The organism is Burkholderia sp. FL-7-2-10-S1-D7, from assembly GCF_001524185.1.
Lineage (GTDB): Bacteria > Pseudomonadota > Gammaproteobacteria > Burkholderiales > Burkholderiaceae > Burkholderia > Burkholderia diffusa.
The window spans coordinates 57,672-150,702 of record NZ_LOWY01000035.1 but is presented as its reverse complement, the minus strand read 5'-3'; the positions used below and the strand labels follow the sequence as shown (position 1 = coordinate 150,702).

Genomic DNA, 93,031 nt, shown 5'->3' with positions numbered 1-93,031 from the left:
TCGATGTCTTCGTTTTCGTTCAGGCCGTAGCTCACGACGTTGAACCACTTGCCCGACATGTTCACCGGCGAGCCGTGCGTCAGGTGGCCGCCGTGCGCGAGGCTCATACCCATGATCGTGTCGCCCGGCTTAAGCATCGCGAAGAACACGCCCTGGTTCGCCTGCGAACCCGAGTTCGGCTGCACGTTCGCGGCTTCCGCGCCGAACAGCTGCTTCACACGGTCGATCGCCAGCTGCTCGACCACGTCGACGTATTCACAGCCGCCGTAGTAGCGCTTGCCCGGATACCCTTCCGCGTACTTGTTCGTGAGCTGCGAGCCCTGTGCGGCCATCACGGCCGGGCTCGTGTAGTTTTCCGACGCGATCAGCTCGATGTGCTCTTCCTGGCGGCGGTTTTCCTGCTCGATCGCTGCAAAGATTTCGGGATCGACGTTCGCGATGGTGCTTTGGGCTCTGTCAAACATACGGTTTCCGTTAAGTGTGTACAGGTTGACCGGAGTGGCCGAGTACATTGCGCTGCTGGCGGAACCAGCTCGACGTGGCGGAAGAATCCGTATGACGCGAGGCAGGACAGCCACCGGCGATGCACGCGACGGCGCACAACGGCTGCCCAGGCGAACGGCAAAAACGGCGCCCCGCGCTTCACGGTGGGATGCTCCACCTTGAACCCGAAGGGTTCTATCGCCAGTCACGCAGGGGTGATGAGCGCGTTAGTGTATTGGATGCGTCATGAATAGGCAACCGCACGGCGGTACGCCCGAAGCAATTGGGGCCAGACTCTACGCGCCCGTGCCGGAACGCTTTGCCGCCTTGCCGCGGTGCGGCAATCTCAGTAGGCTTGCGGGATACCACCCGCTATTTTGTCATCGACCAGGAGCAGCAATGATCGTGTTCGTCACAGGCGCGTCCGCCGGCTTCGGCGCCGCCATCGCCCGTGCCTTCGTCAAGGGAGGCCACCGCGTCGTCGCGACCGCGCGCCGCAAGGATCGTCTCGATGCGCTCGCCGCCGAACTCGGCGATTCCCTGCTGCCGCTCGAGCTCGACGTACGCGATCGCGCGGCCGTCGAGGCCGTGCCGGCCGCCCTTCCCGCCGAATTCGCGGCACTCGACGTCCTCGTCAACAACGCCGGCCTCGCGCTCGGCGTCGAGCCGGCCCAAAAGGCCAGCCTCGACGAATGGCACACGATGATCGACACGAACTGCACGGGCCTCGTCACCGTTACGCACACGCTGCTGCCCGGCATGATCGAGCGCGGCCGCGGTCACATCTTCAATATCGGCTCGGTCGCGGGTTCGTACCCTTATGCGGGCGGCAACGTCTACGGCGCGACCAAGGCTTTCGTCAGACAATTCAGCCTGAACCTGCGCGCCGACCTGCTCGGCACGCCGCTGCGCGTCACCGACATCGAGCCGGGCCTGTGCGGCGGCACCGAGTTCTCGAACATCCGCTATCGCGGCGACGACGCAAAAGCGGCGAGCGTCTACAACAATGTCCAGCCGCTCATGCCCGAGGACATCGCCGACACGATCTACTGGATCGCGACGCGCCCGGCGCACGTCAACGTCAACACGATCGAGCTGATGCCGGTCGCGCAAGCGCCCGGCGGCCCGACCGTCCACCGCGGCTGAAGTCGCGCGGGCCCGCCCTCTCGGGGAGGGCCCGCAGTGTGCTACGGCATACTACATTCCGTTACGAATCGGTTACGAATCCGGCCTCGGCCTTCCGGTAAAATGCGCGCCATGACTCAGCCTACCCGCTCCCCGGACGCGCACTCCGGCTTCACTTGGCCGGTACGCGTGTACTACGAGGACACCGACGCAGGCGGCATCGTCTTCTATGCCAACTACCTGAAGTTCTTCGAACGTGCTCGCACCGAGTGGCTGCGCGCATGCGGCATCGACCAGCGTCAGCTCGCCGACGATACCGGCGCGATCTTCATCGTTCGCAGCACATCGCTCGACTACCGGGCGCCGGCGCGACTCGACGACGCGCTGACGATCACGAGCCGGCCCGGGCGCATCGGCCGCGCATCGGTGGAATTCACGCAGGAAGCCTGGTGCGGAGACACGCTGCTCGTGGCCGGGCACATCCGCCTCGGCTGCGTCGACCGAACCGGCATCCGGCCTGCGGCCATCCCGCCGGCCGTGCTCGACGCGCTGCAACGCGGGCCCGTCATCGACGTCGGGCACACTGTATTGTCAACGAAGCTCGGATGAGCACCGTTTAGACAAAGCCTATGAACTTGCCCTCCTGAATCGATACTAAGCAAGGTTCGGCGCCAGGCCAAGCCGGCGCGCCGCGCCACACGCATACCGTGCGCCCTCGCCGGACACCCCCGAAGGGACGTTACTCAAACCTCTATGAACACTTCTCAAGACCTGTCGATCATTTCCCTCGTCCTCAACGCGAGCGTGCTGGCCCAGGCCGTGATGGGGCTGCTGCTGCTGCTGTCGCTGATGTCGTGGACCTTCATCTTCCGCAAGTGGTTCGCGATCCGCCGCGCACGCGCGCAGACCGAACGCTTCGAAAGGGATTTCTGGTCGGGCGGCGACCTGCAGGCGCTGTATCAAAGCGCGGCCAACAACCGTCACACGATCGGCGCGCTGGAGCGGATTTTCGAATCGGGGATGCGTGAGTTCCTGAAGGGGAAGGAAAAGCGCATCAGCGACCCGGGCCTGGTGCTCGACGGCGCGCGCCGTGCGATGCGCGCGTCGTTCCAGCGCGAAATGGACGTGCTCGAAGCAAACCTCGCGTTCCTCGCGTCGGTCGGCTCGGTCAGTCCGTACATCGGTCTGTTCGGCACCGTCTGGGGGATCATGAACTCGTTCCGCGGCCTGGCGAACGTGCAGCAGGCGACGCTCGCGAACGTCGCACCGGGCATCGCCGAGGCGCTCGTCGCCACCGCGATCGGCCTGTTCGCCGCGATTCCGGCGGTTGTCGCGTACAACCGCTACGCGCACGACATCGACCGCCTCGCGATCCGTTTCGAGACCTTCATCGAAGAGTTCTCGAACATCCTGCAGCGTCAGGCCCAGTAAGGAGCGCGCCATGGCAGGAAGTCCCATTCGATCCAGCATGCGCGGCGGCCGCTCGCGCCGCGCGATGGCCGACATCAACGTCGTGCCGTACATCGACGTGATGCTGGTGCTGCTCGTGATCTTCATGGTCACGGCACCGCTCGTCGCCCCGTCGATCATCAATCTGCCGACCGTCGGCAATGCCGCGCCCCAGGAACAGACGCCACCCGTCGTCGTCAACATCAAGGCCGACCGCACGATGAGCGTCAAGTACAAGGGCGACTCGGGCGCGACCCAGGAAGACACGATGACGAAGGCCGAGCTCGACAGCTTCATCGCGGCCCGGCAGGCCGACCATCCCGACCAGCCCGTCGTGATCGCGGCCGACAAGACCGTGCAGTACGATGCCGTCATGACCGTGATGTCGGACCTGAAGGCGCGCGGCGTCAAGCGCGTCGGCCTCCTCGTCAAATCGCAATGAACCGGCAGCAATCCACGCGCGGCAACGCCTATCCGTCTCAGCCCCCTCGCGAGCGCGGCACCTGGCGCGCGTTCGCGCTCGCCGCGCTGATGCACGTGCTGCTGGCGTTGTTCCTCTATCACGGCGTGCAGTGGCAGAACAGCACGCCGGCAGGCGCCGAAGCCGAACTGTGGACCGAGGTGCCCGACGTGCCCGCGCCGCGGCCCGTCGTCGCACCCACGCCGCCCGCGAAGCTCGCACCGCCCCCTCCCCCGGTCCGGGACGAGCAGGCGGACATCGCGCTGCAGCAGAAGAAACGGCAACAGGAAGCGGCCGCGCGCGAAGCGCTGCTCGAGCAGCAGCGCCGCGCGCAGCAACTGAAGACCCAGCAAGAAGAAGCCCGGCGCGAGCAGCTTGCGGCCCAGCAGGCTGCTGCCTTCGCCGCGCAGAAGGCCGCCGAGCGCGAAAAGCAGAAGCAGGCGGACAAGCTCAAGCAACAACAGCTCGTGGAGCAGCAGAAGCTCGAACAGCAAAAACTCCAGCAGCAGAAACTGCAGCAACAGAAGGAGGCGCAGCTGGAAGCGCAGCAGGCAGCGAAGGCCAAGGCCGAAGCGGCCGCGAAGGCGAAGGCGGAAGCCCAGGCAAAGGCGAAGGCCGAAGCGACGGCGCGCGCGAAGGCCGATGCGGCGGCGAAGGCGAAGCTCGACCGTGAGCGCAACGCGCGTCTCGCGCAGATGCAAGGTATGTCCGGTGCCGGCGAAGGCGGCGGTGAAGGCCTCGCGAAAAGCGGTACCGGGACGGGCTCCGGCGGCAATGCCGCGTCGCCCGGCTATCCCGACAAGGTGCGTCGCCGTGTGAAGCCGAACATCGTCTGGGGCGGCGAGCGCGCGGGCCTGACGACGGTCGTCGCGATCCGCTGCACGCCGTCGGGCGACGTGCTGAGCGTTTCGATCCGCCGTTCGAGCGGAAATTCGGGGTGGGATCAAGCCGTGGTCAATGCGATTCAGGCGTCGGTCCCATTGCCGCCCGATTCTAACGGTCGTACCCCGTCCGACATTACGATTACCTTCAAGGCGGCGGAGTGATCGCAAATGCGCTTACACTCCGTGCGTCGCTGCCGGACGGGAACGAATCGGGTATTTTTACTGTCTCTGCGGTTGCGCAGCGATCCAAGTCACATGGGAAGCAAGAAGCATGAGTTTGATGACGAAACTAGGTTTCAGGGCACTCGTGGCCTCGTGTCTGATTGCGGCCGGCGGCGCCGCTAACGCGCAGGTGAACGTGCTGATCACCGGCGTCGGGTCGACCCAGTTCCCCATCGCCACCGCGAATTTCGTGAACGAGGCGAACCTGCCGCAGCAGGTCACGTCGATCGTCCGCGCCGACCTCGCGCGCAGCGGCAAATTCACCAATATCGACGCGGGCAGCACGCCCGTGCCCGAGACCGCATCGGTCGATCTCGGCGCATGGAAGGCCAAGGGCGCGAACGCGTTCGTCGCCGGCAGCGTGAACCGTGAAGCCAACGGCCAGTACAAGGTGAACTTCATCCTGTACGACACCGTGAAGCAGCAAAGCCTCGGCGGCCTGTCGCTGACGGCGAACGACAACACGCTGCGCACGGCTGGCCACAAGATCGCCGACTACATCTACCAGAAGTTGCTCGGCGTGCGCGGCGTGTTCGCCACGCGTCTGTCGTACGTGATCAAGACGGGCAACCGGTACCAGTTGCAGATCTCGGACTCCGACGGCCAGAACGCACGCATCGCGCTCTCGAGCACCGAGCCGATCATCTCGCCGGCCTGGTCGCCGAGCGGCACGAAGGTCGCGTACGTGTCGTTCGAGCGCAAGAAGCCGATCGTCTACATCCATGACCTGCCGACGGGCCGCCGCTACATCGTCTCCGACCAGAAGGGCAACAACAGCGCACCGGCGTGGTCGCCGGACAGCAACACGCTGGCCGTTGCGCTGTCGCTGACGGGCAATACGCAAATCTATACGGTCAATGCGAACGGCGGCGGTCTGCGCCGGCTCACGCAGAGCAGCTCGATCGACACCGAACCGTTCTACTCACCGGACGGCCGCTGGATCTATTTCACGAGCGATCGCGGCGGCGCGCCGCAGATCTACCGGATGCCCGCGCAAGGCGAAAGCGCCGGCGCCGCGCAACGCGTGACCTTCACCGGCAGCTACAACACCAGCCCGCGCATCAGCCCGGACGGCAAGCTGCTCGCCTACATTTCCCGCACGGGTGGGGGGTTCAAGCTGTACGTTCAGGATCTGCAAACCGGCGCGGCGAACGCCATCACGAATACCAATCGCGACGAATCGCCGAGCTTCGCGGCAAACGGCCAGTACCTTCTTTACGCTACCCAGTCGGGTGGTCGCAACGTGCTGGCAGCAGTGCCCTCCGACGGCAGCGCGCCGCCGCAGATCCTGTCCGTCCAGGGCGGCTCCGTTCGTGAGCCGTCGTGGGGGCCCTTCATGCAATGACCACAAGGAGAGTAACCATGATGTCGAACAAAGCTCGTCTGGCCCTGGCCGTGATGATGATCAGCGCGCTCGCAGCGTGTAAGTCGGGCGTCAAGCTCGACGACAAGGCTAACGCGGGCGCGATGAGCACGCAGCCGAGCGCCGACAACGTCGCACAGGTGAACGTCGATCCGCTGAACGACCCGAACAGCCCGCTTGCGAAGCGCAGCATCTACTTCGACTTCGACAGCTATTCGGTGAAGGACGAATACCAGCCGCTGCTGCAGCAGCACGCTCAGTACCTGAAGAGCCACCCGCAGCGCCACGTGCTGATCCAGGGCAACACCGACGAACGCGGCACGAGCGAGTACAACCTTGCGCTGGGCCAGAAGCGTGCGGAGGCTGTCCGCCGCGCGATGGCACTGCTCGGCGTGAACGACTCGCAAATGGAAGCCGTGAGCCTCGGCAAGGAAAAGCCGCAAGCATCGGGTCACGACGAAGCATCGTGGGCGCAGAACCGCCGCGCCGACCTCGTCTACCAACAGTAAGTAACGGAAGAATTGCCGTATGACGCACCGTGTATCCTGGCTGCGGATGGCCGCAGCATTCTGCGTCGTCGGCGCGGCGTGGTCGGCCGCGCCGGCGCACGCCGGCATGTTCGACGACAACGAGGCGCGCCGCGCCGTGCTTGATCTGCGCAGCAAGAGCGACAACCTGTCCAGCCAGTTGTCGGCCGCCCAGCGTACGATCCTCGATCAATCCGGCCGTATCGACCAGCTGAACCAGCAGGTCGCGACGCTGCGCGGCGAGAACGAAGATCTGACGAACCGGCTGACGACGCTCGAGCGGCAGCAGAAGGAGTACTACCAGGATCTCGACACGCGGCTCAAGAAGTTCGAGCCGCAGCAGGCGACGATCGACGGCGTGGAAGGCACCGTGCAGCCGGGTGAAACGGATGCGCTCAACGCGGCGCAACAGCAGTTCCGCAACGGCAACTTCAAGGCGGCGGCGGCTTCGTTCCGCGCGTTCATCGCGAAGTATCCGCAGAGCCCGTACCAGCCGACCGCGCAGTACTGGTACGGCAATGCGCAATACGCGCTGCGCGACTACCGCGGTTCGACTGCAACGTGGCAAGGGATTGTCAGCAAGTTCCCGCAGCACCCGCGCGCGGCCGACGCACTCGTGGCAATCGGTACGAACCAACTCGAGCAGGGCCAGAAGGCGGCCGCGAAGAAGACGTTCGAGCAGGTCGTGTCGCAATACGCTGGATCGAACGCTGCGCAGACGGCACAGGGCAAGATCGAAAGCATCAAATAAATTATGGTGACGGGTTGTTGACAGACCCTCGATCCGCCGCTACAATCTTTTGCTCTTTGGGTCGTTAGCTCAGTTGGTAGAGCAGCGGACTTTTAATCCGTTGGTCGCGTGTTCGAGTCACGCACGGCCTACCAAGATGTCAAGAAGGGGCTTCCGGGAAACCGGAAGCCCCTTCTTCATTGTTGTTGCCTCGCGCGCAGGTGTGCGCCGCGGCAGGCAGACACTTCTCCCCTCTTCGATTTTCGCCAACGGTTCGCCGTCGAGCACAACGACTCCGCCGGCAACCTCACGTGTCGCGCTGCGCGCGCCGCCAGCGCCCCGGCGTCGTGCCGAGCACCGCGCGAAACGCCTTGCCGAACGCGGCCTCCGACTGATAGCCGACTGCCTGCCCGATCTCCGCCTGCCCGCGCTGCGTGTCCTGCAGCAGCGCGCACGCATGCATCATCCGGATCTGCGCGATGAACGCGCCGACACTCATCCCGGCCCGCTCGCGGAAATGCCGTGCATATGTCGCGCGCGACATCGCCGATGCATCGCCGAGAGACTCGACCGTCCACGGCTTCTCCGGCGCCTGCAGCACGGCCTGAACCGACGGGCCGAGCCGCGCGTCGGCCGCAAGCGCGAGCCAGCCGGACGGCACGCGCGCACCACGACCGTATGCGCGCAACGCATACGCGAGCAGCGCCTGGCCGAGCGCGTTCACGATCGCGCCGGCGCCCGGCTGCCCATTCGACGCCTCGGCGCGCAGCACGCTCGTCAGCAGCTGCAGCGGCGCGAATCCCGACGCCTCGCGCAACCCGACATGCAGTACATGCGGCAGCGTGCGCATCAGCAGTTCGCCCGCCCCGCGCGCATAGACGAACCGTCCACACAGCAGGTCCACGCTCGCGCCGCCCGGTTCGGCCGGATCGAGATTCGACTTGACCGGCAGCACCGTGCCACCGCCGGTCCCCAGATCGCGCAGCGCTGCAACCGGCCCCAACCGGCCGGCCCCTGCGTCGAGCAGGTCGTGCGCGCCACCCGCGGGCAGCAGTACGAAATCGCCGTCGGCGAGCTGCAGCGTGCGCCCGTCCGCGGTACGCATCCGGCACGTTCCGGCCAGCACGAGGTGAAACGCGGCCTCGCCGGGCGGCAACGGATCGTGCGGCATCGCGAACGGGCCATCGAGCAGGCAGCGCACGTCGAGTTCGACATGGCTGCGGCCCAGCGATAGTAGTTGACTGAGGGCATCCATGAGACGATCTCGCTAAAAATTGACACTCTAGCGTATCGAAACCCTCAGCGCGAACGATCAGAATAGGTCTGCATCGCCCGAGATCGCGGCGCCCGCCGCCCTCCTCACCTCTTCTCGAAAGGACGCATCATGCTGAACTGGAACGAATACCGGAAGGAACTCTCGACGCGCATCGGCGACATCGCCAAGCTGTCGCCCGATACGCTGGCCGGCTACAAGGCGCTGTCCGGCGCCGGCGCCAAGACGGGTCATCTCGACGCAAAGACGCGCGAACTGATCGCGCTCGCGGTGGCCGTCACCACGCGCTGCGACGGCTGTATCGCCGTGCACACGGCGGAAGCCGCGAAGCATGGCGCGACCAAGGAGGAAGTGGCGGAAGCGCTCGGCGTCGCGATCGCGCTGAACGCGGGCGCGGCGCTCGTCTACTCCGCCCGCGTGATGGACGCGCTCGGCGACTGACGCGCGCACGAAGGATGCGGCACCCGCCGCATCCTTCGTCGACGATCGACCGGCGCAGTCTGCCAACCGGCGAGCGTGCGGCAGCCGCGTATAACGGCGCCGCGAAGTCGGCTACCATGCGCGAGAGGATTCATCGCGAAGGAGCGCTCCATGTGCCGCTGGCTCGCCTATACGGGTAATCCGATCCATCTCGAGACCGTACTGTTTCGCGCGAAGCATTCGCTGATCGACCAGAGCCTGCATTCGGAACTGGGCGCCACGACCACCAACGGCGACGGGTTCGGCATCGGCTGGTACGGCCGCCCCGACGAACTGCCGTTCCGCTACCGCTCGGTGCATCCCGCGTGGAACGACCGCAACCTGCGCGAAGCCGCGCGCGCGATCCGCTCGCGGATGTTCATCGCGCACATCCGTGCGGCAACCGATACGCCCGTGCAGGAAACCAACTGTCACCCGTTCCGCCACGGCCGCTGGCTGTTCGCGCACAACGGGCTGATCCGCGATTTCCACAAGCTGCGCCGCGACCTGACGATGAAGATCGACCCGGCGCTGTTTGCTACGCTCGAAGGGTCGACCGACTCCGAGCTGATGTTCCGTCTCGCGTTGACCTACGGCCTCGAGCAGATGCCGCTGCCGGCGCTCGAACGCATGGTCGGCGTGATCGAGGACACCGCCGCGCGATACCGCGTCGCCGAGCCGCTCAACATGACGATCTGCGCGACGGACGGCGACCGGATCATCGCGGTGCGCTACTCGAGCGAACGGCAATCGCGCTCGCTGTTCCACAGCACGTCGTTCAAGCATCTGCACGAACTTTATCCGCACAATCCGCGCATCCTCGAAGCGGGCGACGACGCGTTCATGGTCGTGTCGGAGCCGCTCATCGACCTGCGCGGCGCATGGGAGGAAGTGCCGGAAAGCACGGTGATCGTCGCGCAAGGGGCGGATGTGCAGCAGCGGCCGTTCAATCCGCGGCACAAGTAGGCCGCGAAGGCGTTTGCGCCGTCAGCCGCGACGCGTGAGCCGCATGCGTATCGAATCAAGCTCGGCGGGCAGCTGTCGCGAGCGCTGACGCGACCGCGTCAGCGCGACAAAGCCGAGCCGCTCGTACAGTGCGCGGGCGCGCTCGTTGCGGGTCAGCACGTCGAGCACGATGTCGCGGCTGTCGTCGTCCGGCAACGCACCGGTCGCGAGCGCGTCGCGCAGCAGTGCGGTGAAGATGCCCGTGCCGCGCCGCCGCTCGTCCGTCGCGCAATGCGCGATGAGGATCTGCCCACGCCTGGGCGCCGGAATCTCCGTTTCGAGCACCAGCCCGCGCAGCAGCTGGCCGATCGTGCGACGCACGCCGAAAAAGCGCGCCAGGGCCCACACGACGTGAACGTCGTCGAACAGCGTCCGACGCCCGTCATGGATGGCCATCACGGCATGCACGGTGCCGTCTGCGCCGACCGCGACCCGATGCCTGCGCCACGAAAACCGGCCGTGACGCGACCGGAACGCCTGTTGCAGGAACGCGATGCAGCGCGCGTCGCTCTCACCGAGGAAGAAACCGAATTCGCCGACGCCGGATGCGAACACGAGCGGTGCGCATGCCGCCGCATCGTCCGCGCATGCGGCGCGAAACGGCGTCGATGCACCGGCTTGCGGGACGTCGAACGACGGCGCGAGCGCCGCGGCGGGCATCATGACGCTCGCCCTGCCAGGCGGGCCAGCACATCGACCGTCCGGCTGATCTGCCCGGGCTCGTGCGTCGAGCAGATGAAGAACCGCAGGCGCGCGGCCTTCTCCTCGACGGCCGGATAGAAGATCGGCTGCACGTTGATCCCTTCGTCGAACATCGCGTTGGCCCACTGCGCAGCTTTCAGCGAACTTCCGGTGATCACCGGCACGACCGCATACCCGGCGCTCGTGCCGGTGTTCAGCCCCGCCGCGCGTGCCTCGGTCAGGAATTGCCGCCCGCGCGCCTGCAGTTGCGCAACCCGCCCCGGTTCGGCCTGCAGGCGTTCGAGCGCGGCCAGCGACGCTTCGGCGAGCGTCGGCGCGAGTCCGACGCTATAGAGAAAGCCCGGCGCGAGATGGCGCAGCATGTCCACGAGCGGCTGACAGCCGGCGATGAAGCCGCCGCAACCGGCCAGCGTCTTGCTCATCGTGCCCATCCACACGTCGACCTGGTCGGGCGCGACCGCGCAATGTTCACGGATGCCCTTGCCCGTCGCGCCGAGCACGCCAAGCGAATGCGCTTCGTCGACCAGAAGGAACGCACCGTGGCGCGTCTTCACGTCGACGAAACGCTGCAGGTCCGGAAAATCGCCATCCATGCTGTACAGCCCCTCGATCGCGATCAGCACGTGCCGGTATTCGCGACGCACGCGCGACAGCAGTTCGTCGAGCGCCTGCCAGTCGTTGTGCGCGAAGCTCAGCCGTTTCGCGCCGCTCAGCTGTGCACCCTGCACGATGCTGTTGTGCGCGAGCGCGTCGTGGACGATCAGGTCACCGGGGCCGAACAGTGCGCCGATCACGGTCACATTGGTCGCGTGGCCGCTCACGAACGCGACGCAATCATCGGTCTCGTAGAACGCGGCCAGCGCCCGCTCGAGGTCGCGCTGCACCGGACGCTCACCCGCGACCATGCGGCTCGCGGACGCCGACGTGCCGTAGCGGTCAATCGCAGCCTTCGCACGTTCGGATACGGTCGGATCGCCGGCGAGACCGAGGTAGTTGTAGTTCGCGAAGTTCACGTACTCGCGACCGCCGATCTGGGTGGTCGCGCCGGCAACGCCATCGTGCACGCGGAAGAACGGCGAGTCGACGCGCAGCTTCTCGCCCATCTCGCGCATGATCCTGACCTGCTGATACTGCGGCATCGATTCGAAACGGCTGCGCGCCGACGCGGCCTGTGCCGCCGGCGTACCAGGCACGCCGGGCGCCGCGACAGCTTCCGTCGCGCGCTCAAGTTGCCGTTTCAGGGCTTTCGCCGCCAGTTGCTGGCGAAGGTGTTCTCCGAGTGCCATGGGTTAGTTCGGTATATGTCGCGAATCGGTTATAAGGTGTCGCTTGACTTATCAAAAGCGCCGATTCAGGCTTCGGCGAACTCGATCCACCGCCAGGCATTCCTGTCGGCAAGCAACGCATCGATCAACCGGAAATTCATTTCGTGGCTGGGTCGCAGTGCACTGACACGCGCGAGCAGCGGTGCGCCGGCGAGCGCGAGATCACCAACAAGATCGAGCACGCGATGCCGCACGAACTCGTCCGGCAGTCGCATCCCGCCCAACACGCGATTACCGACGATGGAAGCGGTGCACGACGGACGCGCGCCTCGCAATATCGGTGTGCCGCGCAAATAACCGGCGATGATCGCCGGCACGGCCCATTTCACGCGTCCGTACGAACGCGACGGCGCGATTTCAGTTGCAAACGTGTCCGGCGTCAGCGCTCCATCCCAATGCATGTCGCCGAAGCCGCGCAAGTCGTTCCGCACGCTCAGTTCATAACGCGGCGCCGGCTCGATCCGCATTTCGCGTCGCTGATCGCCTATGCCGTCTGCGACCACGAGAGGCCGCAGCACACGAATGAAGCGCTTCGGTGTGTGGAGCGCAATTCGGCCACAGGCACGAATCGCGTCGACCCACGGCTTCGCGCTTCCGTCGAGAATCGGCACCTCCTCCGCATCGAGCTCGACAACCGCATGATCGATCTCACATGCCAGCAGAGACGCGAGCAGATGCTCGATCGTGCGAACGCCGACGCCGTCGGCATTGCGCAGCATCGTGCAAAGCGGCTGTGCGCGACGCAGGGCGGGATCGACTTCGAGTTCACCGAGTTCGCGTCCGTTGCGCACCCTTCGAAACACGATTCCGCGCCGCCCGCGCGCCGGCGTCATCGGCTGGATACGCACCTGCACGTGCCGACCGGTATGCAGACCGTGTCCCGACAACGCGAGCGGCCGCGCAAGCGTGCCCTCACTCGTCTGCCAGCCAGGGGGCTGCTCGATTCGAGCAATCACCGTGTCAACTGACACGCTTTCGTCCCTTGGCTCGTTCAATTTGAACTCCGCTCGAGTTGGGCCTGTGCTTCATCACCAAGCGCATGCCGCGCGACCAGCGCTTGCGCCAGTTCGTCCACGGCCGCGGTCTTCTCGTCGCCGCTGCGCCCACCGAGCAAATCGACGATGCGCTTGGCCAGCGTATGCACCGTCGCGCCTTCCGCGATCGCCATGATCGACAGCTTGACGCCGAAGGTCTCCTCGACGGCCATGCCGAGCTCCATGCCCATCAGCGAGTCCATCCCGAGATCGAGGACCGACCGGCCTGCATCGACGCGCTCCGGCGACATATGAAGAATCCGGGCGATCTGGCCGCGCAGCGCCGTCTCGACGAGCGCGACCGCCTCGGCCGGCGGCAACGTACGCAATTGCTCCAGCAACACGCGATCGTCGCTCGACGTTTCGGCCGTCCCACCCGTCTGCAACGCCGTGTAACGCTGAGCGTGCGCGGCCGGCATGCCGCGCGAAATGGCACTCCAGTCGAGGCGCACGACGGCTTCGCCGGCGGTCCCTTGGGCAAGCGCGCGTTCGAGCGCGGCCATCGCTTCGTCCGACGTGATCGACGCACCGCCGATCCGCGACTGCAACGCCTCGCGCGTGCCGGCGTTGCGCGCCAGGAAGCCGACGTCCTCGATGGGGCCCCACGCCATGAACATAGCCGGCTGGCCGGCCGCGCGACGATGCGCGACCAGCGCCTCGAGGAAGCCGTTGGCGGCGACGTACGCACCCTGCCCCGGGTTGCCGAGAAAGGTCGTCGCCGACGAATACACGACGAAGAAATCGAGCGTGCACCGCTGCGTCGCGCGATGCAGGTTCCATGCGCCCGCCACCTTCGGTTCGAGCACGGCCGCAAAGCGCGCGTCGTCGACGTTGCGCAGCAGCCCGTCGTCGATCTGCATCGCCGAATGCACCACGCCCTTGAGCGGCGTTCCGCGACGCTCGATCTTGTCGACGAGGCCATCGAGCGCCGTGGCGTTGGTCACGTCGCATCGCGCGACCGACACGTCAGCGCCGAGCATGTCCCGCCAGCGATCGGCTTCCGCCTGCATTGCCGCGCCCAGCGCGCCGCCGCGACTCGCGAGCGTCAGGTGCCGCGCGCCGCGCTCGATCATCCAGCGCGCGGTCGCAAAGCCTAGCCCGCCGGTGCCACCGACGATCAGGTACGCCGCGTGCGGATCGAATCGCTGCGCCGGCACGGCAACGCCACGCGTCGGCGCCGGCGTGCCTGACGGATAGGTGACCAGCACCTTGCCGATCTGGCGTGCCTGCTGCATGTAGCGGAATGCTTCCTCCGCACGTGCGGCCGGGAATGCGCGGTATGGCAACGGATGCAGCACGCCCGAGGAGAAGAGGTCCATCACTTCCTCGAACAGTCGTGCCGTCAGCGACGGCAGCACGCCCATCAGTTGATCCGCGTCGATGCCGAAATAGCTGATGTTGTTGCGGAACGGCCGCAGGCCGATCTGGCTATTCTCGTAGAAGTCGCGCTTGCCGAGTTCGAGGAAGCGGCCGAACGGACGCAGCGTATCGATGCTACGCACCATCGCTTCGCCCGCGAGCGAATTGAGCACGATGTCGACGCCTTCGCCGTGCGTGCGCGCACGGATCTCGTCGGCGAACGCGAGGCTGCGCGAATCGAACACGTGGTCGACGCCGAGCAGGCGAATGAACTCGCGCTTCTCGTCGCTGCCGGCGGTGGCGAAGACTTCCGCGCCGAGATGCCGCGCGATCTGGATCGCCGCGATGCCGACGCCACCCGCGCCACCGTGCACGAGCACGCGCTCTCCGCGTCGCAGTCGCGCCAGTTCGCACAACGCGTAGTACGCGGTGAAGAACGTCGTCGGAACCGTGGCGGCCTCCTCGAACGACATCGTGTCGGGCTTGTGTGCGATCGCGGTTGCGCGCGTGACCACGCGTGTCGCGAACGATGCCGGCGCGAAACCCAGCACCGCGTCGCCCGGTGCAAACCCTTCGACGTCCGCGCCGACCCGCGCAACGCGCCCCGACATTTCCATGCCGATCGTCGCGCCCGCGAAGCCCGTCTCGACGGCTTCGTCGGACAGCAGCCCCATCGCATACATCACGTCGCGGAAGTTGAGCCCCGTCGCCATCGGCTCGACCTCGACCTCGCCGGCGGCGAGATCGCGTGCCGGCATCACGAACCATTCGAGGTTGCGCAACGAACCCGGCATGTCGAATGCGAGCCGCGCGCCCGGCCGGCCCGATACGCGTGACGGCGCGCCGTCACGCTCGGCCGCCTGCGCGGCCGGCAGCATGCGCGGCACGTAGCGGCCCTGCGGCGCCAGCAGCACTTCTTCCTCGCCATCGTCGCCAAGCAGCGCCATCGCAAGCTGCGACGCCGGTTGTTCGACGGCGCGATCGACGTCGATCAAGCGGAACGGCAGCGTCGGATACTCGTTCGCGATCACACGGCCGAGACCCCACAACGTTCCAAGCTCGGGGTGTGACGACGTGCCTGCGGCAAACGGCGCGCCGCCACGCGTCACGACACACAGTTGCCCGCGCTCCATCGCGCCGGCGGCATCGAGATCGCGCACGATCGATGCCAGCGCGAGCGCGCCACCGTGCTGCGCGCGCATCATGGCCGCACCGTCGGCGGTGTCGAGCGATGCAAGCGGCGCCACGAACACGATATGCGCCGGATGCCCGGCCGGCTGACGCGCCGACCATGCCGCGGCATCACGCACCGCTGCCGACTCGACATGGCAACCCAGCCGCTCGAGCTCGCCCGACAAGGCGATGCCGAACGCGTCGACATCGTCCTGCACGATCAGCCAGTGCGGGCCGTCACTCTGCGCCATGCGACGCGCTCGATTCTCGTCCCGCGATGCGCCGGCCGCTTGCTCGCGGGCAGCGGGCTTGCGCGCGACGAAGAACGTCGGCATGCCCTCGAGATCGAGGCCTTGTTCGGTATCACGCACCACGTCGATCAGTCCGGCGCGTTCGCACATCGACTCGATCGCCGCTGGCGCCAGCGCGCCGTACGCGCGGGCGGCGTTCGCGCCACTGGCCGTGCCGAACACGATGTCGGCGAACCGGCTGCGGCGCGCATTGGCAATGACGACGAGCCCGCCGGGCGCGAGCCGTTCGGCGATCGCCGTCAGCGCGGCGAGCGGATCCGGATGATCGCCCAGCATCCGGTTGACGATCACGACGTCGAACGGCGTCGTATCGTGGCATTGCGAGAACAGCGGCGCGTCGGTCGCGAACGCCAGCGTCCGCACGTGCGCGTGCGCTTGCGCATCGAACCCGGCGAGCTGCTGCGGCGTACCGGCCAGCAGGTATTCGCAGCGACCGGCCGGCACGTCCACGTCGAGCGGTTGCAGCACGTCGCCGCTCGCGGCACCGAACTCCAGTACACGCAAGCGGCGTGCGGCCGGCCACGCCGCGACGGCCTGCGTCACGCACGCGGCGAGCAGCGCGCGCGCATGCGCCCAGGTCGGCGATGCATCGAAGAACTGTTCGACCAGACTGCGCCCGATCGACGACAGCAGCACGCCCTCGGGCGACGCATCGCGCAGCACGCGCGGCAGCGCCGCACCGACGTGTGCCAGCAGCGTCAGTTCGGCGACATGGGCCGGCGATGCCACCAGCACGTCGCGCCACAGCGCGTCACGCGCGGGCATCGCCGCGCAGGCGTCGTCATCGCGAACCAGACGATCGCCTTCGAAGCGCGCCAGCCCGTCCTCGACGACGATGTCCGCCAGTCGCGCGACCTGTTGCGGATGCGTCTTCGTCAGCAGCGCCGGCTGGGCGAACGCGCCGAGCGCATCCAGCGCATCGAGCGCATACAGACCGGCAAGCACGTCGAGCAGCGGCAGCATTTCGGTCAGATGCTGCGTGCGGCGCTCGACGTCCTCACACGCCGCGACGTGCGCGTTCGCACGCTCGACGAGCACGCCCGGCGGCGGCAACGCGTCGGCCGTGTAACCGGCCGGCAGCGGCCGCGCTTCGAGCACGTAGGCAAAGCGCGCGGGCGCGCCGTGACAGCGACCGGCGAGATCGACGCGGCGGAAGCGGCACGCGGAAAGGCGCGCGACGATCTTGCCGTTTGCATCGATGAATTCGAACGACGCGACGATCGAATGCGGGCTGCGGCGATGAATGCGCGCCAGCACGCGACGAATCGCTTCGCCGCTCAGGAAATCGACACGACCGATCTGCACGGGGACAAACGCCGACTGCGCATCGCTCGGCGTGGCGCCGGCCTGCGCCAGCACCGCGAACAGCGGATGGAACCCGCTGTCCATCAGCGCGGGATGTAGCAGATAGTCCGACCGCGCACGCGCATCGGCAAGGACCGGCGGCACATCGAGCTCGGCAAGCGCGTCGTCGCCCGACACGCGCAGCGACCGCACCCACCGGAACGCCGGCCCGTAGCTCAGGCCGATCGCCGTCGTGCCCGCATACAGTGCGTCGCCGGACAGCGCCGGACGCGACTGCAGACGGGTGACGACGGACGCATCCGGCGTGCTGTACGCATCGAGCGTATTGCCGCTTTCGAGCAGGCGCCCCGTCACGTTCAGGTTCCATGGGCCGTCCGACATCCGGTCGCGAGTCTCGATCGTAAACGACGCGGTGCGCACGTCGATCGCGAACCGGAACAGCTTCGCATGCTGCGGCTGGAACACGACCGGCATGCGGATCTCGACGTTCTCGATGGCCACGTCCGGTGTGCCGAAGAACGTGCGCGCCGCCGCGAGTGCCATCTCGACATAACCGGCGCCCGGAAACGCGATGCCGCCGTCGACCACGTGATCGGCGAGCATCGGCACGCGCTGCGGATCGAGCTGATTCTCCCAGGCGAACGCATGCTCGTGCAGACGATAGCCGAGCAGCGGATGATCGATGCGACGATTCACGAGCCCGTAGCCCTCGACGCTCGGCACGAGCCAGTAACGCTCGCGCTGCCACGGATAAGTCGGCAGCGCGGCGTGCGGGACATCGGGAACGAGACGGTCGAGATCGACGCGCGCCCCCTGCGCGACCGCCGACAGGAACGAATGGGCGAGCATTTCCGCACTATCGTGCTGACGCTTGAGCGTCGGCACGACGACGCCCGGCGCGACGCGTGCGGCAAGCGTCTGCTTCACGTAAGTGCGCAGGATCGAATGCGGGGCGATCTCGACGAACACGCGCACGCGATCGTCGGCCAGGCGAGCGATTGCATCGCTGAAACGGACCGGCTTGCGAATGTTGCGCCACCAGTAATCCGCGTCGAGCGCGGTACCCGGCAACGTGTCGCCGGTGACCGTCGACACGAATCGCGTATGCGTATCGCGCGGCGCGAGATCGGCCAGCCCGTCGCGCACGACCGGCTCGATTACATCCATGCGGCTGCTGTGGAACGCATAGTCGAGGCCGAGCATCTGATAGAAATGGCCGGCGTCCGCGAGCGCCGCGCCGATTGTTTCGAGCGCGGCTTGCGACCCTGCGAGCGTCACCGAGTCGGGGCTGTTGCTACCCGCGATTTCAATGGCCGCGGCGAGATCGAGACGCGCGATCCAGTCGCGCGCCGCGGCTTCGCCGATGCCGGCCGCCGCCATCCTGCCCGTGCCGCGCGTCAGGCCCTGGGCCCCGCTGCGAATCCTGATCACGCGCACGGCCTCGGCGAGCGTGAGCGCGCCCGACACCCAGGCCGCCGCGATCTCGCCGACACTGTGGCCGACCGCCGCATCGAAGCGGATGCCGCGCGCGGTCAGCACACGCGTGATGCCGACCTGCATCGCGAACAGCAGCGGCTGCGCGTTCTCGGTCGCGGCGAGCCATTCGGCATCGACACCCGCGCACATCGCTTCGACGAGCGACGCGTTGCCGTCCGCGCGCCACAGCGCATCGACTTCGTCGAGCGCCGCGCGAAACACCGCATCCTCGGCATAGAGCCGCTTGCCCATGCCGGCCCACTGACAGCCGTTGCCCGCGTAGACGAACGCGACGGACGCGTCGCCTTCAATGGCCTGCCCCTGCACGACGCATGCCGGCAGCCCGCGCTCCGACGGCTCCGCGAGTGCGGCAAGCGCCGCCAGGCCTTCATCCTGATCCGCCGGCGCGATGACCGCGCGATGCTCGAGCCATTGACGACGCCGTGCGGCGGCGGCCGCGAGTGCGGCCCAGCCGGCACCCGACTGCAGGCGCGCGAGATAGCGTGCGGCAACGGCCGCCAGCGCGGCCGGCGACCGTGCGGTGAGGACGAGCGGCGGTAACGGAGCATCGATCCTTGCCGCCGACTGCGCCACTGGCGCGGGCGCCGGCGCCGCCTCCGCTTCGGTCACGACGACGTGCGCATTCGTGCCGCCAAAGCCGAACGAATTGATGCCGATGGTCAGCGGCGCATCGCTGCGCTCGAGCGGCGTGAACCGATCGACCACGCGCAAGCGGCCGCCTTTGAAGTCGATGCTGGGGTTGGGCGTGTCGAAATGCAGCGAACGCGGCACCGCGCGGTGCTTCAGGCACAGCACGGCCTTCAGCAGACCGGCCATGCCCGATGCCGTTTCGAGGTGTCCGATATTGGTCTTGACCGAACCGATCAGGAGCGGATCGGATTCCGGCCGGCCGCCCGACACCGCATCGATCAACGCACGCGCCTCGATCGGATCGCCGACCGCCGTGCCCGTGCCATGCGCCTCGAGATACGCGAGCGTGCGCGGATCGATGCCCGCGCGCCGATACACGGCGCGCAGCAGGTCCGCCTGCGTCGCTGCTGCAGGCACGTTGATGCCGCCGTGCGAATGGCCATCCGAATTCACGCCCGATCCGGCGACGACCGCGTGGATCGTATCGCCATCGGCCAACGCCTGGTCGAGCGGCTTGAGCAGCACGAACGCACCGCCTTCGGCGCGCACGTAGCCGTCGCCGGTCGCGTCGAACGCGCGGCAGCGGCCGCGCGGCGACAGCATCGACGCCTTCGAGAAACTGACGAATCCGAACGGATGCAGCAGCAGGTTGACCCCGCCGGCAAGCGCCATCGCCGTCTCGCCGGACTGCAACGCGCGGACCGCCTGATGAAGCGCGACGAGCGAGGACGAGCATGCGGTGTCGACCGACATGCTCGGGCCGCGCAGGTCGAACAGGTAGGACACGCGGTTCGACGCGATGCTGAGCGTGTTGCCGGTTGCCGAATACGGATCGATCGTGTTCATGTCGTCCATATTGCGGTTGCCGTAATCCATGCCCGCCACTCCGACGAACACGCCGCAGTCGCGGCCGCGCATCGCAGCCGGACGCACGCCGGCGTCTTCGAACGCCTCCCACGCGAGTTCGAGCAGCAGCCGCTGCTGCGGATCCATTTGCGCCGCCTCACGCGGCGAGATGCCGAAGAATTCGGCGTCGAAGCCCGCGACGTTGTCGACGACGCCCGCGGCGAACGTGTAGCTCTTTCCCGGCTCCCGTTTCGACGGGTGCTGGTAGAACGCCGTGCCGAATCGGTCCGGCGGAATGGCGGTCACGGCATCGCGTTCGTCACGCAGCAGTTTCCAGAAGTCGTCGGGTCCCTCAACCCCACCGGGAAAGCGGCAAGCCATCCCAACTATTGCAATTTTCTTTTCCATCATCACGCCGGCGTCTGCAGCATCCCGGTCGGCGAAGCGGCACGAGTGCAATTGACGTGCACCATCGCGCGCTGTATCGCGGCACCGAGACTCTCGACGCGAACGTTTCGGTGCTCGCCGAAATCGTTCGCGAAGTTGCGCCAAATAAAGTAGTCGCTATTGGTCGGTTCGGTTTCGAGCGCGTCGAACACCGAAGTCAGCGCAGGAACATGGTCGCCGTAAAAGCACAGCACGGTCGGCCGCTCCCGCTTGCGGAGATAATCAGTCAGCTTGCCGATCATGCAGTCGGCATTCTCGACGTGTCGAAGATAGGCGGTCAGGTCGCGCCAGCGCGCATCGTCGCCGAGCGTATGCCGAGATTCGGATTCGCCCGGTCCGACCGGTTCGAGATGCAGCGGACCGTGGTTTTCCATCGTGATCGCAAACGCGAACACCGGCGCGTCACCGTGCTCCTGGAGGGCCGCGATGATCGCATCGGCCACCGGGCCGTCTCCGACATACGGCCCGATTCGCGCCGCACCGCCGAAGTCCCGAATGTCGAGAAAGCGGTCGAAATGCATGAACCGGAATGCCCGGTCGCGCCCGAAGAAATCGGCGTGGTAGGGATGAATCGCGAGCGTGCGATATCCGCCTCGCTTGAACCAGCCCGCCAGCGACGCACACGCGCGGCGCACATACATGTACGGGTAAAAGCGCGAATAGCCGAGCGATGCCGACGGCAATCCCGTCAGCATCGCGAATTCGCTGCGCATCGTATTGGCGCCCCAGGCGGGAACGTCCAGGCTGCCCTGCGCGAATGCCTCGCGGCGGGCGCGATCGAGATTCGCGTACGGCTCCGACGACACGCATGCGCCAAGACGACGCGCGTCGAAATAGGATTCGCTCTGGATGACGATCACGTCCGGCGTGCCGTCCGGACGGCCGCGGGAGAATGGCCCGGCGTCGACCGCGCGAAAGAACGCACTGCGCTCTGCACGCCGCAGCCCGTTGACGAGGTAAGCGACGAATGCCGCGAAGAAACCCGTCCGACGCTGGTCCGCCATCGGGTCGAGCGTCAGCGGCATGCGACGCGACAGCGAGACACAGACCGGCACGCAAGCGACCGCGATCAGTGCGGCGGCGCCACGCGCCAGCATGCCGGCTGGTTGTTCGAGCAGGAAACCGATCGTCGCGACCGCCACGGCGGCAACGATGCCGAGCACCTTGCCCGCACTCAGAAACGGCAGATAAAGACGCGGATGGGCGAAAACCTGGCTGAACAGGCTCAAGTCCGTAAAGACGAAGGGCTCGCGCAGGGATTCGTATTTTGCGTTGCTGATGACGGCCAGCAACGCGATCAGCACGAGGGCGACGGATGCCGAGAAAAGCGGCCGTGCCGTCACGGCGAAAGTCGCGCTCGCCACGATCGCGAACGCGCAGACATGCAGTGCGATCGCCGCCGGCGAACGGGCGAGCGACGCGCGCGGATACGCGATGGCCTCTACGAGAAACGAGAGTGCGGCTGCGGCAGCCGCGAACGCGAATCCGGGCAGCACGTCACGCCTTCCCGCGCGGGAGATAGGACAGACGACCGAGAATGGCATCCGCCAGCGTGGCAGGCAGCAGGCGCAGCAATTTGATGCCGAGGGCAAGACTGAACGGAAAGGCAATTTCCACGCGGCGTCGCGCGAGGCGCTTCTTGATGTACCCGGCAGCCTTGTCCGCGCTCCACATGAACGGTTTGCTGCCCGGGAAGACGTCGCTCATCGCCGTGCGGACAAAGCCCGGCATCACGACCGACAGGCCGATGCCCTCGCGTGCGAGAATCGGGCGCACGGAATCGCAGTAGGCGACCAACGCCGCCTTGCTCGCGCAGTAGGCGGGCGAGATGGCCATGCCCCGCAACGCGGCGAGCGAACTGACGACCGCGATCTGCCCGCACTGGCGCATGCGCATCCGGTCGATGGCCGGCAGCACCGCATGCAACGCGCCGTACAGGTTGGTATCGACGACGTCGGCGGTGCGCGCCATATGCTCCCAATCGTCCGCGGACTGCAGCGTGCTGGCCACGCCCGCATTCGCAATCATCAATTCGATTGGATACCGCGTATCGAAATCGATCATCCAGTCCTGGACGGCGGCCGAGTCGCGCACGTCCATGCAGCCGATCACGGCGTGGGCCCCGCGCGCACGGCACTCCGCGGCGACGGATTCCAGCCGCGCCGAATTTCTGCCGATCAACCCCAGCGTGGTATCGGGCGCGGCATAACTCAATGCCAGCGCACGTCCAAGCCCGGCACTGCTGCCGGTTATCACGATTGCTCGTGGCCCGCTTGCGCTCACCTGCCCTCCCCGGTTGCGAGTATTGCTACTTCCCATCGTTTTAAACAGACATTGTTTTTCAGCGGTGTCTGGTTATCGATCTTCAAGCGCCAAGCGCTGCCTGATATTTCGATCAAGCAGCAGACAATATTGTCGATTTATTGCGCCTTATTAATTCACAAAACTTGACAACGCCAGCAGCAGCACAAACATTGCCAAAAGCCCGCGGATGCAGTCGTGACGATTGCTGGATCAAGAGGGCAACGGATGGCAAAGGACGTGCCGAACTAGGTCACCGAGAAACACGCACAACACGAGGAAAAAAGCACCAACACAAAGCTTACAACGGGCCGACGCGATCATACACCTGGATTAATATTTTGAGTAGCACCCTACATGTTACAAGTGCTTACAAGCCCCAAAACCAGGAGTGACATCCAGCGCATGACCCGAGAACTTCACCGCCCGCAATCATCGCGCTAGAGCATTTCCGCCCGGCTCAGCAACTTCAATTTGAATTTCGGCAAAATTCACATCTCCCCCCGTGTCAGTAGCTCCCGCGGACGGACCACCCCATCCACGAACCACCTCAGTAGCGATCGAACGAAGATTTCATCCGGCAAAACAACAAATGCCCCCACGCCAGAGGCAATTTCTGAAGCTAGCATGACGATTTGTCGGATCAATGTGGCTCCAACCGGCCCGGATTCTGGGTGGCATTCTGCTCCACCACATTCGCAAGCACCGAATTTCTCGAATCTTCTTCGCAAATCTTGACGGTCTTTCGAATTGCCTCATGCCCTCAATCGCGCACAAGGATTGCAAGGGCTCAGCCGGTCATCGCCCCTGCACCTTACGACCGACAGGAATCCGACCACGCCCCTCGGTAAGACGCGAACATGCATCGCTGAACCTTGCGCGAGTGATACCCTCGAGACTGGGTCTCGTAAGGCGGCGAAGGCGGAGAGGAACAAGGCGCGCTTGACCACCTTATTGCCGCGCCTGGATGGGTGCTCGCCACTGAGCTTTCCCTGTAACTTCGCCTTCCAACCGGTCGTGTATAAACTCGACGGAAAGGAAGGAATCGGGGATGTTTAAAGTACCGAAACAAGCGTATACGGCGGAGTTCAAGGTGGCCGCCGTCCAGCAGGTGAAGCGAGGGCAAGCGCCGCAACCAGGCACTCATCACTCTTGCACGGCGACGCTGCGACGTCTTGTTCGCCATGCTGCGCGACGGCGCCATTCACCAACCCAAGTCTGCCCCTAACGCTTGACGAAAGACATGCCCCCGTCAAGCTTCGGGCCGCTCATGCATCCCCGCCGAACAGGTCACGTGTGTAGACCTTGTCCGCGACATCGGCTAGATCCGGTGTCAAGCGATTCGCGACGATCACGTCTGCCGCGCTTTTGAATTCGACGAGGTCCTTCAAGACAGTCGAATTGAAGAAGTTCGCCTCGTTCAATGCGGGTTCGTACACGATGACCTCGACACCCTTGGCCTTGATGCGCTTCATGACCCCCTGAATACTAGATGCACGGAAATTGTCAGATCCGGACTTCATCACCAGCCGATAAATACCGACCACCCGCGGCTTGCACCGGAGAATACTCTCGGCGATGAAATCCTTCCGCGTGCTGTTCGATTCCACAATCGCGCGAATCAGATTCTGCGGTACGTCACGGTAGTTAGCCAGTAGCTGCTTGGTGTCCTTGGGTAGACAGTAGCCACCGTAGCCGAAACTCGGGTTGTTGTAGTGAGCGCCAATCCGCGGATCGAGACATACGCCGTCAACAATCTGGTGCGTATCCAGACCGTGCTGCGCAGCGTAGGTGTCCAGTTCATTGAAGTAGGCGACGCGCATCGCGAGATACGTGTTCGAGAAGAGTTTGATCGCCTCTGCCTCGGTACTACCCGTAAACAGAGTTACGATGTCTTCCTTGATGGCTCCTCGCTTCAAGAGATTGGCAAACACTTCCGCGCGAGAGGAGCGCTCTCCTATAACAATCCGTGAAGGGTGCAAATTGTCGTACAGCGCCCTGCCCTCTCGCAAAAACTCGGGAGAGAAGATTAGATTGTCCATGCTCAACGCAGCACATATGCGCGCGGTGTAGCCAACCGGGACGGTCGACTTGATCACCATCACAGCCCGCGGGTTGATGGCCATGACATCGCGAATGACGACCTCAATGGAGCGGGTATCAAAGTAATTCGTCTCCGGGTCGTAATCGGTCGGCGTGGCAATGACGACGTAGTCCGCTCCGGCGTATGCCTCTTCCTTATCAAGCGTAGCGCGGAAATTCAGGTCCCTGAACCGAAGATACTCTTCAATTTCGGCATCCTCGATCGGCGACTCCTTGCGGTTGAGCATAGCCACCTTCTCGGGAAGGATGTCCAGAGCCACGACTTCATTGTGTTGTGACAACAAAACGGCGTTGGACAGGCCGACGTAGCCTGTACCGGCGATTGCGATTTTCATGCAAACATTTTTCAGACAGATAGGGAAGTATTTGCTGCATCCTCCGCAGCCAGCTTCTGGCTTCACGCAACAGATCGATGCATCGATGGGGACAATTATTCTACGGCAGACGCCGGAGAAATTTCAGGAGCACGTGAACTCATGCTCGTACAGTCGCTGCCGAACGGCGCGATATACCAGGCCGCTCCCCGAAAGCAGCTCTTGCGGCGACGGCCTTGTAGTGAAGAAACCAATGCGCATGGGGCGTTGGCCATGCACTATATGATGTTGTAGCAAGAACGTCCGTAGAGAGCGTAGACAGTCGACTCATCGATACACAGCCAGCCGTTCATCTTCCGAATTACATTACAAATATAACAAAAGGAGCAAGCCACCGACTGCCCGCTCCATCCGTTACGTATGACGCAGCATCACGTCACGCGAAATTAACTCGGACCACATCGAGTCACCTACAAACACCAGAAGCTACAATCCAATGCGACCATGACCGGAAATCACTTATTTTCCAAGATCTCCAGCGCCCGCGCCGCAGCTTCTACTTGGCCTGCGCTTCGGAATTTGTGCCCGACTCAGAACTCCGTTGCATCGAATCGATAGCGGCCCGAACAGGCTGCCGCGCCAGCGCCTTGCTGTTCGCTATTGAACTTACAAACTCAACAACATTTCCATATTTATCCGGAAGCACCGATGAAAAAGCAGCAACGACGAATGTGAGCGCCGCAATTGCAAAAGCAAACTCGGTCAGAATATCAAGCGCCCCGAGCACCACTGGTATCAAGCACAACGCAGCAGCCGTACCTTTATCGAAGCCCAAGTATATGGCGGAAAAATACATCACAATTCCAACCAATACCGCTCTAAAAATTCGAAATACGATACCCACGACCCACCCCGCAAATTTTAATTAGCGCCCTGACGCCGATAGACAATCAACACCCCCCCTGAAGTCGGATGCGTGGTGGCACACCACGGGATGCCGCCGACTTAAGTGATATTGTGCATCCTTCACCATAGCGTCGCGCCAAATTGGCAATATTATTACCAATTTTTCACAGTCTTTCGCCTTTCAGATTAATAATATGCGAGAACCATTGTTCAGTTTAATGCATAACGTGACGTATCGAAATCGAACGATCTGCCTCCATAAAAAGCATGAATCGAGTCGTTCACTCTCCGAGAGTACCGCGAGCCACCGTCCGTGGGCGGCGACCCATTCGGGCTCGGCGTCTACCCTCCGCACCACGAACATGAAAAACAACGTGATTTTGCAATAAACACCACGGCGGCGCACGTCATCGCAAAACAACAGCGCCCAGATTCGTTGGCGCAAATCGACCTTACTCAAACGTCTTGTATTCGACACGACACGCTCCCGACTGCCGGGAGATCTCGAGAGGTTTATTCGACTAAACGCCTGACCGATCCAGCGACAGCCATCTCGATTCCTTTTTTTGTGTAAAAGTCACCATTAATTTGTGTGCAATATATGACGCAATCCAAAAATGAATGATACAGATTCATGTCCGGCCTTCCCGCATTGAGCCAGAATGCATCGATACCGCCCTGCCACGTCAAGCCCTGCATATCGTAAATGGCATGACCAAGCACTACCACGGGACGGCGGTGATGGAGTGCGGAGAGGCCAACCGTACTGTTGACCACCACCACCCCTTCAGCATGTTCCAGCAATGTCGGCAAGTGACCCGAGTCTATAAATCTAATCCGATCGACGATATCCAATTCAATCGCGAGACGAGATACATACTTCTTGTAACGGATTATTCCCGTATCCAACGGGTGATTTTTGATCACAAGACAGGCATCCGAGGGTGCGCACTTGGAAAACGAGTGCATTACACTGTAAATCGCATCGCATACGCCTTCAAATGGAGAATGCGTGACAATTTGAGCGTCTGAGTTTAGCTGAAGGGGGAAAAGATAGTATCGCCGCCTTTCGTCGAGCAATGCCTTCGTCACGCGTGACGCTTCCCGTGCATAGGAGCCCGACAGTAATGCCCGCCAAGCGAGACCGGAATACTCCAACAACCCGTTATGCGGACGGTGGCTCGAATAGTCAGAAAATTTAGCAGCGAAAAGAGCATTCGCTCCACGGTAGCAAATATCGTGAAATGCTCTCTCATAGAGATTGTAGCCAGTCGGTTGACTCGGCGGAATCGGACGAATTTTTTCGCAATATGCGAGATACCAATCGGGGTCACGCGGCAGCTTCGATCTACCGTTTACGCCATGCTCCTCCAACGTGATCCAATGAGGGCGCACGTAACCCTCTTCGAAAACATGGACGCGAAGATTGCGCTCTTGCGCAACGGGATGCATATGCTGATGAATGTCCCTGCAATCGCCGAACATAACGACGTCAGTGACGTTTTCCGACTCAACTAGGTCTCCATACCATCGCGGCAAAGACGTAAGGGCATCCGTGTAATTCAATACATCTTGTTGGCCTGAGTAGATCAGGTCACCACCGCAAAAATTTATTCGAAGTACGGCGTGTCCACGCGCTCGCAACGCAACACCGAGCCGATGAAAAAAGGGAGAGGCTGTGCCTTGCAGCAGAAGAAAGGAGCGTTGCATTGCGAAATCGGATACCAGCGCATGTACCGGCAGGTTGTACTCTTTGATTTAGGTTGACCACGCGCCGATCCGATTGGTGCTCCTTAAGTTATCGCAAGCAGCCTCGACTCAGCTTGCCAGCAATCCATCTTGGACACCGGCGTTTCCTTCTGTACCTCGCGGGCCATTTTAACAGCATCCTTGCAATTTCGCTCGCCACCCTTACAAAAAAAATAACCAAATTGCAGGCACATGACTTCAAGGCCACCGCAAAATGAATGGCGAAACGCGTAGATACCCATGACGCTCTCCAGGTTCCGCCACAAAAAAGTTCTCGTCACTAGTACGCGCTGCCCCAACCACTCGAGCAGCGAGGTCTGGCAGTTACGACCAGTGGTGAAATTGTTTCAACCAAAAATTCATCAGAGATGCTGCGTCGACAGCTATACACACGCAAAACCATCTACAAAATCATCTCCCGCTCTTATAACGAGGGTGAAGCAACACGAAAAATCAAACTAAGCGCACCTACAAGCACTCTAAATTCAAGTCGAACCCAAGGAATTCCTTTCCGCACAAATTTGGATGAAACACACGTTAGCTCGCCCACCAAATCATGCACTCACGACGAACACCGTGAGACGCCTCACATTCACCGAAAGAGGAATCGTTACGGCCGGATCGCACTGCTAAGATTTCGCGGCAGTGCAATATGTTGACGTAAGGCTGCGGCCGCTTTTCCGACAATACTCAAATACCAGTCATCCGGCAATGCACATCCATCTTCATTAAGATATACAAGGTTTACGCCTTCGGGGAGCAGGTCCTTACGCGTTTCGACTGGAAATATCGCGGTACCCTCATCTACCTCATCATACATCGCGACATAAGTAGCATCTACACCCGCGTCTATCGCATTGACAAACTGCCGCCAAAAAAAACGACCACATTGGCGTGGGATTTGATTAATTTTAGCTGCATTATAATTATTATTTTTCGCCGTCAGGTTATGCCACGAAAATCCAGGAAAAACAACCGGCATATATCTCACGCCTGATTTATGAGCATCATCAAGATCTGCTCGCATTGTTTCTCGAAAAAAATTGTCGACCTCCACTTCGTTCCGATACCGCCCAACGGTCCACGGGCTAAGCACATCAAATAAGCGGTAGACGCTTGACCATTTCACATCAGATTTCGAATCGTCGGAAAGGGTCCGCCAATGTGTAGGGACGCCTCCGACGACCGTTGCCGCCGCTAAGCCACCTCGCCCTGACTTCAAATCCGATATCAACTTCATTACGTCGTCGGCATTACCGGGACGATCCTTGAATCCGAATCCCCACAGTTCCAATACAGGCTTTCCTCGATCCTTCAGATACGCCGGACTATCCGTCATCCGAAGATCATCAGTCAAATGACGCCAATCTCGGCGAATATCGTCCACTACGCCCCCCTCACTCGCACCAGATATGTCGTAAGCAACATAGAATATCCGATCATTATCACGCGCAGCAGATGCGATATTTCTTAAAACATTATCACCGCGACTTTTCTTTCTCGGATCAGACATTTCCGAAATGAATCGCTGAGCTGCCACACCATCAATACCATGCTCTCGCATCCACTCAAAATGCTTGTTTACAACAATCGGGTTTTGAGACGAGAATACTCTAACACTCCCCTTTCCATCAGCACGCGGCAGTCCAGTATCACACAGATCCTTCGGGTCGAGACCTCGAAATGACGGCATCAAATCGACCGTCAGATACTCTGGCCGCGCGGCTCTAATAAACCAATGCTGCCAACCAGTATTTCCTTCAAAATCACCTGGACAGCCAAACCAGCCTTGATACCCGACAATCACTCGCCCCGTCAAACCCAACCCGCTTTCGGACGCGCACGCAATCCCGCAGAGGGAGGCCATCAGCATCACGATAAACGCTCGAATTACAAGATGACCATTGAAATGTAATCTCATACGAATCAATATCCCCTCATTTTGACAATCTGATCGCATCGACCAACCAAATCGCACGCATGCGTTTTGATTCCCGCATCAATTGCCGATTTTCAATGTCTAACACACTTGCAGATTTTGCCGCCTTGTATGCCTCTCGAAACCTCCCGACCTCGGCAAATAAATTCGCTCGCAATCGATGATATTCGACGGTCGCTCCACCCTGCGCCGGGAATCGATCCAATAACTGTACAGCCTCCTCAGGTCGCCCAGAACGTTGCAACAATCGAACTACCGCTATTACGTCAGCCATATCGCCCGGGCATCGCGATATTACGTCCAGCCCCGCCTGTATCGCCTTCTCAGTGTCCAGCAACGCATCACGACTGTGCCTCAGAAACATAATATGGCCTCTGGAAATGCGATTTGAGTCGGTACGGACATGTTCATCCTCGGGCGCCAAAAGCTGCGCCCGCTTGATAATCAACTCAGCCTCTCCAAACCTCTTCAAGCGCTCCAGCAAACTTGCTTGCAGCCGATAGTCTTCGATGCTTTCATTGCCCGTGGATACGACTTGATCGATCAATTCCAATGCCTCATCCAAGCGCTCACCTCGAGCAAAAATGTGGGCCAATGCCCGCTTGGCATCCGCATCGTCCGGACGACGATTGATGATCTGCTTCCCTGCGGAAATCGCGTCTTGCAAGTCCTGCGACATGTCACGAGTATTGTAGAGCCGCTCCATGACATTTCGCTCAATGCGGTCACGCTCGGCGCGCAACTCTTCATCATCGACGCAGATACTGAGTGCGCGTCCTATGGCTTCTTCCGCTTGCATGACACTCCCTGTCTGCTCGAGCAAACTAGCGTGCAAACGGTATAATTCCGCACTCGCCCCGGTATCAGCGATAGCTCTTTCGATGACATGCAGAGCCTCGTGCAGGCGGTCGGAACGAACAAGTAATTGCGTTAATGCCAAATGGTCCATTGGATCGCTTGGCCAACGCCTCACAATTTCGAAACCGGCTTCAATTGCCTCTAGCGGCTCGATTGCTACATCTCGTCTTCGACGATATACCTCTCGAAAGAATTTTTCCGTAGAAATTTCCAACAAGTCGATCGCCCACTCAGGATCACTAGCCAACCTCTGGATCACCATCGAGAAAATCGGCAAATATTCTTCCACATAATCGTGATCAACCATAGCACACCAGAAAAATCAATTAATTGGTATCCGCGATCGACTTAAGCAAGTCAATTGCAATTTCTTCGAAAGCAATGCGCTCTGCGACTCTAAATTCAGCCATTCTACCCACACGCTCGATCGGCTTAGCATACTTTTCCACGACATGATAATTCGGACGATCGTAGTAGTCATCGAACAGAATAATCGTTCCGATTTTGGAAAAGAGAATCGATATCAGAAAGCAAGCCACCCTAAACCTGCCATCGATCAGCACCAAGTCTGGCTCGCGACTGCCCGATCGCAACACCTCCCAAACCGACGAGCAATATTGCGGCCATTTTCGCGCATTAGAATCGTCAACTGGTTGACCCCATTCTTTTGTCCTCCCAATATCTACATAATGCGGAACGAATGTTACCCCTCCCACCTCCGACAAGCGAAAAGCCACCGCGTCCAGGAATGCCCTATCCGATTCCACAGAATAAATTTCCTTTATCCCACAGGACGCGGCCAGAATAGTACTGCCGCCAGCTCCGTATTCGAGAAAGATTTCCGCCCCCTTCATCCGCAACTCCAGATGAGCAACTCCTTGCTCCTCCATATGCGGCCTTGCAGGTATTTCTGAAGGCGCCCACTGCCGCTCGTTCGATATCTGAAGAATTTTATTTTCCGGCACTATTTTTTTAGCGTGAAAATCACCCTTCTTAGCACGAATCTCCCATTCCTTGAAATACTCCCATGCCGCCACGCTATCGAGACCCACAAGATCCCCGGAGACTTGACGAGCACCGCTCAGATAAATTTCACGATACTGAGTATCATCGAGATCCGGAATATCATCCAATTTTCCTTCATAGACCACCGATCGATCCAATCCAATTTTCTTGAATATGGCCGGATTGCAGTGCAATCCATTTCGACCAATCGGTAGCGCGAAATTTGCGAACGTTGAAAGTTTTACGCCCCCAAGAGCGTAAGTCGCACAACTCTTTACGTAGTCTTGACTCGATGCCGCCGGATTGAATCCAGCCGCCTTAAGCCACGCAAAGATCCTTTCCTCCGATCTCTTCCTATATGGAACATCACGAATCAAATCGAGGTAACAATCAACAAAAGGCTGTCGGCGCTGCCAGAAAATCTTGCTAAGCCCGAATCCCCAATTGTGCCCCATCGAAGCATACTTATTCTTGCTTGCGGATTGAACGTCGTGCGACATGCTTGTATCGGCCGGATGGGCGGACACCATCCCCACTCTCGGATCGCGAGCATACTTCTCGCCCATCATGTCAATTATCGACATATAGCCCGGCGCCAAAACCAGATCATCTTCATGAAAAACGACGTAATCGTAACATTTTTCATTAAAGAGAAAACGCTCAACGAAATCAAAATGAAATGCAACGCCCAAATTTTCAGACTGACGCACCACATTAATACTCGACTCGATCCGATCTAAGAAATCCGATATCTTTCGATGGCCCGCCTTATTTTCAAAAGACTCCTCTCCCCATAACCCATCTTGAAATATGTAGATATCGTATTCGTCATGAACCCGTCTGCCATTTACAATTTGATTGACGATCGAATAATATGTGAGTTCGAAGTAGTCAAATCTAGCATATGTCATCACGGCAATTGCTTTTTTCATTGTTTTTGCCCTTCGCGTCAGTTTCCGGGGTGATGCATGAATTTTCGCCAATCACGATGGTCACGCTTATAGGCCAACTCTCGATCTGAACCGCTGCGCGCGAATCTAGCCCAATCAATCGACGCAACGCTTACCGGCCTGCCGCCCTTGAAACCATAGCTCAGAAAATATGCAACAATGCTCAAAGATAAACCGGTAGGACCCGCAATATCATGCAATGACATTTCATATTTCCTAGCAGACAAAATAATATCCTTCGCCCGACGAAGTGCGAACAAAATTATTTCATTTTTCGGAGACGCGATGATTGGCGCATTAGCAAAATACACCTCAGCATTCTTATACTCATCATATCTCTCAATATACGATGAAATTGACAGATTTACGTGCTCAGCACCGTTATTAATACGAATGAATGGCCTCAGCATAAGAATATTTTCTGACCGCAAATCAATTGCAGGCAATTCCTTTAGAGGCAACTCATCCGCATCGACATAACAGCCACCATTCTGATAAATATAGCAAAGCCGAAAGAAATCACTCTTCATCGCGGGATGCCAGCACTGGGCATAAGCCAATGCAAATTCCTCCGGATAATTTCTCCGAATAAATTCTTCGGCGGAGTCCCCATCAAACTTAACATATCGATTTCCGTACTGAGCCTCCCAACACCCCATAAACTCTCGGACGTCATCTGGAATTTCTTTGCTATCCCAGTATTGGATAATTTTATACTCCTTACCACCCACAATATCGTCACTACTTCCATTCTGGCGCGCGACACTCTCCTTAACAACCCGCCCCAATATTCGATAATATAAAAATCGCATACGCACAAAAACATCGTCGACCGTCTCTCTCCAAAAATCCTCGCTACCGAGTGATTCCCGCGCTGAGCCATAAGAGACGCTTTCAGCATGCCGCGCCGCCTTTCTTCTCACTCGCTCCTGAACGAAATCAGACTCTGCCATTAAAACGTTGCGCGCAAACCATCCACGCAAACTCCTACCTTGCGCCGATTTATATGCCTTGATGAATCGATAAACCCCTGAAATCGGCGGCCGCCCAATATATTCTTTTGAGCGCACAATTTCAGATACGACGTATGAGTAACTCCACCCCTCTTGCAATACCGACAAATAGATCCGTCGACCTTCCTCATCGATTTCTCTACCTAGCAGAATCCGATAAATTCCATCAAGAAATTCTTCAACGGAAAACTCGAAAAGACGAAATATATTCTTCATATCTCCAGCTCGCGCCAATTACCCTACAGCACAAACTCCGCCATCAAAGCAGAACAATTTCAATAGATGGATAACCGATAACGAGACGTCTAATGACGTCCCTCTAACATATTTATATCACTAACCAAATTCCCTCATTAATTCTTGATTCCGCCTCAGTTCCTGATTTCTGACTCCAGAAAGCCTGGCACAATCTCGATCACAATTTTACGGATATGGTTACGATTAACGAGGCGAAAGTTCGGCACCCACTCTTGATCTGTGGCCAGCGTGCTCCCTTTTTACTTTCTTCAGAAACTCTTCCCATTGAGGAAGAATACGCTCTGGCAGATATCTCGAAGAAACCTCTTGACCGCAGCTTCGCAATTTTTCTCGAAGCTGCGTTGAGTTCTCTTGATAAAGCACCTTCTTGAGCGCTCCAACCAAGCTGGCAGTTGAATACGGATCAAAATATTCAGCTGCATCATCGTAAACTTCACGATGAACAGGAATATCTGATGCGATGGTAATTCCACCACTCGCCATCGACTCCACACCTGAAAAATCAAAACCCTCACCTAAGCTTGGCGCAACTGTCGCCATCGCATGACGATAAAGCACTCGAAGGTCTGGTGCGGGCACTGCATTAAGCATAAACAGATCACCTCGATCAATCCACACCTTGAAACCTTTATAGATTTGCTTGTAGTCCCAGCCCAATGTACCGACGACCACGAGTTTCACATCAGGATCAATCTCGGACTTGATTACTTCCCACGCAGCAAGAAGGCGTGTGTGGTTCTTTCGTGGCTCAACAGTTGAAACGATCAATAGGTACTTGAAATCTTTTTTGTAAAGATTTTGCTTATAAAAATTCTCTTGCTCCCGAATAGTCAGAAATTTTGGTACCAGACCAAGATCCTTTGCATCCGGATCAAAACCGTAGAGTCGCGACCTAATTATTTCGGGGACACGTGACGGACGCGATTCCTCAAGGAAATAATGATGGGACACCATGTTGTGAATCGTAACTGCACGCTCAGCAACCTTAGGGTGGAGACGCAGCAGATCTTGCCGGGTTGCTTCCGATACACAGGCAAACCATGCGCCTGATTCGACGTTGCTCATCAAAGCATAGAAGTGCGTCGCTTGATGCAGTGATTTATCGGATATCGTATGAGGCATATACACGGGTATAGCATCATGATATCGAATAACCATCGCCGAATCTTTGGATATGCGCGCCGGATAAGGAGTCTGACCAATGAAAATCTCAAAGTCACCCGTATCGATTCGCGGATACTTTGGCGTTGCTCGCCAATTCAGGGTTCCTAGACCGGCGGTATGCAGAACATTCCAAGGAACAGAGCTGATTCGATGATTTACAGACGATACAAGCTCATAGTCCGATGCCGGAAGAGTTTTCGCAAACAGAGTCCGCCATGTAAAATCTTCAAATGATTTCGACTCAAATTTCGACAGCCGTATGCGACCAACATCCCCAATCATTTTTATATGTAGCGCCAAAATTTCTGCTCGCTTTTGCCACCAATCCAAGATAATTTCGAGAATATTGCGGTGAGGCTTTTCCACCATGGATATAATCACATTCGAATATCGTCCGTAGCGACGTGCCACAGATAACTTCTTTTTGAAAATTCCTTGATCTGACGTGCCTCTTGCAAGCCGCCGATGAGATGTCTGTAACAAGCCTTCGACGTCCACGGAATCCAGGCGGCACAGACCCCGAAACAGTAACCTGACTTCCTGGGGAATGCCAGCGAACCCCTCCAACGCCGGGCGCATTTCAAGAAGTACTTTTATCTTGTTGCTCATCTCTTTACCTTGTGATTCTCAGCAATATTGATTATAGAAATTGTATGCGGCATCGACATCGGGAAATTGATGCAACACTCCGCCGTGAAGCACCAGCGCCTTGTCACAATGATCGCGAATATTATTTGGCTCATGGGAAACAATAACCATTGCGCGATCTCGACGCCGCTCAAAAAGTTCCCGCTGACATTTGTCATGAAAGCGTGCGTCACCCACTGCGATGACTTCGTCGATCAAAAAACAGTCGAATTCAATCGCCATCGATATAGCAAATGCCAACCTGGCACGCATTCCGGAGGAATATGTTTTCACTGGCTCGCGCAAATATCGACCGAGCTCAGCAAACTCCTCGACAACTGGAATCGCCCTACTCAGATCCGCATCGTATACTCGACAAATAAAACGGATATTATCAACCCCAGTCAAACTTCCTTGGAATGCCCCACCAAATGCAAGCGGCCATGATACCGACATTCCCCGGCGTATACGCCCTTTAGTAGGAAGTTCAGCCCCACTAATTAGTCTTATTAATGTTGATTTACCGGCACCGTTTCGCCCCAAGATTCCAATTTTCTCACCCTTCACAATCCTAAAATTCAACTCGTCAAAAACTACGTGGGTGCCACCATGGAGTCGGTAATGCTTGGACACATTTTTTAGCTCTATCACTCACCCTCCACCCTTGCGCCAACATAACGAACCAGCAGCAAACCCGGAATCATTAGAAACATATTTATAAGGAGAACATAGCCGATGCTGTAATGAGCTCTAATCCCTGCGCCAAATAATCCCTCGCGAAATAGTTCCGTGCAATTCACAATCGGGATCCAGAGAACGGTACTCTGGAATCCTTTTGGCAACCACTCAACCATATAGAATGCCCCAGAAAGGGGCAAAAACAGGTATGTGAACACGTGCCAAACGCGATCAAATGTCTCGCTTAGTGCAGCCAAAGGCCCAATAATTAACGACATATCCATCGCGAACCAAGCGAGGAGCACCCAGGCCACGATCATTTTTATCAAGTCATCAGGTACACTTATCAAACCGATCACAATGAATATTATCGAAAGAATAAGAAATGACATTGTCGCGCCTGCGATTTCGAGAATTATTCGCGCTACAAAAAGATCGATGGTTCGAACATTCCTATGATGCATCAGAGCTCGATTGGGCTCGACTGCGTTACCACATCTATTGATTGTGTTACGCCACAGTAGAACCGTTGCGTACCCACTCAACGTAAACGCCACGATTGGTAGAGCATATTGGTGGGCACCAAACGCCGTATATAACACCAAGACACCCACCGTAAACATCATTGGCTCCACGAATATCCACATGAATCCGATATTGTGTCGCCCATAGCGCGTGAGAATCTCGCGCATCAGTAGGGCCCCGACAATGCGAGCTTGGATTCTCAAAGACCGACGAATATCGGCCACGCGAAGATCTGTATTGTTCGTGGACATTCTTAATCCACGTGCTCTTTGACGGCAGCCATGGTCAAGGACAAGACCCCCCAAACAATCATACCGAGGAGAAACGTCGCTACAACGCCTCTCAGCCGATGAGGCTCATTCGTCGAGTCCGGCTTGCTTGGCTGGGCGATCCGCTCGAGGTAGAGTTGCTTGCGCTGCGCCTCGCTTCTCGCCTGCTCGAGCGTGGTCATGGCACTTGCCAATAATTTGTCTGCGAACTCCTTCTCCAGCGCCAACCGCTGATACTCCGGCGCCTTGCTGGCGAGCGATCGATCGCCGCCGCCCGCTACATGCTGACTCTCTTGCTCGATTTCTTTTTCGAGCAGAGCAATTTGAGCGTTCAGCGACGGAATTCGCGGGTTTTCTTTCGCCAACGTAAGCATCTGATTCAGTTGCACCTTGGCGGCAATCAACTGATTCTGCAGTTCGGCCACCTGCTGAAGCGGAATTACCGACTGCTTCTCCGGATCGATTACTCCCTTCTGATTGCGATAGGCCGCAAGTGCTAGCGCCGCAGCCTTGACCCGTTGCTCGGATTTCGCCACTTCCTGGGTGGCAAACCGAATCGTATCCGATTGCGCACGCTGGTTCAGCATATTGACGCGATCTTCGGCCAGTTCGAGCAAACGCTCATTGATGAGATGCGCGTCCGAGGCTGTATAAGCCCGAACGGTCAGAGTGGAAATCGAAGACAGTGAGTCGATCTGAAGATCGAGGCGCTTTTGGAAATATCGATAAAAAGTCTCAAAACTTTTATCCCAATCCAACGTACCAAAGCGCGCAAATATATCGATATTCGGGTTGCTGTACGATTCCATCACGCGATCTATCCTCTCCAAAGACTGCAGTGAGTCGCGCGAGAGGATGTAGTCCTGCACCACATAAGCATCGTCCTGCCCTCGGACTAGTCCCGTCCCGCTCAGAATCTGTCCGAGCGGTGACGCCACCTGCCGCGCCGGGCTGCGCACAATAAACAGCGATTCAGAAACATAGACATCAGACGCGATCAGTCCGAAATATATCGCCGAAATCAACGTTGGAATGACAACGGTTCCGGCAAATAAATTGTTGATCTTCTTGGAAAAATTCATCGTTAACTAGCCGCTATCTCTATCGTTAAAGGCTCAAATGCTGCTGCGACGCACATCTCCCTGAAGAGCCGCCAACGCAAAGCTTTTGATGCGTTAATAACCACGATAATCCACTCCTGACGGAACCTCGACTCAATATGCACGAATCACGTTTGTCACGGGGAATACAACTGAGAACACGAGATTTAGGAATTTCTGCAACTCGGCAACAGGCGCATTCGAAACGTAGATAAGATCATGATTATTGACTTGAAATGATTGAGCAACGAAAAAGCTGGCCGGGTCCTTCAGATTCAGCCGGTAGATGACCGGAACCTTCCCATCGGCCGTCTCGATAACTGGCTTGTTAGTCCAGTCGAGCGCGTTACTCGGCTCAAATCGAAAAATGAATACGCCTTTGGGATCGGAGCGGCTATCATTCAGCCCTCCACTCCGCGCGAGAGCTTGTGAAAGCGTAATCCCTTGGGCCTCGAAATTGATTTCGTCGTTCTTTCCGGAAGCGCCAAGGACTGTAAAGCTCGATGGCTGGAACAACGCAGTAACGACATCGCCGCTCCGCAGCGATACATTTTGTCGGGGGTCTCGAATGATGTTTTGCAAAGGCAACGCTTCGACCTTGTCACCGCGCGTCATCTGAATCGTCGTCTTGTCGACAGGCTGGCGTACGCCGCCAGCCGCAGCGAGTGCATCGAGCACTCGCTCGCCACCGGGACTCAATTCGAGTCGCGTACTGTTGTTCACATCGCCGACAATCGTCGCATAGGACGTCGCGTTCTTGACTCGCCGCGCCATGACCTGAGGCTGATTAGCCTTGCCTTTCAGGCGATTGGCGACCAGTTGTGACAGTTCGGTTGTCGTACGCCCCCCGGCCCTGACTAGTCCAACGAACGGAACGTCGATATCGCCATTGACGTCGACCGTCTGCTGCGGCAGCACTGTCGCGCGTGCCCCACCGGAAGAAGTCGAATCACCCGGCGACGCGCTTGCCCCGAACAGCATGGCTGGTGGAGCCTCCCAGATTGAAAGCTCGACCACATCGCCCGGGCCGAACTCTTGTTGCCCACCGCGTTGCTGACCAAATGTGCTCGCAAAGTCAACGATCTTGCGCTCTGCGACGAGTTTGCGCGCAACTGAATCGGTAAGATCCACGATCTGGATTCCTTGGACGTTGCCTGCGTCCCTCCCCTCCACGACCTGCGACGCCGTTGGCCCCGACGAAGGAACGACCCCACACGAAGCCAGGCAACAGAGAACCGGAAAAATTGATAATTTTGCAGTAATTCGATGGAAATTCATGTATTCGCTGCTCTTGCACGTAATGGTTTCTGATGCGGGCAGTCTGCCGAATCGTTGGTGATCCAGCCACTCGAGATCCAAGTGGCGTTCCGATCGCCCAAGCGGGCACCGCGATGTCCCAGACTGAGCCAAAGCCTACCCGGCCACTCGCGCTAAGGGGGAGTAGAGAGGATGGTCTCTCGCTTCGGTGCCGGAGCGTCTTCCAACAATCCGGACGCCTGCTAATATACGGGCGCGGCAAGCGCGCTCCGCGAATTTTGGCACAATCATGAATAAGATGTTAGGCTTGAGCGCAAGAATTTTCACATCGAATCGGTTTGATGTGACTTATCGATATTTCACAAATTTACAAGACTCATAAGCGCGTTTGCAACGCGGCTCCAAAATTGTCAGCCATACTTCTTGACGTGTCCCGATTAATTAGCAGACTGATCGATCACATTCTGCCGACTGGCGTCGACCGGGTTGGTCTCGAATACATCCGGTACTACGGACAACGGCCATCCACTCGCGCCGTTATCAGCGCCAACGGCTTCAGTGCCGTGCTTTCGCAGACCGATTCGCGACGCGCCTTCGACCTGCTCCTCGAGCAGAATGTAGCGCGCGCCCTTCCGACACGCATGCTGATGGCGAAAGCGCTTCTCCAAGCCGTTCGCCGGGAACGCTTTCCGCGCGACATCCTCCTGCATACAAGTCACTCCGGCATTGAAAATGCTCGCTATTTTCGATCCATGGGAAATCGTGGCATCCGGTCGGTAATCCTGATTCACGACCTTATCCCATTGACCCACCCAGAATATTGTCGTCCGACTACCAAGAATATTCATCGAAGCCGTATTCACAACACGATGGCGTACGGTGCCGGAGTAGTAGCAAATTCGCAATTCACGATCGAAACGCTTAAATCCGAAGCAAAATCGTCTGGGATGCCAATGCCACCGTACACGGTCGCGCGTCTTGCGCCCGGTATTTCCGGAAGGAGGCACAGTGTTCGACCGATCGAAGCGCCATACTTTGTCATGCTTGGCACAATCGAGGCGAGAAAGAATCATTGGTTCATGCTGCATGTATGGCGACGGCTTGCTGAAATCATGGGGAATGCCACACCCCGGCTGGTCATCATCGGCAGACGTGGCTGGGAAAGCGAAAATGCCGTCGACATGCTCGAACGCTGCGGCAAATTGACAGGAATTGTAATCGAAGAGACCGCCTGTTCGGACGCCCGCCTCCAAGCCTATCTTCAGCATGCGCAAGCATTGCTGTTTCCGTCTTTCGTCGAAGGCTACGGCATGCCGCTTATCGAGGCGCTCAAGGTACAGACGCCGGTCATCGCCAGCAATCTCGCGGTCTTTCGCGAGATTGCTGGTGATATTCCCGAATATCACGATCCGCTGGATGGTCCAAACTGGTTAGCGGCTGTTCAGGAATACACGCGCACTGACAGTCGCGCTCGCACCGCCCAGCTCGCCCGAATCGCCCTCTTTAACCCACCCAGTTGGGCCGAGCACTTCGAGAGCGTCGACAGGTTTCTGGATGATCTACGTTAAATGAACCGGCGCATGAAATCCCGCAGCGGGCATTCGGACATCAATGACGATTTCCGCAACTCAAATCGTCGCGGCTCGAAAGCGGATGCAATCGACTGCCGGCAAAGCAACGCGCGTATCGCCCGATGGAAGGAAGCAACTGGGTTGACGTTCAAGCTGGGCCGCAATGTGTCAGTCAGTACCGTTTGGCCCGGCCCGATCTGGTCGGACACACCATCAGGGGCCCCGGGCCTTTCCTGGTTCAGCCTACCGGCAACCGGCATATCCGGGCCGGGCGCACTCGCAAGCGCAATCAATGCGGAACTCCTGCGAGACCCGTCGGCTGGAACGTCGAGCGAAATCGACCTCCTCATGCAACGCGTCGTCGTCAGCGCCGTGAGCCGAACGCGTAACCCGTTCCCGCAATGCCCGCCGCTTTTACTCGAAGCACGTCGCGCTCCAAGGGTTCTCGTTATTGACGAACGCTCTCGCTCCAACGGAGCCTGCCTTTCAACGACAAAGATCGACCCCGAGTTGTTCTCAAATATGGTCGATTCGGCAAAGAGGCAGCATCCCAATGCCGAATTCTGGATTGCACAATCCAGGGATCCCGGTTCCGGCCACTGGCTGTCATCCCGTTGCCGCGAACTCCCCTCCGACACAAAGCGGATCGGTATAGAACATTCACTTTGCTCAGCCTTGCCGCATATCGACCACGTTTATACGATCAACGCTTCCGAGGGAATGAACGGCCTGCTTTCGGGCGCGAATGTCCATGTTTTCGGCTCGCCATATTACGCAGGATGGGGCCTCACAACGGACAACCTGGACGTCGCGGGCCGCACATCACGCCCTTCGCTGCGGGCGCTCTTTGACGTCGTTTTCTTACGTCTTACACGTTACGTGAATCCAGCTACTCATGAATCGGGAACACTTGGTAATCTGCTAGATTGTATCGACCTGCAACGCGCCATACATCAACGCTTCGCGCATATGCAGCGAGTCGCAGGCATCCGGTTTCAGCGATGGAAACGGCCGTTCGCTACACCATTCCTGACGGCTGGCGGGGGAGTGCTGCGGTGGGCCGACAACGTTGAATCCGTGGCACCCGGTGAATGGGTCGCTCTTTGGGGAGCGAGGGACACGCACCGCTCATTCACTCCGATCCCGATCGTTCGCATCGAAGATGGCTTTATTCACTCGACAGGTCTTGGTTCCGACATGAAGGCGCCATACAGCCAAGTGATTGATTGCACGGGAATATATTTCGATGCATCGAAGCCAAACGATTTACTCGCGATTCTGAACAACGCCGAATTCAGCGATAGCGAGCTGATCCGGGCCCGCGCGCTGCGGGAATCGATCGTCACGCTCGGCATTACCAAATACAACCTGGGCCGCCGCCGGCCAGCATGGGCCGCACCCGACGGCCAAAGAATCGTGCTCGTGCCCGGTCAGGTCGCCGACGATGCGTCGATCCGACTCGGGACGGGAAAAATCTCTTCGGCCGAAGAACTCTTGAGGGAAGTACGCACACGCCGCCCCGATGCATTTATCGTTTATAAACCACACCCCGACGTACTTTCCGGAAATCGTAACGGTGTAGTGAACGTTGATCACTTCGCCGATTTTGTCGACACTGATTCCGACTTGCTTTCGCTGATCGAAATCGCTGATGAAGTCCATACTCTGTCTTCCCTTTCCGGCTTCGACGCACTATTGCGAGGTAAAGCAGTGTTTACTTATGGTTTTCCATTTTATGCGGGCTGGGGATTGACGCAGGATGCCCTAGCGCCAATTCAATCGCGTCAACGCAAACTGTCAATTGATATGCTGATTGCGGGTATTTTATTCCGCTATTCGATATATTGGGACTGGCGCATGCAACTGTATACGACGCCCGAAGCCGTCATTCGACTAATCGCACCGTATGCGGGCCGTCCGCTTGGGAAAATTCGCGGCAGTCGGATGAGACCGCTTATCAAGGCGATCCGTTGGAGTCGAAACGTACTTCACCATGCCATTTGGAAAATTAATCCAAACGCTCGCGGAAAGCGATCGCCTTTTAAACCGGGTATAAAAAATACGTAACTTATCAAAAGAGAAAGAAATGAATATATATCCAGTCATTCTGTGCGGTGGTAGCGGAACCCGCCTCTGGCCGATGTCTCGTGGCGGCTATCCGAAGCAGTATCTGAAGCTCACCGGTGAAGCGACGCTCGTCCAGCAAACCGCCCTGCGGCTGCGCGCGATTCCCGATGTTTCGGCCCCGATCGTCATCACGAATTACGAACAACGATTCCTAGTCGCGGAGCAGCTTCGCCAAGTCGGCGTCGCACCGTCATCGATCGTGCTCGAGCCGGTCGGCCGCAATACGGCGCCGGCCATCGCGATCGCAGCACTATTGGCGATGCATGAATCGACTGATGCTCTCTTGCTCGTCCTTCCTTCGGATCACGTCATCTTGAACGAATCCGCCTTCGTGACGGCCAGTCAAAAAGCAGCGGCAATTGCAGCGGATCAATATCTGGTCACGTTCGGCGTCGCTCCGACCGAACCGCACACCGGTTACGGCTATATCCGCCGGGGCCCGCGGATTGCCGAAGATCAGGATGTCCACCAAGTCGACGCATTCATCGAGAAACCAGACGCTCAAACGGCGGCAAGCTTCCTGACCGACGGCGGATACTGCTGGAACAGCGGCATGTTCATGCTCAAAGCATCGACATACATCGAGGAATTGCAGCGCCACGCCCCGGACGTCGCTCACCATTCCGAGCTTGCGCTGAAAGCCGCGCAACGTGACGAAGACTTCATCCGCCTGGACTCGAAGATGTTCGCAGCCAGCCCCAATATCTCCATCGACTACGCGGTGATGGAGCAGACCGACCGCGCAGCAGTGGTTGCCTCCGCCGATCTCGGATGGAACGACATCGGGTCATGGAATGCGCTGGCGGAAATCGCGACAACCGACGACCAGCACAACGCACTGATCGGCGACGTCTTCACCGAAGGCGTCGAAAATTCATATATCCGCGCGGAGCATCGCATGGTCGCGGCACTCGGTCTCGACAACGTCGTGATCGTCGAAACCGCTGACGCAGTGCTCGTCGCGCACCGTGACAAAGCACAAGATGTCAAGAAAGTCGTCGAGTGGTTAAACGCCTCCGGCCGCCAGGAATCGGTTACTCATCGACGCGTCGTTCGTCCGTGGGGGTCATACGAAGGCATTGATCAGGGCGACCGATTTCAGGTGAAACGAATTATCGTCAGCCCTGGCGAAAAACTAAGCCTTCAGATGCACCACCATCGCGCCGAGCACTGGATCGTCGTGAAAGGCACGGCGCTCGTCGCGAACGGGGACAAGGAAATCATGCTGACGGAAAATCAGTCGACCTACATCCCGCTCGGCGCCACGCATCGCCTGAGCAATCCGGGCAAGATCCCGCTGGAGTTGATCGAGGTTCAATCGGGTGCCTATCTGGGCGAGGACGACATCATCCGATTCGAAGATACCTACGGCCGAGCCCCCGCCAAGTAAGACCTGCAGAACGTCGAACGCATTCGCACTGTTGTCGCTGCGTCGGCGTCGCGATCAGGGCGTCATACTCACGTATGACGCCCACGTGTCACACAATTGTTCCCGAACTGCAGCTTTCGCTGCGCCAGCACATCCGACAATAGTCGCATTCGCGTAGCGAGATGCCACCGTAATCGTCGGCCGTGCAGGAACGCGGCCGCATGCAATCGGTTGCTCAACCGCACCCGATAGACTATAAACGCTCAGTCTCAAGTCGCTCGTTCCCGCCTTCCATTCTCCCTCACTCAGGAGCCCCATGCTGAACCTCGCCACCGCCCAGCAATTCCTGATGACCCGCGGCCTCGACTTTGGCCTGAATCTCCTCGCCGCGATCGTGTTGTGGTTCGTCGGCCGCTGGGCGATCCGCATCGCCACGCGCCTGCTCGGCAAGGTCGTGCGCCGCAGCGGCAAGGTCGACCCGACGCTCACCGACTACCTGACCTCGGTGGTCGGCGTGCTGCTGACGATCCTGCTGATCCTCGCGATCCTGCAGATCTTCGGCGTGCAGACCACGTCGTTCGCCGCGCTGCTCGCCGGCCTCGGCCTCGCGATCGGCACCGCCTGGGGCGGCCTGCTCGCCCACTTCGCCGCCGGCGTGTTCATGCAGGTGCTGCGTCCGTTCAAGATCGGCGACGTGATCAGCGCGGGCGGGGTCACCGGCACGGTGAAGGAACTCGGCCTGTTCGGCACGACGATCATCACCGCCGACAACATCGTGACGATCGTCGGCAACAACAAGATCTTCTCGGACAACATCGCGAACTACAGCGCGACGCCGCATCGCCGCGTCGACCTGACTGCCAAGATCGCGAACGGCGTGGACGCGGTCGATGCGATCAACCGCCTGAAGTCACGGATCCAGCAGATCCCGAACGTGCTGACCCAACCGGCGCCGGACGTCGGCGTGCTGCAGTTCACGCCGGAAGGCCCGCTGCTGTTCGTGCGTCCGTCGACGCAGCCGGAGAACTACTGGCAGGTGTACTGCGATACCAACCGCGTGATTCTCGAAACGTTCCGCGATGCGCAATACCCGACGCCCGAAACGCCGATCCTGCATCGCACGACCTGACGTAACCGTGTCGACCGTCGGTCCGCGGGATTCTGGCTGAAGCAGCCGGCGTGGAGCAGCCGGATCGGCCGATACCGCAAATCGGCAATCGGTCGGACCGCACGGACGAAAAAAAAGCGTGGCAGCCGCCACGCTTTTTTATTGCGCCGAAGCGAACACGTGCGGCTCAGTGACCGCCGGTGTTCGGCGTGCTGCCCGATCGCCGCCCGCGCACCAGCTTCCACAGCGCGCCGAGCGCAACCGGCACGATCGCTGCACCGATCCCCGCCAGCACGATCACGTTCAGATACTGGCGGATGAACGGAATATTGCCGAAGAAGTAGCCGAGCAGCACCAGCAGCAGCACCCAGACCAGCGCGCCGATCACGTTGAACAGCTGGAAGCGCGTGACGCTCATCGACGACGCGCCGGCGACGAACGGCGCGAACGTGCGCACGACCGGGATGAAGCGTGCGAGCACGATCGTCTTGCCGCCGTGCTTGTCGTAGAACGTGTGGGTCTTCTGCAGCGCCGCGCGATCGAGGAAGCGCTCGAGCACCGGAATATGCGTATTGAACACCTTCGGCCCGATCCAGCGGCCGATCAGGTAGTTCACGGTATTGCCGGCAATCGCCGCGACCAGCAGCAGCACGATCAGCGCGCCAACGTTCATGTCGCCCGTCGCCGCGAACGCGCCGCCGATGAACAGCAGCGAATCGCCCGGCAGGAACGGCAGCACGACGAGCCCGGTCTCGCAGAACACGATCAGGAACAGCACCAGATACACCCACGCACCGTACTGCCGGATGAAGTCGCCGAGGAACGCGTCGATATGCAGGACCAGGTTGACGAAATGAAGCAGCGTATCCAAATGCGATTCCTCGAAGGCGAAAGGGCCGGAATGGCCGAAAAGGCGGAAGTGCCCGCCGGACAAGGCGGCGCGCGGAACGGAGCCATCATACCGAAACTACCTTAAGGCTCCGTGAAAAAAACGTAACCGGCACCGCCCCGGCACGCCACCGCCGCCTCGCTATAATTCGGCCATGTCCGAAATCACCGAAACGGCCGCGGGCGCCGCGCCCGCCCCTGCTCCGCGCCCGCTGCGCGCGATCCAGCCCCTGCCCGACCAGTTGATCAGCCAGATCGCTGCCGGCGAGGTCGTCGAACGCCCGGCGTCGGTCGTCAAGGAACTGCTCGAGAACGCAATGGACGCCGGCGCGACGACGCTGCGCATCGTGCTCGAGGAAGGCGGCGTCAAGCGCATCTCGATCACCGACGACGGCTGCGGAATCCCGCCCGCCGAACTGCCGCTCGCGCTGATGCGTCACGCGACGAGCAAGATCCGCTCGCTCGAGGAGCTGGAGGCGGTCGCGACGCTGGGTTTTCGCGGTGAAGCCCTCGCGTCGATCGCGTCGGTCGCCGAAATGTCGATCACGAGCCGCACGGCCGACGTCGCGCATGCGACGAAGATCGACGCGACCACGGGCGCGCTGTCGCCGGCCGCCGGCGCGGTCGGCACGACGATCGAGGTGCGCGAGCTGTACTTCAACACGCCCGCGCGCCGCAAGTTCCTGAAAAGCGAGCAGACCGAATTCGGCCACTGCCTCGAAATGATCCGCCGCGCGGCGCTCGCGCGGCCGGACGTCGCGATCTCGGTGCTGCACAACGGCAAAGCCGTCGAGCACTGGAACGCGACCGAGCCCGCGCAGCGTGTCGCGAAGATTCTCGGCGACGGCTTCGCGACCGCGCACCTGCCGCTCGACGAGCGGGCCGGGCCGCTCGCCGTCTACGGCTGCGCGGGCCTGCCGACCGCGAGCCGCGGCCGCGCCGACCAGCAATACTTCTTCGTCAACGGCCGCTTCGTGCGCGACAAGCTGCTCACGCATGCGGTGCGCGCGGCGTACGAGGACGTCCTCCACGGCGACCGCTACCCGTCGTACGTGCTGTTCCTCGACCTGCCGCCGGAAGCCGTCGACGTGAACGTGCACCCATCGAAGATCGAGGTGCGGTTCCGCGATTCGCGTTCGATCCACCAGTACGTGTTCCACGCGGTGCAGCGCGCACTCGCGCGCCACGCGGGCGCGTCGCCGGAAACCACCGCGGGCGGCCATGCCGCGCAACTCTCTCCGGCGCCGAGCGGCCCCGCGTCGTTCCTGAATACGCCGCTCGGCCAGGGCGCGGCCACCGGCACGGGCGGCAGCGGCTTCTCGTCGCCGTCGTCGTCGTCGGGCAACACGTGGATGCGCCAGGCACGCATGACGCAGGGCACACTGCCGGTCGCGCAACCGCTCGCGCTCTACGATGCGCTGTTCGGCCGCAAGGACACCGGTGCGGGCACGCCGGACGGCACGACGACCATCGCGCGTGATTCGGCGGATGCGGCCGATGCGCCAGTCGCGCCGCTGCCGGGCTTCGTCGCGTCGCCGCTTGCCGCCACCGTACATGGCGAGCAGCCGCTCGGCTTCGCGCTCGGCCAGATTCACGGGATCTACGTGCTCGCGCAGAACGCGCACGGCCTCGTGATCGTCGACATGCACGCGGCGCACGAACGGATCCTCTACGAACAGTTCAAGAACGCGCTCGCCGACCGCACGGTCGCGGTGCAGCCGCTGCTGCTGCCGATATCGATGACGGCGACGCCGGTCGAGATCGGCACGGTCGAGGAAGAACGCGACACGCTCGAATCGCTCGGCTTCGACCTCGCGGTGCTGTCGCCGACGACGCTCGCAGTCCGCGCGGTGCCCGCGCTGCTGAAGGACGCTGATTTGCAGTCGCTCGCGCGCGCGGTGCTCGCCGACCTGCATGCGTTCGGCGGTTCACGCGTGCTCACCGAGCGCCAGCACGAGCTGCTCGGCACGCTCGCGTGCCACCATGCGGTGCGCGCGAACCGGCGCCTGACGCTCGACGAGATGAACGCGCTGCTGCGCCAGATGGAAGCGACCGAACGCGCGGACCAGTGCAATCACGGCCGGCCGACGTGGTATCAGCTCACGCTGAACGATCTCGACCGTCTCTTCATGCGCGGCCAATGAGCGCTTCACCGCAGTCTCGCCCAACGACGATCGCCTGCCTGCTCGGCCCCACCGCTTCGGGCAAGACGGCCGCGGCGCTGGCGCTCGCCGCGCGCCGTCCGATCGAGATCGTCAGCGTCGATTCGGCGCTCGTCTACCGCGACATGGATATCGGCACCGCGAAACCGACGCGCGACGAGCGCGCGAGCGTGCCGCACCACCTGATCGACATCATCGACCCGGCCGATGCCTATTCGGCGGCCGAATTCCGCGCGGACGCGCTGCGCGTGATCGGCGAGATCGCCGCGCGCGGCCGCACGCCGCTGCTCGCGGGCGGCACGATGCTGTACTACAAGGCGCTGACGCAGGGCCTCAACGACCTGCCGACCGCCGATCCGGCCGTGCGCGCGGAGCTCGATGCCGACGCCGCGCGCGACGGCTGGCCGGCGCTCCATGCGCGGCTCGCGCAGGTCGACCCCGCGACGGCCGCGCGGCTCGCCCCGAACGATTCGCAGCGGATCCAGCGCGCGCTCGAAGTGTTCATGCTGAGCGGGCAGCCGATGTCGGCGCTGCTCGCCGCGCCGCGGCGAGCGGACGATGCGGCCGCCGCGTACCGCTTCGTGCCGGTGGCGCTCGAGCCGTCGGACCGCGCGGTGCTGCACGCGCGCATCGCGCAACGCTTCGACGCGATGCTCGACGCGGGCTTCATCGACGAAGTCGAACGGCTGCGCCGCCGCGAGGATCTGCATCTCGGCCTGCCGTCGATGCGCTGCGTCGGCTACCGGCAGGCATGGGAGTTCCTCGACGGCGACACCGACTACCGGACCATGCGCGACAAAGGCATCTTCGCGACGCGCCAGCTGTGCAAACGGCAGATCACGTGGCTGCGCGCGATGCCCGAGCGGATCGTCGTCGACTGCGTCGCGCCGGATTCGACCGACCGGGCGGTTGACGCGCTTGAACGCGTGTTGGACTGCCGTATCGAGGATCACTGACGGGGCCGGATCGGCGCGCATCGCCCCGTGCACATGCGTGATGCCCCTGCCCCGCTCAGTGTGCGAGCATGACGAGATTCGCGTCCCGCGCGAGCGGCCATCGGCCATCCTGCTTGCGGAAGATCGTCAGCGTATGGCCGGAGCGGCGCACGGCGTCACCGCCCGGCGGCGTCACATCGATCTCGATGAAGTTAGGCGGCGGCCCGCCGATACGCCAGGCCACGCCAGAAAAAAAGCCGCCCGGATCGACTCCGGGCGGCTTTCCTTGCTGCATCTTGCGTGCGGTGCGTCAGACCACGACCGTCTGCGCCTCGCCTTCGCGGCTGGCACGCACGGTGCCGATCTTCCACACCTGTTCGCCGGCGGCGGTCAGGTCGGCGATGGCCGCGTCGGCATCGGCCGCCGCGACGATCACGGCCATCCCGATCCCGCAGTTGAACACGCGGTGCATTTCGGCGTCGGCGACGCCGCCGTGCTCCTGCAGCCACTTGAACAGCGGCGGGAGCGGCCACGCGTTCTGGTCGAGCTCGGCCGTGAGGCCATCGCGCAGCACGCGCGGAATGTTCTCGACGAGGCCGCCACCGGTGATGTGGGCCATGCCCTTCACCGGCAGCTTCTGCATCAGCGCGAGCAGCGGCTTCACGTAGATGCGCGTGGGCGCCATCAGCGTGTCGGCCAGCGAGCGGCCGTGGAAATCGGCCGACAGGTCGGGGTTCGCGCGCTCGATGATCTTGCGCACGAGCGAGAAGCCGTTCGAGTGGATGCCGCTCGAGGCAAGGCCGAGCACCACGTCGCCTTCGGCGATCGTGCTGCCGTCGATGATCTTGCTCTTCTCGACCGCGCCGACCGCGAAACCGGCCAGGTCGTATTCGCCGTCCGGGTACATGCCCGGCATTTCGGCCGTCTCGCCGCCGATCAGCGCGCAGCCCGACAGTTCGCAGCCGTGCGCGATGCCCTTGACGACCGTTGCGGCCGTGTCGACGTCGAGCTTGCCGCACGCGAAGTAGTCGAGGAAGAACAGCGGCTCGGCACCCTGCACGAGGATGTCGTTCACGCTCATCGCCACCAGATCCTGGCCGACGGTGTCGTGTTTGTTCAGATGAAAGGCCAGCTTGAGCTTGGTGCCCACGCCGTCGGTGCCCGACACGAGCACGGGCTCCTTGTACTTCTTCGGCACTTCGAACAGCGCGCCGAACCCGCCGATGCCGCCGAGCACGCCGTCGCGCAGGGTTTTCTTCGCAAAAGGCTTGATCTTGTCGATGAGCGCGTCGCCTGCGTCGATGTCGACGCCTGCGTCGCGGTAGGACAGACCCTGAGCGTCGGGAGCGGATTTCGGAGGATTCATGGGGGAATGCGAGAAGGTCGGTAAAATGCGATTTTACCCGAAGCCGGCCCGTTGGCCGGAATTCCCAGCACCGAATCGTCAGGGATTGCATCTTGCTCGACACGTCCCCGTTTTCATCGCTACGCGAGCCGCGCCGAAACCCGCGCGCCGCCGTGCGTGCGGCCGCGTGTGCAGGCACCGGAGCAGCCCCCCGCGCGCGCCCGGCGTACGGCGCGCGTTTCATCAACCGACCCGCATTGTGACTGTTGTGTCCCGTCAACTGACGCTCGATCTCGGCACGCCGCCGCCCGCCACGTTCGACAACTTCATCATGAATGAGGAGAACGACGAGCTCATCTCGCGGCTCCAGAAGCTCGACCTCGCGCTCGCGGCGGGGCCCGTGCCGGACCGGTCGTTCTATATCTGGGGCGAGCCCGGCAGCGGCCGCACCCATCTGCTGCAGGCGCTCGTGAGCGACGCTTCGTACGGCAACGCGCGCTACCTGACGCCGCAAAGCCCGCTCGGCGCGTTCACGTTCGACGCGCGCATCGGCATCTACGCGATCGACGACTGCGACCGGATGAACGACACGCAGCAGGTCGCGCTGTTCAACCTGTTCAACGAGGTCCGCGCGCACCCGTCGAGCGCGTTCGTCGCGGCGGGCCCGGCGGCGCCGCTCGCGCTCGACGTGCGCGAGGATCTGCGCACGCGCCTCGGCTGGGGGCTCGTGTTTCACCTGTCGCCGCCGTCCGATGCCGGCAAGATCGCCGTGCTGAAGCTCGCGGCGAAAGAGCGCGGGATCGCGCTCACCGACGACATCGCCGCCTACCTGCTGACCCATTTCCGCCGCGACATGCCGAGCCTGATGGCGCTGCTCGACGCGCTCGACCGCTTCTCGCTCGAGCAGAAGCGCGCCGTCACGCTGCCGCTGCTGCGCCGGATGCTGGCCCGCCCCGGCGACGACATCGCACCGCCGGGCACAGGCCCGAACCGCTTCGAGTAAAATGCGCATCCATGACTAATCTGGCACTCTTTGACCTCGATCACACGCTGATCCCGACCGATAGCGACCACGAATGGGGCCGCTTCATGGTGAAGCTCGGCATCGTCGACGCGGAAAGCTTCTCGCGTCAGAACGATCAGTTCTTCGCCGACTACAAGGCCGGCAAGCTCGACATCCATGCGTACCTGTGCGCGATGCTCACGCCGCTCGCGAAGTATTCGCGCGCGCAGCTCGCCGCATGGCACGAGCAGTACATGCACGAGGTGATCCGCCCCGCGATGACGCCCGCCGCGCTCGAACTCGTGCGCAAGCACATCGATGCCGGCGATCTGTGCTGCGTCGTGACGGCCACCAACGAATTCATCACGCGTCCGATCGCGACCGCGTTCGGCGTCGACACGCTGATCGCGTGCGAGGTCGAAACGACCGACGGGCATCCCGATTCGCCGTACACGGGCCGGCCGACCGGCACGCCGAGCTATCGCGAAGGCAAGATCGTGCGCACCGAAGCATGGCTCGCGTCGCTCGGCAAGCACTGGGACGACTTCGAGCACAGCTACTTCTACAGCGACTCGCACAACGACATCCCGTTGCTCGAGAAAGTCACCGACCCGATCGCGACCAACCCCGACGACACGTTGCGTGCGCATGCAAGCGCACGCGGCTGGCGCATCCTCGATCTCTTCTGAACGTCGTGATCAAAAAATTCATTCGCAAGCTGCTCGGCCAGGACGGCGCCGAACAAACGTCACCCGCCGAGGCGCCCGCCGCCGACACGGCCCCTGCCCAGCGCCCCGCGAAGGGTAGCCGCGGCGGCGGCGCCAAGAAGCCGCGCAGCAATCACGAACCGACCGTCGTGCCGGCCAGCGTGCACCAGATCGATCCGTCACTGATCTCGCGCAACGCCGTCCGCGTGACCGACACGCTGCAGCAGGCGGGCTTTCGCGCATTCATCGTCGGCGGCGCGGTGCGCGACCTGCTGCTCGGCATCGCGCCGAAGGACTTCGACGTCGCGACCGACGCGACGCCGACCGAAGTCCAGCGCCTGTTCCGCCGCGCGCGCCTGATCGGCCGCCGCTTCCAGATCGTCCACGTGCAGTTCGGCCAGGAACTGATCGAGGTGTCGACGTTCCGCGCACTGGTCGATGCGCCGCCCGAGGCTGCCGCGTCGGCCGAGCCGCCGAAGCGCCTGAAGCGCGACGAACTCGATCGCCGCACGCACGCGGTCGACGCCAGCGGCCGCGTGCTGCGCGACAACGTGTGGGGCGAACAGCACGAAGACGCCGCGCGCCGCGACTTCACGATCAACGCGATGTACTACGATCCGTCGACGCAGACGGTGCTCGACTACCACGACGGGATGGCCGACATGCGCGCCCGCCTGCTGCGGATGATCGGCGACCCGGCCACGCGCTTCCGCGAGGATCCGGTGCGGATGCTGCGTGTCGTGCGGTTCGCGGCGAAACTCGGCTTCGAGATCGAGCCGCACACGCGCGAACCGATCAAGGCGCTCGCCGACCTCATCAACAACGTGCCGGCCGCGCGCCTGTTCGACGAAATGCTGAAGCTGCTGCTGTCGGGCCACGCGCTCGCGTGCCTGCAGCGGCTGCGCAAGGAGGGCCTGCACCACGGGCTGCTGCCGCTCCTCGACGTCGTGCTCGAACAACCGCAGGGCGAGAAGTTCATCACGCTCGCGCTGAACAACACCGACGCGCGCGTGCGCGCCGGCAAGACGGTATCGCCGGGCTTCCTGTTCGCGACGCTGCTGTGGCACGACATGCGCCAGCGCTTCGAGCAATACACGGCGGAAGGCGAATTCCCGGTGCCGGCGCTCCATCGCGCGATGGACGACGTGATCGACATGCAGACCGAGAAACTCGCGATCCACAAGCGCTACTCGGCCGACATGCGCGAGATCTGGGGCCTGCAGCTGCGCCTCGAAAAACGCTCGGGCCGCAGCGCGATGCGGCTGCTGGAACACCAAAGGTTTAGAGCGGGGTATGATTTCCTCCTGTTACGCTGCGAATCCGGCGAGCTCGATGCGGAAGTCGGACAGTGGTGGACGGATTTCATCGAAGGCGACGCGGCCGCGCGCGAGGCACTCCTCACGCAAGGCGGCTCGAAGGAAAAATCGCCCCGCAAGCGGCGCCGCCGCGGCGGTGCGCGAAACCGCAAGCCGGACGAAGGCGCCGCCGAGCAGGCGCCGGACACCGCGGGCGGTTCCGACGACTGACGCGCTCGCCGGCGAACGACGTAGGAAGTGATGCCATGACGGTTGCATATATCGGACTGGGGGCGAATCTCGGCGATGCGCGCCAGACCCTGAAGGACGCGGTGGTGTGCCTCGCGCAGCAGCGCACCATCTCGATCCTCGGCAAATCGAGCCTGTATCGCACGGCGCCCTTCGAAGCGGGCGGCGACGATTACTACAACTGCGTCGTCAAGCTCGACACGACGCTGTCGGCCCGTGAGCTGCTCGCGCTCTGCCAGAAGATCGAACATCACTTCGGGCGCGAGCGCCCGTATCGCAACGCGCCGCGCACGCTCGACCTCGACATCCTGCTGTTCGGCTCCGATTCGATCGACGAACCCGACCTGATCGTCCCGCATCCGCGCCTCACCGATCGCGCATTCGCGCTCGTGCCGCTCGTCGAGATCGAGCCGGCGCTCGACATCCCCGCGCGCGGCCGCGCCGATTCGTACCTCGCCTCTGTCGCGGATCAGCGCGTCGAGAAGGTGCAGACCTGTCAATGCCTGATGCAGAAGGCCCTTGCCGCCGGCGCTGACGCCGACAAGAACCGCTGCCGATGAACATCACTCCGCTGACCGTCACCGCGCCCGACCTGCGCGCCCCGCATCGCTATCTGGTGATCGAAGGGCCGATCGGCGTCGGCAAGACGACGCTCGCGCGCCTCTTCGCCGAGCGCTGGTCGATGCAGACGCTGCTCGAGCGCCCGCAGGACAACCCGTTCCTCGAACGCTTCTATCGCGACACCGCGCGCTACGCGCTGCCCGCGCAGTTGGCGTTCGCGCTGCAGCGCGCGCAGCAGGCGCGCGAACTGATCGGCGCGCTCGATACGGGCCGGCCCGTCGTCGCCGATTTCATGCCGCAGAAGAACGACATCTTCGCGCGGCTGAACCTGCCGGAAGACGAATGGCAGTTGTACCGGTCGATCGCGACGCACCTCGACGTCCCGCAAGCCCCCGCGCCCGATCTCGTCGTCTATCTGCAGGCGAGCCCCGAGGTGCTGTTCTCGCGCATCCAGAAGCGCGGGTTGCCGATGGAGCTGCAGATCAGCGACGCGTACCTGCGCTCGCTCGTCGATGCGTACAACGAATTCTTCTATCACTACGACCGAACGCCGGTACTCACGGTCGCGGCCGAACACCTGAACCCGCAAGACTCCCCCGAAGACCTCGCGCTGCTGATCGAGCGCATCGACACGATGCGCGGCCGCAAGGAATTCTTCGTCAAGGGCGAAACGACGCGCTGACGCGTCCTCGCCTGTCGTTCCTCCCCCATCGAACCGGATTTCCCCATGACCTATCTCCAGGAATCGAGCCGGCCTGCCGTCACTGTGCCCAAGCTGCAGGCAATGCGCGAAGCCGGCGAGAAGATCGCGATGCTCACCTGCTACGACGCGAGCTTTTCCGCGCTGCTCGATCGCGCCGGCACCGACGTGCTGCTGATCGGCGACTCGCTCGGCAACGTGCTGCAGGGCCACACCACCACGCTCCCCGTGTCGATCGACGACATCGCGTACCACACCGCATGCGTCGCGCGTGCGCAGCCGCGCGCGCTCGTCGTCGCCGATCTGCCGTTCGGCACGTACGGCACGCCGGCCGAGGCGTTCGCGAACGCCGTCACGCTGATGCGCGCCGGCGCGCAGATGGTCAAGCTCGAAGGCGGTGAATGGCTCGCCGACACGATCCGCTTCCTCGTTGAGCGCTCGGTGCCGGTATGCGCGCACCTCGGCCTCACGCCGCAGTCGGTGCATGCGTTCGGCGGCTTCAAGGTGCAGGGCCGCACGGAAGCTGGCGCCGCGCAGTTGCTGCGCGATGCGCGCGCGATCGAGGACGCGGGCGCGCAGCTCGTGGTGCTCGAAGCGGTGCCGACGCTCGTCGCGTCCGAAGTCACGCACATGCTGAAAATCCCGACGATCGGCATCGGCGCGGGCCTCGAATGCTCGGGCCAGGTGCTGGTGCTGCACGACATGCTCGGCATTTTCCCCGGCAAGCGCCCGCGTTTCGTGAAGGATTTCATGCAGGGCCAGCCGAACATCCAGGCGGCCGTCGAGGCGTACGTGAGCGCGGTGAAGGACGGCTCGTTCCCGGGCCCGGAACACTCGTTCTGACGCGCGGCCGGCGCCCGTTCGATACGAAAAAAAGCGCGGCACCCTTTGCGGGGCGCCGCGCTTTTTCTTTGGATGCGGTGTTGCCGAAGATCAGCGGTCTCGGCTCCCCGGGCACACAGCCCAGTCGTTCATCGCGTCATTTCAATACCGCATCGAGCGCGCCGCGCAGTGCATTGGTCAGCAGCAGCGCCTCGGCGCGCGCCAGATCGTCGAGCGTGACGATGCGCTCCTGGGCGCCGAATGTGCGGTCGTCGAGCAGCACGCCGCGCATCACGCCCGGCAGCACACCGCTCGACAGCGGCGGGGTCACCCACTGGCCGTCGAGCTTCACGAACAGGTTCGAGCGCCCGCCTTCCGTCACCTCGCCGCGCTCGTTGACAAACAGCATGTCGAAGCCGCCGAGCGCCTCCGCCGCCTGCCATGCGCGGTCGTATTCGGCACGGCGCGTCGTCTTGTGCAGCAGCAGCGCGTCGTCCGAGCGGGTCGGTGCGAACCCGTGCGCGGACGCGAGCATCACGCCGACCGGCCCGGCGGGAAGCGGTTTCATCGTCGCGGCGATGATGTCGATCGTGCCGTCCTTCGCGAGCGCGAGCTTCATCCGGTACGGGCCGTCGCCGTCGAGCGCCGCGCAGCGCGCGTCGATCTCGCGGCGCAACGCATTGACGTCGAAGCGGAAGCCGAATGCATCCGCGCTGCGCCGCAGCCGCGCGAGATGGCGCTCGAGATGCCGGATGCCGTCCGCACGCGTCGCGGCGGCGGTTTCGAACAACTGGAAGCCGGGATCGGCGTCGGTCAGGAATCGCGCTTTCAATTCGCACTCCGCATATTCGTCGGCGGCGACGCTGTCGAGCACGATGCCCGCGCCGACCCCCATCGTGCCGCGTCGCCGGCCGGCAGCGGCCGCTGCCGCGTCGCGCGTGTCGATCGTTGTGGCAGCATCGACATCGGCCGCCTCGAGCGTCAGCGTCCGGATTGCGACCGACAGGCAGAAATCGCCGCAGCCGATCGTATCGCCGGGCGACGCATCGCTTGCCGATGCCCGTTCCTTCGGCGCGTCGAGCCAGCCGATCGCGCCCGTATAGAGCCCGCGCGGCGTCGACTCGATCGCGTCGATCAGTTCCATCGTCTTGTGCTTCGGCGCACCGGTGATCGATCCGCATGGAAACAGCGCACGCAGCATCTGCGCGAACGTGGTGCCGTCGCGCCAGCCGGCCTCGACCGTCGACGTCATCTGCCAAACCGACGCGTACGACTCGACCGAGAACAGCGCCGGCACCCTGACCGTGCCCGTGCGCGCGATCCGCGACACGTCGTTGCGCAGCAGGTCGACGATCATCACGTTTTCCGCGCGGTTCTTCGGATCGTTCGCGAGGAATGCGGCGGCCGCCGCGTCGTCGCGCGGATCGGCCGAGCGCGGCGCGGTGCCTTTCATCGGCCGCGCGCGCAGCACGTCGCCGTGCTTCTCGACGAACAGCTCCGGCGAGCACGACACGACCCACGTACTGTCGGGCAGCGCGATCAGCGCGCCATAACGCACGGGCTGACGTGCGCGCAGCCGCCGGTACAGCGCGAGCGGCGTGCCGAACATGTCGAAATTCAGCCGATACGTGTAGTTGATCTGGTACGAATCGCCCGCGCGCAGCGCGTCGTGCACCGCGGCGATCGCCGCGTCGAACGCGTCGCGCGACACGCTCTTCGCGACATGCGCGACGCCCGCGATCGACGGCGGGCCGCCGCCGTCCTGCTGCGCGAGCCACGCATCGACTTCGTCGCGCGACAGGCGCTCGCAGCGCGCATACAGCAAAAAGCGCAGCGGGGCATGGCCCGGCTGCGCTCTTTCAAGATTGCGTCCGAATTCGTAATCGCCGACGACGACCGCATGCAGCCCGTCGCGCAGGTCCTGCGCCACCGCCGCATCGAGCTCGTCGAGTCGTGCCGGATCCGTACACACGCGTTCGCGCACGAAACCGGAATACAAACGACTCGACCGCGTGGACGCGGTCGAGTCGCAATCGTCCAAGAGCGCGAACGACGCGCTCTCGTTGCCTTCAGTCATGCCGTCACTCGAAGAAGCTCTTCACCCGGTCGAACCAGCTCTTGCTCTGCGGACTGTGACGCGCACCGCCCTCGGCCAGCGACTTCTCGAACTGCTTGAGCAGGTCGCGCTGCTGGTCGGTCAGCTTCACGGGCGTCTCGACCTGCACGTGTACGTACAGATCGCCCGCGATGCTCGAACGCAGACCCTTGATCCCCTTGCCGCGCAGGCGGAACGTCTTGCCCGACTGCGTGCCTTCCGGCACCGGGAACGACGCACGGCCGGCCAGCGTCGGCACCTCGATCTCGCCGCCGAGTGCGGCGGTCGTGAACGGGATCGGCATCTGGCAGTGGAGATCGTCGCCGTCGCGCTCGAACACCGAGTGCGGCTTGATGTGGATCTCGACGTACAGGTCGCCCGGCGGCCCGCCGTTGATGCCAGGCTCGCCGTTGCCGGCCGAGCGGATCCGCATCCCGTCGTCGATGCCGGCCGGGATCTTCACTTCGAGCGTCTTGGTTTCCTTCACCTTGCCCGACCCGTGGCAGTGCACGCACGGCTCCGGGATGTAGGTGCCGGTGCCGTGACACTTCGGGCAGGTCTGCTGGATGCTGAAGAAGCCCTGCGACATGCGCACCGTGCCCTGGCCGTGGCAAGTCGGGCAGGTTTCCGGCTTCGTGCCAGGCTTCGCGCCCGACCCGTGACAGACTTCGCATGAAACCCAGCTCGGCACGCGGATCTGCGTGTCGTAGCCGTGCGCGGCCTGCTCGAGCGTGATTTCCATGCTGTAGCGCAGGTCGGCACCGCGATACACCTGCGGACCGCCGCGGCCGCCACGCGCGGCGCCGCCCGCGGCCTGACCGAAGATGTCGCCGAAGATGTCGCCGAACGCATCCGCGAAGCCGCCGAAACCCTGTCCGCCCGCACCGCCCATGTTCGGATCGACGCCCGCGTGGCCGTACTGGTCGTACGCCGCGCGCTTCTGGTCGTCCGACAGCATTTCATAGGCTTCCTTCACTTCCTTGAAATGCTCTTCCGCATCCTTGCTGTCCGGATTGCGGTCAGGGTGATACTTCATCGCAAGCTTGCGATACGCCTTCTTGATTTCGTCGTCGCTCGCATTCTTCGCGACGCCCAGAACCTCGTAGTAATCCCGTTTCGCCATATCGATTCGCTGTGCCGTCGCGCGTCACGCACGCGGCGGCTCCTTTCGCCCGCAGTAAAGTCTCTCGACTCGTCTGGCGCTGCGCCGTCCGCGGACGGCTCGCGCAGCACCCGCCAAAAAACAAATGTGCCCGGAGGGCCGCGAAGCCCGCCAGGCGTGGAGTCGATCCGGCCATCCGGAAGGAAAGACAGACCGCTGTTCAGCCGCGCCGCGCGCGTGTCGCGCGCGGCGTGCGGTGCCATGGCAACCCGGCTCAGTCCTTCTTTACTTCCTTGAACTCGGCGTCGACGACGTCGTCCGCAGCCTGCTGCGCACTGCCCGCGTGGGCCGCGCCTTCCGCTGCACCCGCCGCACCGGCCGCACCGGCCTGCTGCGCCTGCATGTCGGCGTACATCTTTTCGCCGAGCTTCTGCGACGCCTGACCGACTTCCTCGACCTTCGCGTCGATCGCCGCCTTGTCGGCCGACGTATCCTTCAGCACGTCCTCGAGCGACTTCAGCGCCGCCTCGATCTTTTCCTTCTCGCCCGCGTCCAGCTTGTCGCCGTACTCGGTGAGCGCCTTCTTCGTGCTGTGGACCAGCGCGTCGCCCTGGTTGCGCGAATCGGCCAGCTCGCGCAGCTTGTGGTCTTCCGCTGCGTTCGCTTCCGCGTCCTTGATCATCTGGTCGATTTCAGCTTCGGACAGGCCCGAGTTCGCCTTGATCGTGATCTTGTTTTCCTTGCCGGTCGCCTTGTCCTTCGCGCCGACGTGCAGGATGCCGTTCGCGTCGATGTCGAAGGTCACTTCGATCTGCGGCACGCCGCGCGGCGCCGGCGGGATGCCTTCGAGGTTGAACTCGCCGAGCAGCTTGTTGCCTGCCGCCATCTCGCGTTCGCCCTGGAACACCTTGATCGTCACGGCCGACTGGTTGTCGTCCGCCGTCGAATACACCTGCGAGTGCTTCGTCGGGATCGTCGTGTTCTTGTTGATCATCTTCGTCATCACGCCGCCGAGCGTCTCGATGCCGAGCGACAGCGGGGTCACGTCGAGCAGCAGCACGTCCTTGCGGTCGCCCGACAGGACCTGGCCCTGGATCGCCGCGCCGACTGCGACGGCTTCGTCCGGGTTCACGTCACGGCGCGGATCCTTGCCGAAGAACTCCTTCACCTTCTCCTGCACCTTCGGCATGCGGGTCTGGCCGCCGACCAGGATCACGTCGTCGATGTCCGACACCTTGACGCCTGCGTCCTTGATCGCGATGCGGCACGGTTCGATCGTGCGCTCGACCAGATCCTCGACCAGCGCTTCCAGCTTCGCGCGGGTAATCTTCAGGTTCAAGTGCTTCGGACCCGATGCGTCGGCCGTGATGTACGGCAGGTTGATTTCGGTCTGCTGGCTCGACGACAGCTCGATCTTCGCCTTTTCAGCGGCTTCCTTCAGGCGCTGCAGCGCGAGCACGTCCTTCGACAGGTCGACACCCTGCTCCTTCTTGAACTCGCCGATGATGTAATCGATGATGCGCTGGTCGAAGTCCTCGCCGCCGAGGAACGTGTCGCCGTTGGTCGACAGCACTTCGAACTGCATTTCGCCGTCGACGTCCGCGATCTCGATGATCGACACGTCGAACGTGCCGCCGCCGAGGTCATACACGGCGATCTTGCGGTCGCCCTTCTCGGCCTTGTCGAGGCCGAACGCGAGCGCAGCCGCGGTCGGCTCGTTGATGATCCGCTTGACTTCGAGGCCCGCGATGCGGCCGGCGTCCTTGGTTGCCTGACGCTGGCTGTCGTTGAAGTACGCCGGCACCGTGATCACGGCTTCCGTGACCGGCTCGCCGAGGTAGTCTTCGGCCGTCTTCTTCATCTTGCGCAGCACTTCTGCCGAAACCTGCGGCGGCGCCAGCTTCTCGCCGTGCGCTTCGACCCATGCGTCGCCGTTGTCGGCCTTGATGATCGCATACGGCATCAGGCCGATGTCCTTCTGGACTTCCTTCTCTTCGAAGCGGCGGCCGATCAGGCGCTTCACCGCGAACAGCGTGTTCTTCGGGTTGGTCACCGACTGACGCTTGGCCGGTGCGCCGACGAGCACTTCGTTGTCGTCCATGTAGGCGATGATCGACGGCGTGGTGCGCGTGCCTTCCGAGTTCTCGATGACCTTGACCTGGTTGCCTTCCATGATGGCGACGCACGAGTTCGTGGTGCCGAGGTCAATACCGATGATCTTTCCCATTTTTCCTAATCTCCAGAAATGCTTGTTTGCTGCGCGAAACCCCGCGTTTTTGGGCGGTTTCGCGCGCCAGAATTCAACTCTGTTCCCGAAATGCGTCCGGCCGATCCGTTTTCAAGACCCGCCAAGCGATGCGGATATTAAATTTTTTCAATCGATGCCGGTAGCCGGATCGTGCGAACCGTCGTCGCGGGCCGACTGCGCGCCTGCCGCCGCGGCGACCTTCGCGCGCGCCGCCGACACCGCCGCCTGGAACTGCGCGAGGCCATGCCAGCCGGTCGCGCGGCCGAGCCGCTTGCCGCGGTGGAAAAAGAACCACGTCGGCACGCCGTGCAGGCCGAAGCGGCGCCCCAGCTCATGATGTTCGTACACGTTGCAATGGAACCACTTCAGGTCCAGCGCGCGCATCGCGTCCGTCTGGGCGAGCATCGCCTTCTTCGCGATCTCGCAGTTGAAGCAGTCGACGCCCCAGAAGAACACCACGGCGAGTGCATCGCCGGCGCCGGCGATCGCGGCGTCGAACGTGTCGGCCGCCAGCGCCTGCATGTCGAACGCTTCAAACGCGGCCGGATCGACGCCGGCGGGAACCATCGCGGCAGCCTTACTTCGGCTGGGCGACCGTGACGAGCGCCGGGCGCAGCACGCGGTCCGCGATCGTGTAACCCTTCTGGAGGACGGTCACGACGGTATTCGGCTCCTGATCGGCCGGCACCATCGAAATCGCCTGGTGCTGATGCGGATCGAACTTCTCGCCGACCGGGTTGATCGCGACGACGCGGCCCTTCTCGAGCGCGCTCGTCAGCTGGCGCAGCGTCAGCTCGACGCCTTCGCGCACCTTCGTGATGTCGCCGGACGTATCGCTGACGGCGGCCTCGAGGCTGTCCAGCACGGGCAGCAGGTGCTCCGCGAAACCCTCGATCGCAAACTTGTGCGCCTTCGAGACGTCTTCCTGCGCACGGCGGCGGACGTTCTCGGTCTCGGCCTTCGCCCGGAGGTAGCTCTCCTGCAGCTCGGCGACCTTGGCTTGAGCCTCCGCGAGCGCAGCGTCGGCTGCTTCGGCGGCGGGAGCAGCGCCTTGCGCCGCCTGCTTCTCGCTGCCGATGTCTTCGGCCGATTGGGTAGCCGGGTTCTCTTGCGTGTTTTCCATGTCGCTGAAAGTCGATTAGAGGTTGAAGCCAAATCGGCAACCGCCGGACCGTATGCCGGCGACACCGCACATTGGTGGTGCAAATAAGGGCGAAAACTGCGAATTCAAGAGGGTTATTCGCCGGCATTCGCCAACACCGCGAAACAACCACGCCGCACCCCGCGCGATTGCGTGCATTTGTCGCCAGATCGGACGAAACGGCCGGTAACAACGCTTACCAGGCAGGTACTAGCTCCGCACAGGGGGCTGCACTACACTCCACTCAAGCGTCGAGAAAGCGCGTTTACCCTAGCTTACCGCCGCCTGACATCCACCTGGCGCTGCATTCACCGTCCCATTGAGGCGAGTACCGTGAAACTGACCTTTGCCATATCGGTGGTCGCGCTGGTACTGATCGCCGGCACCACCACCATCTGCCTGTCCGGAGCCGTGAACGACCGCACGACCGAATACGGAAGCGCGCGGGCGACTTTCGACCAGATGTTCAGCTCCCACCAGAAAATCTGTCGATGATGCGCCGGTCGCGCTTGGTCGGCCGGCCGTGCAGATTCGCCGCCGGCTCACGATACGTGCGGCGCCGCTCCAGTTCAGCGAGCCGCGCGACGCGCCCCGCTTCCGTTTCCTCGTAAAGCGTCTGCGCGACGCTCGCGGGTCCGCGCACGTCGCAAATGCCCAGCACGGCAATGTGCCAGACGACACCATCGATCGCAATCTCGACCTCGTCGCCGACGCGCACGTCCTTCGCCGGCTTGACGGCCGCGCCGCCGATCTTCACGTGGCCCTTGTCGACCGCGTCGGACGCGAGCGAGCGTGTCTTGAAAAAGCGCGCTGCCCACAGCCATTTGTCGATGCGCAGCTTCGCGCCGGGATCCGTCGAAATCCTGTAGTTCATCGCGTTCAATTCACCGTTTCGGGCTGAGCGGCCTTTACCGGCCAGCCCTGCAAATTCTCGGCGACAATCTCGCCCACCGCGCCGATCCACGCGGACGCGCCGTTCAGACACGGAATCCGGTGGAAGGCCTGGCCGCCGCCCGCGATGAACTCGTCGCGCACCTCCATCCCGATCTCCTCGATCGTCTCCAGACAATCGGCCGTAAAACCGGGACAGAACACGTCGGCCCGCCGCACGCCGGCCTCGCCGAGTTCGCGCAGCGTCGGCGCGGTGTACGGCTGCAGCCACTCGGCCTTGCCGAAGCGCGACTGGAACGTCACGCGGCACTCGAGCGTCGACAGCCCGAGCGCGGCCATCAGCAGCGCGCCCGTCTGCTGGCACTGGTCATGATAGGGATCGCCCAGGTCGAGCGTGCGTTTCGGCACCCCGTGAAAGCTCAGCACGAGCTTGTCGCCGGCCGCGAAGTCGGGCCGGCCGTGCTGCGCCCAGTAATGACGCACCTGCTCGGCCAGCGCGTGGATGTAGGCCGGATGGTCGGCATATTGCCGCACCGTGCGCACTTCCGGCTGGTTGCGCATCCGCGCGAGCGCGGCGAACGCGGCATCGAATGCGGTCGCGGTGGTGGACGCCGAGTATTGCGGATACATCGGCATCAGCAGCACGCGCTCGACGCCCGCGCACTTGAACTGCGCGAGTGCCTGCGCAATGCCTGGGCTGCCGTAGCGCATCGCGTAGTCGACCGTCACCTGGTAGCCGTTCGATGCGAGCAGGTGGCGCACGCCTTCGGTCTGGCGCTCGGTGTACACGCGCAGCGGCGAGCCCTCGGGCATCCACACTGCCGCATATTTCTTCGCGGACGCGCGACCGCGCAGCGGCAGGATCAGCGTGCGCAGCAGTATCTGCCAGACGACCTGCGGGATTTCGACGACGCGGGGATCCGACAGGAATTCGGCCAGATAGCGCCGCACCGCGCGCGGTGTCGGAGCGTCGGGCGTGCCGAGATTGATCAGCAGCACGCCGATGCGATGGGCGGCTGCAACGCTCGAAGGCGGCTCAAGATCGAAACGCATGGGCAGGAACGTGCTCGGGGCACGCAGTCGGACGGCCCTCAATTATAGCGGGCCGGCTCGCTCGGGTTGGCTGGCCGTTCGGCCGACTGGCAGCGCACGCGGCGTCGCGGCACGATGGCGGAACGGTATCGGTTCGGGTTACTGCTGGCTCAGCGTGAGCGACAGCAGCCGCGCGGTGATGTCGACGATCGGGATCACGCGGTTGTACGCCATGCGGGTCGGGCCGATCACGCCGAGCGTGCCGACGATCTGGCCGTTCACCTCGTAGGGCGCGGTCACGACGCTCATTTCCTCGATCGGCACCAGCGTCGATTCGCCGCCGATGAAGATCTGCACGCCCTGGGCGTGGCTCGACACGTCGAGCAATTGCAGGAGGCCCGTCTTTTGGTCGAACACGTCGAACAGCTTGCGCAGCCGCGCCATGTCGGAGGAAAGATCCGCCACTTCGAGCAGGTTGCGCTCGCCGGAAATCAGCACGGTGTCCTCGGTGTCCGGCACCTCGGTGCTGGCCGTCACGGCCGCGTGCATCAGCGTGGTCATGTCGCCGCGCAACTGGTCGATCTCGTCGCGCAGGCGGCGGCGCACCTCGTCGAACGACAGGCCGGCGAAATGCGCGTTGATGTAATTGGACGCCTCGGTCAGTTGCGACGGCGAGTAGTCGCGCGGCGTCGCGAGCATCCGGTTCTGCACGTCGCCCTCGGGCGTGACGATGATCAGCAGGATGCGCTTGTCCGACAGGCGCATGAACTCGATCTGCTTGAACACGTGGCTGCGCCGCGGCGTCAGCACGACACCCGCAAACTGCGACAGGTTCGACAGCACGCTCGCGGCGGCCGCCACCACCCGCTGCTGCGGCTCACCGGCCTGCAGCGTGTTCTGTACCTGCCGCGCAACGGCTTCGGCGTCGATCGGCGCCTCGACCGTCAGCATCGTGTCGACGAACAGCCGGTAGCCGCGCGGCGTCGGCACGCGGCCGGCCGACGTGTGCGGGCTCGACACGAGGCCGAGCTCCTCCAGATCGGACATCACGTTGCGGATCGTCGCCGGGCTCAGCTCGAGCCCGGAGTAACGGGACAACGTGCGCGATCCGACTGGCTGACCGTCGGCGATATACCGTTCGATCAGGGTTTTCAGGAGGGTTCGTGCGCGAGGATCTAGCATGGTGGAAAATTTTAGCGCAACCGCGCGACTGCGGCGAGTGGCGTCGGCCACCATTGCGCGGGCCGGCCCGATCCGGCCCCGCCGTCGCACAGCCGGTTCTTTTCGTCAACGAGCTATGGTGTAATGCCGGCATGAAAACCGGTAATCAGTTCAACACTGTCGCGCTCGTCGGCCGGAGCAACACGCCCGGCATCGCCGAGCCGCTCGCCACCCTGGCTGCCAGCCTAGCGAAGCTGGGCTTCGAGGTCGTATTCGAAGGCGATACCGCGCGCGAGTTCGGCATCACCGGCTATCCGGCGCTCACCCCGGCCGAAATCGGGGCGCGTGCGGACGTGGCGGTCGTGCTGGGCGGCGACGGCACGATGCTCGGCATCGGCCGCCAGCTTGCGCCGTACCGGACACCGCTGATCGGGATCAACCACGGGCGGCTCGGCTTCATCACGGACATCGCGGCAGCCGACATGCACGCACGCATCCCCGTGATGCTGGCGGGCAAGTTCGAGCGCGAGGAGCGCTCGCTGCTCGAGGCCCGGATCGTGCGCGACGGCGAACCGATCTACCATGCGCTCGCGTTCAACGACGTCGTCGTGAACCGCAGCGGCTTCTCCGGGATGGTCGAGCTGCGCGCGTCGGTCGACGGCCGGTACATGTACAACCAGCGTTCGGACGGCCTGATCGTCGCCACGCCGACGGGCTCGACCGCGTACGCGCTGTCGTCGGCCGGCCCGATCCTCCATCCGCAGCTGCAGGGCATCGTGCTCGTGCCGATCGCGCCGCACGCGCTGTCGAACCGGCCGATCGTGCTGCCCGACGATTCGAAGATCGCGATCCAGATCGTCGCCGGGCGTGACGTCAACGTGAATTTCGACATGCAGTCGTTCACCTCGCTCGAACTGAACGACACGATCGAGGTGCGCCGCTCGAAGCACACGGTGCCGTTCCTGCACCCGGTCGGCTACAGCTATTTCTCGACGCTGCGCAAGAAGCTGCACTGGAACGAACACGCATCGAACGAAGACGACAAGGCGTTCTGACGCCCCTGAGCCCGACACCATGCTCCGCCACCTCTCGATCCGCGACTTCGTCATCGTCGCCGCGCTCGATCTCGAATTCGACAGCGGCTTTACCGTCTTTTCCGGCGAAACCGGCGCCGGCAAATCGATCCTGATCGACGCCCTCGCCCTCGCGCTCGGCGAACGCGCCGACGCGAGCGTCGTGCGCGCCGGCTGCGGCCGCGCCGACATCACCGCAGAATTCACGCCGCACGACCGCGTCGCGCACTGGCTCGACGAACACGCGTTCGACACTGAGGACACCGTGATGCTGCGCCGCGTGATCGACGCGAACGGCCGCTCGCGCGCATTCATCAACGGCACCAGCGCGACGCTTGCGCAGCTGCGCGAGCTCGGCGAGATGCTGGTCGACATCCACGGCCAGCACGCGCACCAGTTGCTGATGCGCCCCGATGCGCAGCGCGAGCTGTTCGACACGCACGCGGGGCTCGTCGCCGATGCCGCGAACGTCGCACGCGCGTGGCGCGTCTGGCGCGACGCGACGCAGGCGATCGACGCCGCGAAGGCGCACGAGCGCGAACTGCAGCTCGAACGCGAGAAGCTCGCATGGCAGCTCGCCGAGCTCGACAAGCTCGCACCGCAACCGGGCGAATGGGACGAAGTCGGCAGCGAGCACAAGCGCCTGTCGCATTCGGCGAATCTGATCGCCGGCGTGCAGGGCGCGCTCAACGCGCTGTCCGAGGCCGACGACGCGATGCTCCCGCAACTCGGCGCGATCGTGTCGAAACTACGCAGCCTGGCCGACTACGACACGGGGCTCGGCGATGCGCTCGCATCGCTCGAACCGGCCGAGATCCAGCTGCAGGAAGCCGTCTATTCGCTGTCGCACTACGCGCAGCGCCTCGATCTCGACCCGGCCCGGCTCGCGCAGGTCGAAACGCGCCTCGACGCGCTGCACTCGACCGCCCGCAAGTTCCGGCTGCCGCCCGACAGGCTGCACGAGGAACATGCGGCACGCCGCGCGCAGCTCGCCGCGCTCGACGCAGCCGCCGATCTCGGCGCGCTCGAAGCCGCGCAGGCCAAGGCGTGGGAAGCCTATCTCACTGACGCGAAACGCCTGTCGAAGGCGCGCGCGCAGGCCGCGAAGGCGCTCGGCACGGCCGTCACGGCCGGTATGCAGGAACTGTCGATGGCGGGCGGCAGCTTCGAAGTCGCGCTCGTGCCGATCGCCGATGGTGGCGCGCACGGGCTCGAGCAGGTCGAATTCCGCGTCGCCGGACACCCCGGCGTGCCACTGCGGCCGCTCGCGAAAGTCGCATCGGGCGGCGAGCTCGCACGGATCAGCCTTGCGCTCGCGGTGATCGCGAGTGCCGCCAGCCCGACGCCGACGCTGATCTTCGACGAAGTCGACACGGGCATCGGCGGCGGCGTCGCCGAGGTGGTCGGCCGCCTGCTGCATCAGCTCGGGCGTGACCGCCAGGTACTGTGCGTGACGCACCTGCCGCAGGTCGCCGCGCGCGGCGACCATCACTTCCAGGTCGCGAAGGGTGCCGACGACCGCGGCGGCACCGTCTCGTCGGTCGTCCCGCTCGACAAGGCGAGCCGGGTCGAGGAAGTCGCCCGGATGCTCGGTGGGCTCGAGATCACCGCGACGACGCGCAAGCACGCGAAGGAAATGCTGGCGGCCTGACGCGGCCACCCGTCCCCAGAATGAAAAGAGACCGGCGCATGCGTCGGTCTCTTTTCATCGGCAGCAGCGGCCGCCCGATCGCGCCCGCCCTGCTCCGGTGATCCGAACGTTCGACTCGAACGTTTGAATCAAACGCTCGTTTCAACCGCGCCGAACACCCGCTCCCACAGCGCCGTCACGGCTGCCCGCTCGTCGGCCACCAGCGCCGGATCGACCCGCGCCTTTTCCATCCCGTCGAGCCGCAGCTTGTGTTGCAGCTTCCGGTACTTGCGGTACGCGGCGCCGACACGCTCGGCTTCGTCCTCGCCCATCAGCCCGAATCGGGCGACCTCGCGCAGCAGCGCGATGTTGCCGGTATTGCGGATCAGCTCGGCATCACTCGACGCATGCAGCAGCACCCAGTACTGGACGATGAACTCGATGTCGACCATCCCGCCGCGATCGTGCTTCAGGTCGAACAGCTCGGTCTGGTTCGGGTGGCCGGCGAACACCTTGCCGCGCATGTCGACGATCTCCTTCGCAAGCACCGCCCCGTCGCGCGGCGTCGTCAGCACCTGCTGGCGGATCGCCTCGAAGTCGGCGCCGATCTGCGTGTCGCCCGCGCTGTAGCGGGCGCGCGTCAGCGCCTGGTGCTCCCACACCCACGCGGTGTTCGCCGCGTCGCCCTCGCGCAGCTGGTAGCGGCGGAACGCGTCGAGATCGGTCACGAGCAGTCCGGCCTCGCCGTTCGGCCGCAGCCGCAGGTCGATGTCGAACAGCGCGCCGGCGCCGGTCGCGGTCGTGAGCCACGTGATCAGCCGTCGTGTAAACGTTGTGTAGACATCCGCCGAGCGCTCGTCGGGGTCGTCGTACAGGAAAATCAGGTCGAGATCCGACGCGTAGCCGAGCTCCTTGCCGCCGAGCTTGCCGTAAGCGATCACCGCGAACTTCGGCACGTCACGGTGGCGCTTCGCGAGCTGCGACCAGACAACCTCGATCGTCACGTCGAGCACGGCGTCGGCGAGTTCCGAGAGGCGATCGCTCACGTGCTCGACCGACAGCTGGCCCGCCAGATCGATCAGCAGGATGCGGAACACCTCCGCGTGCTGCGCATGCCGCAGCAGGTCCATCTGCTGCTCGGGGCCGTCGGCGGCCGCGAGGCGCGCACGCAAGGCGTCCTTGAACGCGGGCCAGTCGAACGGGCTCGCGATCGCTTCGTCGTCGAGCAGTTCGTCGAGCAGTTGTGGATGGCGGATCAGGTAGCCGCCGCCCCAGCGCGTCGCGCCGAGCACCGACAGCACGCGATCGAGCGCGGCGGGATACTCGGTCAGCAGCGCGAGATAGACGCCGCGCCGGCTGACCGTCTCGAGCAGGTCGAACAGCCGCACGATGGTCTCGTCGCGGCGCGCGGCGTCGATCCGCGGCGCAGCCTCGAGCGCGCGCTGCGCAACGCTGTCGAACCGTTGCCGGCTCTTTTCCGGCAGGCCCGAGTAGCGCGACGACTGCCAGATCGCGCGCAGCCGCGCGAGCACGGTCGCCGGATCGGTGAAGCCCAGCCCGTCGAGGCGCGCGCGCAGCGCGTCGTCTTCGCCGTCGTCGGCGAGCGCCCCGCTCCAGATCCACGACGCGGTGGTGTCCTCGCCCCCCGCGCAGGGGCCGCCGCTCACCTTGTCGGCAAAGATCTGGTCGAACTGCGCCTCGACGAAGGTGCGGTAGCCGTCGAGCACCGTCATCAGCGCCGCGTAGTCGGCAAAGCCGAGCGACGCGGCCAACGCCGCGCGCTCGGCCGGATCGACCGGCATCGCGTGCGTCTGCGCGTCGTCGCGGTACTGCAGCCGATGCTCGAGCGTGCGCAGGAAGTTGTAGGCGTCGGTCAGGCGCTCGCGCACGTCCTCGCCGATCAGCCCGCGCGCCTGCGCATGGCGCAGCACCGCGAGCGTCGGCCGTACGCGGAATTCCGCATCCTGGCCGCCGCGGATCAACTGGAACACCTGCGCGCTGAACTCGATCTCGCGGATCCCGCCGCGCCCGAGCTTGATGTCATCGGCCTTGTCGGGCCGCATCGACGCGCGGCGCGCGGCTTCCTGGCGAATCTGCTGGTGCAGCGAACGGATCGCCCCGATCACACCGAAGTCGAGATAGCGGCGGTACACGAACGGCTTGACGATCGATTCGAGCTGCGACGCGAGCCGCTGCGCCGCGTCGCTGTCCCCTTCCGACACGAGCCGCCCCTTGATCCACGCGTAGCGCTCCCATTCGCGCCCCTGCACGTAGAAATATTCCTCGAGCATCCCGAGGCTGCACACGAGCGGCCCCGAATCGCCGTTCGGGCGCAGCCGCATGTCGACGCGAAACACGTAGCCGTCGGCCGTGACTTCGGACAGCACGCCGATCAGGCGCCGGCCGAGCCGCGTGAAGTATTCCTGGGTAGACAGCGGCGAGCGCGTGCCGCCGGCCGTCTCGCCGTCGTCCTCGTAGACGAAGATCAGGTCGATGTCGGACGACACGTTCAGCTCGCGGCCGCCGAGCTTGCCCATCCCGACCACGCCCAGCACGACGCGCTGGCCGTCGGCGCCGCGCGGCTCGCCGTACATCGCCTCGAGTTCGGCCGACAGCAGCGTGAGCGAGCGCTGCACGGCCACCTCGGCGAGATCGGTCATCGCGCCCGTCACCTCGGCGACGTCCGCGACGCCGCGCAGGTCGCGCTCCGCGACCGCGCCGAACACCTCGACACGCAACTGCCGCAGCGCCCGCTTCAGTTGCTCGTCGCCCGGCGCGGCCGCGCCGGCCGGCGATGCGAGCAGTTCGGTCAGGCGCGCGTCGAGCTGCGCCCGGGCGAGCGGCGCGGCGGCCCACGCGGCGATCTGGTCGGACAGCGCGGGACGCGCGGCGGCCGCGCGGGCGATATAGCGGGAGTAGGACTGGCTGATCAGGGCGGAAGCGTCGGTCATCGAAAAGCGGGCCTGGCGGTCGGGCCCGCCGCCGCGGGAGAACGCTTGCGCGCCCCGCCGCCGACAGGCCCCGTGGACTCGGCGCGGTGTCGCGACGCGGATGCGCCGCCGCGAAAACCGCGCGCCGGAAAGCCCGTGCCGCGCTGCCGCAACGGCCGCCGGCACGAACCCCTGTGATACATTTCAACGTCAGTCTGCAAAACTACCATATCGCCGCCCTTCCGCCGCATGTCCGACCGTCAGGAATCCGCCTTAGCTGAGCCCGAAGCGGGACCTCCGAAGCACGATCATCCAGTCCTGCGTCACGTGTTCAGGGTGACGCTGGCAGTCGGGATCGGCACGTACTTCGTCGCGGCCGGCGCGTTCCTCGGGCTGCGCTACGTGGTGCTGCCGCGCATCGACGAATTTCGCCCGCGCATCGAGCGCGCGGTGTCCGACAAGCTCCACGCGCAGCTCTCGATCGGCAAACTGTCCCCCCACTGGTCCGGCATGCAGCCGGGTGTCGAAGTCGCCAACCTCACCATTCGCGGCCGTGACGGCCAGATCGCGCTGTTGGTCCCGCACGCGACGGCCGCGCTGTCGTGGTTGTCGCTGCTGCGGCTGTCGCCCGCGCTGTCGAGCCTGATCGTCGACCATCCGGACCTCGTCGTCGCGCGCGCGGCCGACGGCTCGCTGAGCATCGCGGGCGTCGGCGTCGCGACCACCCATGGCGGCAACGACACGTTCGGCACCTGGCTGCTGAAGCAGGAAGCGATCGTGCTGCGCAACGGCACGCTGCGCTGGCGCGACGCGCAGCACGATGCACCGGAGCTCGCGCTGTCCGGCATCCGCCTCGCGGTGCTCAACAACGGCCGCGAGCACAAGGCCGCGCTTCAGGCGCCCGCGAACGGCACCCTGCTGCTCGGCCCGCTCGATTTCCGCGCGCGCTTCCGGCACAAGCCGCTCGCGCCGATCGGCAAGCCGACGAACTGGACCGGTGACGCATATCTGTCGACCGGCCCCGTCGACCTGCAGACGCTCGGCCGCTATCTCGACATACCGCTCACGATCCACGCGGGCCGCATCGACAACGCAATCTGGGCGACCTTCCAGAACGGCCACCTGCGCTCCGCCGGCGGCGACCTGCAGGGCGCCGACGTCGTGCTGCGCGTGCGGCCGACCCAGCCGCTCCTCGACGTGCCGACGGTCGGCTTCGGCTGGGACATGGCGCTGGACACCGGCCGCGACTACACGCTGCACCTGACGCGCTTCAACGCGGAGCTCGGGCAGCCGCCGCTGCCGGACGGCACGCCGCTCGCCCGCTCGCTCGCGCTGTCGACGCTGACCGCCCGCTACCGCGTGCCGGCCGCCGACCAGGGGCAGCTCCTGAGCGTCGTCGGCGACCGCGTCGATCTCGGCATCCTCAGCGAGTTCATCCGCGGGCTGCCGCTGCCGGCGCGGCTGCGCAACGAACTGATCAAGCTCGACCCGCGCGGGATGGTGTCGAATTATCACATCGAGGTCGAACGCGCGAAGCCGGCGCGGGCCGAGCTCGCCGACGAAGAGCGTCGCACCGGCGCCGCACCGATCGTCCGCTACCGCTTCCTCGGCGACCTGCAGGGCATCAGCTTCGCCGCGCAGGAGCCGCCCCCCGGCCTCTCGCCGCGTGGCCATCCGCGCGCCGGCTGGCCGGGCGTCGAGAACCTGTGGGGCCGCGTCGACGCGAACGAGAGGGGCGGCGCCGCGCACTTCGACGCGGTCAACGCGGCAGTCACGGTGCCCGGCGAATTCGACGAGCCGCGCCTGACCTTCGACCGGCTGCGCGGCAACGCGAAATGGGTGATCACGCCGGCGCCGGGCGAAAAGCACGCGCGCGTCGACGTGACGTTGCCGGACCTGTTCGTCGCGAATCCCGATGCGGAAATCGCGGTGTCGGGCTCGTACACGAACCCCGGCCACGGCCGCGGCTCGCTCGACCTGCGCGCGGAATTCGCGCGCGCGTCGGTGGCGCGCATTCCGCGCTACCTGCCGACCGGGATGTCCGAGCACCTGCGCAACTATCTCGGCCATGCGCTGCAGGACGGCCAGGTGTCCAAGGGCGCGTCGATCGTCGCCCGCGGCCCGCTCGAGAAATTCCCGTTCGAACACGAGCCGGATGCCGGCGTGTTCCATATCGTCGCGCCGTTCACCGGCGGCCGCTTCGAGCCGACGCCGTACCCCCCGCGCAAGCTCGCGAACGGCACGCCGAGCGTCTGGCCCGCACTCGACGGGATCGACGGCGTGTTCGAGCTCGCGCAGAACAAGCTGCGCTTCGACATCGCGCGCGCGCACTACAAGCGCGTCGCGCTGACGAAGGTCGCCGGCCGGATCGACGATCTCGGCAACCCGTCGACGTCGCCGCTCATCATCGACGGCCATGCGCATGGCCCGCTCGCGGACCTGATCGACTACGCGGACAACAGCTCGCTCGGCGCGATGAGCGGGCACATCGGCCAGCGGATCGATGCGCAGGGGCCTGCGGCGCTCGCGCTCAAGATCACGATTCCGCAGCACGTTCCGCATCCGCATACCCACGTCGAAGGCGCACTCGCGTTCGGCGGCAACACGCTGTCGACTGACGGCGTGCCGCCGCTGTCCGCGCTGCGCGGCAGCGTGCGCTTCTCCGAGGCTGGCGCATCGCTGCACGACCTGTCGGGGCGCTTCCTCGGCGGCCCGGTGCGCGCGAACGGCAACTTCCAGTCGCACGGCCCGTACGCGGTGGACGTCGACGGCAAGCTCGCGCTCGACGCCGCGCGCGGCCTGAACCTGCGCGGCACGGCTGCGGCGCTGCTCGAGCACGTGGTCGGCGACGCGCCGTACCAGCTCGCCGTGCGCGGCGCGCCGGGCCGCCTGCCGGAGGTCACCGCGCGTTCCGACCTGACGGGCGTCGCGTTGAACTTCCCGGCGCCGTTCGCGAAACCGGCCGGCACGCCGATGCCGTTCCGCTTCACGCTGCAGCCGGCCGCCCAGGCGGGCGGCAAGCGCCTCGAGCATGCCGACCTGACGCTCGGCCCCGTGTCCGCCACCTACCTGCTCGACGCGACACCCGGCCAGCCGCTGCGCGCGGTGCGCGGCGCGATGGGCATCCACCGGATGCCCGACCTGCCGCAGGACGGCGTGAGCGCTGCCGTCGACGTCGACGAACTCGACGCCGACGCCTGGCTCGCACTGGCCCGCACGCTCCAGCACGACACGCCGCGCGCGCCGGAACCGCAAGCCGCGTCGCGCATCGACGTCGCGAGCTTCACGCCGAAACGCTTCGCGCTCCACTTCGGCACGCTGAAGCTGCTCAAGCGCAACTGGGAAAACGTGATCATCGGCGCGTCGCACATCGACGAGTTGTGGCAGGCGAACATCGCGTCGAACCAGGTCTCGGGCTACCTGTCGTGGGCGCCGGGCGGCGGCCACAACGGCGCGGGCGTGCTGAACGCGCGGCTCGCGAAGCTCGTGATTCCGCAGAGTGCGCAGCACGACCTCGTCGGCCGCGCGATGAACCTGCCGACGCCGACCGACCGGCCGATGCCGTCGGTCGACCTGATCGTCGACCAGGTCGTTGCACGCGATCACGACATCGGCCGGCTCGTCGTCAATGCACGCAACATCGAGGAAGACGGCGTGCCGGTGTGGCAGCTCGACAAGCTCGAGCTGGCGAACCCGGCCGCAAAGCTGACGGCGACCGGCAACTGGCGCACGTCGCGCCGCGCGCTGGCACGCGGCGTCGACGAAAACGATGCACCGCGCCGCAGCGTGTTCGACTTCAAGCTCGACGTCGGCAACGCGGGCGCGCTGCTCGACCTCGTCGGCCTGCCGCGCACGCTGGCGGACGGCCACGGCTCGGTGACCGGCAAGGTCGGCTGGCGCGGCGGCCCGACCGCGGTCGATCTGCCGACGCTCGGCGGCCAGATCGCGCTCGACCTGGAGCACGGCCAGATCCTGAAGGTCGATCCGGGCGCCGCGAAACTGCTCGGCGTGCTGAGCCTGCAGAGTCTCGCGCGCTTCCTGACGCTGAATTTCCGCGACGTGATCGGCAAGGGACTGCCGTTCGACAAGATCACGGGCACCAGCCGGATCTCGAACGGGATCGCTCGCACCGACGACTTTTCGATGACGACTGCGCCGGCGAACGTGACCGTGCGCGGCGCGGTCGACCTCGGCACCGAGACGCAGGACCTGCACGCGCACGTCGCGCCGAAGATCGGCGCCGGCACGGCCGCGATCGCGGCCGCGATCATCAATCCGCTGCTCGGCGTCGGCGTGCTGGCGGCGAACTACGCGCTGTCGGAGACGCTGTCGCACGCGTTCGCGCTCGACTACGCGATCACCGGCTCGTGGGCGCATCCGCACATCGAGCGGGTGCGAGGCGATCAGGGTAAGATGAATCACGGTCCGGCCGATGCGACGAGCCACTGACGCGCGCAGGGTGCCGGGCCGCACCCCATTTATGACGCAATCGATCCAGCGATGACCGATCACGCCCGTTCCGCCACGCCCTTTCGGGTCGCCGCGCTGCAGATGGTGAGCACGCCGGACGTCGCACGCAATCTCGCCGAAGCCGGCCGCCTGATCGCGGAAGCGGCCGGCGACGGCGCGCAGCTCGTGCTGCTGCCCGAGTATTTCTGCTTCATGGGCCATCGCGACACCGACAAGCTCGCGCTCGCCGAACCCTACCGCGACGGCCCGATTCAGCGCTTCCTCTCGGAGGCGGCGCACCGTCACGGCGTCTGGGTGATCGGCGGCACGCTGCCGCTGAAGGCGCCCGAACCCGATCGCGTGCTGAACACGACGCTCGTGTTCGACCCGACCGGTAACGAAGCGGCCCGCTACGACAAGATCCACCTGTTCAACTTCGAGAAAGGCGACGAATCGTTCGACGAGGCGCGCACGATCCGCGCGGGCGACACGGTCGTCACGTTCGACGCGCCGTTCGGGCGGGTCGGCCTGTCGGTCTGTTACGATCTGCGCTTTCCGGAGCTGTATCGCAGGATGGGCGACTGCGCGCTGATCGTCGTGCCGTCGGCGTTTACGTATACGACGGGCCGCGCGCACTGGGAAATGCTGCTGCGCGCGCGGGCCGTCGAGAACCAGTGCTACGTGCTCGCGGCCGCGCAAGGCGGCAAGCACGAGAACGGCCGGCGCACCTGGGGCCACAGCATGCTGATCGACCCGTGGGGCGACATCGTCGCGGTCCGCGACGAAGGCGCGGGCGTCGTGACCGGCGCGCTCGATCCGCAGCGCATCGCCGACGTGCGCCAGAGCCTGCCCGCGTGGCGGCATCGCGTGCTGGCCTGAACCGCTGATCCGCCCTGGCGCTTGAAACGCCGCCCGGCCAACCCATCTGCCCAGAACGCACCCGACAACTTTTTGAGAACCCTCGATACCCGCATGAACATCATCGAACCCGGCATCCGCAATCTTGCGCTGGCGAAGGACATCCTCCTCACGCCGTACGGCCTCGACGAGAGCCTGCTCACGCGCACGATCGCCGACATCTTCACGCATCGCGTCGACTACGCGGACCTGTACTTCCAGGCGACCCGCAGCGAAGCGTGGAGCCTCGAGGAAGGCATCGTGAAGTCGGGCAGCTTCAGCATCGACCAGGGCGTCGGCGTGCGCGCGGTCGCGGGCGACCGCACCGCGTTCGCCTACTCGGACGACCTGTCGCCGGAAGCCATCGCCCAGGCGGCCGCGGCCACCAAGGCGATCGCGGCGGCCGGCGGCGGCCGCCAGAAGATCAAGGCGGCGACGTCGCTGAAGGGCATCTCGGGCCGCGACCTGTATCTGCCGTCCGATCCGCTCGCGTCGCTCGACGCGACGGCCAAGGTCAAGCTGCTCGAGCGCATCGAGCAGATGGCGCGCGGTCGCGACCCGCGCGTCACGCAGGTGATGGCGGGGCTCGCCGGCGAATACGATGTCGTGCTGGTGGCGCGCAGCGACGGCGCGCTCGCCGCCGACATCCGGCCGCTCGTGCGCGTGTCGGTCACGGTGATCGCCGAACAGAACGGCCGCCGCGAAATCGGTTCCGGCGGCGGCGGCGGCCGCTTCGACTACGGCTACTTCACCGACGAAGTGCTGTCGCGCTACGTCGACGACGCCGTGCATGCAGCGCTCGTGAACCTCGACGCGCGCCCTGCTCCGGCCGGCGCGATGACGGTCGTGCTCGGGCCGGGCTGGCCGGGCGTGCTGCTGCACGAAGCGATCGGCCACGGCCTCGAGGGCGACTTCAACCGCAAGGGTTCGTCGGCGTTCGCCGGCCGGATCGGCGAGCAGGTCGCGGCGAAGGGCGTGACGGTGGTCGACGACGGCACACTACCGAATCGCCGCGGCTCGCTGAACATCGACGACGAAGGCAACCCGACGCAGTGCACCACCCTGATCGAGGACGGCATCCTGAAGGGCTACATCCAGGACACGCTGAACGCGCGCCTGATGAAGATGCCCGTCACCGGCAACGCGCGGCGCGAGTCGTATGCGGCATTGCCGATGCCGCGCATGACCAATACGTACATGCTGAACGGCGACAAGGATCCGCAGGAAATCATCGCATCGGTGAAGAACGGCCTGTACGCGGTGAACTTCGGCGGCGGCCAAGTCGATATCACGAACGGCAAGTTCGTGTTCTCGGCGTCCGAGGCGTACATGATCGAGAACGGCAAGGTCACCTACCCGGTGAAGGGCGCGACGCTGATCGGCAGCGGCCCGGAATCGCTGAAGTACGTGAGCATGATCGGCAACGACATGTCGCTCGACTCGGGCGTCGGCGTGTGCGGCAAGGAAGGCCAGAGCGTGCCGGTCGGCGTCGGCCAGCCGACCCTGCGGATCGACAAGATGACGGTCGGCGGTACGGCATAACCGCATCGCGGCGCAGACAATCCGCGTATTTTTCCTAAAACGCGCGGATTGTCCGCATTTTCGAGCATCCCCGGTTGCCAGCGGGCTGGCGCCGGGGTATAAATTCCGAATCAACTTTTTTGACGAACCGAATCTCCGTCATGTCCGCCAAGTTTTATTTTTACTTTTTTTGGCATCTCAGACCGCTGGCGGATCGAGAGGGTTGATGGCGCGTAAAGCGCAACCGAAATTCCCGAAAAAACCGCCGGCGAACCCGGCGGTTTTTTTTCGCCCTTCGCCACCCGGTCCCCGCCGCAGCGGATCCCGCGGCTCCGACCGGAATCACTGAATAGCTTGAATTGATGAATCTGCCGCACGCGCACTGACCGAACGGCGCCCGCAAAATTAGGAGAAACAGCATGCCCCCGCACAACACCGATGACGTCCGCATTCGCGAACTCAAGGAACTGACGCCGCCCGCCCACCTGATCCGCGAATTCGCGTGCTCCGAAGCCGCGTCCGAGCTGATCTACAACTCGCGCCAGTCGATGCACCGCATCCTGCACGGGATGGACGACCGGCTGATCGTCGTGATCGGGCCGTGTTCGATCCACGATACGAAGGCGGCGATCGAATACGCGGAGCGACTCGTGAAGGAGCGCGAGCGCTTCAAGGGCGAGCTGGAAATCGTGATGCGTGTGTACTTCGAGAAGCCGCGCACGACGGTCGGCTGGAAGGGGCTCATCAACGATCCGCACCTCGACAACAGCTTCAAGATCAACGAAGGGCTGCGCACCGCGCGCGAACTGCTGCTGCAGATCAACGAGATGGGGCTGCCGGCCGCGACCGAATACCTCGACATGATCAGCCCGCAGTACATCGCCGACCTGATCTCGTGGGGCGCGATCGGCGCGCGCACGACCGAGTCGCAGGTGCACCGCGAGCTCGCGTCGGGGCTGTCGTGCCCGGTCGGTTTCAAGAACGGCACCGACGGCAACGTGAAGATCGCGGTCGACGCAATCAAGGCCGCATCGCAGCCGCACCATTTCCTGTCGGTGACCAAGGGCGGCCACTCGGCGATCGTGTCGACGGCCGGCAACGAGGACTGCCACGTGATCCTGCGCGGCGGCAAGACGCCGAACTACGACGCGGACAGCGTGAACGCCGCGTGCGCGGACATCGGCAAGGCGGGCCTCGCCGCGCGCCTGATGATCGACGCGAGCCACGCGAACAGCTCGAAGAAGCACGAAAATCAGATCCCCGTGTGCGCGGACATCGGCCGCCAGGTTGCTGCCGGCGACGAGCGCATCGTCGGCGTGATGATCGAGTCGCACCTCGTCGAGGGGCGCCAGGACCTGAAGGAAGGCTGCCCGCTGACCTACGGCCAGAGCATCACCGACGCGTGCATCGCGTGGGACGACAGCGTGAAGGTGCTCGAGGGCCTCGCGGAATCGGTGAAGGCACGGCGCGTCGCGCGCGGCAGCGGCAACTGATCGCCGGCAGGCCCGAGGCGGCGCGTGCCACCCGCGGCCTGCAGCCTGCGCCACAAGAAGAAAGCCCGGCTCGCGCCGGGCTTTTTGGTTGGCGAGCAGCCGCCGTCAGGCTCTCACTCGAGCGCGCCCGAGCCGAAGATCTCGGTATTGATGCGCTCCGGCGCGACGCCGAGCGCGACCAGCGCGTCGCGCTGCGCCTTCATGAACGCGATCGGGCCGCAGACGTAGTAGTCGGCATCCGGCACCAGCGCGTATTGCTTCACGCGTTCCGGCGTCAAGCGCCCCTCGAGGTCGTGATCGACGCCGCCCCGGTCGTTCGGGCCGACCACCTCGTACAGCACCGTGCGCTTCATGTTCGCGTGTTCGCGCACCGTATCGTTCAGCCAGTCGCGGAACGCATGCACCGCGCCCGACCGACATGCGTGGACGAACCGCACCTCGCGCGTGCTGCCTTCGCCGACCAGCGCCGATGCCATCGACACCATCGGCGTCAGGCCGACGCCGCCCGAGATCAGCACGACCGGCGTATCGACGCCGCGCTTCAGCGAGAATTCACCCATCGGCGCGGTCACGTCGACGATCGCGCCCTCCTCAACGCCGTCATGCATCAGCGTCGATACCTTGCCGGGCGGGATCGCTTCCGGCTGGCCGGCCTCGCGCTTCACCGAGATGCGCAGCCACTTGCCGTGGGGAGCGTCGGACAGGCTGTACTGGCGCGGCTGGTCGACGCCGAGGTCGCCGACGAAACGCTTCACCGTGACATACTGGCCCGGCGCGAAGGTCGGCGCCTCACCGCCGTCGGCAGGCGTCAGGTAGAACGACGTGATCTCGTCGCTTTCACGCACCTTGCGGGCGACCTTGAACGGACGGAAGCCGCTCCACGCGGCGCCCGCGTACAGGTCGGCCTCGGCGCCGATCAGGATCTGCGCGAGCTGGCCGTACGCGACACGCCATGCCTCGAGCGTCTCGGAATCGACCGCGTCGCCGAGCACTTCAACGATCGACGCGAGCAGGTTCTCGCCGACGATCGGGTAATGCTCGGGACGGATGTTCAGGCTCGCGTGCTTGTGCGCGATGTGCGACACCGCCCCGCCGAGCGCGCCGAGGTTGTCGATGTTCGCCGCATACGCATAGACCGCCTTCGCGAGCGTTTCCGGCTGGCTGCCGGTCTTCTGGTGCGTCTGGTTGAACAGGTTCTTCAGTTCCGGATGGCGCGCGAACATGCGCTGGTAGAAGTGCTTCGTGATCGTCGCGCCGTGCACGGCGAGGACAGGGGCAGTGGCCTTCACACGAGCCATCTGGTCAGCAGTGATGTGGGTCATGTTCGATTTCTCCGTTAAACATGCGGATACGATACATCTTTAAAAATCCACAGCCCCTCAGGCAAATTGTCGCAGCGCGCAAAAACGCTACCGGGCGTCAGCGGACGCGCCCGCGCTCCCACAGCACGTCCGAGCCGCCAGCCGCGCGGTTCAGCACGCGCGCCAGCACGAACAGCAGGTCCGACAGCCGATTCACGTAACGCCGCGGCGCATCATTGAGCGCGTCGTTCCGCCCGAGCGCGACGATCGAGCGCTCCGCGCGGCGGCACACCGTCCGGCACACGTGCGCGAGCGACGCCGCGCGCGAGCCGGCCGGCAGGATGAATTCCTTCAGCGGCGGCAGCGTCGCGTTGTAGTCGGCGAGCCACCGGTCGAGGCGCGCGAGGTGCGTGTCGTCGAGTACCGCGTGGCCGGGAATGCACAGCTCGCCGCCGAGATCGAACAGGTCGTGCTGGATCGTGACGAGCGCGGTGCGCACGTCGTCCGGCAGCGGCTCGGCAAGCAGCACGCCGAGGTTCGAGTTCAGTTCGTCGACGTCGCCGATCGCGGCGATCCGCGCGTCGTCCTTGCCGATGCGCCGTCCGTCGCCGAGACCCGTGGTGCCGTCGTCGCCCGTGCGCGTCGCGATCTTGCTCAAGCGGTTGCCCATGTGAATGTCCTCTCGTGCGCGGCCGCGATGCGGCCCGGTTGCCTAGGAACGCGATTATCGCAGCCCGCGGCGGCGGGCGCAGCGGGCGTTACAGCGTAGAATGAGCCGAAAGTCAGACAAGCAGTCGTCAGGAGACATTCGTGAATCACCCTGCCCCGCCGGCCACCGCGCGCCGCCCGCTGCCCCCCGCCATGCTCGATGCGCTGCGCGCCGCCTTTGGCGAGCGCGTGTCGACCGCCGACGCCGTCCGCGCCCATCACGGCCGCGACGAATCGCCGTTCGATCCGCAACTGCCCGATGCCGTCGTATTCGCCCACAACGCCGATGAAGTTCGCGAAGTCGTCTCGCTGTGCGCGCTCTACGGCGTCCCGCTGATCCCGTACGGCGCCGGCTCGTCGCTCGAAGGCCACCTCCTCGCCGTGCGCGGCGGCGTCTCGCTCGACCTGTCGGAAATGAACCGGGTGCTGTCGATCAACGCGGAAGACCTGACCGTCACGGTCGAGCCGGGCATCACGCGCAAGGCGCTCAACGAAGCGCTGCGCGACACCGGCCTGTTCTTCCCGATCGATCCGGGCGCCGACGCCAGCATCGGCGGCATGACCGCGACCCGCGCATCGGGCACCAACGCCGTGCGCTACGGAACCATGCGCGAGAACGTGCTCGGCCTGACCGCCGTGCTCGCCGACGGCCGTGTCGTGAAGACGGGCTCGCGCGCGCGCAAGTCGTCGGCCGGCTACGACCTGACGCGCCTGTTCGTCGGCTCCGAAGGCACGCTCGGCGTGATCACCGAGATCACGCTGCGCCTGCATCCGCTGCCCGAAGCCGTGTCGGCCGCGATCTGCACGTTCCCGTCGATGGGCGACGCGGTGCGCACCGTGATCGAGACGATCCAGATGGGCGTGCCGATCGCGCGCGTCGAGTTCGTCGACGCGCTCGCGGTACGCTCGATCAACCGCCACTCGAACCTGACGCTCGCCGAAGCGCCGACGCTGTTCTTCGAATTCCACGGCACCGAAGCCGGCGTGAAGGAACAGGCCGAGCTCGTGCAGACGCTCGCGGGCCAGAACAATGGCCAGGGCTTCGAATGGGCGACCCGCCCCGAGGATCGCACGCGGCTCTGGGCCGCGCGCCACAACGCGTATTTTGCGATGCTGCAGCTCAAACCCGGCTGCCGCGCGGTGACGACCGACGTGTGCGTGCCGATCTCGCAACTCGCCGCGTGCGTCGAGGAAACCGAAGTCGACCTGCGCGCATCGTCGCTGCCCTGCCCAATCGTCGGCCACGTCGGCGACGGCAATTTCCACGTCGCGATCCTGATCGATCCCGACAAACCCGAGGAAATCGACGAAGCCGAACGCATCAACGACCGGATCGTCGAACGCGCGCTGCGCCTCGGCGGCACCTGCACCGGCGAGCACGGCGTCGGCCTGCACAAGATGCGCTTCCTGCCGAAGGAGCACGGCGACAACGCGATCGACGCGATGCGCGCGATCAAGCTCGCGCTCGATCCGCGCAACCTGATGAATCCCGGCAAGATCTTCACGTGCTGACACCGCGGCGCGCCGCCGCGCCGCCCGCTGGAGACCCCATGAACGCTTCCGTCGAACTGTCGAGCGCAACCCGCGCGCAACGCCAGCGCGAAGTCGTGCAGGCGCTGATGGCCGTGCTGCCGACGCATTGCCTGCTGTTCCGCGACGAAGATACGGCGCCGTACGAATGCGACGGCCTGTCCGCGTACCGCCGGCTGCCGCTCGCGGTCGCGCTACCCGAAACCGAATCCCAAGTGCAGCGGATCGTGCAGATCTGCCGCCGCATGGAAGTGCCGATCGTGCCGCGCGGCGCGGGCACGAGCCTGTCCGGCAGCGCGCTGCCGATCGTCAACGGCGTCGTGCTGTCGCTCGCGCGCTTCACGCGCATCGTCGAAGTCGATCCGTACGCGCGCACGGCCATCGTGCAGCCCGGCGTGCGCAACCTCGCGATTTCGGAAGCGGCCGCGCCGTACGGGCTGTACTACGCCCCCGATCCTTCGTCACAGATCGCCTGCACGATCGGCGGCAACGTGGCGGAGAATTCCGGCGGCGTCCACTGCCTGAAATACGGGCTGACGGTGCACAACGTGATGCGCGTGCGCGCGGTCACGATCGACGGCGAGATCGTCGAATTCGGCTCGCTCGGCCTCGACACGCCGGGCCTCGACCTGCTCGCGGTGATGATCGGCAGTGAAGGGATGTTCGCGATCGTCACCGAGGTCACGGTGAAGCTGATCCCGAAACCGCAGACCGCGCAGCTCGTGATGGCGAGCTTCGACGATGTCGTGAAGAGCGGCGAGGCGGTCGCCGCGATCATCGCGTCGGGCATCATCCCGGCCGGGCTGGAGATGATGGACAAGCCGGCCACGCAGGCCGTCGAGGCGTTCACGCACGCGGGTTACGACCTCGACGCGAAGGCGATCCTTCTGTGCGAATCGGACGGCACGCCCGAGGAAGTCGCGGAGGAAATCGTCCGCATGACGGCCGTGCTGCGCGAGCATGGCGCGACGCGAATCCAGGTGTCGCGCAACGAAAGCGAACGGCTGCGCTTCTGGTCCGGCCGCAAGAACGCGTTTCCTGCCGCGGGGCGCATTTCCGCCGACTATTACTGCATGGACGGCACCGTGCCGCGCCGCGCGATCGGCCCCTTGCTCGCGCGCATCGAGCAACTCGAAACGCGCTACGGGTTGCGCTGCATCAACGTGTTCCATGCCGGCGACGGCAACATGCATCCGCTGATCCTCTACAACGCGAACGATCCGGACGAGCTGCACCGCGCCGAACAGTTCGGCGCGGAAATCCTCGAATGCTGCGTGGAATTCGGCGGCAGCGTGACGGGCGAGCACGGTGTCGGCATCGAAAAGCTCAATTCGATGTGCGTACAGTTCTCGCCGCAGGAGCGCGATGCGTTCTTCGCGGTCAAGCGCGCATTCGATCCGGCCGGGCTGCTCAACCCCGACAAGGGCATCCCGACCCGCGCGCGTTGCGCCGAGTACGGCCGCCAGCACGTCCGTGGGGGGCTGCTGCCGCACCCCGACCTGCCGCGCTTCTGAGCGCCGCGCAGTCGTGCAGTCGCGCGGCCCGTGCCGGCCGTGCGCGTGGCGGGTGCCTGCCTTCGTCATACGGGGCTTAGGGATAGTCGCGATGTGGATTCGCGCCACCCCGGTACAATCGACCGGACAACAACGAGGCAGCAACAGAACATGGAAGAGGACGACATCGTCGCCGGATGGGCCGAGCGCATCCGTGCCGCCAGTGCCGACGGCCGGCCGCTGCGGATTCGCGGCGGCGGCACCAAGGACTGGTACGGCCAGGCGCTGGACGGCGAAATACTCGACACGCGCTCGTTTCAGGGCATCGTGTCGTACGATCCGGCCGAGCTCGTCGTCACGGTCCGCGCGGGCACGCCGCTCGCGCAGCTTGAAACCGTCCTCGCCGAGTGCGGCCAGATGCTACCGTTCGAGCCGCCGCATTTCGGCCGCGCGGCCACCGTCGGGGGCTGCATCGCGGCGGGCCTCGCGGGCCCGCGCCGCGCGACCTGCGGCGCGCCACGCGATTTCGTGCTCGGCGTCACGCTGATGAACGGGCGCGGCGAAGTGCTGCGCTTCGGCGGGCAGGTCGTGAAGAACGTCGCCGGCTACGACGTGTCGCGGCTGATGGCCGGCTCGCTCGGCACGCTCGGGCTGATGCTCGACCTGTCGATCAAGGTGCTGCCGGTGCCGGTCGCCGAAGTCACGCTGAAGTTCGAGATGACCGCGACCGACGCGGTGCGCAAGCTCAACGAATGGGGCGGCCATCCGCTGCCGATCAGCGCGAGCGCCTGGCGCAACGGCACGCTGGTGCTGCGGCTGTCGGGCGCCGAGGCCGCCGTGAAATCGGCGAAGACGCTGCTCGGCGGCGAAGTCGTCGACGCGGTCGAGGCCGAGCGCTTCTGGGCCGGCGTGCGCGAGCACACCGACCCGTTCTTCAACGGCATTCCGCCCGGCTATGCGCTGTGGCGCCTCGCGCTGCCGTCGATCACCGAGCCGATGCACCTGCCTGGCACCCAGCTGATGGAATGGGGCGGTGCGCAACGCTGGTGGATCACCGACGCCGACGCGCAGACGGTGCGCATGAGCGCGAAGCAGGCCGGCGGCCATGCGACGCTGTTCCGCGCGGGCGATTCCTACGACCGCAGCGCGGGCGTGTTCACGCCGCTGCCCGCGCCGCTGATGAAGATTCACCGGGGGCTGAAGACGGCATTCGATCCCGCGCGCATCTTCAACCGCGGCCGGCTCTACCCCGACCTCTGAGGGCTCGATGCAAACGAACCTCGCCGATTTCATCCGCAATACGCCCGACGGCGACGAGGCCGACGCGATCCTGCGCAAGTGCGTGCATTGCGGCTTCTGCACCGCGACGTGCCCGACCTATCAGCTCCTCGGCGACGAACTCGACGGCCCGCGCGGCCGCATCTACCTGATCAAGCAGATGGTCGAAGGCGCGCCCGTCACGCGCAGCACGCAGCAGCACCTCGACCGCTGCCTCACCTGCCGCAGCTGCGAGACGACCTGCCCGTCGGGTGTCCAGTACGGCCGGCTCGTCGAGATCGGCCGCAAGCACGTCGAAGCGCAAGTGCAGCGCCCCGTGCAGCAGCGGCTCGTGCGTCGCGTGCTCGCGAGCCTCGTGCCGAACGCGACGCTGTTCTCGCCGATCATGCGGCTCGGCCAGCACGTGCGGCCGCTCTTGCCGAAACGGCTGCGCGACAAGGTGCCGCCGCGCACGCGACTGCTCGAATGGCCGCAGCGCACGCATCCGCGCAAGATGCTGATGCTCGCCGGCTGCGTGCAGCCGTCGATGCTGCCGAACATCAACATCGCGACCGCGCGCGTGCTCGACGCGCTCGGTGTCGAGACGATCGTCGCGCCCGACGCGGGCTGTTGCGGCGCGATCCGCCTGCACCTGAACTATCACGACGAAGCGCTCGACGACGCACGCCGCAACATCGACGCGTGGTGGCCGTACGTCGAGCAAGGCGCCGAGGCGATCGTGATGAATGCAACGGGCTGCGGCGTGACGGTGCTCGAATACGCGCACCTGCTGCGCGACGATCCGGCGTATGCGGAGAAAGCGCAGCACATCGTCGCGCTGACGCGCGACATCTCCGACGTGCTGCTCGCGTTCGAGGCCGAGATCTCGACGCTCGCGCGGCGCCGCGCGATCCATACCGTCGCGTATCACCCGCCGTGCACGTTGCAGCACGGCCAGCAGTCGCGCGGCAAGGTCGAGCGCCTGCTCGAGACGCTCGGCATCGACGTGCGGCTGCCGGCCGACAGCCATCTGTGCTGCGGGTCGGCCGGCACCTATTCGCTGACGCAGCCGTCGCTGTCGTACAGGCTGCGCAAGCAGAAGCTGCTGAAGCTGCAGGCGCTCGATCCGCAGATGATCGTGTCCGGTAACATCGGCTGCATCGCGCACCTGCAAAGCGGCACGCAGATTCCGGTCGCGCACTGGATCCAGCTCGTCGAGCATCTGCTGTACGGCTAGCGTGGCACCCGCGGCGGCGTCCGTATAATGGCTGAATCGAAGCGGCGCGTGCCGTGCCGCATTCGTCACCGCATTCGCTGCCGTACTTGCTGCCGTACTCGTTTCCCGTGCCTGCTTCCGTGCTCGTCATGTCCGACTTCGCCGCCCGTCTCGACTCCGTTCACCGCCGCATCGCCGACGCCGCCCGCGCGGCCGGCCGCGATCCCGCCACCGTCTCGCTGCTCGCCGTGTCGAAGACTTTTCCCGCCGGCGACGTGCGCACCGCGCATGCGGCCGGACAACGCGCGTTCGGCGAGAACTACGTGCAGGAATCGATCGACAAGATCGACGCGCTCGCCGACCTGCGTGCGGACCTCGAATGGCATTTCATCGGGCCGCTGCAATCGAACAAGACGCGCCCGGTCGCCGAACGCTTCGACTGGGTCCATTCGGTCGACCGGCTGAAGATCGCGCAGCGCCTCGCCGAACAACGCCCCGCGCACCTGCCGCCGCTCAATGTGTGCGTGCAGGTGAACATCAGCGGCGAGGCGTCGAAGAGCGGCGTCGCGCCGGCCGACGTGGCCGAGCTCGCGCTCGCGATCGCCGCGCTGCCGGCGCTGCGGCTGCGCGGCCTGATGGCGATTCCCGAACCGGCTGGCGATATCGACGCACAACGCGTGCCGCATCGCGCGCTGCGCGCGCTGTTCGACGCATTGCGCGCCGAAGGCCTGGCGCTCGACACGTTGTCGATGGGCATGTCCGCCGATCTCGAAGCCGCGGTGCTCGAAGGCGCGACGATCGTGCGCGTCGGCACCGCGATCTTCGGCGCGCGCGACTATTCGCACTGAGCGCCGCGCTGTTCCGCCTTTCCGTTCACTCACCTGCTCAATCTGACATCATGAAAATCGCATTCATCGGCGGCGGCAACATGGCCGCGGCCCTCATCGGCGGCCTGGTCAAGCGCGGCGTCGCCGCTGACGGCCTGTATGCCATCGACGTCAACGAAGACGCCCGCGCGCGCGCGGCGCAGCAGTTCGGCATCCGCACCGGCGCGGCCATCGACGCGACGCTCGCGGACTACGACGCGATCGTGCTCGCGGTGAAACCGCAGGCGCTGAAGGACGTCGCGCAAGCGCTCGCGCCGCATTTGAAATCGCAGCTCGTGATCAGCATTGCGGCAGGCATCCGCGGCACCGACCTCGCCCGTTGGCTCGGCGACTACGCGCGCGTCGTGCGCACGATGCCGAACACGCCCGCGCTGGTCGGCATGGGCGTGACGGGTCTCGCCGCGCTGCCGGGCGTCGACGCGGCCGGTCGCGAGCTCGCGTCGAACGTGCTCGGCGCGGTCGGCGAGATCGTGTGGTTCGACGACGAAGCGCAGCTCGATGCGGTCACGGCAATCTCGGGCAGCGGCCCGGCCTACGTGTTCTACTTCATCGAAGCGCTGCAGGAAGCCGCGCGCCGCCTCGGCATGAACGACGAGCAGGGCCGCGCGCTTGCGGTCGCGACGTTCGCGGGCGCCGCGCAACTCGCCGCGCAATCGGGCGAGCCGGCAAGCGTGCTGCGCGAGCGCGTGACGTCGAAGGGCGGCACGACGGCCGCCGCGCTCGCGTCGTTCGACGCGCAGGGCGTGAAGGAAGCGATCGTGCGCGGCGCGCTCGCAGCCGAGGCACGCGCGAAGGAAATGGGCGACGAACTCGGCCGCGCGTAAGCGCGGCGACTGCCGCCGGGCTTCCGGCGCCGGCAACAAAAAAAGCGGCCTCGGCCGCTTTTTTAACTGGCATCGCGCATCGGCGCGCGGCCCCTTCAGTTGCCGGCCGCACCCGCCAGCAGGTAATGCGCGGCGATTCCCGCGAACAGCACGCCGCCGAGCCAGTTGTTGTGCCGGAACGCCGCGAAGCACGGCATCCGCTCACGCCCCTTGATCAGCGTGTAGTGATACAGCGCGCAGCCGACCGCCGCCGCCCAGCCGGCCCAGTAAGCGAGGCCGAAGCCGAGCGTCACGCCGATCCATACATAGATGCCGAGCGTCACCGCATAGCACGCCATCACGGCCGCGACGTCGAAGCGGCCGAACGTCAGCGCGGACGTGCGAATCCCGATCTTGATGTCGTCGTCGCGATCGACCATCGCGTATTCGGTGTCGTACGCGATCGACCAGAAGATGTTCGCGATCAGCATCACCCACGCGAGCATCGGCACCGTGTCCTGCACGGCCGCGAAGGCCATCGGGATGCCAAAGCCGAACGCGATGCCGAGATACGCCTGCGGAATCGCGAAGAATCGCTTCATGAACGGATACGAACCGGCGACGAACAATGCGACGACCGACAACGCCTTCGTCAGCGTGTTGAGCGGCAGGATCAGCAGAAACGCGATGAACGACAGCACCACCGCGATCGCGATGGCTTCCCATGCGCGGATCTTGCCCGACGTCAGCGGCCGATCGGCCGTGCGCTTCACATGACGGTCGAAATCGCGGTCGGCATAGTCGTTCATCGCGCAGCCGGCCGAGCGCATCAGCAGCGTGCCGAGTACGAAGATCACGAGCAGCGGCCAGCGCGGATGGCCGTCCGATGCGATCCACAGTGCGTTGAGCGTCGGCCAGAGCAGCAGCAGGCTGCCGATCGGCTTGTCCATCCGGACGAGCCGCAGATACAGGGGAAAGCGGGCAAGCATGGCGAAGCACCGGGAAGATAATCCCGGCATTTTAGAGCGGAGGCACGGTTCGCGTCATGTCGGGATGGCCCGCGGCCGGGTGCCGCGGCACGCGCGTCGGGCGCTCCGCCCCGCTGCAAGCGGCCGGGGCAGTCCCGCTCGCCAATTAAGGGACAGATTTGCAGCGGACATGCATCGGCGGGCAGGCAGAATTCAATCCGATGCCTGCAACCTGGCCCCGGTTTGAGGTCGGACTGCCCGCCGATACCGGCCGCAGCGAACTTACGCGAGCAGCGACCGCAGCATCCACGCGGTCTTTTCATGCGTCTGCAGGCGCTGCGTCAGCAGGTCGGCGGTCGGCTCGTCGCTCGCCGCATCGGCGATCGGGAAGATTTCGCGCGCGGTGCGCACGACCGTCTCGTGCCCTTCTACGAGCTGACGGATCATCTCTTCCGCCCCCGGCACCCCGTTCGCTTCCGGCACCGACGACAGCTTCGCGAAATCCGCGAACGTGCCCGGCGCGACGACGCCGAGCGTGCGAATGCGCTCGGCGATCGAGTCGACCGCGAGCCACAGTTCGTTGTACTGCGCTTCGAACATCAGGTGCAGCGTGTTGAACATCGGACCCGTGACGTTCCAGTGGAAATTGTGGGTCTTCAGGTACAGCGAGAACGTATCGGCAAGCAGGCGCGACAGGCCGTCCGCGATTTTCCTGCGGTCCTTGTCGCTGATGCCGATGTTGATCTGCGTGGCGTTGCCTTTCTTGGCCATCTTCGGAACTCCTCATTCGAAATGTTGAACCGGAGAAAATGCGCCGAGCAATCCGCATGCCGCGTTGCACGGCACCCGTTCGGGACTCGCCGCGCTCAGCCGCCAGCGCTCGACACGAGCGGCGCGAGCGCGTGCAGCGCCTGCGCGGCCAGCTCGGCCGCACCGCCGACGACGATCGCGAAACCGACGATACGCCGCACCCACTCGGCCGGCGTGAACGCGGTGCGCATGTTCAGCATCATTTGCGTCATGGTCGTCACTCCTTCGACAAGATCCTGGAAGAAAAAACGGCCGGTCGTGCGACCGGCCGTTTCACGTTACAGCGTGACTGCGTTACCGCATCGCGACATTCACGCGAGGTCGAAGCGGTCGAGGTTCATCACCTTGTTCCAGGCCGCGACGAAATCGCGCACGAACTTCTCGTTCGCGTCCGCGCTGCCGTACACCTCGGCCAGCGCACGCAACTGCGAGTGCGAACCGAAGATCAGGTCGACGCGCGTACCCGTCCACTTGACCTGGCCCGTCGCCCGATCGCGCCCTTCGAACACGTCGTTCGCGGCCGACACCGGCTTCCACTCCGTGCCCATGTCGAGCAAGTTCACGAAGAAGTCGTTGGTCAGCGAGCCCGGACGATCGGTGAACACGCCGTGCCGTGCGTCACCGACGTTCGCGCCGAGCACACGCAGGCCGCCGACGAGCACCGTCATCTCCGGCCCGCTCAGCGTCAGCAGCTGGGCCTTGTCGACCAGCAGCGCCTCCGCCGGCGTCTTGTACGCGCGCTTCAGGTAGTTGCGGAAACCGTCCGCAACCGGCTCGAGCACGGCCATCGCTTCGATATCGGTCTGCTCCTGCGACGCGTCCATCCGGCCCGGCGCGAACGGCACCGTCACCGCCACGCCCGCATTCTTCGCGGCCTGTTCGACGCCGGCCGCACCGGCCAGCACGATCAGGTCGGCGAGCGACACCTTCTTGCCGCCCGTCTGCGCATCGTTGAACGCCTTCTGCACGCCTTCGAGCGTTTCGAGCACCTTCGCAAGCTGCGCGGGCTGGTTGACTTCCCAGTCCTTCTGCGGCGCGAGGCGGATGCGCGCACCGTTCGCGCCGCCGCGCTTGTCCGAGCCACGGAACGTCGATGCGGACGCCCATGCGGTCGACACGAGCTGCGACACGCTCAGCCCCGTCGCGAGGATCTTCGCCTTCAGCGCGGCGACATCGGCAGCGTCGATCAGCGGGTGGTCGACGGCCGGAATCGGGTCCTGCCACAGCAGTTGCTCGGCCGGCACTTCCGGGCCGAGATAGCGCGCACGCGGGCCCATGTCGCGGTGCGTGAGCTTGAACCAGGCGCGCGCGAACGCGTCGGCGAACTCGGCCGGGTTCTCGTAGAAGCGGCGCGAGATCTTCTCGTAGGCGGGGTCGAAACGCAGCGACAGGTCGGTCGTCAGCATCGTCGGACGATGCTTTTTCGCCGGATCGAACGCATCCGGAATCACCTCGTCGGCGCCCTTCGCGACCCACTGATGCGCGCCGGCCGGGCTCTTCGTCAATTCCCATTCGTAGCTGAACAGGTGCTTGAAGAAATCGTTGCTCCACTTCGTCGGCGTCGACGTCCACGTCACTTCGAGGCCGCTCGTGATCGCGTCGCGGCCCTTGCCCGATGCGTACGTGCTCTTCCAGCCGAGACCCTGCTGCTCGATGCCGGCCGCTTCCGGTTCCGGACCGACGTTCGATGCGGGGCCCGCGCCGTGCGTCTTGCCGAACGTATGGCCGCCGGCGATCAGCGCGACCGTCTCTTCGTCGTTCATTGCCATGCGCGCGAACGTCTCGCGGATATCGCGTGCCGCCGCGACCGGGTCGGGGTTGCCGTCCGGGCCTTCCGGGTTCACGTAGATGAGGCCCATCTGCACGGCCGCGAGCGGATTCTCGAGTTCACGGTCGCCCGAGTAACGGCTGTTCGGGCCGCCGCTCAG

Annotated in this window: 72 protein-coding genes, 1 tRNA gene, 2 pseudogenes and 1 riboswitch (1 of these 76 running past the window's edge); of the genes and pseudogenes, 36 read left to right on the top strand and 39 right to left on the bottom strand. The window is 63.8% G+C overall.

The window, feature by feature from the left end:
* Positions 1–464 (bottom strand): annotated as a pseudogene (gene glyA, locus WS75_RS15735) (serine hydroxymethyltransferase); the annotation flags it as partial.
* A gap of 137 nt (positions 465–601) precedes the next feature.
* Positions 602–702: riboswitch (ZMP/ZTP riboswitch) on the bottom strand.
* A gap of 180 nt (positions 703–882) precedes the next feature.
* On the opposite strand from glyA, the gene WS75_RS15730 reads away from it, so the two are divergent.
* From WS75_RS15730 to WS75_RS15690, 9 genes are all read left to right on the top strand, one after another.
* Positions 883–1,629 carry an SDR family NAD(P)-dependent oxidoreductase gene (locus WS75_RS15730; protein WP_059681301.1) on the top strand — a complete coding sequence of 249 codons (747 nt, stop codon included), beginning with the start codon at positions 883–885 and terminating at the stop codon, positions 1,627–1,629.
* Between the two features lie 102 nt (positions 1,630–1,731).
* Complete coding sequence (ybgC, locus tag WS75_RS15725; protein WP_059681300.1) at positions 1,732–2,217, top strand: tol-pal system-associated acyl-CoA thioesterase; 486 nt, start codon at positions 1,732–1,734, stop codon at positions 2,215–2,217.
* 144 nt (positions 2,218–2,361) lie between these two features.
* Complete coding sequence (gene tolQ, locus WS75_RS15720; RefSeq protein WP_059608333.1) at positions 2,362–3,039, top strand: protein TolQ; 678 nt, start codon at positions 2,362–2,364, stop codon at positions 3,037–3,039.
* A gap of 10 nt (positions 3,040–3,049) precedes the next feature.
* Positions 3,050–3,499 (top strand): protein TolR, encoded by a 450-nt coding sequence (gene tolR, locus WS75_RS15715; protein WP_031399575.1) that lies wholly within the window; start codon positions 3,050–3,052, stop codon positions 3,497–3,499.
* Positions 3,496–4,563, top strand: a complete 1,068-nt coding sequence (gene tolA, locus WS75_RS15710; RefSeq protein ID WP_059681299.1) for a cell envelope integrity protein TolA — start codon at positions 3,496–3,498, stop codon at positions 4,561–4,563. The genes tolR and tolA overlap by 4 nt, the downstream gene beginning before the upstream one ends.
* A gap of 109 nt (positions 4,564–4,672) precedes the next feature.
* Positions 4,673–5,968 carry a Tol-Pal system beta propeller repeat protein TolB gene (tolB, locus tag WS75_RS15705; RefSeq protein WP_059681298.1) on the top strand — a complete coding sequence of 432 codons (1,296 nt, stop codon included), beginning with the start codon at positions 4,673–4,675 and terminating at the stop codon, positions 5,966–5,968.
* 17 nt (positions 5,969–5,985) lie between these two features.
* Complete coding sequence (pal, locus tag WS75_RS15700) at positions 5,986–6,495, top strand: peptidoglycan-associated lipoprotein Pal (protein WP_059465490.1); 510 nt, start codon at positions 5,986–5,988, stop codon at positions 6,493–6,495.
* A gap of 19 nt (positions 6,496–6,514) precedes the next feature.
* On the top strand, positions 6,515–7,264 hold the full coding sequence (gene ybgF / locus WS75_RS15695) for a tol-pal system protein YbgF (protein WP_059608330.1): 750 nt from the start codon (positions 6,515–6,517) through the stop codon (positions 7,262–7,264).
* A gap of 58 nt (positions 7,265–7,322) precedes the next feature.
* A tRNA-Lys gene (locus tag WS75_RS15690) sits at positions 7,323–7,398 on the top strand.
* 152 nt (positions 7,399–7,550) lie between these two features.
* Here the strand turns inward: WS75_RS15690 and WS75_RS15685 are convergent.
* Positions 7,551–8,498, bottom strand: a complete 948-nt coding sequence (locus WS75_RS15685) for a cupin domain-containing protein (RefSeq protein ID WP_059681297.1) — start codon at positions 8,496–8,498, stop codon at positions 7,551–7,553.
* A gap of 129 nt (positions 8,499–8,627) precedes the next feature.
* Here WS75_RS15685 and WS75_RS15680 point away from each other — a divergent pair, with 129 nt between their 5' ends.
* Together WS75_RS15680 and WS75_RS15675 are read left to right on the top strand one after the other, a co-directional pair.
* The gene (locus tag WS75_RS15680; RefSeq protein WP_006484989.1) at positions 8,628–8,957 is read left to right on the top strand and encodes a carboxymuconolactone decarboxylase family protein; all 330 of its coding nucleotides are present in this window, start codon (positions 8,628–8,630) and stop codon (positions 8,955–8,957) included.
* A 150-nt stretch (positions 8,958–9,107) separates the two neighbouring features.
* Entirely contained in the window at positions 9,108–9,941 is an 834-nt protein-coding gene (locus tag WS75_RS15675) for a class II glutamine amidotransferase (protein ID WP_059681296.1), read from the top strand.
* 21 nt (positions 9,942–9,962) lie between these two features.
* Here the strand turns inward: WS75_RS15675 and WS75_RS15670 are convergent, their stop codons facing one another.
* From WS75_RS15670 to WS75_RS15595, 19 genes are all read right to left on the bottom strand, one after another.
* Positions 9,963–10,640, bottom strand: a complete 678-nt coding sequence (locus WS75_RS15670; protein ID WP_257129392.1) for a GNAT family N-acetyltransferase — start codon at positions 10,638–10,640, stop codon at positions 9,963–9,965.
* Positions 10,640–11,968 (bottom strand): aminotransferase class I/II-fold pyridoxal phosphate-dependent enzyme, encoded by a 1,329-nt coding sequence (locus WS75_RS15665; protein WP_059681294.1) that lies wholly within the window; start codon positions 11,966–11,968, stop codon positions 10,640–10,642. Before WS75_RS15665 ends, WS75_RS15670 begins: the two co-directional genes overlap by 1 nt.
* A 65-nt stretch (positions 11,969–12,033) precedes the next feature.
* Positions 12,034–12,951, bottom strand: coding sequence for a UDP-3-O-acyl N-acetylglycosamine deacetylase (locus WS75_RS15660; protein ID WP_059681306.1), 918 nt, complete (start codon positions 12,949–12,951; stop codon positions 12,034–12,036).
* A gap of 47 nt (positions 12,952–12,998) precedes the next feature.
* Complete coding sequence (locus tag WS75_RS15655) at positions 12,999–20,570, bottom strand: type I polyketide synthase (protein ID WP_059681293.1); 7,572 nt, start codon at positions 20,568–20,570, stop codon at positions 12,999–13,001.
* Between the two features lie 2 nt (positions 20,571–20,572).
* Complete coding sequence (locus tag WS75_RS15650) at positions 20,573–22,105, bottom strand: LTA synthase family protein (RefSeq protein WP_059681292.1); 1,533 nt, start codon at positions 22,103–22,105, stop codon at positions 20,573–20,575.
* Between the two features lies 1 nt (position 22,106).
* The gene (locus WS75_RS15645; protein WP_082729611.1) at positions 22,107–22,892 is read right to left on the bottom strand and encodes an SDR family NAD(P)-dependent oxidoreductase; all 786 of its coding nucleotides are present in this window, start codon (positions 22,890–22,892) and stop codon (positions 22,107–22,109) included.
* 1,286 nt (positions 22,893–24,178) lie between these two features.
* Positions 24,179–25,348, bottom strand: coding sequence for a nucleotide sugar dehydrogenase (locus WS75_RS15640; RefSeq protein WP_059681290.1), 1,170 nt, complete (start codon positions 25,346–25,348; stop codon positions 24,179–24,181).
* A gap of 535 nt (positions 25,349–25,883) precedes the next feature.
* Complete coding sequence (locus tag WS75_RS15635; RefSeq protein WP_156429795.1) at positions 25,884–26,231, bottom strand: hypothetical protein; 348 nt, start codon at positions 26,229–26,231, stop codon at positions 25,884–25,886.
* A 515-nt stretch (positions 26,232–26,746) separates the two neighbouring features.
* Positions 26,747–27,943: a capsule biosynthesis protein gene (locus WS75_RS32205; protein WP_082729610.1), complete on the bottom strand. Its 1,197-nt coding sequence runs from the start codon at positions 27,941–27,943 to the stop codon at positions 26,747–26,749.
* Between the two features lie 83 nt (positions 27,944–28,026).
* Positions 28,027–28,224: a hypothetical protein gene (locus WS75_RS33600; protein WP_156429794.1), complete on the bottom strand. Its 198-nt coding sequence runs from the start codon at positions 28,222–28,224 to the stop codon at positions 28,027–28,029.
* A gap of 368 nt (positions 28,225–28,592) precedes the next feature.
* Entirely contained in the window at positions 28,593–29,858 is a 1,266-nt protein-coding gene (locus tag WS75_RS33595) for a glycoside hydrolase family 71/99-like protein (RefSeq protein ID WP_156429793.1), read from the bottom strand.
* A gap of 61 nt (positions 29,859–29,919) precedes the next feature.
* The gene (locus tag WS75_RS15630; protein ID WP_059681288.1) at positions 29,920–31,086 is read right to left on the bottom strand and encodes a tetratricopeptide repeat protein; all 1,167 of its coding nucleotides are present in this window, start codon (positions 31,084–31,086) and stop codon (positions 29,920–29,922) included.
* 19 nt (positions 31,087–31,105) lie between these two features.
* The gene (locus tag WS75_RS33590; protein WP_156429792.1) at positions 31,106–32,716 is read right to left on the bottom strand and encodes a hypothetical protein; all 1,611 of its coding nucleotides are present in this window, start codon (positions 32,714–32,716) and stop codon (positions 31,106–31,108) included.
* Positions 32,717–32,733: 17 nt separating this feature from the next.
* Positions 32,734–33,963 (bottom strand): glycosyltransferase, encoded by a 1,230-nt coding sequence (locus WS75_RS32200; RefSeq protein WP_082729609.1) that lies wholly within the window; start codon positions 33,961–33,963, stop codon positions 32,734–32,736.
* A 225-nt stretch (positions 33,964–34,188) separates the two neighbouring features.
* A complete protein-coding gene (locus WS75_RS32195; protein WP_082729608.1) occupies positions 34,189–35,778 on the bottom strand; it encodes a glycosyltransferase family 4 protein in 1,590 nt (529 codons plus the stop codon).
* A gap of 18 nt (positions 35,779–35,796) precedes the next feature.
* Positions 35,797–36,447, bottom strand: coding sequence for an ABC transporter ATP-binding protein (locus tag WS75_RS32190; protein WP_082729607.1), 651 nt, complete (start codon positions 36,445–36,447; stop codon positions 35,797–35,799).
* Entirely contained in the window at positions 36,444–37,250 is an 807-nt protein-coding gene (locus WS75_RS15605; protein WP_059681283.1) for an ABC transporter permease, read from the bottom strand. The genes WS75_RS32190 and WS75_RS15605 overlap by 4 nt, the downstream gene beginning before the upstream one ends.
* Positions 37,251–37,252: 2 nt before the next feature.
* Entirely contained in the window at positions 37,253–38,350 is a 1,098-nt protein-coding gene (locus WS75_RS15600) for a hypothetical protein (RefSeq protein WP_059681282.1), read from the bottom strand.
* Between the two features lie 132 nt (positions 38,351–38,482).
* Complete coding sequence (locus tag WS75_RS15595) at positions 38,483–39,646, bottom strand: polysaccharide biosynthesis/export family protein (RefSeq protein WP_059681305.1); 1,164 nt, start codon at positions 39,644–39,646, stop codon at positions 38,483–38,485.
* 386 nt (positions 39,647–40,032) lie between these two features.
* Between WS75_RS15595 and WS75_RS15590 the strand changes: the two genes are divergently transcribed.
* From WS75_RS15590 to WS75_RS15575, 4 genes are all read left to right on the top strand, one after another.
* Positions 40,033–41,193: a glycosyltransferase family 4 protein gene (locus tag WS75_RS15590; protein WP_059681281.1), complete on the top strand. Its 1,161-nt coding sequence runs from the start codon at positions 40,033–40,035 to the stop codon at positions 41,191–41,193.
* Positions 41,194–41,205: 12 nt separating this feature from the next.
* Positions 41,206–43,263: a capsular polysaccharide export protein, LipB/KpsS family gene (locus WS75_RS32185; RefSeq protein ID WP_082729614.1), complete on the top strand. Its 2,058-nt coding sequence runs from the start codon at positions 41,206–41,208 to the stop codon at positions 43,261–43,263.
* A gap of 19 nt (positions 43,264–43,282) precedes the next feature.
* Positions 43,283–44,713, top strand: coding sequence for a mannose-1-phosphate guanylyltransferase/mannose-6-phosphate isomerase (locus WS75_RS15580; RefSeq protein WP_059681279.1), 1,431 nt, complete (start codon positions 43,283–43,285; stop codon positions 44,711–44,713).
* A 295-nt stretch (positions 44,714–45,008) separates the two neighbouring features.
* Positions 45,009–45,821, top strand: coding sequence for a mechanosensitive ion channel family protein (locus tag WS75_RS15575; RefSeq protein ID WP_059681278.1), 813 nt, complete (start codon positions 45,009–45,011; stop codon positions 45,819–45,821).
* Positions 45,822–45,987: 166 nt separating this feature from the next.
* On the opposite strand, the gene WS75_RS15570 is transcribed toward WS75_RS15575, so the two are convergent.
* Positions 45,988–46,671: a DedA family protein gene (locus WS75_RS15570; protein ID WP_059608350.1), complete on the bottom strand. Its 684-nt coding sequence runs from the start codon at positions 46,669–46,671 to the stop codon at positions 45,988–45,990.
* Positions 46,672–46,843: 172 nt separating this feature from the next.
* On the opposite strand from WS75_RS15570, the gene mutL reads away from it, so the two are divergent.
* Together mutL and miaA are read left to right on the top strand one after the other, a co-directional pair.
* Positions 46,844–48,832 (top strand): DNA mismatch repair endonuclease MutL, encoded by a 1,989-nt coding sequence (gene mutL, locus WS75_RS15565; protein ID WP_059681277.1) that lies wholly within the window; start codon positions 46,844–46,846, stop codon positions 48,830–48,832.
* Positions 48,829–49,806: a tRNA (adenosine(37)-N6)-dimethylallyltransferase MiaA gene (miaA, locus tag WS75_RS15560; RefSeq protein ID WP_059681276.1), complete on the top strand. Its 978-nt coding sequence runs from the start codon at positions 48,829–48,831 to the stop codon at positions 49,804–49,806. The genes mutL and miaA overlap by 4 nt, the downstream gene beginning before the upstream one ends.
* Before the next feature lie 55 nt (positions 49,807–49,861).
* Here the strand turns inward: miaA and WS75_RS32180 are convergent.
* A pseudogene (locus WS75_RS32180) lies at positions 49,862–49,999 on the bottom strand (DUF4440 domain-containing protein); the annotation flags it as partial.
* Positions 50,000–50,095: 96 nt separating this feature from the next.
* Positions 50,096–51,151 carry a phosphoribosylformylglycinamidine cyclo-ligase gene (purM, locus tag WS75_RS15555; protein ID WP_059608307.1) on the bottom strand — a complete coding sequence of 352 codons (1,056 nt, stop codon included), beginning with the start codon at positions 51,149–51,151 and terminating at the stop codon, positions 50,096–50,098.
* A 247-nt stretch (positions 51,152–51,398) separates the two neighbouring features.
* Here purM and hda point away from each other — a divergent pair, with 247 nt between their 5' ends.
* The 6 genes from hda to panB are packed head-to-tail and all read left to right on the top strand — an operon-like array spanning position 51,399 to position 56,488.
* Positions 51,399–52,133, top strand: coding sequence for a DnaA regulatory inactivator Hda (gene hda / locus WS75_RS15550; RefSeq protein ID WP_059681275.1), 735 nt, complete (start codon positions 51,399–51,401; stop codon positions 52,131–52,133).
* 11 nt (positions 52,134–52,144) lie between these two features.
* A complete protein-coding gene (locus tag WS75_RS15545; protein ID WP_059681274.1) occupies positions 52,145–52,822 on the top strand; it encodes an HAD family hydrolase in 678 nt (225 codons plus the stop codon).
* Positions 52,823–52,827: 5 nt separating this feature from the next.
* Positions 52,828–54,366 carry a polynucleotide adenylyltransferase PcnB gene (gene pcnB / locus WS75_RS15540; RefSeq protein ID WP_059681273.1) on the top strand — a complete coding sequence of 513 codons (1,539 nt, stop codon included), beginning with the start codon at positions 52,828–52,830 and terminating at the stop codon, positions 54,364–54,366.
* Positions 54,367–54,401: 35 nt separating this feature from the next.
* Complete coding sequence (gene folK, locus WS75_RS15535; RefSeq protein ID WP_059681272.1) at positions 54,402–54,944, top strand: 2-amino-4-hydroxy-6-hydroxymethyldihydropteridine diphosphokinase; 543 nt, start codon at positions 54,402–54,404, stop codon at positions 54,942–54,944.
* Positions 54,941–55,627 carry a deoxynucleoside kinase gene (locus WS75_RS15530; RefSeq protein ID WP_059681271.1) on the top strand — a complete coding sequence of 229 codons (687 nt, stop codon included), beginning with the start codon at positions 54,941–54,943 and terminating at the stop codon, positions 55,625–55,627. Before folK ends, WS75_RS15530 begins: the two co-directional genes overlap by 4 nt.
* A 45-nt stretch (positions 55,628–55,672) precedes the next feature.
* Entirely contained in the window at positions 55,673–56,488 is an 816-nt protein-coding gene (gene panB, locus WS75_RS15525) for a 3-methyl-2-oxobutanoate hydroxymethyltransferase (RefSeq protein WP_059681270.1), read from the top strand.
* Positions 56,489–56,624: 136 nt separating this feature from the next.
* Here panB and WS75_RS15520 read toward each other — a convergent pair whose 3' ends face one another.
* From WS75_RS15520 to grpE, 5 genes are all read right to left on the bottom strand, one after another.
* Complete coding sequence (locus WS75_RS15520; protein ID WP_059681269.1) at positions 56,625–58,544, bottom strand: chorismate-binding protein; 1,920 nt, start codon at positions 58,542–58,544, stop codon at positions 56,625–56,627.
* 4 nt (positions 58,545–58,548) lie between these two features.
* On the bottom strand, positions 58,549–59,685 hold the full coding sequence (dnaJ, locus tag WS75_RS15515) for a molecular chaperone DnaJ (RefSeq protein WP_014898006.1): 1,137 nt from the start codon (positions 59,683–59,685) through the stop codon (positions 58,549–58,551).
* Between the two features lie 253 nt (positions 59,686–59,938).
* Complete coding sequence (gene dnaK, locus WS75_RS15510) at positions 59,939–61,891, bottom strand: molecular chaperone DnaK (RefSeq protein ID WP_059681268.1); 1,953 nt, start codon at positions 61,889–61,891, stop codon at positions 59,939–59,941.
* A gap of 147 nt (positions 61,892–62,038) precedes the next feature.
* On the bottom strand, positions 62,039–62,479 hold the full coding sequence (locus WS75_RS15505) for a thioredoxin family protein (RefSeq protein ID WP_059681267.1): 441 nt from the start codon (positions 62,477–62,479) through the stop codon (positions 62,039–62,041).
* Between the two features lie 10 nt (positions 62,480–62,489).
* Entirely contained in the window at positions 62,490–63,035 is a 546-nt protein-coding gene (grpE, locus tag WS75_RS15500; protein ID WP_059681266.1) for a nucleotide exchange factor GrpE, read from the bottom strand.
* A gap of 351 nt (positions 63,036–63,386) precedes the next feature.
* On the opposite strand from grpE, the gene WS75_RS34145 reads away from it, so the two are divergent.
* On the top strand, positions 63,387–63,548 hold the full coding sequence (locus WS75_RS34145) for a hypothetical protein (RefSeq protein ID WP_179948916.1): 162 nt from the start codon (positions 63,387–63,389) through the stop codon (positions 63,546–63,548).
* Here WS75_RS34145 and WS75_RS15495 read toward each other — a convergent pair.
* The 3 genes from WS75_RS15495 to hrcA all read right to left on the bottom strand — a co-directional run bounded on the left by WS75_RS15495 (position 63,520) and on the right by hrcA (position 66,158).
* A complete protein-coding gene (locus WS75_RS15495) occupies positions 63,520–63,927 on the bottom strand; it encodes an RNA-binding S4 domain-containing protein (protein WP_059681265.1) in 408 nt (135 codons plus the stop codon). The two genes, WS75_RS34145 and WS75_RS15495, sit on opposite strands and share 29 nt — an antisense overlap.
* A gap of 5 nt (positions 63,928–63,932) precedes the next feature.
* Positions 63,933–64,997 carry a ferrochelatase gene (gene hemH / locus WS75_RS15490; RefSeq protein ID WP_059681264.1) on the bottom strand — a complete coding sequence of 355 codons (1,065 nt, stop codon included), beginning with the start codon at positions 64,995–64,997 and terminating at the stop codon, positions 63,933–63,935.
* Positions 64,998–65,135: 138 nt separating this feature from the next.
* Positions 65,136–66,158 carry a heat-inducible transcriptional repressor HrcA gene (gene hrcA, locus WS75_RS15485; RefSeq protein ID WP_011544637.1) on the bottom strand — a complete coding sequence of 341 codons (1,023 nt, stop codon included), beginning with the start codon at positions 66,156–66,158 and terminating at the stop codon, positions 65,136–65,138.
* Between the two features lie 131 nt (positions 66,159–66,289).
* On the opposite strand from hrcA, the gene WS75_RS15480 reads away from it, so the two are divergent.
* Together WS75_RS15480 and recN are read left to right on the top strand one after the other, a co-directional pair.
* The gene (locus WS75_RS15480) at positions 66,290–67,192 is read left to right on the top strand and encodes an NAD kinase (protein WP_059681263.1); all 903 of its coding nucleotides are present in this window, start codon (positions 66,290–66,292) and stop codon (positions 67,190–67,192) included.
* 19 nt (positions 67,193–67,211) lie between these two features.
* Positions 67,212–68,861, top strand: coding sequence for a DNA repair protein RecN (gene recN, locus WS75_RS15475; protein WP_059681262.1), 1,650 nt, complete (start codon positions 67,212–67,214; stop codon positions 68,859–68,861).
* A gap of 128 nt (positions 68,862–68,989) precedes the next feature.
* Here the strand turns inward: recN and glnE are convergent, their stop codons facing one another.
* Positions 68,990–71,791: a bifunctional [glutamate--ammonia ligase]-adenylyl-L-tyrosine phosphorylase/[glutamate--ammonia-ligase] adenylyltransferase gene (gene glnE, locus WS75_RS15470; RefSeq protein WP_059681261.1), complete on the bottom strand. Its 2,802-nt coding sequence runs from the start codon at positions 71,789–71,791 to the stop codon at positions 68,990–68,992.
* Positions 71,792–72,019: 228 nt separating this feature from the next.
* On the opposite strand from glnE, the gene WS75_RS15465 reads away from it, so the two are divergent.
* The 4 genes from WS75_RS15465 to aroG all read left to right on the top strand — a co-directional run bounded on the left by WS75_RS15465 (position 72,020) and on the right by aroG (position 80,130).
* Complete coding sequence (locus WS75_RS15465) at positions 72,020–76,219, top strand: YhdP family phospholipid transporter (protein ID WP_059681260.1); 4,200 nt, start codon at positions 72,020–72,022, stop codon at positions 76,217–76,219.
* 51 nt (positions 76,220–76,270) lie between these two features.
* On the top strand, positions 76,271–77,098 hold the full coding sequence (locus WS75_RS15460; RefSeq protein ID WP_059681259.1) for a carbon-nitrogen hydrolase family protein: 828 nt from the start codon (positions 76,271–76,273) through the stop codon (positions 77,096–77,098).
* Positions 77,099–77,191: 93 nt separating this feature from the next.
* Positions 77,192–78,658, top strand: a complete 1,467-nt coding sequence (gene tldD, locus WS75_RS15455; RefSeq protein WP_059681258.1) for a metalloprotease TldD — start codon at positions 77,192–77,194, stop codon at positions 78,656–78,658.
* A 398-nt stretch (positions 78,659–79,056) separates the two neighbouring features.
* Positions 79,057–80,130 (top strand): 3-deoxy-7-phosphoheptulonate synthase AroG, encoded by a 1,074-nt coding sequence (aroG, locus tag WS75_RS15450; RefSeq protein ID WP_059681257.1) that lies wholly within the window; start codon positions 79,057–79,059, stop codon positions 80,128–80,130.
* 113 nt (positions 80,131–80,243) lie between these two features.
* Here aroG and hmpA read toward each other — a convergent pair whose 3' ends face one another.
* Positions 80,244–81,485: an NO-inducible flavohemoprotein gene (hmpA, locus tag WS75_RS15445; protein ID WP_373558506.1), complete on the bottom strand. Its 1,242-nt coding sequence runs from the start codon at positions 81,483–81,485 to the stop codon at positions 80,244–80,246.
* A gap of 64 nt (positions 81,486–81,549) precedes the next feature.
* The gene (locus tag WS75_RS15440; RefSeq protein ID WP_059681255.1) at positions 81,550–82,101 is read right to left on the bottom strand and encodes a cob(I)yrinic acid a,c-diamide adenosyltransferase; all 552 of its coding nucleotides are present in this window, start codon (positions 82,099–82,101) and stop codon (positions 81,550–81,552) included.
* A gap of 140 nt (positions 82,102–82,241) precedes the next feature.
* Here WS75_RS15440 and WS75_RS15435 point away from each other — a divergent pair, with 140 nt between their 5' ends.
* The 6 genes from WS75_RS15435 to proC all read left to right on the top strand — a co-directional run bounded on the left by WS75_RS15435 (position 82,242) and on the right by proC (position 89,346).
* A complete protein-coding gene (locus WS75_RS15435; protein WP_059681254.1) occupies positions 82,242–83,651 on the top strand; it encodes an FAD-binding oxidoreductase in 1,410 nt (469 codons plus the stop codon).
* Between the two features lie 38 nt (positions 83,652–83,689).
* The gene (locus tag WS75_RS15430; protein ID WP_059681253.1) at positions 83,690–85,183 is read left to right on the top strand and encodes an FAD-linked oxidase C-terminal domain-containing protein; all 1,494 of its coding nucleotides are present in this window, start codon (positions 83,690–83,692) and stop codon (positions 85,181–85,183) included.
* A gap of 150 nt (positions 85,184–85,333) precedes the next feature.
* Positions 85,334–86,422 (top strand): glycolate oxidase subunit GlcE, encoded by a 1,089-nt coding sequence (glcE, locus tag WS75_RS15425; protein WP_059681252.1) that lies wholly within the window; start codon positions 85,334–85,336, stop codon positions 86,420–86,422.
* Between the two features lie 7 nt (positions 86,423–86,429).
* Positions 86,430–87,656, top strand: a complete 1,227-nt coding sequence (glcF, locus tag WS75_RS15420) for a glycolate oxidase subunit GlcF (RefSeq protein ID WP_059681251.1) — start codon at positions 86,430–86,432, stop codon at positions 87,654–87,656.
* Between the two features lie 128 nt (positions 87,657–87,784).
* Positions 87,785–88,483 (top strand): YggS family pyridoxal phosphate-dependent enzyme, encoded by a 699-nt coding sequence (locus WS75_RS15415; RefSeq protein ID WP_059681304.1) that lies wholly within the window; start codon positions 87,785–87,787, stop codon positions 88,481–88,483.
* Positions 88,484–88,533: 50 nt separating this feature from the next.
* Positions 88,534–89,346 (top strand): pyrroline-5-carboxylate reductase, encoded by an 813-nt coding sequence (gene proC, locus WS75_RS15410; RefSeq protein ID WP_059681250.1) that lies wholly within the window; start codon positions 88,534–88,536, stop codon positions 89,344–89,346.
* A 95-nt stretch (positions 89,347–89,441) separates the two neighbouring features.
* Here the strand turns inward: proC and ubiA are convergent, their stop codons facing one another.
* The 4 genes from ubiA to katG all read right to left on the bottom strand — a co-directional run.
* Positions 89,442–90,314 carry a 4-hydroxybenzoate octaprenyltransferase gene (ubiA, locus tag WS75_RS15405; RefSeq protein WP_059681249.1) on the bottom strand — a complete coding sequence of 291 codons (873 nt, stop codon included), beginning with the start codon at positions 90,312–90,314 and terminating at the stop codon, positions 89,442–89,444.
* Between the two features lie 261 nt (positions 90,315–90,575).
* Complete coding sequence (locus WS75_RS15400; RefSeq protein ID WP_059681248.1) at positions 90,576–91,064, bottom strand: Dps family protein; 489 nt, start codon at positions 91,062–91,064, stop codon at positions 90,576–90,578.
* 95 nt (positions 91,065–91,159) lie between these two features.
* Positions 91,160–91,315, bottom strand: coding sequence for a hypothetical protein (locus tag WS75_RS34140; protein WP_179948915.1), 156 nt, complete (start codon positions 91,313–91,315; stop codon positions 91,160–91,162).
* Positions 91,316–91,414: 99 nt separating this feature from the next.
* Positions 91,415–93,031, bottom strand: the 3' portion of a protein-coding gene (katG, locus tag WS75_RS15395) for a catalase/peroxidase HPI (RefSeq protein ID WP_059681247.1). It continues 570 nt past the right edge of the window; the window shows 1,617 of its 2,187 coding nt (coding positions 571–2,187); the start codon falls outside the window, past its right edge; its stop codon occupies positions 91,415–91,417.

Bases quoted from the DNA above. Each gene is read 5' to 3' on its own strand.
- WS75_RS15730 (WP_059681301.1), top strand. From the start codon at position 883: ATGATCGTGTTCGTCACAGGCGCGTCCGCCGGCTTCGGCGCCGCCATC.
- ybgC (WP_059681300.1), top strand. From the start codon at position 1,732: ATGCGCGCCATGACTCAGCCTACCCGCTCCCCGGACGCGCACTCCGGC.
- tolQ (WP_059608333.1), top strand. From the start codon at position 2,362: ATGAACACTTCTCAAGACCTGTCGATCATTTCCCTCGTCCTCAACGCG.
- tolR (WP_031399575.1), top strand. From the start codon at position 3,050: ATGGCAGGAAGTCCCATTCGATCCAGCATGCGCGGCGGCCGCTCGCGC.
- tolA (WP_059681299.1), top strand. From the start codon at position 3,496: ATGAACCGGCAGCAATCCACGCGCGGCAACGCCTATCCGTCTCAGCCC.
- tolB (WP_059681298.1), top strand. From the start codon at position 4,673: ATGAGTTTGATGACGAAACTAGGTTTCAGGGCACTCGTGGCCTCGTGT.
- pal (WP_059465490.1), top strand. From the start codon at position 5,986: ATGATGTCGAACAAAGCTCGTCTGGCCCTGGCCGTGATGATGATCAGC.
- ybgF (WP_059608330.1), top strand. From the start codon at position 6,515: ATGACGCACCGTGTATCCTGGCTGCGGATGGCCGCAGCATTCTGCGTC.
- WS75_RS15685 (WP_059681297.1), bottom strand. From the start codon at position 8,498: ATGGATGCCCTCAGTCAACTACTATCGCTGGGCCGCAGCCATGTCGAA.
- WS75_RS15680 (WP_006484989.1), top strand. From the start codon at position 8,628: ATGCTGAACTGGAACGAATACCGGAAGGAACTCTCGACGCGCATCGGC.
- WS75_RS15675 (WP_059681296.1), top strand. From the start codon at position 9,108: ATGTGCCGCTGGCTCGCCTATACGGGTAATCCGATCCATCTCGAGACC.
- WS75_RS15670 (WP_257129392.1), bottom strand. From the start codon at position 10,640: ATGCCCGCCGCGGCGCTCGCGCCGTCGTTCGACGTCCCGCAAGCCGGT.
- WS75_RS15665 (WP_059681294.1), bottom strand. From the start codon at position 11,968: ATGGCACTCGGAGAACACCTTCGCCAGCAACTGGCGGCGAAAGCCCTG.
- WS75_RS15655 (WP_059681293.1), bottom strand. From the start codon at position 20,570: ATGGAAAAGAAAATTGCAATAGTTGGGATGGCTTGCCGCTTTCCCGGT.
- WS75_RS15640 (WP_059681290.1), bottom strand. From the start codon at position 25,348: ATGAAAATCGCAATCGCCGGTACAGGCTACGTCGGCCTGTCCAACGCC.
- WS75_RS32205 (WP_082729610.1), bottom strand. From the start codon at position 27,943: ATGCAACGCTCCTTTCTTCTGCTGCAAGGCACAGCCTCTCCCTTTTTT.
- WS75_RS33600 (WP_156429794.1), bottom strand. From the start codon at position 28,224: ATGGGTATCTACGCGTTTCGCCATTCATTTTGCGGTGGCCTTGAAGTC.
- WS75_RS15630 (WP_059681288.1), bottom strand. From the start codon at position 31,086: ATGGTTGATCACGATTATGTGGAAGAATATTTGCCGATTTTCTCGATG.
- WS75_RS33590 (WP_156429792.1), bottom strand. From the start codon at position 32,716: ATGAAAAAAGCAATTGCCGTGATGACATATGCTAGATTTGACTACTTC.
- WS75_RS32200 (WP_082729609.1), bottom strand. From the start codon at position 33,963: ATGAAGAATATATTTCGTCTTTTCGAGTTTTCCGTTGAAGAATTTCTT.
- WS75_RS32195 (WP_082729608.1), bottom strand. From the start codon at position 35,778: ATGAGCAACAAGATAAAAGTACTTCTTGAAATGCGCCCGGCGTTGGAG.
- WS75_RS15605 (WP_059681283.1), bottom strand. From the start codon at position 37,250: ATGTCCACGAACAATACAGATCTTCGCGTGGCCGATATTCGTCGGTCT.
- WS75_RS15600 (WP_059681282.1), bottom strand. From the start codon at position 38,350: ATGAATTTTTCCAAGAAGATCAACAATTTATTTGCCGGAACCGTTGTC.
- WS75_RS15595 (WP_059681305.1), bottom strand. From the start codon at position 39,646: ATGAATTTCCATCGAATTACTGCAAAATTATCAATTTTTCCGGTTCTC.
- WS75_RS32185 (WP_082729614.1), top strand. From the start codon at position 41,206: ATGAAATCCCGCAGCGGGCATTCGGACATCAATGACGATTTCCGCAAC.
- WS75_RS15580 (WP_059681279.1), top strand. From the start codon at position 43,283: ATGAATATATATCCAGTCATTCTGTGCGGTGGTAGCGGAACCCGCCTC.
- WS75_RS15575 (WP_059681278.1), top strand. From the start codon at position 45,009: ATGCTGAACCTCGCCACCGCCCAGCAATTCCTGATGACCCGCGGCCTC.
- mutL (WP_059681277.1), top strand. From the start codon at position 46,844: ATGTCCGAAATCACCGAAACGGCCGCGGGCGCCGCGCCCGCCCCTGCT.
- miaA (WP_059681276.1), top strand. From the start codon at position 48,829: ATGAGCGCTTCACCGCAGTCTCGCCCAACGACGATCGCCTGCCTGCTC.
- purM (WP_059608307.1), bottom strand. From the start codon at position 51,151: ATGAATCCTCCGAAATCCGCTCCCGACGCTCAGGGTCTGTCCTACCGC.
- WS75_RS15545 (WP_059681274.1), top strand. From the start codon at position 52,145: ATGACTAATCTGGCACTCTTTGACCTCGATCACACGCTGATCCCGACC.
- folK (WP_059681272.1), top strand. From the start codon at position 54,402: ATGACGGTTGCATATATCGGACTGGGGGCGAATCTCGGCGATGCGCGC.
- WS75_RS15530 (WP_059681271.1), top strand. From the start codon at position 54,941: ATGAACATCACTCCGCTGACCGTCACCGCGCCCGACCTGCGCGCCCCG.
- panB (WP_059681270.1), top strand. From the start codon at position 55,673: ATGACCTATCTCCAGGAATCGAGCCGGCCTGCCGTCACTGTGCCCAAG.
- WS75_RS15520 (WP_059681269.1), bottom strand. From the start codon at position 58,544: ATGACTGAAGGCAACGAGAGCGCGTCGTTCGCGCTCTTGGACGATTGC.
- dnaJ (WP_014898006.1), bottom strand. From the start codon at position 59,685: ATGGCGAAACGGGATTACTACGAGGTTCTGGGCGTCGCGAAGAATGCG.
- dnaK (WP_059681268.1), bottom strand. From the start codon at position 61,891: ATGGGAAAGATCATCGGTATTGACCTCGGCACCACGAACTCGTGCGTC.
- WS75_RS15505 (WP_059681267.1), bottom strand. From the start codon at position 62,479: ATGGTTCCCGCCGGCGTCGATCCGGCCGCGTTTGAAGCGTTCGACATG.
- grpE (WP_059681266.1), bottom strand. From the start codon at position 63,035: ATGGAAAACACGCAAGAGAACCCGGCTACCCAATCGGCCGAAGACATC.
- WS75_RS15495 (WP_059681265.1), bottom strand. From the start codon at position 63,927: ATGAACTACAGGATTTCGACGGATCCCGGCGCGAAGCTGCGCATCGAC.
- hemH (WP_059681264.1), bottom strand. From the start codon at position 64,997: ATGCGTTTCGATCTTGAGCCGCCTTCGAGCGTTGCAGCCGCCCATCGC.
- hrcA (WP_011544637.1), bottom strand. From the start codon at position 66,158: ATGCTAGATCCTCGCGCACGAACCCTCCTGAAAACCCTGATCGAACGG.
- WS75_RS15480 (WP_059681263.1), top strand. From the start codon at position 66,290: ATGAAAACCGGTAATCAGTTCAACACTGTCGCGCTCGTCGGCCGGAGC.
- recN (WP_059681262.1), top strand. From the start codon at position 67,212: ATGCTCCGCCACCTCTCGATCCGCGACTTCGTCATCGTCGCCGCGCTC.
- glnE (WP_059681261.1), bottom strand. From the start codon at position 71,791: ATGACCGACGCTTCCGCCCTGATCAGCCAGTCCTACTCCCGCTATATC.
- WS75_RS15465 (WP_059681260.1), top strand. From the start codon at position 72,020: ATGTCCGACCGTCAGGAATCCGCCTTAGCTGAGCCCGAAGCGGGACCT.
- WS75_RS15460 (WP_059681259.1), top strand. From the start codon at position 76,271: ATGACCGATCACGCCCGTTCCGCCACGCCCTTTCGGGTCGCCGCGCTG.
- tldD (WP_059681258.1), top strand. From the start codon at position 77,192: ATGAACATCATCGAACCCGGCATCCGCAATCTTGCGCTGGCGAAGGAC.
- aroG (WP_059681257.1), top strand. From the start codon at position 79,057: ATGCCCCCGCACAACACCGATGACGTCCGCATTCGCGAACTCAAGGAA.
- WS75_RS15440 (WP_059681255.1), bottom strand. From the start codon at position 82,101: ATGGGCAACCGCTTGAGCAAGATCGCGACGCGCACGGGCGACGACGGC.
- WS75_RS15430 (WP_059681253.1), top strand. From the start codon at position 83,690: ATGAACGCTTCCGTCGAACTGTCGAGCGCAACCCGCGCGCAACGCCAG.
- glcE (WP_059681252.1), top strand. From the start codon at position 85,334: ATGGAAGAGGACGACATCGTCGCCGGATGGGCCGAGCGCATCCGTGCC.
- glcF (WP_059681251.1), top strand. From the start codon at position 86,430: ATGCAAACGAACCTCGCCGATTTCATCCGCAATACGCCCGACGGCGAC.
- WS75_RS15415 (WP_059681304.1), top strand. From the start codon at position 87,785: ATGTCCGACTTCGCCGCCCGTCTCGACTCCGTTCACCGCCGCATCGCC.
- proC (WP_059681250.1), top strand. From the start codon at position 88,534: ATGAAAATCGCATTCATCGGCGGCGGCAACATGGCCGCGGCCCTCATC.
- ubiA (WP_059681249.1), bottom strand. From the start codon at position 90,314: ATGCTTGCCCGCTTTCCCCTGTATCTGCGGCTCGTCCGGATGGACAAG.
- WS75_RS15400 (WP_059681248.1), bottom strand. From the start codon at position 91,064: ATGGCCAAGAAAGGCAACGCCACGCAGATCAACATCGGCATCAGCGAC.
- WS75_RS34140 (WP_179948915.1), bottom strand. From the start codon at position 91,315: ATGACGCAAATGATGCTGAACATGCGCACCGCGTTCACGCCGGCCGAG.